Origin of the sequence: Agrobacterium sp. V1, assembly GCF_030518355.1 — a bacterium.
GTDB lineage: Bacteria > Pseudomonadota > Alphaproteobacteria > Rhizobiales > Rhizobiaceae > Agrobacterium > Agrobacterium cucumeris.
This window is the reverse complement of the sequence record NZ_JAULSF010000001.1, coordinates 518,116-627,924: the sequence shown is the minus strand read 5'-3', so window position 1 is coordinate 627,924 and position 109,809 is coordinate 518,116. Positions and strand designations below refer to the sequence as shown.

General features: G+C 61.1%; 123 protein-coding genes, 3 pseudogenes and 1 riboswitch (1 of these 127 only partly in view). Of the genes and pseudogenes, 36 read left to right on the top strand and 90 right to left on the bottom strand.

The features are described from left to right. The 19 genes and pseudogenes from QSV77_RS03095 to QSV77_RS03005 all read right to left on the bottom strand — a co-directional run. Positions 1-1,602 carry the 5' portion of an SDR family oxidoreductase gene (locus tag QSV77_RS03095; protein ID WP_302732487.1) on the bottom strand. The gene continues 123 nt to the left of window position 1, outside the view, so the window shows 1,602 of its 1,725 coding nt (coding positions 1-1,602); it begins with the start codon at positions 1,600-1,602; its stop codon lies off the left edge, out of view. A gap of 70 nt (positions 1,603-1,672) precedes the next feature. After that, the gene (locus QSV77_RS03090) at positions 1,673-2,098 is read right to left on the bottom strand and encodes a thiol-disulfide oxidoreductase DCC family protein (protein ID WP_302732486.1); all 426 of its coding nucleotides are present in this window, start codon (positions 2,096-2,098) and stop codon (positions 1,673-1,675) included. A gap of 227 nt (positions 2,099-2,325) precedes the next feature. Continuing rightward, entirely contained in the window at positions 2,326-3,735 is a 1,410-nt protein-coding gene (locus tag QSV77_RS03085; protein ID WP_142839928.1) for a HAMP domain-containing sensor histidine kinase, read from the bottom strand. A 9-nt stretch (positions 3,736-3,744) separates the two neighbouring features. Further along, on the bottom strand, positions 3,745-4,503 hold the full coding sequence (locus QSV77_RS03080; RefSeq protein WP_035218197.1) for a response regulator transcription factor: 759 nt from the start codon (positions 4,501-4,503) through the stop codon (positions 3,745-3,747). A 164-nt stretch (positions 4,504-4,667) separates the two neighbouring features. After that, positions 4,668-6,221: a Do family serine endopeptidase gene (locus QSV77_RS03075; protein WP_142839409.1), complete on the bottom strand. Its 1,554-nt coding sequence runs from the start codon at positions 6,219-6,221 to the stop codon at positions 4,668-4,670. A gap of 155 nt (positions 6,222-6,376) precedes the next feature. Next, positions 6,377-6,844 (bottom strand): cytochrome c-type biogenesis protein CcmH, encoded by a 468-nt coding sequence (locus QSV77_RS03070; protein WP_302732485.1) that lies wholly within the window; start codon positions 6,842-6,844, stop codon positions 6,377-6,379. Beyond that, a complete protein-coding gene (locus tag QSV77_RS03065) occupies positions 6,841-8,835 on the bottom strand; it encodes a heme lyase CcmF/NrfE family subunit (protein WP_302732484.1) in 1,995 nt (664 codons plus the stop codon). The genes QSV77_RS03070 and QSV77_RS03065 overlap by 4 nt, the downstream gene beginning before the upstream one ends. Further along, positions 8,832-9,344: a cytochrome c maturation protein CcmE gene (gene ccmE, locus QSV77_RS03060; protein ID WP_271360916.1), complete on the bottom strand. Its 513-nt coding sequence runs from the start codon at positions 9,342-9,344 to the stop codon at positions 8,832-8,834. Before ccmE ends, QSV77_RS03065 begins: the two co-directional genes overlap by 4 nt. After that, positions 9,341-10,504: a c-type cytochrome biogenesis protein CcmI gene (gene ccmI / locus QSV77_RS03055; protein ID WP_269698839.1), complete on the bottom strand. Its 1,164-nt coding sequence runs from the start codon at positions 10,502-10,504 to the stop codon at positions 9,341-9,343. Before ccmI ends, ccmE begins: the two co-directional genes overlap by 4 nt. Positions 10,505-10,664: 160 nt before the next feature. Beyond that, positions 10,665-11,093, bottom strand: coding sequence for a hypothetical protein (locus QSV77_RS03050; RefSeq protein WP_142839927.1), 429 nt, complete (start codon positions 11,091-11,093; stop codon positions 10,665-10,667). A gap of 105 nt (positions 11,094-11,198) precedes the next feature. After that, positions 11,199-12,599, bottom strand: coding sequence for a HAMP domain-containing sensor histidine kinase (locus tag QSV77_RS03045; protein ID WP_046798674.1), 1,401 nt, complete (start codon positions 12,597-12,599; stop codon positions 11,199-11,201). Continuing rightward, positions 12,589-13,260, bottom strand: coding sequence for a response regulator transcription factor (locus QSV77_RS03040; protein WP_003509815.1), 672 nt, complete (start codon positions 13,258-13,260; stop codon positions 12,589-12,591). Before QSV77_RS03040 ends, QSV77_RS03045 begins: the two co-directional genes overlap by 11 nt. A gap of 91 nt (positions 13,261-13,351) precedes the next feature. After that, on the bottom strand, positions 13,352-13,606 hold the full coding sequence (locus QSV77_RS03035) for a hypothetical protein (protein ID WP_035218215.1): 255 nt from the start codon (positions 13,604-13,606) through the stop codon (positions 13,352-13,354). A 136-nt stretch (positions 13,607-13,742) separates the two neighbouring features. Continuing rightward, complete coding sequence (locus QSV77_RS03030) at positions 13,743-13,949, bottom strand: hypothetical protein (protein WP_046798673.1); 207 nt, start codon at positions 13,947-13,949, stop codon at positions 13,743-13,745. 34 nt (positions 13,950-13,983) lie between these two features. Further along, positions 13,984-17,783 (bottom strand): annotated as a pseudogene (locus QSV77_RS03025) (glycoside hydrolase/phage tail family protein). A gap of 15 nt (positions 17,784-17,798) precedes the next feature. Further along, positions 17,799-18,233 (bottom strand): NlpC/P60 family protein, encoded by a 435-nt coding sequence (locus QSV77_RS03020; protein ID WP_271360913.1) that lies wholly within the window; start codon positions 18,231-18,233, stop codon positions 17,799-17,801. Then, positions 18,230-19,114 (bottom strand): DUF2163 domain-containing protein, encoded by an 885-nt coding sequence (locus QSV77_RS03015; RefSeq protein ID WP_302732483.1) that lies wholly within the window; start codon positions 19,112-19,114, stop codon positions 18,230-18,232. The genes QSV77_RS03020 and QSV77_RS03015 overlap by 4 nt, the downstream gene beginning before the upstream one ends. Next, positions 19,111-19,749, bottom strand: coding sequence for a TIGR02217 family protein (locus QSV77_RS03010; protein WP_302732482.1), 639 nt, complete (start codon positions 19,747-19,749; stop codon positions 19,111-19,113). The genes QSV77_RS03015 and QSV77_RS03010 overlap by 4 nt, the downstream gene beginning before the upstream one ends. Positions 19,750-19,794: 45 nt before the next feature. Next, on the bottom strand, positions 19,795-20,376 hold the full coding sequence (locus QSV77_RS03005; RefSeq protein ID WP_302732481.1) for a phage tail tape measure protein: 582 nt from the start codon (positions 20,374-20,376) through the stop codon (positions 19,795-19,797). Between the two features lie 112 nt (positions 20,377-20,488). Here QSV77_RS03005 and QSV77_RS03000 point away from each other — a divergent pair, with 112 nt between their 5' ends. Further along, complete coding sequence (locus QSV77_RS03000) at positions 20,489-20,716, top strand: DUF4160 domain-containing protein (protein ID WP_046798948.1); 228 nt, start codon at positions 20,489-20,491, stop codon at positions 20,714-20,716. Continuing rightward, entirely contained in the window at positions 20,709-21,113 is a 405-nt protein-coding gene (locus QSV77_RS02995) for a DUF2442 domain-containing protein (protein ID WP_065115206.1), read from the top strand. Before QSV77_RS03000 ends, QSV77_RS02995 begins: the two co-directional genes overlap by 8 nt. A 5-nt stretch (positions 21,114-21,118) precedes the next feature. Here the strand turns inward: QSV77_RS02995 and QSV77_RS02990 are convergent, their stop codons facing one another. From QSV77_RS02990 to QSV77_RS02980, 3 genes are read right to left on the bottom strand one after another with little or no spacing between them, the layout of a single operon-like run. Continuing rightward, the gene (locus QSV77_RS02990) at positions 21,119-21,331 is read right to left on the bottom strand and encodes a rcc01693 family protein (protein WP_046798666.1); all 213 of its coding nucleotides are present in this window, start codon (positions 21,329-21,331) and stop codon (positions 21,119-21,121) included. Further along, entirely contained in the window at positions 21,328-21,687 is a 360-nt protein-coding gene (locus tag QSV77_RS02985) for a gene transfer agent family protein (protein WP_302732480.1), read from the bottom strand. The genes QSV77_RS02990 and QSV77_RS02985 overlap by 4 nt, the downstream gene beginning before the upstream one ends. Further along, positions 21,687-22,094 (bottom strand): phage major tail protein, TP901-1 family, encoded by a 408-nt coding sequence (locus tag QSV77_RS02980; RefSeq protein ID WP_302732479.1) that lies wholly within the window; start codon positions 22,092-22,094, stop codon positions 21,687-21,689. The genes QSV77_RS02985 and QSV77_RS02980 overlap by 1 nt, the downstream gene beginning before the upstream one ends. Before the next feature lie 92 nt (positions 22,095-22,186). Here QSV77_RS02980 and QSV77_RS02975 point away from each other — a divergent pair, with 92 nt between their 5' ends. Beyond that, on the top strand, positions 22,187-23,386 hold the full coding sequence (locus tag QSV77_RS02975) for an MFS transporter (protein ID WP_302732478.1): 1,200 nt from the start codon (positions 22,187-22,189) through the stop codon (positions 23,384-23,386). 7 nt (positions 23,387-23,393) lie between these two features. Here the strand turns inward: QSV77_RS02975 and QSV77_RS02970 are convergent, their stop codons facing one another. The 12 genes and pseudogenes from QSV77_RS02970 to QSV77_RS25825 all read right to left on the bottom strand — a co-directional run. Beyond that, entirely contained in the window at positions 23,394-23,789 is a 396-nt protein-coding gene (locus QSV77_RS02970) for a DUF3168 domain-containing protein (RefSeq protein WP_302732477.1), read from the bottom strand. Next, positions 23,786-24,121, bottom strand: a complete 336-nt coding sequence (locus tag QSV77_RS02965; protein WP_302732476.1) for a phage head closure protein — start codon at positions 24,119-24,121, stop codon at positions 23,786-23,788. Before QSV77_RS02965 ends, QSV77_RS02970 begins: the two co-directional genes overlap by 4 nt. 3 nt (positions 24,122-24,124) lie before the next feature. Continuing rightward, positions 24,125-24,694: a head-tail connector protein gene (locus QSV77_RS02960; protein WP_302732475.1), complete on the bottom strand. Its 570-nt coding sequence runs from the start codon at positions 24,692-24,694 to the stop codon at positions 24,125-24,127. A 192-nt stretch (positions 24,695-24,886) separates the two neighbouring features. Continuing rightward, positions 24,887-26,155, bottom strand: coding sequence for a phage major capsid protein (locus QSV77_RS02955; RefSeq protein ID WP_302732474.1), 1,269 nt, complete (start codon positions 26,153-26,155; stop codon positions 24,887-24,889). A gap of 36 nt (positions 26,156-26,191) precedes the next feature. Beyond that, positions 26,192-26,764 carry an HK97 family phage prohead protease gene (locus QSV77_RS02950; protein WP_052817609.1) on the bottom strand — a complete coding sequence of 191 codons (573 nt, stop codon included), beginning with the start codon at positions 26,762-26,764 and terminating at the stop codon, positions 26,192-26,194. A gap of 46 nt (positions 26,765-26,810) precedes the next feature. Continuing rightward, complete coding sequence (locus QSV77_RS02945) at positions 26,811-27,131, bottom strand: DUF6107 family protein (protein WP_302732473.1); 321 nt, start codon at positions 27,129-27,131, stop codon at positions 26,811-26,813. Positions 27,132-27,326: 195 nt separating this feature from the next. Next, positions 27,327-28,493, bottom strand: a complete 1,167-nt coding sequence (locus tag QSV77_RS02940; protein ID WP_302732472.1) for a phage portal protein — start codon at positions 28,491-28,493, stop codon at positions 27,327-27,329. Positions 28,494-28,749: 256 nt separating this feature from the next. After that, entirely contained in the window at positions 28,750-29,058 is a 309-nt protein-coding gene (locus QSV77_RS02935) for a Dabb family protein (RefSeq protein ID WP_046798947.1), read from the bottom strand. 57 nt (positions 29,059-29,115) lie between these two features. Next, positions 29,116-29,754, bottom strand: a complete 639-nt coding sequence (locus QSV77_RS02930) for a hypothetical protein (RefSeq protein ID WP_302732471.1) — start codon at positions 29,752-29,754, stop codon at positions 29,116-29,118. 544 nt (positions 29,755-30,298) lie between these two features. Next, on the bottom strand, positions 30,299-31,558 hold the full coding sequence (locus QSV77_RS02925) for a DNA-packaging protein (protein ID WP_302732470.1): 1,260 nt from the start codon (positions 31,556-31,558) through the stop codon (positions 30,299-30,301). Next, positions 31,555-32,082, bottom strand: a complete 528-nt coding sequence (locus tag QSV77_RS02920; protein ID WP_302732469.1) for a hypothetical protein — start codon at positions 32,080-32,082, stop codon at positions 31,555-31,557. The genes QSV77_RS02925 and QSV77_RS02920 overlap by 4 nt, the downstream gene beginning before the upstream one ends. Positions 32,083-32,394: 312 nt before the next feature. Then, a pseudogene (locus tag QSV77_RS25825) lies at positions 32,395-32,460 on the bottom strand (hypothetical protein); the annotation flags it as partial. A 50-nt stretch (positions 32,461-32,510) separates the two neighbouring features. Between QSV77_RS25825 and QSV77_RS02915 the strand changes: the two are divergent. Next, a complete protein-coding gene (locus QSV77_RS02915; protein ID WP_302733877.1) occupies positions 32,511-34,151 on the top strand; it encodes an alpha/beta-hydrolase family protein in 1,641 nt (546 codons plus the stop codon). A gap of 27 nt (positions 34,152-34,178) precedes the next feature. Here the strand turns inward: QSV77_RS02915 and QSV77_RS02910 are convergent, their stop codons facing one another. Continuing rightward, positions 34,179-35,018 (bottom strand): SDR family oxidoreductase, encoded by an 840-nt coding sequence (locus tag QSV77_RS02910; protein WP_302732468.1) that lies wholly within the window; start codon positions 35,016-35,018, stop codon positions 34,179-34,181. A gap of 143 nt (positions 35,019-35,161) precedes the next feature. Here QSV77_RS02910 and QSV77_RS02905 point away from each other — a divergent pair, with 143 nt between their 5' ends. Then, entirely contained in the window at positions 35,162-35,530 is a 369-nt protein-coding gene (locus tag QSV77_RS02905) for a helix-turn-helix domain-containing protein (RefSeq protein ID WP_142839387.1), read from the top strand. 222 nt (positions 35,531-35,752) lie between these two features. On the opposite strand, the gene QSV77_RS02900 is transcribed toward QSV77_RS02905, so the two are convergent. Beyond that, a complete protein-coding gene (locus QSV77_RS02900) occupies positions 35,753-36,184 on the bottom strand; it encodes an Lrp/AsnC family transcriptional regulator (RefSeq protein ID WP_052817598.1) in 432 nt (143 codons plus the stop codon). Positions 36,185-36,331: 147 nt separating this feature from the next. Here QSV77_RS02900 and QSV77_RS02895 point away from each other — a divergent pair, with 147 nt between their 5' ends. After that, positions 36,332-37,432: a saccharopine dehydrogenase family protein gene (locus QSV77_RS02895; RefSeq protein WP_302732467.1), complete on the top strand. Its 1,101-nt coding sequence runs from the start codon at positions 36,332-36,334 to the stop codon at positions 37,430-37,432. Positions 37,433-37,637: 205 nt separating this feature from the next. Here the strand turns inward: QSV77_RS02895 and QSV77_RS02890 are convergent, their stop codons facing one another. Continuing rightward, entirely contained in the window at positions 37,638-39,098 is a 1,461-nt protein-coding gene (locus tag QSV77_RS02890) for a YdiU family protein (protein WP_302733876.1), read from the bottom strand. Between the two features lie 176 nt (positions 39,099-39,274). Between QSV77_RS02890 and QSV77_RS02885 the strand changes: the two genes are divergently transcribed. Together QSV77_RS02885 and QSV77_RS02880 are read left to right on the top strand one after the other, a co-directional pair. Next, positions 39,275-40,993: a glycoside hydrolase family 32 protein gene (locus tag QSV77_RS02885; RefSeq protein WP_302732466.1), complete on the top strand. Its 1,719-nt coding sequence runs from the start codon at positions 39,275-39,277 to the stop codon at positions 40,991-40,993. Between the two features lie 71 nt (positions 40,994-41,064). Continuing rightward, positions 41,065-41,238 carry a hypothetical protein gene (locus QSV77_RS02880; RefSeq protein WP_142839384.1) on the top strand — a complete coding sequence of 58 codons (174 nt, stop codon included), beginning with the start codon at positions 41,065-41,067 and terminating at the stop codon, positions 41,236-41,238. A 26-nt stretch (positions 41,239-41,264) separates the two neighbouring features. On the opposite strand, the gene QSV77_RS02875 is transcribed toward QSV77_RS02880, so the two are convergent. Continuing rightward, positions 41,265-42,653 (bottom strand): MFS transporter, encoded by a 1,389-nt coding sequence (locus QSV77_RS02875; protein ID WP_302733874.1) that lies wholly within the window; start codon positions 42,651-42,653, stop codon positions 41,265-41,267. Positions 42,654-42,829: 176 nt separating this feature from the next. Here QSV77_RS02875 and QSV77_RS02870 point away from each other — a divergent pair, with 176 nt between their 5' ends. Next, the gene (locus QSV77_RS02870; RefSeq protein ID WP_302732465.1) at positions 42,830-43,078 is read left to right on the top strand and encodes a hypothetical protein; all 249 of its coding nucleotides are present in this window, start codon (positions 42,830-42,832) and stop codon (positions 43,076-43,078) included. Between the two features lie 20 nt (positions 43,079-43,098). Here QSV77_RS02870 and QSV77_RS02865 read toward each other — a convergent pair whose 3' ends face one another. The 8 genes from QSV77_RS02865 to QSV77_RS02830 all read right to left on the bottom strand — a co-directional run bounded on the left by QSV77_RS02865 (position 43,099) and on the right by QSV77_RS02830 (position 49,353). Beyond that, on the bottom strand, positions 43,099-43,458 hold the full coding sequence (locus QSV77_RS02865) for a type II toxin-antitoxin system PemK/MazF family toxin (protein ID WP_302732464.1): 360 nt from the start codon (positions 43,456-43,458) through the stop codon (positions 43,099-43,101). Continuing rightward, the gene (locus tag QSV77_RS02860; RefSeq protein ID WP_302732463.1) at positions 43,458-43,724 is read right to left on the bottom strand and encodes an AbrB/MazE/SpoVT family DNA-binding domain-containing protein; all 267 of its coding nucleotides are present in this window, start codon (positions 43,722-43,724) and stop codon (positions 43,458-43,460) included. Before QSV77_RS02860 ends, QSV77_RS02865 begins: the two co-directional genes overlap by 1 nt. 69 nt (positions 43,725-43,793) lie before the next feature. Then, complete coding sequence (locus QSV77_RS02855; protein WP_302732462.1) at positions 43,794-43,994, bottom strand: heavy-metal-associated domain-containing protein; 201 nt, start codon at positions 43,992-43,994, stop codon at positions 43,794-43,796. Positions 43,995-44,049: 55 nt separating this feature from the next. Beyond that, positions 44,050-44,472, bottom strand: a complete 423-nt coding sequence (gene cueR, locus QSV77_RS02850) for a Cu(I)-responsive transcriptional regulator (RefSeq protein ID WP_065115185.1) — start codon at positions 44,470-44,472, stop codon at positions 44,050-44,052. Continuing rightward, entirely contained in the window at positions 44,469-47,066 is a 2,598-nt protein-coding gene (locus QSV77_RS02845) for a heavy metal translocating P-type ATPase (RefSeq protein ID WP_302732461.1), read from the bottom strand. Before QSV77_RS02845 ends, cueR begins: the two co-directional genes overlap by 4 nt. Before the next feature lie 162 nt (positions 47,067-47,228). Further along, positions 47,229-47,837, bottom strand: a complete 609-nt coding sequence (locus QSV77_RS02840; protein ID WP_302732460.1) for a class I SAM-dependent methyltransferase — start codon at positions 47,835-47,837, stop codon at positions 47,229-47,231. Positions 47,838-47,879: 42 nt separating this feature from the next. Beyond that, on the bottom strand, positions 47,880-48,704 hold the full coding sequence (blaOXA, locus tag QSV77_RS02835) for a class D beta-lactamase (protein ID WP_302732459.1): 825 nt from the start codon (positions 48,702-48,704) through the stop codon (positions 47,880-47,882). Positions 48,705-48,873: 169 nt separating this feature from the next. Beyond that, entirely contained in the window at positions 48,874-49,353 is a 480-nt protein-coding gene (locus QSV77_RS02830; protein WP_302732458.1) for a YcgN family cysteine cluster protein, read from the bottom strand. Between the two features lie 265 nt (positions 49,354-49,618). Between QSV77_RS02830 and QSV77_RS02825 the strand changes: the two genes are divergently transcribed. Continuing rightward, positions 49,619-51,811 (top strand): transglycosylase domain-containing protein, encoded by a 2,193-nt coding sequence (locus QSV77_RS02825; protein WP_302732457.1) that lies wholly within the window; start codon positions 49,619-49,621, stop codon positions 51,809-51,811. Between the two features lie 249 nt (positions 51,812-52,060). Here QSV77_RS02825 and QSV77_RS02820 read toward each other — a convergent pair whose 3' ends face one another. Then, complete coding sequence (locus QSV77_RS02820) at positions 52,061-52,960, bottom strand: LysR family transcriptional regulator ArgP (protein WP_302732456.1); 900 nt, start codon at positions 52,958-52,960, stop codon at positions 52,061-52,063. Between the two features lie 375 nt (positions 52,961-53,335). Between QSV77_RS02820 and QSV77_RS02815 the strand changes: the two genes are divergently transcribed. The 3 genes from QSV77_RS02815 to QSV77_RS02805 all read left to right on the top strand — a co-directional run bounded on the left by QSV77_RS02815 (position 53,336) and on the right by QSV77_RS02805 (position 55,184). Next, on the top strand, positions 53,336-53,944 hold the full coding sequence (locus QSV77_RS02815) for a LysE/ArgO family amino acid transporter (RefSeq protein WP_302732455.1): 609 nt from the start codon (positions 53,336-53,338) through the stop codon (positions 53,942-53,944). Between the two features lie 111 nt (positions 53,945-54,055). Then, complete coding sequence (locus tag QSV77_RS02810; RefSeq protein WP_302732454.1) at positions 54,056-54,643, top strand: DUF1214 domain-containing protein; 588 nt, start codon at positions 54,056-54,058, stop codon at positions 54,641-54,643. Continuing rightward, on the top strand, positions 54,636-55,184 hold the full coding sequence (locus tag QSV77_RS02805) for a DUF1254 domain-containing protein (RefSeq protein ID WP_302732453.1): 549 nt from the start codon (positions 54,636-54,638) through the stop codon (positions 55,182-55,184). The genes QSV77_RS02810 and QSV77_RS02805 overlap by 8 nt, the downstream gene beginning before the upstream one ends. 20 nt (positions 55,185-55,204) lie before the next feature. Here QSV77_RS02805 and QSV77_RS02800 read toward each other — a convergent pair whose 3' ends face one another. Continuing rightward, a complete protein-coding gene (locus tag QSV77_RS02800) occupies positions 55,205-55,393 on the bottom strand; it encodes a hypothetical protein (RefSeq protein ID WP_142839370.1) in 189 nt (62 codons plus the stop codon). A 554-nt stretch (positions 55,394-55,947) separates the two neighbouring features. Here QSV77_RS02800 and QSV77_RS02795 point away from each other — a divergent pair. Then, positions 55,948-56,892, top strand: a complete 945-nt coding sequence (locus tag QSV77_RS02795; RefSeq protein WP_302733873.1) for a DUF2336 domain-containing protein — start codon at positions 55,948-55,950, stop codon at positions 56,890-56,892. Between the two features lie 23 nt (positions 56,893-56,915). On the opposite strand, the gene QSV77_RS02790 is transcribed toward QSV77_RS02795, so the two are convergent. The 3 genes from QSV77_RS02790 to QSV77_RS02780 all read right to left on the bottom strand — a co-directional run bounded on the left by QSV77_RS02790 (position 56,916) and on the right by QSV77_RS02780 (position 59,881). Further along, positions 56,916-57,269, bottom strand: a complete 354-nt coding sequence (locus QSV77_RS02790) for a DUF1491 family protein (protein WP_269698459.1) — start codon at positions 57,267-57,269, stop codon at positions 56,916-56,918. A gap of 196 nt (positions 57,270-57,465) precedes the next feature. Continuing rightward, entirely contained in the window at positions 57,466-58,380 is a 915-nt protein-coding gene (locus QSV77_RS02785) for a peptidoglycan-binding protein (protein WP_302732452.1), read from the bottom strand. Further along, complete coding sequence (locus QSV77_RS02780) at positions 58,352-59,881, bottom strand: HAMP domain-containing sensor histidine kinase (RefSeq protein ID WP_302732451.1); 1,530 nt, start codon at positions 59,879-59,881, stop codon at positions 58,352-58,354. The genes QSV77_RS02785 and QSV77_RS02780 overlap by 29 nt, the downstream gene beginning before the upstream one ends. A 485-nt stretch (positions 59,882-60,366) precedes the next feature. Between QSV77_RS02780 and QSV77_RS02775 the strand changes: the two genes are divergently transcribed. Further along, a complete protein-coding gene (locus QSV77_RS02775) occupies positions 60,367-60,792 on the top strand; it encodes a DUF5330 domain-containing protein (protein WP_302732450.1) in 426 nt (141 codons plus the stop codon). A 194-nt stretch (positions 60,793-60,986) separates the two neighbouring features. Beyond that, entirely contained in the window at positions 60,987-61,403 is a 417-nt protein-coding gene (locus QSV77_RS02770) for a SufE family protein (protein WP_269698463.1), read from the top strand. A 34-nt stretch (positions 61,404-61,437) separates the two neighbouring features. On the opposite strand, the gene QSV77_RS02765 is transcribed toward QSV77_RS02770, so the two are convergent. From QSV77_RS02765 to QSV77_RS02720, 10 genes are all read right to left on the bottom strand, one after another. Next, positions 61,438-62,271 (bottom strand): DUF6456 domain-containing protein, encoded by an 834-nt coding sequence (locus tag QSV77_RS02765; RefSeq protein WP_302732449.1) that lies wholly within the window; start codon positions 62,269-62,271, stop codon positions 61,438-61,440. Continuing rightward, positions 62,264-62,686, bottom strand: coding sequence for a helix-turn-helix domain-containing protein (locus QSV77_RS02760; RefSeq protein ID WP_302732448.1), 423 nt, complete (start codon positions 62,684-62,686; stop codon positions 62,264-62,266). The genes QSV77_RS02765 and QSV77_RS02760 overlap by 8 nt, the downstream gene beginning before the upstream one ends. A 390-nt stretch (positions 62,687-63,076) precedes the next feature. After that, positions 63,077-63,505: a MucR family transcriptional regulator Ros gene (gene ros, locus QSV77_RS02755; RefSeq protein WP_003497181.1), complete on the bottom strand. Its 429-nt coding sequence runs from the start codon at positions 63,503-63,505 to the stop codon at positions 63,077-63,079. 433 nt (positions 63,506-63,938) lie between these two features. Beyond that, complete coding sequence (gene mnhG, locus QSV77_RS02750; protein ID WP_302732447.1) at positions 63,939-64,271, bottom strand: monovalent cation/H(+) antiporter subunit G; 333 nt, start codon at positions 64,269-64,271, stop codon at positions 63,939-63,941. Then, on the bottom strand, positions 64,268-64,651 hold the full coding sequence (locus QSV77_RS02745) for a cation:proton antiporter (RefSeq protein WP_302732446.1): 384 nt from the start codon (positions 64,649-64,651) through the stop codon (positions 64,268-64,270). The genes mnhG and QSV77_RS02745 overlap by 4 nt, the downstream gene beginning before the upstream one ends. Further along, on the bottom strand, positions 64,648-65,127 hold the full coding sequence (locus tag QSV77_RS02740; RefSeq protein ID WP_302732445.1) for a Na+/H+ antiporter subunit E: 480 nt from the start codon (positions 65,125-65,127) through the stop codon (positions 64,648-64,650). Before QSV77_RS02740 ends, QSV77_RS02745 begins: the two co-directional genes overlap by 4 nt. After that, positions 65,124-66,698: a Na+/H+ antiporter subunit D gene (locus QSV77_RS02735; protein WP_302732444.1), complete on the bottom strand. Its 1,575-nt coding sequence runs from the start codon at positions 66,696-66,698 to the stop codon at positions 65,124-65,126. The genes QSV77_RS02740 and QSV77_RS02735 overlap by 4 nt, the downstream gene beginning before the upstream one ends. A gap of 21 nt (positions 66,699-66,719) precedes the next feature. Next, positions 66,720-67,097: a Na+/H+ antiporter subunit C gene (locus QSV77_RS02730; RefSeq protein WP_302732443.1), complete on the bottom strand. Its 378-nt coding sequence runs from the start codon at positions 67,095-67,097 to the stop codon at positions 66,720-66,722. Next, on the bottom strand, positions 67,097-67,516 hold the full coding sequence (locus QSV77_RS02725) for a Na+/H+ antiporter subunit B (protein ID WP_065115158.1): 420 nt from the start codon (positions 67,514-67,516) through the stop codon (positions 67,097-67,099). Before QSV77_RS02725 ends, QSV77_RS02730 begins: the two co-directional genes overlap by 1 nt. After that, complete coding sequence (locus QSV77_RS02720) at positions 67,513-69,882, bottom strand: putative monovalent cation/H+ antiporter subunit A (protein ID WP_302732442.1); 2,370 nt, start codon at positions 69,880-69,882, stop codon at positions 67,513-67,515. The genes QSV77_RS02725 and QSV77_RS02720 overlap by 4 nt, the downstream gene beginning before the upstream one ends. 231 nt (positions 69,883-70,113) lie before the next feature. Between QSV77_RS02720 and msrB the strand changes: the two genes are divergently transcribed. Further along, the gene (gene msrB, locus QSV77_RS02715) at positions 70,114-70,521 is read left to right on the top strand and encodes a peptide-methionine (R)-S-oxide reductase MsrB (protein ID WP_142839355.1); all 408 of its coding nucleotides are present in this window, start codon (positions 70,114-70,116) and stop codon (positions 70,519-70,521) included. Positions 70,522-70,732: 211 nt separating this feature from the next. Here msrB and QSV77_RS02710 read toward each other — a convergent pair whose 3' ends face one another. The 5 genes from QSV77_RS02710 to QSV77_RS02690 form a co-directional block, all read right to left on the bottom strand. Next, entirely contained in the window at positions 70,733-71,227 is a 495-nt protein-coding gene (locus QSV77_RS02710) for a GNAT family N-acetyltransferase (protein ID WP_302732441.1), read from the bottom strand. Positions 71,228-71,361: 134 nt separating this feature from the next. Then, the gene (locus QSV77_RS02705) at positions 71,362-72,030 is read right to left on the bottom strand and encodes a hemolysin III family protein (RefSeq protein ID WP_302732440.1); all 669 of its coding nucleotides are present in this window, start codon (positions 72,028-72,030) and stop codon (positions 71,362-71,364) included. Positions 72,031-72,360: 330 nt separating this feature from the next. Then, a complete protein-coding gene (locus tag QSV77_RS02700) occupies positions 72,361-72,681 on the bottom strand; it encodes a TraR/DksA C4-type zinc finger protein (protein WP_302732439.1) in 321 nt (106 codons plus the stop codon). 61 nt (positions 72,682-72,742) lie between these two features. Next, complete coding sequence (locus QSV77_RS02695) at positions 72,743-73,153, bottom strand: universal stress protein (RefSeq protein WP_302732438.1); 411 nt, start codon at positions 73,151-73,153, stop codon at positions 72,743-72,745. 48 nt (positions 73,154-73,201) lie between these two features. Then, positions 73,202-73,450: a hypothetical protein gene (locus QSV77_RS02690; protein WP_237681344.1), complete on the bottom strand. Its 249-nt coding sequence runs from the start codon at positions 73,448-73,450 to the stop codon at positions 73,202-73,204. On the opposite strand from QSV77_RS02690, the gene QSV77_RS02685 reads away from it, so the two are divergent. Together QSV77_RS02685 and QSV77_RS02680 are read left to right on the top strand one after the other, a co-directional pair. Then, the gene (locus QSV77_RS02685; RefSeq protein ID WP_302732437.1) at positions 73,433-74,293 is read left to right on the top strand and encodes a VOC family protein; all 861 of its coding nucleotides are present in this window, start codon (positions 73,433-73,435) and stop codon (positions 74,291-74,293) included. The genes QSV77_RS02690 and QSV77_RS02685 overlap by 18 nt on opposite strands. Before the next feature lie 86 nt (positions 74,294-74,379). Then, positions 74,380-75,564, top strand: coding sequence for an AI-2E family transporter (locus QSV77_RS02680; protein WP_269698476.1), 1,185 nt, complete (start codon positions 74,380-74,382; stop codon positions 75,562-75,564). Between the two features lie 297 nt (positions 75,565-75,861). Here QSV77_RS02680 and QSV77_RS02675 read toward each other — a convergent pair whose 3' ends face one another. The 4 genes from QSV77_RS02675 to QSV77_RS02660 form a co-directional block, all read right to left on the bottom strand. Then, positions 75,862-76,953, bottom strand: coding sequence for a bifunctional transcriptional activator/DNA repair enzyme AdaA (locus tag QSV77_RS02675; RefSeq protein WP_302732436.1), 1,092 nt, complete (start codon positions 76,951-76,953; stop codon positions 75,862-75,864). Between the two features lie 261 nt (positions 76,954-77,214). Further along, positions 77,215-77,940, bottom strand: coding sequence for a polysaccharide deacetylase family protein (locus tag QSV77_RS02670; RefSeq protein ID WP_302732435.1), 726 nt, complete (start codon positions 77,938-77,940; stop codon positions 77,215-77,217). A 53-nt stretch (positions 77,941-77,993) separates the two neighbouring features. Continuing rightward, positions 77,994-78,902, bottom strand: coding sequence for a dihydrodipicolinate synthase family protein (locus QSV77_RS02665; protein WP_302732434.1), 909 nt, complete (start codon positions 78,900-78,902; stop codon positions 77,994-77,996). Positions 78,903-79,007: 105 nt separating this feature from the next. Continuing rightward, positions 79,008-79,409, bottom strand: coding sequence for a DUF930 domain-containing protein (locus tag QSV77_RS02660; protein WP_082183934.1), 402 nt, complete (start codon positions 79,407-79,409; stop codon positions 79,008-79,010). Between the two features lie 236 nt (positions 79,410-79,645). On the opposite strand from QSV77_RS02660, the gene QSV77_RS02655 reads away from it, so the two are divergent. Further along, positions 79,646-81,745, top strand: a complete 2,100-nt coding sequence (locus QSV77_RS02655; protein ID WP_302732433.1) for a S9 family peptidase — start codon at positions 79,646-79,648, stop codon at positions 81,743-81,745. Positions 81,746-82,024: 279 nt separating this feature from the next. Here the strand turns inward: QSV77_RS02655 and QSV77_RS02650 are convergent, their stop codons facing one another. After that, positions 82,025-82,243 (bottom strand): hypothetical protein, encoded by a 219-nt coding sequence (locus QSV77_RS02650; RefSeq protein ID WP_174022212.1) that lies wholly within the window; start codon positions 82,241-82,243, stop codon positions 82,025-82,027. Here QSV77_RS02650 and QSV77_RS02645 point away from each other — a divergent pair. The 4 genes from QSV77_RS02645 (at position 82,242) to QSV77_RS02630 (ending at position 86,192) form a co-directional block, all read left to right on the top strand. After that, positions 82,242-83,252, top strand: coding sequence for an ABC transporter substrate-binding protein (locus QSV77_RS02645; protein WP_174022218.1), 1,011 nt, complete (start codon positions 82,242-82,244; stop codon positions 83,250-83,252). The two genes, QSV77_RS02650 and QSV77_RS02645, sit on opposite strands and share 2 nt — an antisense overlap. Positions 83,253-83,493: 241 nt before the next feature. Further along, positions 83,494-84,402 (top strand): proline/glycine betaine ABC transporter permease, encoded by a 909-nt coding sequence (locus QSV77_RS02640; RefSeq protein ID WP_065115145.1) that lies wholly within the window; start codon positions 83,494-83,496, stop codon positions 84,400-84,402. Then, the gene (locus QSV77_RS02635) at positions 84,395-85,531 is read left to right on the top strand and encodes a glycine betaine/L-proline ABC transporter ATP-binding protein (RefSeq protein ID WP_302732432.1); all 1,137 of its coding nucleotides are present in this window, start codon (positions 84,395-84,397) and stop codon (positions 85,529-85,531) included. The genes QSV77_RS02640 and QSV77_RS02635 overlap by 8 nt, the downstream gene beginning before the upstream one ends. 373 nt (positions 85,532-85,904) lie before the next feature. Further along, positions 85,905-86,192, top strand: coding sequence for a hypothetical protein (locus QSV77_RS02630; RefSeq protein WP_046798605.1), 288 nt, complete (start codon positions 85,905-85,907; stop codon positions 86,190-86,192). Between the two features lie 10 nt (positions 86,193-86,202). On the opposite strand, the gene dmeF is transcribed toward QSV77_RS02630, so the two are convergent. Further along, entirely contained in the window at positions 86,203-87,186 is a 984-nt protein-coding gene (gene dmeF, locus QSV77_RS02625; protein WP_302732431.1) for a CDF family Co(II)/Ni(II) efflux transporter DmeF, read from the bottom strand. Between the two features lie 80 nt (positions 87,187-87,266). Beyond that, on the bottom strand, positions 87,267-87,539 hold the full coding sequence (dmeR, locus tag QSV77_RS02620) for a Ni(II)/Co(II)-sensing transcriptional repressor DmeR (RefSeq protein ID WP_003509296.1): 273 nt from the start codon (positions 87,537-87,539) through the stop codon (positions 87,267-87,269). Positions 87,540-87,666: 127 nt separating this feature from the next. Here dmeR and QSV77_RS02615 point away from each other — a divergent pair, with 127 nt between their 5' ends. The 5 genes and pseudogenes from QSV77_RS02615 (at position 87,667) to QSV77_RS02595 (ending at position 90,843) form a co-directional block, all read left to right on the top strand. Continuing rightward, positions 87,667-88,020, top strand: a complete 354-nt coding sequence (locus QSV77_RS02615) for a hypothetical protein (protein WP_142839341.1) — start codon at positions 87,667-87,669, stop codon at positions 88,018-88,020. A 109-nt stretch (positions 88,021-88,129) separates the two neighbouring features. Further along, entirely contained in the window at positions 88,130-88,543 is a 414-nt protein-coding gene (locus tag QSV77_RS02610; protein ID WP_046798602.1) for a helix-turn-helix domain-containing protein, read from the top strand. Positions 88,544-88,624: 81 nt separating this feature from the next. Then, positions 88,625-89,572: pseudogene (gene pip / locus QSV77_RS02605) on the top strand (prolyl aminopeptidase). A gap of 194 nt (positions 89,573-89,766) precedes the next feature. Continuing rightward, a complete protein-coding gene (locus QSV77_RS02600) occupies positions 89,767-90,255 on the top strand; it encodes a GNAT family N-acetyltransferase (protein ID WP_003509304.1) in 489 nt (162 codons plus the stop codon). A 21-nt stretch (positions 90,256-90,276) separates the two neighbouring features. Next, a complete protein-coding gene (locus tag QSV77_RS02595) occupies positions 90,277-90,843 on the top strand; it encodes a type 1 glutamine amidotransferase family protein (RefSeq protein ID WP_302732430.1) in 567 nt (188 codons plus the stop codon). 174 nt (positions 90,844-91,017) lie between these two features. On the opposite strand, the gene QSV77_RS02590 is transcribed toward QSV77_RS02595, so the two are convergent. The 6 genes from QSV77_RS02590 to QSV77_RS02565 form a co-directional block, all read right to left on the bottom strand. Next, entirely contained in the window at positions 91,018-91,332 is a 315-nt protein-coding gene (locus tag QSV77_RS02590) for a hypothetical protein (RefSeq protein WP_302732429.1), read from the bottom strand. Positions 91,333-91,336: 4 nt separating this feature from the next. Continuing rightward, on the bottom strand, positions 91,337-92,050 hold the full coding sequence (locus tag QSV77_RS02585; RefSeq protein WP_142839337.1) for a CbtA family protein: 714 nt from the start codon (positions 92,048-92,050) through the stop codon (positions 91,337-91,339). 11 nt (positions 92,051-92,061) lie between these two features. Next, positions 92,062-92,244: a CbtB domain-containing protein gene (locus QSV77_RS02580; protein WP_046798597.1), complete on the bottom strand. Its 183-nt coding sequence runs from the start codon at positions 92,242-92,244 to the stop codon at positions 92,062-92,064. Positions 92,245-92,405: 161 nt separating this feature from the next. Then, a riboswitch (cobalamin riboswitch) is annotated at positions 92,406-92,634 on the bottom strand. A 270-nt stretch (positions 92,635-92,904) separates the two neighbouring features. Further along, positions 92,905-93,825: a cytochrome c gene (locus tag QSV77_RS02575; RefSeq protein WP_302732428.1), complete on the bottom strand. Its 921-nt coding sequence runs from the start codon at positions 93,823-93,825 to the stop codon at positions 92,905-92,907. An 87-nt stretch (positions 93,826-93,912) separates the two neighbouring features. Next, positions 93,913-94,347, bottom strand: a complete 435-nt coding sequence (locus tag QSV77_RS02570; protein ID WP_302732427.1) for a cytochrome c — start codon at positions 94,345-94,347, stop codon at positions 93,913-93,915. 247 nt (positions 94,348-94,594) lie between these two features. After that, the gene (locus QSV77_RS02565; protein WP_142839335.1) at positions 94,595-95,239 is read right to left on the bottom strand and encodes a LysE family translocator; all 645 of its coding nucleotides are present in this window, start codon (positions 95,237-95,239) and stop codon (positions 94,595-94,597) included. 132 nt (positions 95,240-95,371) lie between these two features. Here QSV77_RS02565 and QSV77_RS02560 point away from each other — a divergent pair, with 132 nt between their 5' ends. Next, positions 95,372-96,082, top strand: coding sequence for a YafY family protein (locus QSV77_RS02560; protein WP_302732426.1), 711 nt, complete (start codon positions 95,372-95,374; stop codon positions 96,080-96,082). Here QSV77_RS02560 and QSV77_RS02555 read toward each other — a convergent pair. Together QSV77_RS02555 and QSV77_RS02550 are read right to left on the bottom strand one after the other, a co-directional pair. Beyond that, entirely contained in the window at positions 96,071-96,916 is an 846-nt protein-coding gene (locus tag QSV77_RS02555) for a metallophosphoesterase (RefSeq protein ID WP_302732425.1), read from the bottom strand. The two genes, QSV77_RS02560 and QSV77_RS02555, sit on opposite strands and share 12 nt — an antisense overlap. Positions 96,917-97,036: 120 nt before the next feature. Then, positions 97,037-97,639 (bottom strand): superoxide dismutase, encoded by a 603-nt coding sequence (locus QSV77_RS02550; protein ID WP_003494380.1) that lies wholly within the window; start codon positions 97,637-97,639, stop codon positions 97,037-97,039. A gap of 220 nt (positions 97,640-97,859) precedes the next feature. Here QSV77_RS02550 and QSV77_RS02545 point away from each other — a divergent pair, with 220 nt between their 5' ends. After that, a complete protein-coding gene (locus tag QSV77_RS02545; RefSeq protein WP_302732424.1) occupies positions 97,860-98,204 on the top strand; it encodes a hypothetical protein in 345 nt (114 codons plus the stop codon). Between the two features lie 4 nt (positions 98,205-98,208). On the opposite strand, the gene QSV77_RS02540 is transcribed toward QSV77_RS02545, so the two are convergent. Further along, entirely contained in the window at positions 98,209-98,751 is a 543-nt protein-coding gene (locus QSV77_RS02540) for a GNAT family N-acetyltransferase (protein ID WP_302732423.1), read from the bottom strand. A gap of 97 nt (positions 98,752-98,848) precedes the next feature. Between QSV77_RS02540 and QSV77_RS02535 the strand changes: the two genes are divergently transcribed. Then, on the top strand, positions 98,849-99,730 hold the full coding sequence (locus tag QSV77_RS02535) for a LysR family transcriptional regulator (RefSeq protein WP_302732422.1): 882 nt from the start codon (positions 98,849-98,851) through the stop codon (positions 99,728-99,730). 82 nt (positions 99,731-99,812) lie between these two features. Here QSV77_RS02535 and QSV77_RS02530 read toward each other — a convergent pair whose 3' ends face one another. Continuing rightward, entirely contained in the window at positions 99,813-100,694 is an 882-nt protein-coding gene (locus QSV77_RS02530; RefSeq protein ID WP_302732421.1) for a branched-chain amino acid aminotransferase, read from the bottom strand. Between the two features lie 335 nt (positions 100,695-101,029). Between QSV77_RS02530 and tam the strand changes: the two genes are divergently transcribed. Further along, a complete protein-coding gene (gene tam, locus QSV77_RS02525) occupies positions 101,030-101,800 on the top strand; it encodes a trans-aconitate 2-methyltransferase (RefSeq protein ID WP_142839327.1) in 771 nt (256 codons plus the stop codon). A gap of 2 nt (positions 101,801-101,802) precedes the next feature. On the opposite strand, the gene QSV77_RS02520 is transcribed toward tam, so the two are convergent. Further along, positions 101,803-102,171 (bottom strand): VOC family protein, encoded by a 369-nt coding sequence (locus tag QSV77_RS02520; RefSeq protein WP_269698497.1) that lies wholly within the window; start codon positions 102,169-102,171, stop codon positions 101,803-101,805. A 48-nt stretch (positions 102,172-102,219) separates the two neighbouring features. Further along, entirely contained in the window at positions 102,220-102,930 is a 711-nt protein-coding gene (locus tag QSV77_RS02515; RefSeq protein ID WP_302732420.1) for a YafY family protein, read from the bottom strand. Between the two features lie 192 nt (positions 102,931-103,122). Here QSV77_RS02515 and QSV77_RS02510 point away from each other — a divergent pair, with 192 nt between their 5' ends. After that, positions 103,123-104,049 (top strand): bestrophin family protein, encoded by a 927-nt coding sequence (locus tag QSV77_RS02510; protein ID WP_302732419.1) that lies wholly within the window; start codon positions 103,123-103,125, stop codon positions 104,047-104,049. Positions 104,050-104,159: 110 nt separating this feature from the next. Further along, positions 104,160-104,987: an aldo/keto reductase gene (locus tag QSV77_RS02505; protein WP_302732418.1), complete on the top strand. Its 828-nt coding sequence runs from the start codon at positions 104,160-104,162 to the stop codon at positions 104,985-104,987. Positions 104,988-105,012: 25 nt separating this feature from the next. On the opposite strand, the gene QSV77_RS02500 is transcribed toward QSV77_RS02505, so the two are convergent. From QSV77_RS02500 to QSV77_RS02485, 4 genes are all read right to left on the bottom strand, one after another. Then, complete coding sequence (locus tag QSV77_RS02500) at positions 105,013-105,624, bottom strand: LysE family translocator (protein ID WP_302732417.1); 612 nt, start codon at positions 105,622-105,624, stop codon at positions 105,013-105,015. Positions 105,625-105,873: 249 nt separating this feature from the next. Further along, complete coding sequence (locus QSV77_RS02495) at positions 105,874-106,803, bottom strand: IS110 family transposase (RefSeq protein WP_302732404.1); 930 nt, start codon at positions 106,801-106,803, stop codon at positions 105,874-105,876. 209 nt (positions 106,804-107,012) lie between these two features. Continuing rightward, entirely contained in the window at positions 107,013-107,819 is an 807-nt protein-coding gene (locus QSV77_RS02490) for an AraC family transcriptional regulator (RefSeq protein WP_302732416.1), read from the bottom strand. A gap of 70 nt (positions 107,820-107,889) precedes the next feature. Then, complete coding sequence (locus QSV77_RS02485) at positions 107,890-108,648, bottom strand: SDR family oxidoreductase (RefSeq protein WP_302732415.1); 759 nt, start codon at positions 108,646-108,648, stop codon at positions 107,890-107,892. Between the two features lie 103 nt (positions 108,649-108,751). On the opposite strand from QSV77_RS02485, the gene QSV77_RS02480 reads away from it, so the two are divergent. Next, complete coding sequence (locus QSV77_RS02480) at positions 108,752-109,183, top strand: helix-turn-helix domain-containing protein (RefSeq protein WP_142839320.1); 432 nt, start codon at positions 108,752-108,754, stop codon at positions 109,181-109,183. Between the two features lie 7 nt (positions 109,184-109,190). Here the strand turns inward: QSV77_RS02480 and QSV77_RS02475 are convergent, their stop codons facing one another. Next, complete coding sequence (locus QSV77_RS02475) at positions 109,191-109,589, bottom strand: DUF937 domain-containing protein (RefSeq protein ID WP_046798576.1); 399 nt, start codon at positions 109,587-109,589, stop codon at positions 109,191-109,193. Positions 109,590-109,809 lie beyond the last annotated feature (220 nt).

The window sequence follows — 109,809 nt, the reverse complement described above, 5'->3', positions numbered from 1 at the left end:
GGAAATTTCCACGTCGAAGCAGAAGCGATCCTCCGCCTCGGACTCGAAGCTCACGCCTTTCGGCAGAAGAATGCCGGGCAAGGGCATGCCCAAAACATGCCATCGCCGGGGGATGAGAGCCAACCGGCCGCCATCCAGCACCAGCGCCAGGGCGACCGTGACGATACCAAACCGCTCCGCCAGCAGATATTGATCCTTGCCCGTTCCGGCCGACAGGGTGGACGAGAAACGCCTGCCGCCGAAATTCCGCGTCCAGCGCTCCTTACCCTTTTCCAGTGTAAAGTTGACGTTGACGGGCACCTGCTTTCCTGCCTTCGGAAAGCCGAGGACAGCGGAAATCATGCGAGCCAGCACGCCCTCTCCGCGCCGTATCTCTGCAACGCCGCGCCATTCCCGTGTATGTCCGCTGCCGTGCAGCTGCCGCAGGCGGGGCGGTAATGCATCGAAGGCGGGGCCGAGGAGACTGCGAAACAATGGAGCGTCGGGCTCATCTCGACGGAAACCCGTAAAGATCGTTTTGCTGCGGAAAAGCCCATCATAGTCCGCCAGTTCCAGCGCAGCGGTGCCAGCGCGTGCACCGGGAAGCGGGCGCTCGCCGTTCAGCATCTTGCGGATAAGAGCCTCGATCGCCATGGAGGGAATATAGGGCCCGTCATCACCTTCGGTCAGCAGGTGCCAACTCATCTCCATGGGTTTGCCGGCTGCAAGACCCCCTGCCCGAACAAACATACCGCCGCGATGTTCGCCAAAACGCAACCGGTTCAATACCGCATGAAATAGTGGCGACAGCGGTGCGAATGAGGGAAGGGCAAACCGCGCACGCGCTTTCGCCAGTACATTCAGCATGCGGTGCAGAAATTCCGGCACCGGACCGGCGCCCATCCATATATCCGTCATGGATGGGTACTCTGGCGGGATCACTTGCAAATCCGGCACATCGACCAACGAAAAATGAATGTTCCGCAGCGGTAGCCTGCCGGGGACTGCAACGGTGAAGCGCCTGCTTTCCGCCAGACCGATGCCGTGGGAGGGTTCGCCATGCCGGAAGAGTTTGACCGGCGTACCGGCGTAGCCCACGACGGCACGCATGACGTTGAGACCGATCCCTGCATAGGGAGACGGTGCAATGCCGCCCTCGACTGTCACGATCTCCATGTCTTTCGCCATCTGGCGCAGGACAGCCGCCGTCAGCACCGGAAAACTGCTGACGCCCGACAGCACGAAAATACCGGCGGCTTTTGCCCGCTCATCGAACTGGCTGACGCCGAAAACGAAATCGGCGGCATCGGCGAAATCGAGATAGTCGATTCGAGCATCTATGCACGCTGTTATGACTGCGTAGCACTCATTGCCGTAGTTTTGGAACGGCCCGGAAGCATCAACGACGAGATCGGGTTTATGGACGCGCAGTGCTTCGACGATATCGCGACGATCAAGCATCAGGGGCCGCAGTTGCGCTTGTCCGCGCCAACCCTCACAGAAGGTCTGCGCCCGCGCGAGGCTGCGGCCACAGACAAGAATCTCAATACTGGAAATATCGGCAAGCAACTCCGCCAGCCGGCCGCCGAAAACGCCATAACCACCGAGGATGAGTATCTTCATCGAACCGCCGATCACATCTGCCTCAATGCCGGGATTACAGCATGCTGTGAGTGGAGAGGCTTCGCCATCTTCAAAGGATCCTGTCCCTGTATTCCGGCGGCGCTATCCAGCATTGCTCACGCTTTCCAAACCACCGGTAGCGATTGCGTGCAACGAAGCGATAAAGGGGATCGCGTAAGGAGGCGGGAATGACGCGCATTATGGCAACAAGCCGCCACGGCATGCCAAGCGCCTCATAGATGCTCAGCACCGCGTCGCTGTCCTGCCGCACCCTGTCGCCTTCGACGACCAGCATGCTTGCCGGATTGGTGGGGTCCATGCCGTGACGCCGATAGATTTCCGCACCGACCTCTCCCTGCATCGACGCCAGCCGGAAGTACCCTGCCTTATCGTGCCGCAGCACAAATTGCGCATTCACCGAACACAGCACACATTCGGCATCGAACAGAATGATCGGGCCATGCCGGTCGCTGGCTGTGGGAGTGGTGCCTGCCATCTGTCGCCAAGTCCTCTTGTCGATCGCCATCAGACCGACGCATAAAGTGCAGCAATCATCCCCATGAATATTCTTCCGATCACCTGTCAATTCAATCTCGGATGGGAGCTATTTTTCCGACCGGGAAAGAATGTCTGCGCAAATTTCGGTGATCCGCCTAACCGTTACCCGCGCTGACGCAAGGCAACGCCATCGCTTGCAGGGACGAGATCGCCGTATGGCTTGGCTTATGGTTTTGAGACGGGAAATACCATCGAAACTGTCAGCCCCGGGCAGGCGGCATTCGACGCATCGGTGTCGGACAGCAGCAGCGATCCGCCATGCAGTTCCATCACGGCCTCCACCAGGGAGAGGCCAAGGCCGGTGCCCGGTTTGGAACGGCTTTCATCCAGCCGCACGAAACGTTTCAGCACCTCGCCGCGCTTGTCGGCGGGAATGCCGGGGCCATTATCGGCGACGGAAAGCACGATTGCTTCTTCTTCTCTCGCCAGACGAATGACGAGCTTTTTGTCGCCTTCGCTTTCACAGGCATATTTCATGGCGTTGTCGATGAGGTTCGACAGCGCCTGGCCGATCAGTTCGCGGTTGCCCTGCACCGAAAGTCCGGGCTCTATCTGGGTTTCCAGCACAAGGCCGGCATCTTCGGCCACCGGCTCGTAAAGTTCGGCGCTGTCTGCGGCGATTGCCGAGACGTCCACATCGGTCATTTCAGCGGCGATCGAGCCGGCCTCGACGCGGGAGATCATCAGCAGCGCGTTGAAGGTGCGGATGAGCTGATCGGACTCAGCGATGATGCCCTCAAGCGCTGAGCGCCTTTTGGTCTCGTCATCGTCGTCAAGTGCTGCGGCGGCCTTGTTGCGCAGCCGGGTCAGCGGTGTCTTCAGGTCGTGGGCGATATTGTCGGAGACCTGCCGCAGGCCCTCGTTCAGTTTTTCGATGCGGCCGAGCATGGCATTGAGCGAGCCGGACAGCCGGTCGAACTCATCTCCCGAGCGGCCCTGCGGCAGGCGCTGCGACAGATCACCGGCCATGATCTTCTTGGTCGCCGCCGACATGCGATCGATGCGCTTCAGCGCATTGCGGCCGATGCCGAACCAGATGAGCAGCGCGCCGCCGCTCATGATCGCCAGCGCCACCATCAGCGCATTGCGCACCAGCGCCCGGAACTTGGTCGGCTCGCCAAGGTCGCGGCCGATCAGGATGCGCAGGCCATTATCCAGCAGGAAAATATTGGCGGTGGCGAGGTGCTGCACGCTGTCGCCGCTTTCGGAATAACGCTCGTAACGGAAGGGAAAGCCCGTCCAGCCTTCCTTGTCGAAGACACCGGGCTGCACGGAGGCAACGTTACCGGCAAGGATTTCGCCGTTCGGGCCGGCAATGACGTAAAGGCTCGCGCCCGGCTGGCGGGCGCGGCGCTCCATCATCCTGAGCAGCGGGTTGATGCCGCCGCGATTATAGATGCGCTGCACATCAGATACTTCCTGCAAGACGGCATCACGCGTCTGCTGGTTCAGCAGCTTTTCGGAAAGTGCGGTGACGTAGAAGACCAGAAAGGCGGCGCAGAGCGCGAATAAAAGGATATAGAGCGCCGAGAGGCGCACCGCGGTCGACCGGAACAATATTCTGAGGCGGGCCATTTTCGCCAATCAGCCCTCGTCCTTCATCATGTAACCGGCACCGCGAATGGTCTTCAGCAGCGGCTTCTCGAAGTCCTTCTCGATCTTCGAGCGCAGACGGGAGACATGCACGTCGATAACATTGGTCTGCGGGTCGAAATGATAATCCCAGACGTTTTCCAAGAGCATGGTGCGGGTTACCACCTGGCCGGCATTTTTCATCAAATATTCCAGCAGGCGGAATTCACGCGGCTGCAACAAAATCTCTTTGCCGCCGCGACGGACATCATGCGACAGGCGGTCAAGTTCGAGATCACCGACCCGGTAGACCATGTCTTGCTCGGGCTTGCCCTTGCGGCGACCCAGCACCTCGATGCGGGCAAGCAATTCGGAAAAGGCATAGGGCTTCGGCAGATAATCATCGCCGCCGGCACGCAGGCCGGTGACGCGGTCATCCACCTGCCCCAGCGCGGAGAGGATCAGAACCGGCGTCTCGATGCCGCGACGGCGCAGCTCGCTTATGACGGAAAGCCCGTCGCGGCGCGGCAACATGCGGTCGATCACCATGACGTCGTAGGCGTTCTCGCAGCCCATGAACAGACCGCTCTCACCGTCGCTCGCGTGATCGGCGACGATCCCGGCTTCGCGGAACGCCTTGGTCATATAGGCCGCAGCCTCTAGGTCGTCTTCAATGACAAGAATCTTCATGTGCGGGACAATAGCGCCCTCGCCCTTTTCCGCACAACCGGAAAGAGATGCGACAGACATTTCCTGAACCTTGTTTTCCATGAGGTTTCCTCCGCGATACTGCCTGGACCGGCGTTGCCGGTCCTTTCTTCTCCCCGCCGGAGAGAAGAAAACGGGCCGTAGCGCCCTGCCACACTCAATCGCCCCGTCTCGAGAGCGAGATGCGATGCCGGCTCCACAAAGAACCGGCATCGCCTGTCAACCTATCAACCCTGGTCGATATCCAGAGCGATGAAGCGGCTGCCGTCGTCCGTCTGGATCTGGAACAGCGCCTTGGAGCGTCCGTCCTTCTTGGCCTGCTCGAGGATCTTCTCGATATCGGCGGCAGAAGCGACCTGCTGGTTGTTGACCGAGGTGATCTTCTCACCGGTCTTCAGGCCGCGGGCGGCAGCATCGCTGTCGGGATCGACATCGGTGATGGCAAGGCCGTTGCCGTCATCGGCGGGCGAAACCGTCAGGCCGAGGCTGGAGAGCACCTTCTCGCTGGAGGACTGACCGCCCTTGTCGTCGTTCTGGCTGGGCGTCGCCTTGGAAGCGTCGTCGCTTGCGAGATCGCCGAGCGTCACGGTTACCGACTGCGATTTGCCACCGCGCCAGAGCGAGATTTCAACCTTGGCGTTGGGGGCCATGCCACCGATGCGGCGCGACAGGTCGCGGGCATCCTTGACCGGCTCGCCATTGACGGCCGTGATAATGTCACCCTGCTTGATGCCGGCCTTGTCGCCCGGCGAGCCGGACTGCGGCGAGACAACGAGTGCGCCGCTTGCTTCGGAAAGACCGAGCGATTCGGCGATATCCTTGCTGACGGGCTGGATCTGCACCCCGAGCCAGCCGCGCTCGACCTTGCCGTCCTTCTGCAGGTCGGCGATCACGTCCTTGGCCACCGATGCGGGGATGGCGAAGGCGATGCCGACATTGCCGCCGGAAGGCGAGAAGATGGCGGTGTTGATGCCGACCACTTCACCGTTGAGGTTGAAAGCGGGGCCACCGGAGTTGCCACGGTTCACGGCAGCGTCGATCTGCAGGTAGTCGTCATAGGGGCCGGAGCCGATATCGCGGCCACGGGCGGAGATGATGCCCGAGGTCACCGTACCGCCGAGACCGAAGGGGTTGCCGACGGCGACGACCCAGTCACCGACGCGGATCTTGGTGTCATCGGCGAATTTCACATAGGTGAACTTGCGGTTCACATCGACCTTCAGCAGCGCCAGATCGGTGCGCGGATCACGGCCGACGAGCTTGGCATCGAGTTCGGTGCCGTCATTCATCACGATCGTATAGGCGGAGCCGTCATCGACAACGTGATTGTTGGTGACGACATAACCGTCTTCGGAGATGAAGAAGCCCGAGCCCTGGGCGACCGGGCGCAGCGGGCCCTTGCCGTCACGGTGGCGGTTCGGGCCACGCTCGGAACGGTCCTGATTGGGGCCGCCGAATTCCTTGAAGAAACGCTTCAGCGGATGATCGTCCGGCAGCTGGTCGAGACCACGGCCGCCGAAGTTGAAGGAGAAGTTGCTGGAATCATCGGAAGCGGGCTGCACGTTCGACTGGACGCGAACGGAGACGACGGCGGGCGAAACCGCATCAACCACATTGGCAAAGCTCGGAACCTGCGGCGCGGTTACTTCGACGGGTGCTGCAAGCGAATGGGCGATCGGTGCGGCGATGCCGGTTGACAGCATCAGCGCGGCAAGGCCGCCGACGGTCGTGGCCTTCAGAGCCGTTTTCAGCGAGAAACGTCCGTTTTGAGAGTGAGACATTGGTACCTTCTTTCTTCATTCACACTGGAGCCCGTTTGACCGGGGGAGAAGCGGTGGATGATGAAGATATAGGAGGCAACACCTTACGGCGAAGTGTCTGACGAATGAAAAATCCGTAATGTTGAAAAAGAACCGGGGGCCGACATGGAAACCGGTTATTTTTCAATGAGATTACGGATTCTCTCTTCTTCGTCCGCGCTCAGTTTTTGTGGCCGCTCCTGCGTTGCGCGACGGCGCGAAAAGACGAAAACGGCGAAAATGCCCGCAAGGGTAAGGCCGACGGGTGCGCCCCACAAAAGCACGGTGCGAAGGCTGAGACGGGGTTTCAACAGCACGAATTCGCCATAACGCGACACGACGTAATCGATGACGGCCTTGTCGCTATCACCCTGAACCAGCCGCTCGCGCACCAGAACGCGCAGGTCACGCGCAAGCTCGGCGTTGCTGTCATCGATGGACTGGTTCTGGCAGACCATGCAGCGCAGCTGAGACGTCAGGCTGCGGGCACGCTGTTCCAGCACGGGGTCTTTAAGAACCTCGTCGGGGTTGAAGGCGAAGGCGGGCGAGGCTGCAGCGAAGATGAGGGTAAAAAGAAGCCCGAGCGTTACCACAAGCTCCCTCATTCCGCCGCCTCCGGCATTGCCGCCGGTCGGACTGGCTTCGCCTTGCGATTTGGTGCCCCCACCCTCAAACGCCTGTCGGAGAGCGAGATGAAGCCGCCCACCATCATGAACAGCGTGCCGCCCCAGATGCACAGGATGAAGGGTTTCCACCAGATGCGCACCACCATGCCGCCATCGGTCATCGGGTCACCCAGCGAGACATAAAGCTGGCTGAGGCCGAAGGTCAGAATACCGGCTTCCGTCGTCGGCATGCGCCGCGCGGTATAGAGCCGCTTCGAGGACCAGAAGTCACCCACCTCGACCCCCGCCTTGCGCACGGTGAAATGGCCGCGATCCTCGGTGAAGTTGGGGCCGACAGCGTGGCGGATGCCATCAAAGGTGAGGCTGTAACCGCCCGCTTCCGCCACCATGCCCTGTTTCATTTCCAGGACGGTTTCGGTCTCATAGGTGGTGACGATGACAATGCCGAGCACGGTGATGCCGACGCCCATATGCGCCAGCGCCGTACCGAAGGCAGAGCGCGGCAGGCCCTTCAAACGGCGGAATGCGATGCCGAAGGCCAGTTTGCCGAAATTGGCGCGATACCAGAGATCGGCAAACGCACCGAAAATCAGCCAGAAACCGGCGGCGATGCCGAGAGCCGCCAGCACCGGGCCGCCATTTTCCACGTACCAGAGCGTCAGCCCGGCAAGGGCTGCAATGGCGGCGGCCACATAAAGCCGCTGGAAGGCGCCGAGAAGATCGCCGCGCTTCCACGCCAGCATCGGCCCAAACGGCGTGACGATCAGGATCGGGATCATCAGCAGACCGAAGGTGAGGTTGAAGAAGGGTGCACCGACCGAGATTTTTTCGCCCGTCAGGGTTTCCAAAATGAGCGGATAAAGCGTGCCGATCAGCACCGTGGCAGTCGAGACCGTGAGAATGAGATTGTTGAGGACGAGTGCCCCTTCGCGCGAGATCGGCGCAAACAGGCCGCCGACCTTCAGCGATGGCGCGCGCCATGCAAAGAGCGCGAAGGCTCCACCGATGAAGATCGTCAGAATGCCGAGAATGAAGATACCGCGGCTCGGATCGGTGGCGAAGGCATGCACCGAGGTCAAGACGCCGGAGCGGACGAGGAAGGTGCCGAGCAGCGACAGCGAGAAGGTCATGATCGCCAGTAGCACGGTCCAGATTTTCAGTGCCTCGCGCTTTTCCATGACGAGCGCCGAATGCAGAAGGGCTGTTCCAGCCAGCCACGGCATGAAGGACGCGTTCTCCACCGGATCCCAGAACCACCAGCCGCCCCAGCCGAGTTCATAATAGGCCCAGTAGGAACCCATGGAGATGCCGGCGGTCAGGAAGGTCCATGCGGCGAGCGTCCACGGCCTCACCCAACGCGCCCAGGCGGCGTCGATGCGGCCTTCCAAAAGCGCCGCAACGGCAAAGGAAAAGCAGACGGAAAAGCCGACATAACCGAGGTAAAGCAGCGGCGGGTGGATGGCGAGGCCAAAATCCTGAAGGATGGGGTTCAGATCCTGCCCCTCGGCCGGCACCGGTGACAGACGCAGAAACGGATTGGAGGTGAGCAGGATGAACAGCAGGAAGGCAACGGAAATCCAGGCCTGTACGGCCAGAACATTGGCTTTGAGCGTTTCCGGCAGATTGCGGCCGAAGGCGGCGACGAGCGCGCTGAAAAACACCAGTATCAGCAGCCATAACAGCATGGAGCCTTCATGATTGCCCCACACACCGGTCAGCTTGTAGAGCATCGGCATCAGCGAATGGGAGTTTTCCCAGACGTTGCGCACGGAGAAATCCGAGACCGCATAGGCCCGCGTCAGCGCCGCGAAGGAAAACCCCACCAGCAGGAACATCATGACGGAGCCAAGCGAGGCGACATCCATCAGCGCCCGGTCGTTGCGGCGCGCACCGATGACCGGCAGCGTCGAGACGATGAGCCCCACGCCAAGCGCCAGAACCAGAACATAATGGCCGATCTCGTTGATCATTTTGTCGCTCCGGTCTTGTCAGTGGAGACGGCACCGGCCGATGGCGTTGCGGCGGACGGCTCTTCGCCTTCTCCGCCATGCTGCCACAGACCCTTGTCTTTCAGCCGGTCGGCCACTTCCTTCGGCATGTAGTTTTCGTCATGCTTGGCCAGCACGCTGTCGGCCACGAAGCCACGGGTCGCGACATCGAACACGCCCTCGGTCACCACGCCCTGCCCTTCGCGGAAAAGATCGGGAAGGATGCCGGTATAGCTGACGGGTACATTCGCCTCGCCATCCGTCACGGTGAAGCTCACCGTGCGGCCCTCGCCGCGCTTGATCGAACCTTCCGCCACCAGACCACCAAGGCGGATGCGGGTGCCGGGATTGACGGGCGTCTTTTCCAGATCGGCCGGCATGTAAAAATAGGCGATGGACTGGCCGAAAGCGAACATGACGAGCAGCACGGCTGCGACGATGAAGCTCATGCCGCCGCCGATGATTGCCAGACGTTTCTGTTTGCGGGTCATTGCGTCACTCCCTGCGGCGCGGCATCCTGTTGCCCGGTGGTGCGGATCGGTCCGGCGGAAACGCCCAGTTCCTTCGCCAGCGCCAGCAACTGCCGGCCCTGCTCACCCTCCGGCGGGAAAGCCTGCAGGCCGGCCCTCAAGGCTTCACCGGCCCTGGCTTCATTCTTCAGCACGGCATAGGCGCGCACAAGCCGCATCCATCCTTCAAAATCGGCCGGGTTTTCCTTCAGCTTGGCGTCGAGGCTTGCCACCATGCCCTCGATCATCGCCTGCCGGTCGGTGGCCGTCATGTCATTCGCAGCCGCCATATCCTGCGCGGTCGGGCCGGGCGCGGCTGGGGCCGTCTCGCCGCCGGTGCGGGTAATATGTTCGCGAACCAGCGGCAGCCAGGGTGCGCCAGCCGGTGCATCGGCCTCCAGCGCCGCAAAGGCTGCACGTGCCTCGTCCGCCTTGCCCGCCTGTTCCAGCGACAGCGCCAAGTAAAAGCGGGCGCGCGGATTGCCGGGTTTCAGCTTCTCGGCCTCAGCAAAGGCGTCACGCGCTGCCTCGATGACGATGCCGTCATTGCCAGCCACCAGCGTTTCGCCAAGGCCCGTCAGCCGTTCGGCGCTTGGCCCCAGAATACGAAGCGCATTGCGATAGGCAAGCTCGGCATCACCAAGCCGCAGCGTCTTGAAATAGATCGGGGCCAGAATATCCCAGCCGGCGCCGTCATCCGGGTTCTGCGCCAGATGCCTTTCGGCGCGGGCGACCAGCAGGTTCATGTCATTGCCGGGCTTTTCAAGACGCGCCTCGAGCGGCATGTCCGGCACTTCCGGACTGCCGTTCCAGACGTAAAGACAGAGCCCGAGTGCGGGCAAAAGAACGGTGATGAGGCTTGCGGCGAGATTGTGCCGGCGCGGCCGGTCCTGCTTGTCCTGCTCTTCTTCCGCCTCGGCGGCGGCAAGCAGGCGACGGCCGATTTCGGCGCGGGCGTAATCCGCCTCGGTTTCGCCGATCAGACCCGCCGCACGTTCACGGTCCAGTTCCGCCAGCTGGTCGCGGTAAACGGCAACCTCACCGTCGCGGCGCGTCTCAGGCGCCTCGGTCTTCCGCATCAGCGGGTACATCAGGACGACGGCGACAGCCGCCGTCAATATCGCAACGACAATCCAGAACATAAGGCTCAATTACTCGAATGCGCGGCACATGGAAACATGAAGCGCGGGGATGACGTGAATTTGAGACATCACGCCGCACCGCAAGCCCTGTTTCGGCCGTTCCGCCGTGCCTCTTCTTGTCATTGCCGGAGGTCGGTGGCCTTGATTTACGTCAAACCCGTCAGGTCAAAGGCGACCAGCTGCCATCGGCATTGCGGCAGGCCGCGCCACGCACCTTGGTTTCGCGTCCATCCACGGTGAGGCTGTGCGAATATTGCCGGCAGTTCTGATTGCCCACCTGATAGGGCGCATTGGCAACCACCTGGCCCTTGGCGTCATCGCCGTTCCAGGCAACGGGCGTGCCGACAGGCGCCGTTTCCAGCGCCTTGTATTCCGCCTCCAGCGCCTTGGTCTGATCGCCCCTGTCGAGCTGCACGCCGCTTCGCCCGACGATGCCGCCCTCAAGATTGGCAAGGAAAGGCGTCGAAGGCTGTGCCGAGCGACCGAACAGGCCGCCGCCCGCCGGGCGCGTGCCCGTGGTGGTGCAGGCGCTCAGCATCGAAACGCACAGGATCGAGAGAAGTGCCGGGCGTGACACCAGCGAACGCATCGTCACGGAGCGACAGCCATCATACACGTCAACCAAACCCTGTCCTCTTTTCTACCGCATTGCACCCAATATGGTGCCATTGAATTTCTTGCCTTTTTTCTTGCCTCACGCAAGCTCTTTTGAAAGGCCCGGCAAAATCAGATCGGCTTTCAGCCCGCCGATGGCGCTGCGCGACAGCGAAAAGCGGCCATGGTATTCTGACACCACCTCGGAAACGATCGACAGGCCGAGCCCGGTGCCCGGACGGCTCTCGTCCAGCCGCCGGCCGCGCTTCATCGCTTCGCTGATCTGTTCCGGCTCCAGCCCCGGCCCGTCATCCTCCACCGTCAGCTCCACCCAGGACCGGCGGCCGATTTCGGCATCGGAGGAAGGGTGCGTGCCGGTGGCAAGCGTGACGACCACTCTGGTCTGCGCAAAACGCGCGGCATTTTCCAGAAGGTTGCCGACGACTTCCTCCAGATCCTGCTGCTCCATGCCGAGCACCGCGCCCGGTTGCTCGAAGTTCAGCACGAACTGCTTTTCGGGGTTCAGGCGGCGCATCACACGCACCAGCCGTTCCAGCGCCGGTTCCGCTTCCACGCGGGCAAGGATGGAGCCGCGCTGGGCGGCGATGCGGGCGCGGGAGAGATAGGATTGCACCTGCGCCTGCATGGCATCGGCCTGCGCGCGCACCAGATCGCCATGCTGCGGCTCCAGCGTGCGGGCCTCGTTCAAAAGCACGGCAATCGGCGTTTTCAGCGAATGCGCGAGATTACCGACCTGCATGCGGGCGCGCTCCACCAGCCGGCGGTTGCTGTCTATCAGCGCATTGACCTCATTGGCGAGCGGCTGGATTTCACGCGGGAACTCACCTTCGAGGCTTTCCGCCTCCCCGCCCCTTATCTTGCCGAGCGCGACACGGGCCTGATCAAGAGGCCGCAGACTGTAGAGAATGGCAAGGCCGTTGACGACCAGACTGCCGACGCCAAAGACCGCCAGCGCCAGATAGAGGCTGTTGGAAAAATCGCGCACATCGTCTTCGACGACATTCAGATTGCCGGAAACGCGGAAACGGGCCGCCCGGCCCTCACCGTCCAGCACGACTTCCGTTTCCGCAACACGCACCTTGTTGCCGGCCTCGTCGGTAACGGCATAAAATCGCTCGTATCTGTTGTCGAAGGGGGCGTCGAGAATGCTCGGCACCGGCAGCGTCGACACGCCGAGCGAGGAAGACACCAGCGGCGCAGTCTGGAAATTGCCGAGCGGCTCCACCACCCAGTACCAACCGGTATCGGGCTGCGAAAACCGGAGATCGCCGAGCTGCGGGCTGCCGGCCAGCGTATTTTCGTTGGAAATCGTCACGGAATTGATGACGTTGTAAAGCTGCGCCCGCAGAAGATCGGTGAAGCTGCGCTCCACGCCCTGCCGGTAAAGCGTCGAAATGACGACGGCGATCACCACCAGCGCCAGCGCCGACCAGGCGGACGCTAGCAGCAGAACGCGGGCGGTGAGAGAATTACTTCGCATCTGCCGGCGCTTGCATCCGGTAACCGAGACCACGGATCGTCTCGATCAGATCAACCCCGAGCTTCTTGCGCAAACGTCCGACAAACACCTCGATCGTGTTGGAATCGCGGTCGAAATCCTGATCGTACATATGTTCGACCAGTTCCGTGCGCGAGACGACTTCGCCCATGTGATGCATGAGATAGGACAAAAGGCGGAACTCGTGCGAGGTGAGCTTCAGCGTCGTGCCGTTGACGGTCGCCTTGGAGGATTTGGTGTCGAGCCGGACCGGACCGCAGACCAGTTCGGAGGAAGCGTGGCCGGCGGCACGGCGGATGAGCGCGCGCACGCGGGCAAGCACTTCTTCCACATGGAAAGGCTTGGTCACGTAATCATCGGCGCCGGCATCGATGCCAGCCACCTTGTCGCTCCAGCGGTCACGGGCGGTGAGGATGAGGACCGGCATGGCTTTGCCGGCCGCACGCCATTTTTCAACGACGGTGATGCCATCCAGCTGCGGCAGGCCGATATCGAGGACGATGGCGTCATAGGGTTCGGTATCGCCGAGATAATGCCCTTCCTCGCCGTCAAATGCCTGATCGACAACATAACCGGCCTCTTTCAGCGCGTCGGTCAGCTGACGATTGAGATTGGCATCATCCTCAACAACGAGAATACGCATTGTCCGCCCTTTCCTGTGTCCCGGCCCGCCTGCGTTCCGGTCATGCTAAGTGTCTCGGATTGTTTTCCGATATTTCGGCGATGCGGGCAAGCTACATCGGCACGCGCATCGTTACCTTGCGCGGGCGCTCACCATTGCCCTGGACGAGAACGGTGACGACACAGGACTGGCCGTCGCCGGAAGGATAGACCGAAAGAAGCTGGCCACCGGTTTCGCGTACAACACGGGCGACGGCTGCGCCGCAATCGCTGGCAGCCAGAATGTAGTGGCCCTGCTGATCAGCCTCGGGCGCCGTGAAACCGGAAAGCCCGGCTGCAAGCGTCGCGATGATGAGAGGTGATGCCATTCTACAAACTTCCAAAAACCGGGTGCGTCTCGAACCTTATTGTGACCGAATATGTAGCGCAAAGCGTCTGAATGGCAAATGAATGCTGCCCCCGCCGCCAGGAGCCGCGGCGGGGGTTCTGCTGCTGCGATTATCGTCAGCGGATGGCGCGGGTTGCCGAAAGGCGGCCATAAAGTGCAATCAGGCCGCCAATTCCGCCCGCCACCGTTACCAGCCCTTCCGCCAGTTCACCGTGCAGGCCAGCCGGCAGGTCGAGGCCGGCAATGCTGAAAAGCGGCGCAAAAACCGCAATCAGCGCGCCCCAGATGGTGCGTGATTGATACCATGCCTTGGTACTGTCCATTCTCTCATCCTTTGCGTTGTTTTTCAGGCAGTTGTCAGAGCGGGAGAAAGGCTTGCGCCACCACTCCCAGAGGCACCGCGCGGCCGAGCTGGCGGACACGCACGGAAATGTGATCCCGCAGGATCGGGAAATCTGTGAGTTCGGCTGCGACAGGGTAAAACCAGAGGGGTTCGGAAACCTCCGACACGCGTTTGACGGCCTCTCCCTCCAGCACCTCGACACGGTATCGCTCGAAAGGCTCGTCCAGCGGGATGTCGCTCGCATCCCAGCCATCGGCCTCCATCCGGCTCCGGCGTTTCCATCGGATCAGCACGCCATCCTTTTTCCGCTTGCCGGAAAGATGCACCGGGCAAAGCGGCATCTGCGCCCGCAATCCACCCTCGAAGGCGAAAGGCCCGGCCGAAGCGCCGGCTTTTCCCGCCGCCTCGACGATCCAGCTCAGCCGCCGTCCCCGTTCGCCAGCGGCAAGGCCGAGCGACTGCACCGCCGCATCCAGCATCACCGCCGGTGCGCCCGCCGGCGCGCCGGCAGCCAACGCATCTTCCGTGCCCGCAAGTCCGCGCAGGAGGCTGGAGAGCCGCCAGCGCGAGGGCGCAATTTCTTCGGCCTTTGCGAAAGCGACGATCTCCCAGACGCCGTTTGCGGCCTTGATGGCGATGCGGTTTTCACCGTTCAGCACCGACAGCTCGTTTGCCGAGGCGAGCCCGCCGAAAGCAAGGTCGATCAGGACAGCATTCGTCCGGTCGAAACGGCCCGAAGGGCCGGGTAAAAGCGGCTTCGCCAGCGCGCCGATCATGGCCGGCTGGTCGAGCACGGCGCGTTGCCGGTAACCTTCCGTGCCAGAGGATGCGGAAACGAGGATTGGCCGCCATGGCCTTGCGAAGGCTGCGATCCTCGCCGAATGCTCCGGCGCGACGCCATCATGATGCGGCAGGTCGAGAAACAGCACCTCCGGCGCGAAACCCTCGGCACCGCTTGCATTGCCAACGCGCCGCTCATCCACCACGCCGGTAAAAGCGGAAAGGGCAGCGGAAAAGGCGCGTGCCTCCACCTGCCGCACCGCGCCATCCTCGATGCGGCTGACCAGAAACCGGCCTGCCGGCGCCTGTGGAAAAGCGCCGTCCGGCAGGCGGATACAATCGCCGGGTTCGAGGGCAATATCGGCGGGCGGCAGGGCAAAACGCACTGTGCGCCGCGCCTGACGGTTGTCGCGCAAGGCTGCCTCGACGGCGGCTTCCGCCGTTTCCGCCGGCAAGGCGGCGTTGAGGTCGAGCCGCATCACCCGGCTGCCGGCATTGTCGATGCGGCGGGAACGCGCGCCGGCCTGCTCGTAATCGAGCGCCGGGTTGAACGAGGTCAGCATGACTTCAGCCGCGAAATCGCTGTCATGGCCGCGATTTTCCGCCCAGAGCGGCTCGTCATCGAGATCGGCAAGCACGGAAATATCTTTGACGGGTAAAACCGCCATATTGCGGGAGCGGAAGCGCAGGGTGCCGCCGTCCTCCGCCACATCCAGCTGAAACGCCGCCATCAGCGGCTCCAGCAGGGCGCGGGCCGAGGTCACATCACCCTGCACATAACCGGTCATGTCGCCGCTGACGGCGGAGACGTCGAAAGCGGAAAAGCCATGATCGGTCAGGATCGCGGCGATGGTATCGGCAAGTGTCGCCGTACCCAGCCGGCCGTTCAGCCAATGGCCGGTGCGCCAGTTGCCGCCATCGCTCCACACCGCGCCATTCTGCGGAAAGGCGGGATAGGGCCGCGCATCCCAGGTCCAGAGATAGACCCGGTTTTTATCCACCATCGCCGTATCGCCCTGATCCCAATGGTCGAGATGCGCTTCCAGAAACCGCCGTTGCTGGCTGTCTGCCCGGTTCCGGCCGGAGAAATAGGGAAAGGCATTTTCCGCCGATTTTGGATCAGGAAAGACATTCGGGCGCGCGGCGCTCTTGTCCACCGCCGGGCAGCCGAGTTCGGTAAACCAGATGGGTTTCGAGCCCGGCACCCATGCGGTGGGTGTCGATTTCTCCACGCCCCGCACCCGGTCGTAATGGCGGTTTCCCCACCAATTCCTGATGTCCTTGTAGCGGAAAACCCATGGCTTGCCCTTCAGCCCGTCGGTGATGGGCGTGCGTCGCCGCGCGGCGCGATCGGCATCGCTGGCATAATACCAGTCGAAACCCTCACCTGCCGTGATCGCTCGTCGGAAAGCGTCAACATCATCCGGGCCAGTCATGCCATCCGGATTGCCGTTTGCGGCATCCTCGTCGCGCCAGTCGGACAGCGGCATGTAATTGTCGATACCGATGGCGTCGATATCGGGGCTCGCCCAGAGTGGATCGAGATGGAAAAAGACATCGCCCGAACCATCCGCCGGCTGATGGCCGAAATACTCGCTCCAGTCCGCCGCATAGGTAAGTTTCACCGCCGGCCCCATGATGGCGCGCGCATCACCCGCCAGCCGCACCAGCTCCTCCACAAAGGGGAAGGCATCGTTCTCATCGCGCAGGCCCGTCAGCCCGCGCAGCTCCGAGCCGATCAGGAAAGCATCCACCCCGCCCGCTCTCACCACAAGCGCCGCATAATGCAGCACCATACGGCGATAACCCTCATCGCGGTGGCAAAACCGCTCGACTTCCCGGCGCGCCGCAACGCTGCGGTCGGGAGAGCCGGGCCTTTCGGGTGCGGGAAAACAGGTGATGCGCCCGCGCCAGCCATAAGCATCCTGTTCACCCTTGCCATAGGGATCCGGCAGACCATTGCCGGCGGGCACGTCCATCATCACGAAGGGATAAAGGCAGACCTTCAATCCACGAGACTTGAGGTCGGCTATCGCCTGCAGCACGCTTTCATCATCAGGCGTGCCGCCATAGGCCGGGCCGCCGCCATGATGGCTGACCGGATGCGCCTCACCACGCGAAAGGCCGGCAACCGACCATGGCGCCGTTTCGCCATCGCGGGCCGCCACTTCCACGCCGGGCAGAATGCGGCATTCCCCCGCCCGCATATCCGTGCCGAACCAGCTCACCACCAGCGCCACGTTTGCAGGTTGGGGCACAGCGCCTGCAATTCGTCGATGGCCGCCTGCCAGTCGGTCGCTGCAGTCAGACCGTTGCGGTTCATCACCCGGCTTTGTCCCATGCCGGTGCGCTCGGAAACCGGCACCGTGGCGTAACCATGCTCCGTTGCCCCCGGAATGACGGTGATGGCGCGGATCGATTTTTCCAGCCGGCCAACGGGCCGCACGACTTCGAACTGCATCAGCGGAATACGATTACCATAGTCGTCGAGCGGCAGGCGTTCAAAGACCACATAGGCCAGCCCGCGAAAGGCAGGCGCATTGCCGCTGCCCTGTTTCGCCTCAATCAGCGGATCCGGCAATTGCGTTTCGCTGCCGGGATAAAACCGCATCTCGATGCCGGTGAGATCAACTTCGCGGCCGTCAGCCCAGATGCGCCGCACCATGGTCGCCTCGCCTTCGCAGAGGCCAATGGCGAGATTGGCGAAATAACGAAAAGTCTCCACCTTCGGGCCGCGATTGCCCTTGCCGCCCCGCCGCTCCACCTCAACGCTTTCCTCAAACCGCGTCGCCCAGATCAGCGTACCGCCGATCCTTGCCGTTCCGTAAAGCCGGTTAATGGCCGCTCCCTCATCCGCTCCCGGAATACGCGCCGTCGAAAGCCTTGCGCCCGATACGGTGCGGCCGCTGGAAAGCAGGGCACGGTCGACGGTATTGCCCGCCAGCGCACCGGCCGCCTGGCCAATGATGGCACCCACGGGGCCGAAAATGCCACCGAGCGCCGCACCCGCCGCCTGAAAAACTATGGTCGCCATGCTTGCCTCGAAAATTCAGGGATCGGGGAACCGGAAAACACCGGCGATGCGCCGCTTCCAGCCCGGCACCAGCGTGGAACACACCACTGCGGCCTGTTCATAGGCGTGGATGAAATGCTGAGGCCCGGCGAGAATGCCGAGATGTTTCGCCGCTGCATCGGCCCGCCAGCGAAACAGCAAGAGGTCGCCCGGCCTTGCCTCATCCATATCAGGCACCGCCAAAAAATGGCGCTTCGCCGCCGCCATCAGCCGGTCTTCACCGCCGCGTTCGGCCCAATCAGGCGCATAGGGCGGCAACAGCTCCGGCTCGGCGCCGTATAATTCACGCCAGATGCCCCTGACCAGGCCGAGGCAATCGCAGCCGACGCCCTTTAACGAGGCTTGATGCCGGTAAGGCGTGCCTAGCCAGCCCTGGGCCAGCGCCAGCACTTTTTCTACGGTATCACTCATGGAAACAGTGCCTTGCCATCATGGGTCTGGCCGCCGCTGGCGTAAGAATAGGCGAAATCCGCCCCCGGCAGGTGCGGGAAGCCCCTGAAATTCAGGTGATTGGCGAATTTCGTTCGGCACGTGGCGAAACTCTTGTCACAGCCGGCGGTGATGGAAAAACCGTCTCCGGGCAATGGCATGCGTTCCGGCGCGAGCCAGAAGGACAGAAGCGCGCCGCCGTCGCGTCGCACATGACCGTCGAGATCGAAACCCCTGCCGGCGAGCGCGCCGCTCAAAAACCGCAACTTCCCCCTGCTGAAGAAACCATCGGCGAAAGCATCAAGCCCCGAGACCAGCAGGTTGCCCGTCGCATCCACCGCCGCCACGCGGCCATTGCCGGTGAACCGCGAAAGATCGACGCCGCAGCGCCGGTCACCCAGTGCGGCATCGCAACGCCGCCCATAGACCCCGCCCTGCGGCTGGCCGAGGCGATGGGCAAGGCTGCGTAACTCGGCGCGAAACGCCCCGCCCGCCCGCGTCACCTCGCCGATCTCGCGCATGGAAAGCAGCACATGCTCATCCGGCGTCTGCCAGTTGACGAGAAAAAGCTCCACCCGTGCGCCATCGAAACGACCGGCCGCCAGATCATCCTCCGCGATCGCCTCGCTGGAAAAACCGCCGGCCACCTCGCCCGCACTCGCACCCAGCCCGGTTTCGCTGTCGCTGTCGCTCGCCCCGAAACCGCTGGCGGCCAGATAGGCCGTGCCGGCAAAGGATAACGTCTCATCGTGGTCGGTAAAGCCGATCACGGCGCCATCCTTCAGCGTCACCTTCCAGCAATGGCAGGTGGTGGTGGCATCGCCCTGCAGATGCGTGGCAAGGGTCGGAGGAACGGTCTTCATGGCAGGATTTCCATCAAGGGAATGGAGGGAATGCGGCCGGCCTCGAAGGCGGTGAGGTTGACGTCGATGCGATCGATCGCAAAGCGCACCGGCACGTCGAATTCGAAACCCGCCCGGATCGCCGCACCTGAAGGTGGCACCTTGCCGGCACGAAACATCACCGTGCCGGTTAGATGATCCACCGACACATCCGAAGGCGGCACCTTCACCCCCTCGACCGAAACGAGGACAGAGCCCTCGACCGGCTTTTCCACCCGCCTGATGAAGGCACCGCCGGCATCGGCATAGGTCTTCACCAGCTGAAACTGTGCGGTTGTGCCATCGCCGGTACCGATCCTCTGATCTGTGGCGGCAGGTGTCCCGCCCGGCGGACAGGATTTGCAATCGACGGGGTCACGAAAGCGGAAACCATAAAGCTCACCGCGCCGCGCCTCGAAAAAGGCGAGCACCTCGTAAAGATCAGCCACCGAGCGGATGCCGGAGCCGGCATCATAAGCGCGCCTCGCATTCTTCCAGCGCTGGTTGCGGCTCTCGCGGCCATTGGAGAGATTGACGATATCGGTCCGCCGCACCGGCCCGCCGCTCACACCAAGCGCCAGTCGCAGCGGAAACCGCACTTCATGAAATGCCGCCATGTCGTTGTTCCACGAATCTTTTTGCTGTGTTGAAAGGTCGATGCGTCACAAACCGCGCTGGCCGCGCCCGACACTGCGGGCCAGCATGGCGACGATCTGGCCTTCGCTTTTTCTAAAACTCGCCGCATCGGTGGCCGTCACGTTGAAGACGATCTGCGCACCACCACCGCCCGCCGGTGCGGCGACACCCAGAGCACCATCCGAACCGCGCTTCAGCGGCAGGATCGCTTCCGCTCCCGCCTCGCCCATCAGGCCCAGCCCGCCGCCCATCGGAAAAAAGGTGGGACTGGAAACCACGCCGCCATCGGCAAAAGGCGTGATGCCGCGCCCCGGCACCCCGCCATCGGCAAAGGCAAACAAGGAACCGCCACCGTTCAAGAGTCCGCCAACGGCATTGCCGATCATATTCTCCAGCGGCTTCAACCCGGCCGAAAGTGCCATGCCCGACAGGCGTTCGCCGAGCCCGCGCAGCACATCATCCAGCCCCTTGCCACCCGTCGTTGCGGCCTGCAGGGCGCTGGTCAGCGCCGCCCCGAACCGCTCGGAGCGCTTTTCGAGATCGCCCATAACATCCGCAAGCGCTTCCGCCTCCTCGCGGTTCTCCGCAATCGATCCTTCGCCTGCCATCGCGCTTGCCTTTCTGATTCAACTGGGGAATGCATGCTGCTGAAACAGCTTTCAAAAAGCAGCTATTCAGCCAACGCTCTTTAAAAACCCGGCTTGTTGGGTTATGGTTTTCATGGTCACGGTTCTGCGACAGCATGGCATGCGTTTTGTCATCTACACGGCCGATCACGAGCCGCCGCATGCGCATGTCTATGGAGAGGGTGAAGCCCGCATCGACCTCGTCAGCCTCACCGTTCTCACGCAGGGCGGCATGTCGGACCGGGATGTACGACGTGCCGTTACAGTGATCGAGGAGAACCGGATGCTGTTTATGCAAACCTGGAGACGATATCATGGTTGACGTCAGCGATGCCGAACTTGCCGCCGCCAGGGAGCGCTGGCAGCAGGAACGTGCGGAACGCCCTATTCCGGTCTCCGTGCGTTTCGAAGCGGCATCGGCCCGCGTCATCGTCGATTTCACCAATGGCGCCTGCTTCATGTTTCCGGCCCGGGCGCTGGAAGGTTTGCAAGACGCTACCGCGCAACAGCTGGCTGAAGTCGAGCTTCTCGGCGAGACCGGGCTGCATTGGGAAAGTCTCGATGTCGACTATACGATCAGCGGGCTGATGAACGGCATTTTCGGCAGCCGTATATTCATGGAAGCGCAGCGCAAGGGCGGCCAATCCCGCTCGCCGGCAAAGGCAGCGGCCAGCCGTGCCAATGGCGCGAAGGGTGGCCGTCCGCGAAAAATACCCTGATACCGTCACCCATCAGGAAACAGCCGCATCATCGCCTCCATCGCCTGACGATCGGGGCTGCGGGAGATGGCACGTGCGCCACCCGTCATCGCGAAAAACTCCCTTGGCGTCAGCCGCCAGAAGGTTTCGGAGGAAAGCCGCAGCAGGCAGAAGCCGGCATGGATGACCGCCTCCCAGGGGAAAGGGCGGGGTCTCGCCTCGCCTGCTGCGGCACTCAAGGGTCCGGCTGTGTTTCTCCTTTCGGGCCGCCGAAGGTGGCGGTCAGAAGATCGGCGACGATCGCGGCATGACCGGCGATGCCGCCTTCCACGGTTGCCGCAGCCACGTCTTCGTCGGAAAACACATTGCCCGCGCCGCGCAGGCCGGCGCCGATGACCCGGATCATATCGGCGGCCTTCATGCGGCCGGTCGCAAAACGTTCAGCGAGCGCGGTGAGATCATCGGCCTGAAAGGCGGTTTCGAGTTCGGCCAGCGCCCCGAGCGTCAGGCAGAGAATGCGCCTTTCACCGTCGATCAAAGCCTCGATCTCGCCGCGATGGCGGTTCGCCCGCCCGTAGCGTAACCCTTGCGGCATCACAGCGCTCCGAAATTAAGGAGACCGGCAGATTCCAGCGCGATCTCGAATTGCACCTCGCCATCGTGGCGGCCGGAATATTCGAGCGCGACGATCTGGAACGGCCCGGTCACGACACCGAAATCGGGGATGAGGAGTTGCCAGCCCGGAATGCTGCCGGCAAAAAACGCGCCGCGTACCGATGCGTCGCTCGCCTGATCCTTGAAGATGCCGGATGCCGTCAGCGAAGCCCGCTGTACGCCGGCGCCGGCCAGAAGCTCGCGCCAGCGCCCCGCACTTTCGCCATCGGTTATGTCCACGGCCTGCGCGTTGAAGGCCAGCCGCTTTGTTCGCAGCCCCGCCACGGTCACATAGGAACCGGCGCTGTTGATCTTCAGCAGCAGGTCCTTGCCCTTCTGCGCCACCATGTTGTTCTCCTTACCGTTTCGATTGATGTTGCCGGGCCGCAATGGGCCTGCTACCAATTGTTTCTCCGCATTCCGCACCCCTGATTTTCATCATGTCCGAAGCCGCTCCCTTCCCGTCCCGCGCGCGCCTTATCGGCGTGCTTGCGGTTGGGCAGATCATCAGCTGGGGCAGCGGGTTCGACATGCTGGCCGTGCTCGGCCCACGGATCGGGCAGGAACTGGCCATCGCCAACGAGGTGGTTTTCGCCGGCCTCACCGTCATGATGACGATCAGCGCGCTCTGCGGTCCGCTTCTGGGAAGAACGCTGGTGCGCCACGGCGCGGCACCCGTGCTTGTGGCGGGTTCATTGCTGTTTGCCGCCGGTTTTGCCGTGCTCGCCTTTGCGGGCGGCGTGGCAAGTTATCTGCTCGGCTGGGCCGTGATCGGTTTTGCTGCCACCTGTGGCCTGACGACGGCCGCCCATGCCGCCGTCGTGGAACGTGTCGGGGCGGAAAGCGGCCGGTTGCTGACGTTGCTGATGCTGTTTACCGGGCTTTCGGCGGCGGTTTTCCTGCCGGTCACCGCGCTTGCCGACCAGCATCTCGGCTGGCGCGGCACGCTTGTCGCCTATGCCGGTCTGCAGCTCTTCGTGCTTCTGCCCCTCTACGTCTTCGTGCTTCCCGGGCGGCCGGCCCGCAAGGCCACGGGGTCGCGGGAGGTGGCCGGGGCTTCGCGCCCGCCCGTCGATACACGCCGCGCCTTCATGCTTCTGGCCGCAATGACGACGATCAGCGCGTTTACGACCTTCGGCCTGTCGCCGCTGCTGCCCCTGCTGCTGGTGCAGGCGGGGGCGACACAATCGCTGGCCGTGCAGCTGGCATCCGCCCGCAGCGTGCTTGCGATCACCGCGCGCGGGCTGGATTTCCTGCTTGGCAAACACGGCAACCCGTTCGTCACCGCCATGATCGGCCTCTGTCTACTGCTCGTGTCGCTCCTGCTGCTGCTGGCCTTTGCGCCGGCCATGCCGGCTTTCATCGGTTTTATCGTATTCTTCGGTTTTGGCGCAGGCGTGCTCACCGTCAGTCGGGCGGTCCTGCCGCTGGCGGTGTTTTCGCCGGAAGAATATGGCCTTCAGGCCGCGCGCATTTCCCTGCCGCAGAACCTCGCCATCGCCTTTGCACCTGTTATCTTCACGCTGGCGCTGGATCGTGGCGGGGTCTCGGCCATGCTGACCATCGCTTCCGTGCTGATCGGCATTTCATTTGTGCTGCTGCTCGTACTTTGGAAGACCATGCGCAGGCAGGGTTCCTGAAAGAGGCTCATTCCGTTACCGCGCGGAAACGCATGTCCGCGATGAAATTCCGCGACTTTGCTTCGCGCCGCGAGCGGCAGGAGCGCAGTTGCAGGTTGACCAGCGAGACATTGGCAAGCGGCAGGGCGACATCATCGAGCAGGGTTTTCACCCGCTCTGCGATTTCGCCGGCCTGTTTGCGGCCGGCGGCATCGCTCCAGATTTCCAGCGACAAGACATGTTCCTCGGCCTTTTCCGTCGCGGTAGAATAATCCCGGCTGTCAATTTCGCCGATGACGATGCAGGGCATAAGCGCGCGCGGCAAAAGCCGGTCGACGATGCCGCCTGATGTCAGAGCCATCAGCACTGCATCGCCTGTCAACCGCGCAAAAACCGCCTTCAGAAGTGCGTTTGCAGCGCTCACAGGCTTTCCTCCTCGCAGCGGCAGACGATGAAGCGGCGGGTCTCGTCCGGGTCCATCACCGTGCGGATGCCCAAAATGCGCCGGCCCTTGCGAAAGCGCATGCCGGCCGCGATATCGCTGCGCCAGGTGAGCCAGACGCGATGGGTGATCGTCACGCCCTCGGCCGAGGCACGCTCATGGAACGCCTCCGAAACCGGTTCGATCGCCGCCCAGAGCGAGCGCAGGACAGCCCAGCTTTCCAGCGTACCGCCCTGCCCGTCCGGCATCTCCGTCCGCATTTCCAGCTCCAGCCGCGCCGTCAGCCTGCCGGGGTCGAGAAAAACGAGGTTCATGGCTTAAAGCCCCATGCGGCAGAAGGGCGCCACCAGCCGCTCGTAACCGGCCGGAACCACTGCGGGCTGATTTTCCGGGGCAACGGCGCCGCGAAAGGCAAACATCTGCGCCACATGCATCAGCATGGCGCGTTTCAGCGTATCCGGCACATCCGCCCCGGCCTCGCCATAACCGGCGATGAAGTCGATTTCGATACCGTTCATCACCCGTCCGGGGGCCGGCGGATCGCGCAGCCACAGCCGCGCCGGACGGGCCGCGCCGTCCAGTAACTTATCAGCGGCGGTGATATTGGTCTCGCGCCCGTCGATGCCAAAAACCAGAATCGTTTCGATGGTTTGCACCGGTGTCTTGGCAATCGGAATCACACCCGTCTGCGGCCATTGGTCGAGATAAAGCCGCCATGTCTGGCGCAGCAGGCAGAGGCCGGTCACGCGCTCCAGATGCTCGCGGGCGGTGCGGATCAGCGCTGCAAGAAGCGCATCCTCGTCGCTGCCGTCGAGACGCAGATGCGCCTTGACCTCGGCAAGGGTCAGCGGCTCCGCCTGCGGCGGATTTATGAGGGCATAGGTCATGGGGTCTCCGGAGAAGAAATCACAGAGGGAGCGAGCGGGTACGTCTTTCGCCTTCTCCCCGCCGGGGAGAAGGTCGCGGCAGCGGGTTGAGGGGGCAAGCGCAGAGGTATACGGAGAGCTTGCCCCCTCATCTGCCCCTTCGGGGCATCTTCTCCCCGGCGGGGAGAAGAAATGCGCCGCTAAATCTGCGGGTCAATTCACCCCGAATTTCACCAGCTTGATCGCCTCGAAATTCTGTACGCCGCCACCCACGCGCTTGGTGGTGTAGAACAGCACATAGGGTTTGGCCGAATAGGGATCGCGCAGGATGCGCACGCCGGTGCGGTCGACGACGAGATAACCGGAGCGGAAATCGCCAAAGGCGATGGCGAAGCTGTTGGCAGCGACATTCGGCATGTCTTCCGCCTCCGTTACCGGAAAGCCCATCAGCGAGGCGGGCTGGCCGGCGGCGGCGGGCGGGTGCCAGAGGTAAGCGCCGGTCGTATCCTTGAAGCGGCGCAGCGCCGCTTGCGTCTTGCGGTTCATCAGGAACGCGCCATTCTGGCGGTGGCCGGCCTTGAGGCCATAGATGGCATCGAGCAGCACATCCATCGGCCCGGCGGAAGCGAAGCCGGCCGAAACGCCGGTCGCGACATAACCGATATTGCCCCAGCTCCAGCTGTCATTGGCAACGGGCGTATAGGCGAGAAAGCCCTTCGGTTTGTTGACGCCATCACCGGCGATGAAAGCGGCAGCCTCCTGTTCGGCAAAGGCGATATCCACTTCCGAGGCGATCCATGCCTCGACATCAACAGCCGCGTCGTCCAGCAGGCCCTGGGTCGCGGCGGGCATGGCGTAGAGTTCCATGGTCGGGAAAGAAAGCTCAGACAGCTTCGGTGTCGCCGTCTCGGGACGGGCCGCGGTTTCGGAGACCCAACCCGTCGCCAGTCCGCCGGCGGCGAAGGGTTTCTTCAGCACGGCCGTGGACACCTGCCGCACGGTGGCGAGCGCCCGGATCGGCGAAATCGCCGTCATGCGCCGGCCGATCTCGCCATCCGTCTCGGTCGGCACCAAAAAGCCGCCATCGGCACCGCTCGATCCGGCAAAGGCCTTGGCCTCCAGATCGCGCAGCGCACCCTCCTCGCCCCGGCGGATATAGGCCTCGAAGGCCGCCTTATGCTCTTCGGCATCGTGCGAGGGCGCATCCTTGCGGCCAAGCGCAGGCCGCGCCTTCCTGAGCGCCAGATCGTCCATGATCTTTCTGTTATCGTCGAGCGCCCTGTCGATACGATCGAGCTTGTCGCGGGTCACGATATCCGCACCCATCTTGCGTTCGATGTCATTGAGCCGCTGGTCGTTGGTTTCGCGAAAAGCCTCGAAGGCCTCCATGAACTCGTCGAAGGCCGCCGTCATCGTGTCAGGCACGGCCTTTACCTGCGGCGCAACGGTCATTGCGGCCGGTTTTGTCATCTGGTCTGTCATGTCGCCATCCTTGTTTCGGAAATACGTGTCGGGAAGTCAGCGTTTGAAGGCGGTGTCGAACAGCGAACGGGCGGCGCGGCGCATGCTGCGCGCCAGTTCGGTCTCGCGGTCACGGAAAAAGCGGGCATGTTTGACGTCGGACACCCGCGCCGAAGGCAGCATCGGAAAGGTCACGACCGAGATTTCCCAGAGATCGGCCTCCAGAATGCGCCGCACGCCGGAACGTTCGGCCTTGCCCGAGCGAACCGTGCGGAAACCGATCGACAGTCCGTCCAGCGCGCCGGTCTTCATCAACGAATGCACCTCACACGAGCGGGCAACACCCGGTGCCAGAACGCCCTCGACATAAAGCCCGCGCTCGTCCTCGCGGATGGTGCGCCAGGCGCCGATCGGCTCGGCCGGATCGTGCTGGTAGAGCATGCGGATGCCGGCCGCTCCCCGCTCCTCGATGGAGCGGCGGAAAGCACCGCGCTCGATCACGTCACGGCCGAGGTCGACCTCGCCGAAGACGCTGGCATAACCGGAAAACGTGCCGTCGCCGGCGATGCCGCGCAGTTCCAGACTGGCGAATTTGCGCGTGGCGGGACGCGGCCCGCGATAGGCGTGCATGGGAAACTCCTGCGATGTGAAAATGAAGCCGCCTTGCGGCGCGGGTTCAGCTGCACGGGCGTGTGCCGTAGTGGCTGGCCACGCGCACCATCACGCCCAGCCCCCACCAGGCCATCATGCTTGCGGCGGCGGAGCCCGCCACCATGATTTCCCGGCCGGAAAGCGCGCCGGCAATGTCGAGCTGCTGCACGATCCACAGGCCGATAGGCCCGCCGAAGATCATGCCGCAGGACACCCCGGTGATGAAACGGCTCGCCGCTTCCCGTTTGCTTTTCGGCAGCAGATAGACAAGCGACACGCCGGCACCCGCGACGGCACCGGTGATGCGGGCGGCCCAGATGCCGGCCTCATTGGCGAATTCAGACATGGGTAATCATTCCGGTTTAGGATGTTGCAATCGGGCGAACGCACCGCGTCGCCCGCAGGTGCTGTTTGCGCGCCTGCGGTGGGTGATTTCACGAGTCTTCGGAAAAGCTTGGGCGGAAAGCCTCACAAAGAGAATCCGCCACTTCAGAAAATGGTTCAGCAGAAACAGACGGCTGTGAAAGCGCGGTTAGCCCCCTCAGTAACCGACGGCTTCGCGTTTTTCCTCGTCGCTCAGAAACGAGGCCGCGCCGATGCGGCTCCACAGCGCATCCCGCTCGCCGGCGAGCCCGGCGATCTTGTCGAGATCCGGCTCCAGACGCAGCCCCGCGCCGAAGACCGGTGCAAGCCAGCCGCACAACCTTGCCGCCGTGCGGTTGACGAGCGGCAGCACGGTGAGACGATAAAAGGCGCGGTTCGCCTCCTGGTAATTGGCATAGGTATTGTCGCCGGGAATGCCGATCAGCATCGGCGGCACGCCGAGCGCCAGCGCGATATCGCGGGCAGCTCCGTTGCAGGCTTCCAGAAAATCCATGTCGCGCGGCGAAAGGCCCATGGCCTTCCAGTCCAGCCCGCCTTCCAGAAGCAGCGGCCGGCCGGCATTCATCGCGCCCTGATACCCCTCCTCCAGCTCGCGTTTCAGCCGTTCATATTGCTCGGTGGAAAGATTGCCGCCTTCCTTCGGCTGATAGACCAGCGCGCCCGAAGGCCGGGCGGAATTGTCCAGCAGGCGCTTGTTCCACTGGCTCGCGGCGTTGTGCAGATCAAGTGCTGCACCAGCGGAAGCCAGCGGCGCAAAACCCGCCCGGTCATCCAGCGGGTGGAAAAGTTTCAGATGCAGCAGCCCCAGCCCGTCGCGCTCGGCGGCGATGCGGCGCGACGCACGCCCTTCGGCGCGGTAGTCATAAGCCACCGGCCAGCCATCCGCTCCCTCGACAATACTTACCCGATCCGGCCGCAGCAGATGCAATTCCCTTAAACGCCCGCCGATCATCAGAGGTTCGACATAGGCATTTCCGGCCAGCATCAGGTGACCATAAAGCGCCTCGAAAAAATCCGGCCCGCCCATATGGGCGCCCGGCTTCGTCAGGAGCGCCAGCAGCGGATGATCGCCGATTTCCTCGTCGCCGTCATAAAGCAGCCAGTTCACCGATGCGGCCGCTTCCGCCACCATGCGGGCGGCACGGTGGGCGACCGGGTTTTTCATGAAGCCTTCGCGGGCAAGTGCGGCATAGGACCGGCCGGACCAGAAGGCCTGCCCGCCCTGCCTCGCCACCGCCATGAAGGCACCCGACGCCATTTTGCTTTCGGGCACGGCTTTGCCATCCGCCGGGCGCAGCCACGGCAGGGAAAACGGAAATCGCATGGAGTTGTCCTTGTTTTAATGGCGGCTCAGGCCCCGATGCCCTCATCCCTGCGCTTGTCACAGGGATCCAGCCAGCCCAAGTCCTTGGGCTGAAAAGACTCTTCCCGCCGCGCCGACGCGCGTCGGCTGGATTCCTGTGACAAGCACAGGAATGAGGGTACCGGGGGCGTCAGCCCTACGACGGAGGAAAGGTTTTCTCGCGTTCTCAGCAGACTACGTGCGGATGCACGTCACTTTCGCAGCCGAAAGCGGACGTTTACCGGATCGGCGCTTTCACCGCCGTGTCGCTGTTGAAATCAGCGGCAACGCGGGTTTCGCGCAGCGGCTTCACGGTGCGGGTCGAAAGATCATAGGCGGGGTCGGCCTTATAGGCCGCCAGCGCCGCCTCGTTTTCGAACTCGCCGTAAACGATGAAATCGACCGAGTTGCCCCATTGGTCCTTCTTCACGTTCTCGCCGATTTCCAGGGTCAGCGCATGCGGGATCGCGGTGAGGCCGGAAAGCCCCTTGCGCACGGCGTCGCGGTTTTCCTCGGGAACGGTGAAAAAAACGATATGGCGGATCACGGTGTCACCTGTCATGCAAAATTCGAAGGCGGCCTTCTGGGCGCGCGTAACGGGTTATCATCTGGCCCGCCCCGGTTCAATCCGCGCCGCGACAAGGGCGCGATGAAATGCGCGTGCGTGGCCAGCCACAAGCCGCGCCCGGTCACTGCCATTGATGATGGCGCGTGCACCCTCCCAGTCCTCCCGCTGCGCGCCGAAGAAATCGGCAAGCCGGCGGCCGGTGAAGCTGCCGGCGATCATGCCGTGGATCAGGATGGCTGTTGCCACCTCCGTTTCCATGGCCCGCTCAGGCCGTTCCACAAGGTCGATGCCTGTCAGCACCGACATGGCCTCGTAGTTGCGGCGATGTGTCAGCTGCACGAAGCCTCGCCCCAGCCAGCTTTTTCCGTCCGTGTCCCGTTGCCAGTAAGGCTTGCGAACCATCGGCAGGCGGCCGGCCGCAAAGGCACGGTCCAGCCGCGCAATCGCCTCCGCATCGCTTGCCGCCAGGGTCTCGCGCACCGGCTGCATGGTGGCAGCCGTTTCGTGAAAGCTGGTCGCCAGCATATAGGCCAGCCAGCGCGCTTCGCTTTGCGGCATAGCCTTTGCACATCCGGCAAGTATCGTCTTCGTCCCCGCAAGTTGCGCGGCACGCAGGCGGCCACCAAACATCGAAACCCGCACCGACGCGAAGAATCGCGCCTCGTCATAGGCCATAGCCGGCTCCTGAAAATGAGAGGCGATATGACGCCCGGTTTTTCCACATGACGGCCGTCAGGACTAAATCGATTTGAAAAAACCTTAATCGATTTTAATCCGCAGGCCGTGGTTTTGGGGTAAAAAATTCCTTGAGTTCCGGAACCTTGGCGCGCTAACTCCATTCACCGCGCAATCCAGCTGCGTTAACAATTCAAGGAGGAATGCCACCATGACAGCGACAATCCCCCAGACCGTTTATGACCGTCTCGAAAACGAGTGGCGCCAGATGCGCGAAACCGGCTCCCAGCCGAAACCGGCGCAATCTCCGAAGAAGTAAGACCTGTCCGACGCCCGAATATGGGCGGATACGGAGCCAAAATTTCTTCTCCCCGCCGGGGAGAAGATGGCCCAAAGGGTCAGATGAGGGGGGGACCTCTCCGAATATCTTGACCGTAGCCCCCTCATCCCGCTGCCGCGGCCTTCTCCCCCTCGGGGAGAAGAACGCAAGACGCACCCGTTTGCCTATCATACCCGTGACGCCGGAACGTGGGCCAACATCGCCTCACATCCCGCGCACCCTCGGCTCATTCACCACCATTGTCGTCAGCGCCGTTATCGCCCAGACAAGTGCGTCCAGCCGGTCGGGCGAGCGACCGGATGACAGGCCGTCAGGCCCAAAATCCGTCATCTGGTCTTCGAGCTTCTCAAACCGCGCCGCGTGACGCACCCTGCCCTGCTCGTAAAGTGCGGCGACCGGCTCGGCGCGGGTAAACTTGCCACGGCTGGCCCGCACCAGAGTGAGCGGCAGGTCGGCGTCCACGCTTTGCAGCATCGCCCGCACCATCTCTCCGCCCTGATTGACCTCGGCCACCACCCGGTCAGCCTCGTGCCGGCGGAAGGCGGCGACCACGGCGCGGGCCCAGCCGGCCGGCGTTTCGCCTTCCACCGAACAATCCGCAAGCACGGCGAGTTTGCCCGACATGCCAAGTCCCGCAACCACGATGCCGCAGCAGGAATTTTCACCAGCGCCGGCAGGCGGATCGACCGCCACCACGATCCGCGAGAGCGGCTCATCCGTCACCTCGACAATTGTTTCCAGATCGGCGCGTTTCCACAATGCGCCCTCGCGCTCGTCGATCAGCTCGCCGCCGATTTCCTGACGCCCCAGCCGCGTGCCGCCATAACGGTCCTGCATGGCCTTCAGGAAACCGGGCGACAGGTTCTGCGCATTCATGGCGGTCGGCATTCGCGCAACCCGGGTCGAAGGATCGGCCAGCAACGCCTTCAACAACGGAATGGGCCGCGGCGTCGTCGTTACCAGTTGCCGCGGCGCTTCGCCCAAACGCAGGCCAAATTGCAGCATGTCCCAGGTTTCCTGCGGATATTTCCATTTTCCCAGCTCATCCGCCCAGGCCATGTGGAATTGCGGGCCGCGCAGGCTTTCGGGGTCTTCCGAAGAAAACACCTGCGCCATCGCACCATTCGGCCAGAGGAGCCTGCGACGCGTGACCTCGAAAGCGGGACGGCGACGGCGGGCGATGCGGCAGATACCGGAAATACCGTCGATCATCACCTCACGGGCGTCACCCAGCGTTTCTGCAATGAGCGCGATGCGCAAATCCGATTGTTTGCCGGCGGAAGCAATGCCGTGCACCCACTCGGCACCGGCCCGCGTCTTGCCGGAACCGCGCCCGCCGATCAAAAGCCATGTCCGCCAGTCGCCCCCAGGCGGCTGCTGCGGCAGGTTGCCAAGGAAACGCCAATCGCGCGAAAGGGCAAAGACCTGATCCTTGATATGAGGGTCGGACGAAAGCTCCGTCATGCATCAGGTTCCCGGGGTGCAACCGGTGTCAGCGTCGCCTCAAGCTTGGCGCGGCATTTCTGGTCGGCCAGTTCGTCGATGCGTTTGAGGAAATGCGCCACTGCGGCCTCGTAGTCTTCGGTATCGGTTTCGTCCTCAGCGGCAAGCGCTTCCCTCTCTTCCGCCAGCACCCGTTGCAGGGCGTCGATCCGCTCCAGCGTGCGTACGATCAGCGAAAGCTGATCCGTCGCGGCCTTCACATCGGCACGCGCCTGTTTGCCGGGAGCGTCATCCGCAGCCCCCAAAAGGGCCGCCTCGCTCTCCTGCCGCAGGGTGCGGTACAGGTGGAACTGATCCCGCATCTCTTTCGTCATCTCGTTCAGCATCTGCCTTAGCTCGCCGTTACGCGCCGCATCCTCGGCAGCCAGCTTGTCAGCCTGCGACTTTGTCTCAGGCGCGGTATCCGGCATGTCGTCACCGACATAGGCAGGCCGTTCCGGCCACGCGCTGTAGAGCACCGGGTCGCAAGTGTCAGAATTCGTCATGGGATCGGCCTGAGAGAAAATAATGTGAATGCGATAGGACGCACCGTCTGGTGGAAATGCCACACGGAACGGATTCAAATTGCAGGCAAGCCTCAAGCTCCGTCGTCGTCCTCGGGCTTGACCCGAGGATCCACGTCTTCGGCGGTTATGGATCCTCGCCTCAAGGGCGAGGATGACATCGAGAATTGCCGGACGTTTGCAATCAAACCCGAAGGCAACCTTCGAACCGGCCTCTGCCGTCAGCCGCAAATCTCCGACCGTAGCCAAATACTACCAAACCACCGTCACGGTGTAAAGGATTATTTTCCTATTTTAATGATTTTTATCCTGCCAACATGATTTGCACCCTCGCCCGCCGCATATTACACTCCGCGCTAGGCAATGAGCAGAAGGGGCAGGTCAAGTTGGTGAAACAATGGGTTGAGCGGTTGTTTGCGGGTCTTTCGGCAACCGGCATCGTCTTCGGCACGGTCCTGTTCTGCGCTTCGCTCACCCCCTCGCTTCTGCCGCGCACATGGCTGATGCAGGGGGTTCTGTGCGGGTTTTCCTTTGCCATCGGTTATCTGATCGGTGTCGCCCTGCACGCCGTCTGGGCCTATCTGGAACTGCCTGAACCCTCGCGACACAACACGCGCGGCATTCGTTTTCTCATCGCGCTTGCCGCCGCCATCACGGCCATTGCGTTTTTGTGGCAGGCGAAGGACTGGCAGAATTCCATCCGCGTGCTGATGGAACTCGATCCGCTGCCAAGCGCCCATCCGACCAAGACTGGCGGCATCGCGGTGCTGGTCGCCGCGGTGCTCATTGGCGCCGGCCGGCTTTTCCAGCTTATCCGCCGGTTCTTTGCCGCGCGCAGCCGGCATTTCCTGCCGCGCCGGCTCGCCAATGTTCTCGGCATAGCCGCTGCCATCGTGCTGTCGTGGATGCTGCTCAATGGCCTGATCTTCGATATCGGCCTGAAATTTGCCGATTCCTCGCTGAAACAGGTGGATGCGCTGATCGAGCCTGACGTGCCGCGCCCGTCCGATCCGCTGAAGACCGGCAGCAGCGCGTCGCTCATGACATGGGAATCGCTTGGCCGCCGCGGACGGGAATTCGTGGCAGGCGGGCCTGAAGCGCAGGAAATCACCGCCTTCACCCACCGTCCGGCCAGCGAACCGCTTCGGGTCTATGCCGGCCTGAATTCCGCTTCGACACCCGAAGCAAGAGCCAAACTGGCGCTGGAGGAACTGAAGCGGGTCGGCGGTTTCGAACGCAAGGTTCTGCTGGTCGTCATTCCCACCGGCACCGGCTGGATCGATCCCGAAGCGCTGGACACGGTGGAATATCTACATGATGGCGACATCGCCAGCGTCGCCGTGCAATATTCCTATCTCTCCAGCTGGATCGCGCTGCTGACCGAACCTGACTACGGTGTGGAAACGGCGCGGGCGCTGTTTCAGGCCGTCTACGCCTATTGGACCACCCTGCCGAAGGAAACCCGACCGAAGCTTTATCTGCATGGGTTGAGCCTCGGTTCGCTCAACTCGCAGAAATCCTCCGATCTTTACGATGTGCTGTCAGACCCGTTCCAGGGCGCGCTGTGGAGCGGCCCGCCCTTCTCCAGCCCCACATGGCGCATGGCCACCAATGGCCGGGTTGAGGGCACGCCGGAATGGCTGCCGCGTTTCCGCGATTCCTCCGTCATCCGTTTTGCCAACCAGTATACCACCGCCCATATGCCCGATGCGAAATGGGGGCCGATGCGGATCGTCTATCTGCAATATGCAAGCGACCCGATCACCTTCTTCGAAACCGCTTCGCTCTACCGGCGTCCAGAGTGGATGGCACATCACGGGCCTGATGTTTCCACGTCGTTCCGCTGGTTCCCGGTGGTGACGCTGCTGCAGCTCGGCCTCGATGTCGCTTCCGCCACCACCGCACCGATCGGTTACGGCCATGTCTATGCGCCGGAACATTACATCGATGCATGGACGGAGGTGACGCAGCCAGAGGGCTGGAGCGCCGAGGAGATCCAGCGGCTGAAGATGTTCTTCAAGGCCCGCCGCGGCTCCACCGATCCGGCGTGAGCGCGGCGGGCCTATCGCTTGCCGGCGTCAGCCTTTCAGCGCGTCCAGATGGTCGGCCACATAGGTTTCCAGCGAGCGCGGCGCGTGGCCGGTCAGGGTCTCGACATCACCGGTTACCACCGCCGTCCAGCCTTCACGCACGGGATAAAAGATCGAGGCGAGGAAAGAGGCGTAATCCTTCGGCACGCCCGCACCGGTGAGGATGCCGATGAAGACCTCGTCCGAAACGGCGGCATAAGACACCGGCTTGCCGATCGCCTTCGAAATCACCGCGGCTGCCTCGCCGTAACCGAAGGCCTTTGGCCCGGTCAGGTTGAAGGCCTTGCCATTAAAGGCGTCGGAGGTCAGCGCGGCGGCCGCACTGTCGGCGATATCGCGCACGTCGATGAAGCTCGACTTGCCCTCGCCGGCCGGCACGGCGATCTGACCGTGCTCAATACCGGCCTTCCAGTAGCTGTGAAAATTATCGGCAAACCAGTTGGGGCGCAGGATGACGTAAGGCGTACCCGACGCGATGATCTTCAGTTCGATCTGGCGATAGGGAATGGAATCGTCGGCATCGACACCGAGGACGCTGAGGAAAACGATCTTCACCTTGCGACGAGCCGCCTCCTCGACAACGGGCGTCAGCGCGTCGATGGCGTCCAGACGCCCGCCCGCCAGGATCAGGAACAGCCGGTCCACGCCGTCGAATGCATCGGAGTAAGTCGCCCGGTCGGTATAATCGAAGCGCACCCCTTCGGCGCCATCTGCCGCATTGCCGCTGCGCGAGGCAGCCTTGACGCTTTCGCCCTTTGCCAGAAGTGCCTTGACCAGCGGCGTGCCGATGGTCCCGGTGGAACCGATTACGAGTATCTTGCCTGTCATCTTAAATATCCTTAGTATCTAATGGAAACCATGTTTCGGAAATACAGGTACTGCGTTTGCGAAATCATGAAAAGAGAGCACTTTTCGGTTATCTGGTTTCCTTGCGGAAACCGGCATGGCCTTGAAACAATGGGGTGAAATCGATGGCGAATGTCTATGACGTTTATGAGGACCGCTGCCCGACACGTATGGTGCTGGACAGGATCGCCGACAAATGGGCGCTGTTGATCCTCGACAAGCTGCGGCGAGATCCCGTGCGCTTCAACCTGCTGCGGCGCGAGATCAAGGGCATTTCGCAGAAGGTCCTGTCGCAGACGCTGAAGAAGCTCGAGCGTGACGGGCTGATTTCCCGGCAGGCCTTTCCGACGGTTCCTGTCACGGTCGAATATTCGCTGACGCCGCTGGGGCGGACGCTGACCGACACGGTGGCGGCGCTCGCCCATTGGGCCGAGGGCAATATTGATGCGGTGATGGCGGCACAGAGGGCTTATGACGAGAGGGCGGTGGCTTAGATGGTCTTCGCCCTCGCGTGGCGACAGGAGAGACAAGCACCTTTGCCGCTTCGTTTCGTAGAACATTGCTTCCGTCATACCGGCCTTGAGCCGGTATCCAGCCAGCCCAAGTCCTTGGGCTGAAAAGACTCTATTCGCCGCGCAGACGCTGCGGCTGGATGCCGGATCAAGTCCGGCATGACGGAAGTGGGTTTTGCGTACCTTACACTTCCCAAAACATCCCTACCGCGAAATCCGCGTCGACAGAATGATCGACGACAGCGTGCGCTCCACACCGTCAAGCGCGCCTATGCGGTCGATCAGCCGGTCGAGATCGAGGATCGAAGGGGCGGCCAGAATCGCAATCAGGTCAAATGTGCCGCTCACCGAATGCAGCGTCGTGACCTCCTTGATGGCGGCAAGTGCGGCCGTCACGCCGGGCAGCGCCTTGGGTGCAATGGTAATCAGCACATGGGCGCGCACCAGCCCGGAAAGATAGCTTTCCGAAAGCCTGAGGCCATAACCGGCAATCACGCCGTCTGCCTCCAGCCGCTCGATGCGCGCCTGCACGGTGGTGCGGGAAAGGCCGAGTTTGCGCGCCAGTTCCGCCACCGGCATGCGGGCATTTTCGGAAAGCAGGGCCAATAGCGCCCGGTCCTTGTCGGCGATCGTCATAATGATCAATCCTGTCGTCTAACTGTCCAATAATAGACCGCTATCTGCACATAATGAAGCTGCGAATCGTCAATAAAAGCTGGCATTCTGTCTTTGAGGCGCATTCGTTGCGCAAAGACATGCGAATTTACTGCGGGGAACAAAAACATGAAAAACATTGTCATCATCGGCGCGGGCAATATCGGTTCAGCGATCGCCTGGATGCTGGCCGCAACAGGCGATTATCGCATCACGGTTGCCGACCGCTCGGCCGACCAGCTGGCCAACGTGCCGGCACATGAGCGCGTCGATACCGAGATCGTCGACATCGCCGATCGCCCGGCGCTGGAAGCACTGCTGAAGGGCAAATTCGCCGTGCTTTCCGCCGCCCCATTCCACCTGACGGCGGGCATTGCGGAGGCGGCGGTCACTGTGGGCACGCATTATCTCGACCTCACCGAAGACGTGGAATCCACCCGCAAGGTCAAGGCGCTCTCGGAAACGGCTGAGACCGCGCTCATTCCGCAATGCGGTCTGGCGCCCGGCTTCATCTCCATCGTCGCCGCCGATCTCGCCGCCCGCTTCGACAAGCTGGACAGCGTACGCATGCGTGTCGGCGCACTGCCGCAATATCCGTCCAACGCGCTCAACTACAATCTCACCTGGAGCACGGACGGGCTGATCAACGAATATATCGAGCCCTGCGAAGCCATCGTCGAAGGCCGCCTCACCGCCGTTCCGGCGCTGGAAGAGCGCGAGGAATTTTCGCTCGACGGCGTCACCTACGAGGCCTTCAACACCTCGGGCGGTCTCGGCACCCTGTGCGCCACGCTGGAAGGCAAGGTGCGGACGATGAATTACCGCACCATCCGTTATCCCGGCCATGTGGCAATCATGAAGGCGCTTCTGAACGACCTCAACCTGCGCAACCGCCGCGACGTGCTGAAGGACCTGTTCGAAAACGCCCTGCCCGGCACCATGCAGGATGTGGTCATCGTCTTCGTCACGGTCTGCGGCACCCGCAATGGCCGTTTCCTGCAGGAAACCTATGCCAACAAGGTTTATGCCGGCCCTGTTTCCGGCCGGATGATGAGCGCCATCCAGATCACCACCGCAGCAGGCATCTGCACGGTTCTCGACCTGCTTGCCGAGGGTTCCCTGCCGCAGAAGGGCTTCGTGCGGCAGGAAGAAGTAGCGCTGCCGAAATTCCTCGAAAACCGGTTCGGCCGGTATTATGGCTCGCATGAGCCGCTGGCCCGGGTGGGGTGAAGAGCCAGTATTTATAGGGCGCGGCGTTGCCGCTGGGTTTCTTCTCCCCGCCGGGGAGAAGGTGGCCCGAAGGGTCGGATGAGGGGGAAACGTAGCCGGATTTCGGAGAGCTTGCCCCCTCATCCCGCTGCCGCGGACTTCTCCCCGGCGGGGAGAAGAAACAGGCGGCATCCGCTCGTTCCAGCGTCCCGGATCAGCTTTGCCCCTACGTCCCGCAAAATGTCCTGAACACCCGCTCATGGCTCATCGGCGGCTGCATATAGACAAAATTGTCCGGCCGCTCCTCGAAGGGTGTCGCGATTGCCGTCAGCATGGCGTGGAACGGCTCGAAATCATCGTCCTCCACCGCCGCCTCGATCAGTTCCTCGATACGGTGGTTACGCGGGATGACCGCCGGATTGACTGATAACATCGCCCGTGACCTGTCGGCATCGGAAATATCCTCGCGGCCGGAGCGCTCCCGCCAGCGGGCGAGAAATTCGTCCGCACCGGCAATATCGATGAACATGCCGCGAAATGGTTCGGCATCGCCGTTCGCAGCGTGGGAAAGACGCCGGAAGGTCAGCGTGTAGTCCGCTTCCGATGCCTGCATCAGAGCCAGAAGTGCCTGCACGAGATCGAGATCACCTTCTTCTTCCAGCGTCAGGCCGAGTTTTTCGCGCATGCCGGCCAGCCAGCGTTTGGGAAAGGCAGCGGCGAAATCGGCCAGCACGGCGTTGGCAAGTTCGGCGGCCTTTTCCACTTGAGGATCGAGCAGCGGCAACAGGCATTCCGCCAACCTGGCGATGTTCCATTGGGCAATGCCCGGCTGGTTGTTATAGGCGTAACGGCCCTGCGCATCGATGGAGGAGAACACCTTGTTGGGGTGGTATTCATCAAGGAAGGCGCAGGGGCCGAAATCGATGGTCTCGCCGGATACCGCCATATTGTCGGTATTCATCACACCGTGAATGAAACCCACCATCATCCAGCGGGCGATGAGGTCGCATTGCCTTTCAGCGATGCCGCGCAGCAAAGCGAGGTAAGGATTATCGGCGGTTTTCGCCTCGGGATAGTGCCGGTCGATCACGTAATCCGCGAGGTTCCTGATCGCTTCGTCATCCTCGCGCGCGGCGAAGAACTGGAAGGTGCCGACGCGGATGTGGCTCGCCGCGACGCGGGTGAAAACGCCGCCTGGCAGGCCCACTTCGCGCTGCACCCTTTCGCCGCTGAGGACGGCCGCCAATGCCCGCGTGGCGGGAATGCCAAGCGCATGCATCGCTTCGGAGACGATATATTCCCGCAGAACCGGGCCGAGCGCCGCACGCCCGTCTCCGCGGCGCGAAAAGGGCGTAGGACCTGAGCCCTTCAGCTGGATATCCCGCCGTTTGCCGTTTTTGTCGATGACTTCGCCGAGAAGAATGGCGCGGCCATCGCCCAGCTGCGGCACGAAACCGCCGAACTGGTGACCGGCATAGGCCATGGCCAGCGGCTCTGCCCCCTGCGGCACGACATTGCCGGAAAAGATCGCCGCCAGCCTTTCATCGTCAAGGCCGGAAACATCCAGAAGGAGTTCGTCTGCAAGCTTGCGATTGAAGGCGATGAGGCGCGGCGCTTTCACCGGCGTCGGCAGCACGGCGGCGCTGAACCGTTCCGGCAGGCGGGCATAGGAATTGTCGAATCTGATCACGGTTAAACTCCCTGCTTTTGCCTTTATATGGGGCGGCAAGGCCGCAGTTGCGAGCGACAATGCCGTCACACCGTGCCTATAACGCCAATCATTGTATTTTGCGCAATGAACTTTCCAGCGCCATCATCGTTCCTATGCTTGACCCGCAGAATGCCGAAATGAAAGGAACAGCAATGAGCGTCGTTGAAACCGTGACGGAAGTATCGGAAAGCGCCATCCGCACGCTCCACACCGACCTGCCGGTCAACGCCACCTTCCATGTCTGGCTGAAGGCGAAAAAGACCGCTGAACCCGGCGCCGTCTCCTTCTCCAACCAGAATGGAAAATTCGCTGAAGTTTCAAGCGTCAATACCGAAGAGTTCGGTTTTCGAATCTATCAGGTGTTCGGCGGCGGCCATGTGGAACTGAGTTACGATACCGTGACGACAGCCGTTTCCGTCATCTACTGGTTTACCGCTTCCGATGTGCTCGAAACCGGCATCACTGTCGTTCATACCAAGCCCGACAATGCCGCTCCCGAGCTGCCCGATAGCTATCACTTCCGCCCGCCGTTTGGCTGGATGAACGATCCTAATGGCTTTGGCCGTTTCGAAGGCCGCCCGCATCTGTTCTACCAGCATTATTCGCATGGGCTGCGCTGGAACACGATGCATTGGGGCCATGCGGTCTCTTCGGATTATCTGCGGTGGCGGCATCTGCCGATCTTTTTGTTTCCCTCCGAAGACCTGACGACGCGGCCGGACAAGCGCGGCGGGGCCTATTCCGGCTCCACCATTCCGCTGGTTGAAGGCACCGGCATCCGCGTCTTCTTCACCGAACAGGTGCAGGACCGCATTCCCGAACAGCAGATCCAGCTGACCGCCACCTCCGCCGATCTCATCATGGCCGGGCAGGCAGAGGTCGTTCTCGCACAACGCCCGGACGGACAGGGGCTGACGCCGGATTTCCGCGATCCTTACGTCTTTCGTGGTCCCGATGGATTGTGGAAAATGCTGCTTGGCAGCCAGAGCGATGGCGGTGGCGTCATTCTGCTTTACGAGACGCTGGACCCCACCGCCGCATCCGGCTGGACCTATGTCGGCAAGCTGTGGGTGGAAACGCGCTACAAGACCACGGCGATCGAATGCCCCTGCCTTTTGCCGCTGGACGGTCCGGCCAATGCCCGCTCCACCCGCTGGGTGCTGATTTATGGGCTGATGCATTCGGAAGACCCGGAAACCGGCCGCAAGAACCTCACCATGGCCGATGTCGGCTGGTTTGACGGCAAGGCCTTCACCAAGGAATCCGGTCAGGAACTGGATTTCGGCACCGATAATTACGCCTTTCAGGCGTTTCTGGATGGCGACAGCATCATCGGTATCGGCTGGCTCGCCAATTGGGCGGATGCCAGCCCCGAGATCGATTTCCCCACTTCCATGACGCTGCCGCGCCGGATTCATTACGTCAACGGCGAGCTTCTGACCCCGCCCATCGGTGCTGCGGAAAGCCTGCGCAGCCATATTCTCGACCGCACGCGCCTTGCCGCCGGCGAACGTGTGACCTTCATCAACGGCGCGGTGGAAATTCTGATCGAGCTTGCCGAGGCTGGCGCGCCATTCGAACTGGCGCTTGAGCATCCGACGGTCACGCTCGGTCTCGTTTCCGATGAAACCGGCCTCTGGATTCGTCATGAAGACGGGCGCGATGGTCCCTCGCCGCATTACATCGCCAAGAGCGCACGGGCCTCACGTATCCGTATTTTCCTGGATTACGGCTCTATCGAAGTCTTCGCCAATCGCGGCCGATATGTGGGCACAAAACGCATCGAAGGTTTCGAACCCGTGCGTTCGGCGCTGCTGAAGGCGGCTGCCGGCGCGGTGGTGCACGCGACCAGCTGGGCGCTCAAACCCTGAGGAACCTTTTGGCGGATATGGCGGTTGATAGACCAGCAACAGCCGACCAGTTCGCCAAAAGGAGAAACGGCATGACCAAAATCCGCGATACCAGCGACCCCATTCTGTTTCCGACCGAAGCCAATGAAAACAAGGCGGAGAAAAAACGTGCCGGCAAAGGCATCGTCGTCATTATCGGCGCGATCGCCATCATGTCCTTCGTCGTTTATCTGGCGGCGATCACCATCGCCGCCACGCAGTCCTGACCCCTCGCCCTCTCCGGAACCGGTGCTCAGCCGCGTGCGCTTCGCAGCCCGCGGGCGGTAAGGAGCGCAATGAGTGAGACGGCAGCACCCAGCCCGTAAAGATAGGCCATCGGCATCGTCACATCCGCCCGCTCGATCTGCGCAACGAGATCGGTGGCGGCAGCGACGGTGCCGCTCGCACCCGCACCGGCCGCCGCCCCCAGCGTCGCGACCGTGGGAAGCAATGCACCCGTCATCTTGCGCTCTTCCTCTGGTGCTGCCTCCATGGCGGCCTGGCTGATACCGGCCCATGACATGCCAAAGGCAGACCCGATCAGGATTTGCCCGAGCAGCATTTCACCCCAGTTTCCGCTTGCAAGCCCCAGCCCCAGCAGGGCGCAGCCCGGTACCATCTGGTAAGGGCCATAATGCAGGCAAATTTCTCTCAGGCGGATCGAGCGCAGGCTGCCGATCAGCATCGCCACGAAGCTCCAGGCTAGCGGCATCGTCACCACGATGAAACCGGCGAAGGTTGGCTCATAGTGCCACAGATTGATGGCGACATAAGCGAGATAGACACTGCCCAGCGCATGGGCATAGGACATCAGGAACAATACCCAGAAACCGCTGCCCAGCACCGTTTTCAACCGGAAGGAATCCTTCGGGAACAGGCCGGTAGAAGGCCGGATGCCCACCCGCAGCGAGGCCCATAACAGCGCAGCACCTGCCAGCAGCGAGATTGCCCGCAGGCTCGCATCCTCGAAGGCGGAAGGCGCGGAAAAGGCAAGTGCGCCAACCAGGCACAGAACCAGCGGCACAAATGGTTTGCGCGTCGCCGCCACCGGACGCTCGGCGGAAACGGCGATGGTCGTGTAGGCCAGCAGCAGCACGATCAGCGGCGCCGACAGCAGGAAGGTGGCGCGCCAGGACAGGTGTTCGGTGGCGAAACCGCCGGTCAGCGGGCCGATGAAGGAAGCAACCGCCCAGATCGCCGCCTCGATGGCAAAGACCTTCGGCAACAGGCCGGAGCGGAAACCGGCGGGTATAAGGCTGTAACAAACCGCCACGATCAGCCCGTCGGCCAGCCCCTGCAACGCCCGGCCGACGACCACCCATAAGAAATCCCCGGCGATTGCGGAGAGAATCGAACCGAAAGAAAAGATCAGGCAGCACAGAAGCAAAACGGCGCGGGCGCCAAAACGCTCCCGAAACAGCACGGCGGTAACACCGCCCGCCACGGAACCAACGAAATAGAGACTATAGGCCCAGCTGTAATAGGCAGCACCGCCAATTTCGTTGACGGCGACGGGCAAGGCCGTCACCACCGCGAACTGGTTGAAGGCATGCAGGCCGATACCGGAGGAAATGACGGTCAGAAGCGAGAGGTTCGCTCCGCTCAGTAATTCACCCCAGCCGTTTTTCTCCGTCATTTCCATACTCGTCAAAGCCGTATCCTTTCCATTTTTGCGATACGGCGGGCAAACTAGAACCTCAAGCACCATTGAGGTCAAGACGGCTTTTTCACGCAATTTGCTTTGAAGGAATCGGCGGGCGGCAGGAACCCCGCGCCCGCCCGGCCGTTTGCTGAAGAACCGATAGAAAGGATATCGTCATGGACCGCAAGAAAATCATGCCGCTGAACGAAGACGCCATGGACGAGGATCTACTCGATCTCGATATCGACGCCCTTCCGGCCAAGGGAGAAATCCCGCAATCCATCGAACACGAAATCGAGGAGGAAGAGGCCGAGAGCGAGGATGATCCCTATCAGGAAAGCGACGAGGCTCTTCCCGACGACGCGGAAGAACGGGTGATCAACCGTAATCCCTCGCGGGAAGGCGGGGCTTTCGACGAGGTTTAGGAAACTCGCATTGGCGGGACTCAGGCAGGATCGATAATGCTGATGATACGCCCGGCGATTTCGTCGATCGTCGCATCATCAAGAGTTTCAAGATATTTCGCTTTCTTCTGGGCAACACGGGCGACGATGTCCATGCTTCTCACCTGATTGCAAAGTGCGACACCAGTCGTTCTGTGGCCGGATATGTTCACGGCAAGCCCTGCTTTGCGCGTGAACATCCCGCCGGTGGTTACGGGAACGACGAGACATAGGCCGACCGCATTGATTTCTCTCGGCGTGATGACGACGCAGTGGTGTTCGTCCTTGATTTCACTACCGATAACCGGGTTCAGATCGACCAGATAGACGTCGCCGCGCTTCGGGATCTGGCTGCGAACCATCAAAGCGCCTCTTTGCCAACCGGCAGCGCTTCATCCCACTGCCGCTCCCTGGCATTCAGCGCAGCGACTTCATCAGCCCCCTCCAGCAACTCAGCGAGCGTGAAGCGCTTCTTTTCCGGTCGAACCGGGCTGGCGACCAAAGTGCCATTGTCGACGGCGAGCGTCAGTTGCTCGCCGATCTCCAGCCCAAGCATCTTCAAAAGAGCGGGCGGGATGGTCATCACCGCAGCCCCGCCCTGCCGTCTTATTTTCGTGATTACCGTCATCTGTTCGCACTCCAATTTTGTGCAACATATGTAGCACATTTTCACCTTTGCGCAAACGGAAGCCGCCTTTCAGCCCACCTGCTCCGGCGAATAACCGGCATCGCGGATCGCCGCTTCCGCCGTTGCGGCGTCGCCCGTTACCGTGAGTTTGTGGGTAGCCAGATCGATGCTGACGGACGCGTCGGGCAGCACGTCAGCGAGAGCGCCACGCAGGGTCTTTTCACAATGGCCGCAGGTCATGTCTGACACGAGGAAGGTGGTTGCACTCATGGTTTTTTCTCCTTTTGACCGGTAGCGATATGGTCGCGCCGGCTGTCATTGCAGTTCAGTGGGTTCTTGCGGGCTCGCCGACGCTCTTTTCAGCGCCGGCGAGATCATCGAGAATGGGGCAATCGGGCCGGTTATCGCCGCCGCAGCAATGGGCGAGATGGGAGAGCGTCTTCACCATGCTCTTCATCTCGGCGATCTTCTGCTCAAGATCGGCGATATGGACGAGCGCGATCTCCTTCACCGCCGAACTCTCGCGGCTCTTGTCCTGCCAGAGTTTCAGCAGCGTCTCGGTTTCTTCCAGCGAGAAACCGAGCGTGCGCGCCCGCTTGATGAAGCGCAGATTGTGCACGTCCTGCTCGCCATAAACCCGGTAATTATTGCCGGTGCGGGCGGCGGGGGTGATGAGGCCGATCTGCTCGTAATAACGGATCATCTTGGCGGAAACGCCCGATGCTTCCGATGCCTGGCCGATATTCACGACGTCACCTCCCTGTGAGCGACCTTCGCCCGTTTCAACCGCAGCGCGTTGGCGAGAACAAAGACGCTGGACAGCGCCATCGCGCCCGCGCCGATCATCGGCGACAGCGTGATGCCAAAGGCGGGATAAAGCACGCCCGCTGCGACCGGTATAAGCGCCACGTTATAACCAAAGGCCCAGAACAGGTTTTCCTTGATGTTGCGCATGGTCGCCCGGCTCATCTCGATGGCATTGACCGCGCCGAGAAGATCACCGCCGACCAGCACCACATCGGCGCTTTCGATGGCGACATCCGTGCCGGTGCCGACGGCGATGCCGATATCGGCCTCGGCCAGCGCCGGCGCGTCATTGATGCCGTCACCGACGAAAGCCAGCACCTTGCCGCCGGCGCGCATTTCATGGATCGCCTTCACCTTGCCTTCGGGCAGCACTTCAGCCACCACGCGGGAGATGCCGACCTGCCGGGCGATTGCATTCGCCGTGCGTTCATTGTCGCCCGTCACCATCGCCACTTCGATGCCCATCGCCTGCAACGCCCTGATGGCAGTCACACTCGAGGGTTTCAGCGGATCGGCGACGGCAATCGCAGCCGCCAGCCTGCCGTCGATGGCGGCATAAAGCGGCGTCTTACCCTCGTCACCCAGCCTTGCGGCGGCTTCAGCGAAAATCTCCACGGAATGGCCGAGTTTGGCCATGTAACGATCCGCGCCGACTTCGACCCTGCGGCCATTGACGGTGGCCGCGATGCCATAACCCGTGACGCTTTCGAAGTTCTCGACGGTCGCAGGTTCTAGCCCTGCAGGGGTCGCCACCTTCTTTTCTTCCGCAGCCCGCACGATGGCTTCGGCAATCGGATGTTCCGAACGGCCTTCGACGGCGGCGACGAGCGCCAGCACTTCGTTATCGGCAAACCCTTCCGCAACCACCAGATCGGTCAGTTCCGGGCGGCCCTTGGTCACAGTGCCGGTCTTGTCGACCACGACAATCTGCGCAGAGCGCAGTTCCTGCAATGCCTGCCCCTTGCGGAACAGCACACCCAGCTCCGCTGCCCGGCCGGTGCCGACCATGATTGAGGTCGGCGTGGCGAGACCCATGGCGCAGGGGCAGGCGATGATGAGCACCGCGACCGCATTGACCAGCGCGAAAGTATAGGCGGGCTCAGGACCGAAGATCGCCCAGACGATGAAGGTCAGCACGGCAATCGCGATGACAACGGGCACGAACAGCGCGGTAACACGGTCGACCAGCAGCTGGATCGGCAGCTTGGAGCCTTGCGCCTCCTCCACCATGCGGATGATCTGCGACAGCATGGTATCCGCGCCGACCTTGGTTGCCCTAAACTTGAAGGCGCCGGTCTTGTTGATGGTACCGCCGACGATCGCTGCGCCGACCGTCTTTTCCACCGGCACGGGTTCGCCGGAAATCATGGACTCATCGACATAGGACGAGCCTTCGACGACTTCGCCATCCACCGCCAGCCTTTCGCCGGGACGGATGACGACGATATCGCCCGTCACCAGATCGTCAGGAGAAATATCGATGGTCGCACCGTCGCGCTCCACCCGGGCGGTCTTTGCCTGCAGGCTCATCAGCTTGCGGATGGCGTCTCCCGTACGGCCGCTGGCGCGGGCTTCGAGAAGCCGTCCGGTGAGGATCAGCGTCACGATAACGGTGGCCGCCTCGTAGTAGACGAATTGCGCCTCTGCCGGCAGCAGATCGGGCGCGAAGGTCGCCACCACGGAATAGAGATAGGCCGCCGTGACACCCAGCGCCACCAGCGAGTTCATTTCCGGCGCGCCGCGCAAAAGCGCCGGAAAACCGGTCTTGAGAAAGCGCAGGCCCGGCCCGAAGATCACCGCCGTCGCCAGCACGAAATAGATGTAACAGAGGTTCTGCGTATCGATGATGCCCATCAGCCAGTGATGCATCGGCTCATAGAGATGGCCGCCCATTTCCAGCACGAAAAGCGGTGCGGTCAGGATCGCGGCAATCGTCAGGTCGCGTTTCAGCGCGCCCTCTTCGCCTGCATGCTGCATATGGTCATGGCCGCCGCTTTCGCCGGCCGTCGCCATCTGGCTGTGGCCCTGATGATGTCCATGGTGTTGGCTTTGGTGCTGGTTGGGGTCTTGATGGGCGGAATGATCGTGCGGCTTGCGCGTCGTCAAGGCAAAGCCGGCGAGCTTTGCCGTTTCCACCAGCGCATCCCGCTCACGCCGGCCGCCGATGGTTTCCACCGCGACCTTGCCTGCCGCAGCGTCCACCTTCACGTCGACGGTAGTGGCGACGGCGTCCAGAATGATTTTCAACCGTCCGGCATCCGCGTCATTGCGCAGGCCTTCGACGGCAAATTCATGCCGGTCCGGTGCGATATTGTAACCGACCTTCTTGATGGCGGCACCGAGCGTCCTGGCAGAAAAGCCCTCGGCGGGCTCGACGGTGAGCTTCTTCGTGGCGAAGTTCACCGAGCTTGATGCAACGCCCGGCACCTTGGCCGCGGCCGTTTCCACCCGCCGCACGCATGACGCGCAGGTCATGCCTTCCACGGGAATGGAAACCGGTTGGTTCGAATGGGCGTGTCTGACTGTCTCGTTCATGGGAAATCCCCTTTCGAGACCCTATGTAGGGCTTCCCATGATGGGAAGGTCAAGGTGTGGGCAAGCTTTTTGTTGAACACACAATCGTGAGCACTGGCACCAGCCATAAAAGCAGGGATTTCCGTCGTTTACCTTTGTGTCCGGTAATCGCGCGTTCTCCTCTCAGGCCGCCACGCGTCTGGCGAGATAAACCGTTGCCCCACCGCATTGCGGGTCATTGACGGTGTGATCGAGAAGCCGGAACCCATTTGCGGCGAGCAGGCTTCCATAATCCTCGCGTGCAAGACTGGCGTGATAAAGCGGCTTGCCCTGAAACGTGCCTATCGCTTCGCCCTGCTCCGGCCCGGCCGTGAACATCAGGGCAGCACCGTCATTGGCGTGCTGGCGGAAAATGCCGAACATCAGGCGTTGATCTTCGGGCTTCAGGTGGAAAAAACTGTGCCAGGCGATCAAACCGTCGAAACGGCGACCGAGAGCCAGCTCGCGCATATCGGCAACCGCCCAGAGATTTTCAGGAAACCGGCTGCGGCAAAGTTCGATCAGCGGCAGGGACGCGTCGATGCCGGTGACGTCATAGCCATTGGCGATGAAATAGCCGGCAATCGGTTCGCCGGAACCGCAGCCGATATCGAGAATGGAACCGCCGTCGGGCAAAAGCGAGATGAACCTGTCCAGCCATGGTTTTTCGGCAAGGGACCGGCCGCGCTCCCTGTCGAAATCAGCGCCGTGTTCGGTATAAAGCCCGATGACATCGCGGGAGGCGTTCGACATTTCCTGATGTCCTTTTTTCAGGGCATTTCGGCCGCGCCGTTCTTACCGATGCACCGCCAGCCGCGGAATATCGCGCAGGAAGGCGTCGCGTACGGCGGGGCCGAGCGGTTCGTTGGATGGTTTGTCGGAAACGCGCAACCTTGCGAAAACGATGTGCTGGCCTTCCCGCTCCGCCCAGCCGACGAACCAGCCGAAAGGACGGTTGCGGTCGGGATTGCCCTTTTCATCGCGCATGTAGCCGGTCCCGGTCTTGCCATGCACTGCCCAGCTTTCCGGCGCATCGAACGTTGGCACGATCGCCCGGGTCTTTGCCTGCGCATCGCGGGAAAAAGGCAGGTTGCCGGCCAGCAAACGGCGGATGAAGCCGACCTGCTCCACCGGTGAGATGGTCAGAGACGAACCAAGCCAGGAATGGGTCAGCCCGTTATTCTTGCCCGGTTCGCCGGAGACATCGGCATTGCCATAACCGAGGCGCTTCACATAAGCGGCAAATTTTTCCGGGCCGAGACGGCGGGTGACTTCGCGTGAGTACCACAGCACCGAATCCTGCTCCCATATGGTGGGATCAACCGTCTTGCGGTCCGAAGCGCGGGCCTCCGTGCCGGGTTTCCAGTCCCAGGCGGGCGACTTCTCATCCTGAAAGATGCCGGCATCATAGCCGATCAGCGCCAACGGTACCTTGAAGGTGGAGGCCGGCGCCACGCGCTGGTCGCAGGCGCCCTGCTGGTTGATGACCGCCCCCGTCTCGATGGAGGTGACCAGCGTGCATTCAAACGCGTGCGGCTGTTGCTGGGCGGAGGCGGAAAGCGGCAGGAAGCCCGGAAGGGCAAGGCACGAAAGAACGATGGCGGGCAGCCGGTAGCGCATGCGTTTTGATGTCCCTCGTCCGCATTTTGCGGATCATTTGCCTGAATGGTGAGAGCGGTCATTGTTTGAGGCGTATCGTTTTCCCGAAACCGCAAAACACTTTCGGGCGATATGCCTTAGGTGACTGATGGGGCAGGAATAGGACCAAAACGAAAAATCACACTTTCCGTCAAGTCCGTTGCTTTTCGCCTGCCCTCTCACCCACTGTCAGGGGCCAATCGACCACATAATCCTCGAAGTCGTCAACATCCACATCGGCCTCGCTGACGGTTCTGCCGCGTGCCGAAATGCCGGCCTGATGCACCGTGTCCGTATCGCCGGAGACGAGATAGTGCCACCAGTACAGATCCTTGCCGTCACGCACCAGCGCATAGGCGCAGGTGGGCGGCAACCAGCCGATCTCATGCACCTTCTTCAGGTCAAGCTGGATACAGTCCGGCACGGTGGCACGGCGGTTTTCATAGTCGGAGCATCGACAGCTTTCACCGTCAAGCAGCACACAGCGTACCGAGGTGAACACCACTTCGCCGGTGTCCCAGTCTTCCAGCTTGTTGAGACAGCACAGGCCGCAGCCGTCGCACAGGCTTTCCCATTCCTCGCCGGTCATCTCGGTGAGCGATTTGGTTTTCCAGAACGGCGCGTCATTCATCGTTAACATTTCCGTTTCATTTTGATCTCTTGGACGGGAGTGTTTAACCGGTCCCTAATCCTTTATATCGTATCGCCAAGGGCTGGTTTGTACGATATTTTAGCATATTGGCGGCGGCTGAGGGTCATTGGCCCGCAAGAAGTCGCCACGTCAAGCAATTCCGACATAACCATGCCACGCTTTTGCGTCGGGAATGGGTTGGAGCGGGAATATCGGGCAGGCATATCGACGGGCCGCGTTGCGTTGAACAGGAAAACATCGCCAGGTGCAGGAAGAAAAAGACGATAAAAACGGCCGCAAAAAGCGGCATATCCTGCTCCGGATCGATAGCTTTATCGATAGCGGCCTGTGGACGGCTGCGGCACGGCTGGTGGATTTCTGGGAAGACGTCACCATCGCCTCGCGCAAATTGCATGTGCGCGGCTGGAAGAAACTTGTCGTCAACCTGACCTGTGATGCGCTGACCTTCGGAACGGCAGGTGCAGTCGTGCTTCTGGCGCTGGCCATGCCCGCTTTCGAAGAGACCAAGAAGGACTGGCGTTATCGCGGCGATTTCGCCGTCACCTTCCTTGACCGTTACGGCAACACCATCGGCCACCGCGGCATCATCCATGAAGACAGCGTGCCGATCGACCAGATGCCTGATCATTTCATCAAGGCGGTTCTGGCGACCGAAGACCGGCGTTTCTTCGATCATTTCGGCATCGACTTCATCGGCCTTGCCCGCGCCATGAGCGAAAATGCCCGCGCCGGCGGTGTGGTGCAGGGCGGCTCGACGCTGACGCAGCAGCTTGCCAAGAACCTGTTTCTCACCAATGAGCGCTCGCTGGAGCGCAAGATCAAGGAAGCCTTCCTCGCGCTCTGGCTTGAGAGCAACATGTCGAAGAAGGAAATCCTCAGCCTTTATCTCGACCGCGCCTATATGGGCGGCGGCACCTTTGGTGCTGCTGCGGCGGCGCAGTTTTATTTCGGCAAGAACCTGACCGACGTGACGCTTTCGGAATCCGCCATTCTCGCCGGTCTGTTCAAGGCGCCGGCCAAATATGCGCCGCATGTCAACCTGCCGGCGGCGCGCGCCCGCGCCAATACCGTGCTTTCCAACCTGGTGCAGAGCGGGCTGATGACCGAGGGCCAGGTGATCGGCGCGCGGCGCAACCCGGCCACCGTCATCGACCGCGCCGATGTGAAGGCTCCGGATTATTTCCTCGACTGGGCCTTCGACGAGGTGCAGCGGCTTGCCGCCGAAGGCAAGTTCAAGGACCACACCGTCGTCGTGCGCACCACCATCGATACCGGCCTGCAGCAGGCGGCTGAACAGGCGATGGAAATGGAGCTGCGTGAATATGGCGAGGGTTACCGCGTCAAGCAGGGCGCAATGGTGATGATTGAAAACGGCGGCGGCGTGCGTGCCATGGTCGGCGGCCGTGACTATGGCGAAAGCCAGTTCAACCGCGCCACCGCAGCCCTTCGCCAGCCGGGCTCCTCCTTCAAGGTCTATACCTACTCGGCCGCCATGGAAAAAGGCATGAAACCGGAAACGCTGATTTCCGACGCACCGGTGACCTGGCGCGGCTGGTCGCCGCAGAATTACGGCCGTTCCTATGCCGGCAAGGTGACGCTGCAGATGGCGCTCGCCAAATCCTACAATACCGTACCTGTGCGGCTCGCCAAGGATGTGCTCGGCACACAGGTGATCGTCGATACGGCCAAGGCCATGGGCGTGGCCACGCCGCTGCGCAGCGACAAGACCATTCCGCTCGGCACTTCGGAGGTCACCGTTCTCGATCAGGCGACCGCCTATGCCGTGTTCCCGGCCGATGGCATGCAGTCGCGCCGCCACGGCATCGAGCAGGTGATGGATTACGAGGGCAACGTTCTCTACGATTTCAGCCATGACGAGCCGCCCGCCAGGCGGGTGCTTTCCGAAGACGCCAATTCGAAGATGAACCAGATGCTGGTGACCATCCCGGTGATGGGCACGGCCCGGCGCGGCGCGCTGGATAATGGCATCGTCTCCGGCGGCAAGACCGGTACGTCGCAGGCCTATCGCGACGCCTGGTATGTGGGCTTTACCGGCAACTATACGACCGCCGTCTGGTTCGGCAATGACGAGTTCACGCCGATGAACAACATGACCGGCGGCGCGCTTCCCGCCATGACCTACAAGCGGCTGATGGACTACGCCCATCAGGGCATGGAACTGCGCCCGATCCCCGGCATCCAGAACCCGCTGCCGACGGGCGCGCGCCCGCAACCCTCGGCAGAAGTCGCATCCGCATCCGCCAGCACACCGGCCATGCCGGCACTCACTCGCCCACGTTCGCTTTCAGCAGAGGCGACACGCGTCATTCGCTCCATCGCCAAAAAGATGAAGGATGCTTCAGCGTTGAGCGTGACGACGCAGAAGGTGGCGGATGCGTCGCTACGGGAAGGCGCGGAGGATGCGACGCGGCGGTGAGGTCTGGCGCATTGCCTGAAAAGTTCTGTTGGAGTGTGTGGCTTACCCCCCTCTGTCCTGCCGGACATCTCCCCCACAAGGAGGGAGATCGACCCGAGGCTATGTCTCGCCCATCTCAACCGTTGAGATTGAAGTAGTGGTAGAGCGTCTTGCCGATCTCCCTCCTTGTGGGGGAGATGTCCGGCAGGACAGAGGGGGGTGAGCCACACAATCCATAGCCCCCTTCTCTGCAAATCGAGCACCCAGCGCTCACCGCAACAACACCGCCCTCGCCGTCTCCACCATATGCGACGTCAGCGCGTCCAAACGGTCGGCGGCCAGACGATTGACCTGCCAGTAAAGCGGAATATCGAGCGGCGTGCCGGGAACGAGTTCCACCAGCCGGCCTTCCCTCAAATGCTCCGCCACCAGTTGCACCGGATTAAGCCCCCAGCCCATGCCCGCAAGGCTTGCCTTCACGAAACCATCGGTCGAGGGCAGCCAGTGGGTGGGATAGGAGACGTCTTCTCCCAGCGCCTGCCTGATCCAGCTCGCCTGCAACCTGTCCTTCTGGTTGAAGGTCAGTCCCGGGGCGTGGGCAAGGGCTGCGGGCGTGACGCCATCGGCGAAATGACGGGTCATGAAATCCGGGCTGGCGGTCGCGTGATATCTGAGCACACCGAGCGGTGTGACGCGGCAGCCCTGCACAGGCTTGGCATGGGCGGTGACGGCGGCAAGCACCCTGCCCCCGCGCAGCCATTCCACCGTGTGATCCTGATCATCCACTGCGATATTGACGAGATAATCGTTGCTGCCGGTGAATTTCGAAACCGCATCCAGAAACCAGGTGCCGAGGCTATCGGCATTGGTGGCGATGTTGAGCGTTACGCGCTCCTGCCCCGATCCCGCTTCCGCCAATGCCGGCAGCTGGCGGAACAATTCACTTTCCAGCATGCCGACATGGTCCATATGACGGCAGAGCCACTCGCCCTTTTCCGTCGCCACGCAAGGGTTGCCACGCACGATCAGCACCACGCCCAGCCGCTCCTCCAGCTGTTTGATGCGCTGCGAGACGGCCGAAGGCGTCACACACAGCACCTGCGCCGCCTTTTCGAAACTGCCGGTCTGGGCAACGAGCGCCACGGCGCGCATGGAAGGGTAATCGAGCATTACGATACTCGATGTAAAGGCTGATTTTGACACAGCGCATATGAGGACTTCAACCATCGGCGCTGGTCATCCCCGCCCTCATTCCTGTGTTTGTCACGGGAATCCAGCCACCCCAAGCCGTTGGGCTGGAAGGACTCCCTCGCCGTGCAGACGCACGTCGGCTGGATTCCTGTGACGAGCACAGGAATGAGGATGGAGGTGAGAAGACCGCTCATGAGATCTGTCCGTTGAATAACGTGTAGCGCATTAGCCAGACTTATCTGGATTGAGTTTATTTAACTGGATTAAACCATTCCACCCAAATATCCAAGCAGTCGGTCCGAAAGCAGCGCCTTCGGCCATTACACATGGAAAGAGGCAGGGGCCGCGACACGCATGGACATCCAAATCTTCTTCACCGGCCTGACAATGGGCCTCAGCCTCATCGTTGCCATCGGCGCGCAGAATGCTTTCGTGCTGAAGCAGGGGTTGGCCCGCTCGCATGTATTTGCGGTCTGCGCCACCTGCGCCATTGCCGATGCGCTGCTGATCACCGTAGGCGTTTTCGGGTTTCAGCGGATCAGCGCCGTCATGCCGGTGCTCGATCCCATCATGCGTTATGCCGGGGCTGCCTTCCTCATCTGGTATGGCGCCAAAAGCCTGCATTCGGCGCTGCGATCTTCCGAAGCACTGTCGGTGGCCGAGCGGCAGGAGGCGAGCCTGTGGCAGACGCTGGCGATCTGTCTGGCGCTCACCTTCCTCAATCCGCATGTCTATCTCGATACCGTCGTGCTGCTCGGCACCATCTCGACGCAATTTCCCGGCTTCGAAAAGACCTTTGCGGCAGGTGCGGCCACCGGCTCGGTGCTGTTCTTCTTTTCGCTGGGTTATGGCGCGCGCTGGCTGCGGCCGATCTTCGAAAAACCCTCCGCCTGGCGCATTCTCGAAGGCGTCATCGCGGTCACCATGTGGGCCATCGCCTTCAAGCTGGTCATGGGCGCGTGAGAACCGGAATTCGCAATTCCACTCATTTTCACAAAGACTAAACAAAGGGCACCATTTTCCAAACGGGGAATCAGTGATAGTCCTCGACCTGTTCAAATACGGGAAAACAGCGTGTTCCGAGTTCCATTCCTTGTCGGCATTGCCCTTCTGATCGCCTTTGGCGGCGGTATTGCCGTGACACTGGCGGCGCTTGAGGCGACATCCGGTTTCGGATCGATCCGCATTGGTTCCTGGGATGCGTTTCCCGAAGCGCAGACGATCGAGGCCGACCCCTACGCCAAATCGCACCGTGCCGATGCCGGCAGGCTGCTTTATGGCACGACCGAGGGGCTGGCCTTTACCGCCTCCGTCGACAGCGATGGCCAGCGGCTCAGCGGCGAATGCCGTTACCGGCTGGCCGGCGCCGTGCCGCCTTCGCGATTCTGGACGCTTTATACCGCCGATCAGCAGGGCAATGTGCTGGCGGAAAATGCCGGGCGGCCGTTTGCACTGAATTCCCGCACGCTTCTGCGCAGCGCCGATGGCGGCATCGACATCACCATCGCCCCCGACGCCCAGACCTATAACTGGCTGGCGGTGCCGCAGGGCCAGACATTCAAGCTGGTCATGACGCTGCTCGACACGCCGGTTGCCGGCAGTTCCGGCCTGATCGACATCGCCATGCCGCAGATCCGCAAGCTGGGGTGTGGCAATGCTTAGGGTCCTGCTCGCCATCCTCACCGGCCTTGTCGCCGCCGCCGTGCTCCACGTCATCATTCTTCTGGCGATACCGCATTTCAGCAATCGCGATGCCTATACCCGCGCCGTCGCGGAAGGAAAGCCGCATCTGTTTCATCTGCTCGAAGAGACGACGGAGAAAAACACGCTGGCCAGCGGCGATCCCTTCATGCGGGTCGCGGTCTGCACGTTCAATATTGAGGAAAAGCCCGTCCGGCTCACTGCAGTGGGCGTTGTGCCCTTCTGGTCGGTCGCGGTTTACGACAAGGCCTCGAACGAGGTGTTCAGCATGAACGACCGCACGTCTGCCGGCGGGGTGATGGATATTCTGGTTGCCGATGCGGTGCAGATCGCCGCTATCCGCAAGGCGCAGCCGCCATCGCTCTCACAGGCCATTCTGGCGGAATCGGATCAGACGGAAGGATATGTGGTGTTGCGGACCCTGGTGCCGCAGCCAAGCTTCGGGGAAGAGGCAGAACGTTTTCTGAACGAAGCGAAATGCCAGCCGACGCCGTGGAAATAACGCCGGTCTTTTACATATAATCAGGATTTCAGAGCAGTTTCCGGTGCGGATTTGCCCTTGCGCACGACCTTGCCCGCGGGCTCGGTTTCGCGCTTTTCATAACGCACGCCGGTAAACAGCACCACCTTTGCGGGGCCGATCACCCTGGCTGCAATGCCGGCGGGACGCAGGCTTCGTCGTGCGTCGCCAATTGGAATAATGTCTGCCATGCTTCTCTCCTCTTCGGGAGTCAATGTTGCCTATGGGAACCGCGCAAGCCTCGTCTTGCGTCGGGAATTTCATCACCATCACATTGCGCATAATCCAGCCCACAGGCTGGTTTTCGCATGTCCCTAAAACCGCAGAAGGTTTTAGCGCGGGACTATGCGGACATTCAGGCATTTCGCCGCCATTTTGGCTTTTATTCCGAACGTCAGAATAACATGGAATCCTAATACTGCCCATGAAATTACAAACAGACAGAGGTTAATGATCCGTTAACCCTAATCGCTGGACGGCAATTTATCGCCGACAGGGCTACACCCGTTGAAAACAAAGGCGATGCGGCAAAGTTCCATGACATTTTTTCCGTCATGAAGGTTTTAAAATTTCCTTGTTGATAGAGGCAGAATATCTCTTGCCACCCCCCATAGTTAACAGGACGTCAACGGATTTGCTCTAATTTGAGCCGATATTGTGTTTGCGTTTGTTGGGTAGTGCGTTGACCGACCGGTTTCGAGAACTTGAGAGGCCAAGAGCCGTGAGGAAGAAAGATGTGGTGCTTATGGCCACGGTGACGAATTTCGAGAATGTTTCCCATCCGTCAAAAACGGACCTTCGGCAGTTTGCCGAACTTTTCATGCCGCTTTTCAACGCCTCCACCGAAGAAGCCAAGCGGGAAGCGATTGCCGCCCTGTCGCAGCATCCGAGCGTGCCTTCGGCCGTCGCGTTCTTCATCGCCTGCCAGCCGATTTCGCTTGCGGCGCCCTTCCTTATCGCGTCGAAGTGCCTCACTGACGAAACGCTGATCACCATTGCGCGCACGCAGGGTGCCGCGCATGCCCGCGCCATCGTGCGCCGCGAAGACCTCTCCCCCACCGTCATCGACGCGCTGGTTGGCCTGCGGCATGCCGAAGATCTGAAGCGGCCGGATGAGCCGACGACTGCCGCCGAACCGCAGTTGGTGGCAACCCCCGTCGAACCGAAAGTGGCGGACGTGGCCACCCCAGAGACCACCACGAAAATTGATGCAGTATCCGCGCTCGAAGAAGAAATGCGCCAGCGGATCAAGCAGATGGCCCGCCACCTCAACCGCCCCGAAGGGGACGTGCTTGGTCTGCGCCGCCTGAGCGAAGTGCAGGAAGCGCTGCTCGTGCGTTTCGCGCGTGAGCGTAACGCCCGGCAGTTCGCGGTGGCGCTGGCGGATTCGCTGTCATCCAGTTACTGGCTGTCGGAACGTATCATGCTTGATATTTCCGGCGCGCAGCTTGCGACCACGCTCACCGGGCTTGGCATGGAGTTTTCCGAAGCCGCTTTCGTCTTGCAGTGCTTTTATCCGCACCTTGCCGCCGCAGAAGGTGACATGAGCCGCGCCGAGGCCCTGCTCGACCGTCTCGACATCGTCGAGTCCGAAGAGCGGGTGGAAAGCTGGCGCAGGGCCGATAGCTATACCCATGGCCGCGAGCGGCCGAGCCGTATTACCGTCGTTCCCCGCAAAACCGGGACGTGAGGGAGTAAACGGCCTTTGGCCGTCTAAGCCGGCGGCTGATCCACCAGCGTCAGCAGAGTGCCGATCTCATCCGTCTCGATCTCCACGATCCACAGATCGCTGTCGAAGCGCCGTTCCTTTTCCAAAAGAGCGGCGCTTTCCTCACCCTCCGCACCGGCAAGGCGCGTTTCGAAACGGCGCTCGGCGCGGATTTCCTCGTCCTCGGCAAAACTTTGCGGCGCTGGTCCATAGAGATTTTCACGGCCATCGCGCAGACGCTGGCGGATGAAGATCGCACCCGCCTCCTCCGCACCCTTCTTTTCGACGGCCGCAAATCCGCCGGCGGCGAAAACGCGACGGATAAGGGCGGAGACGAAGATTTCGGATTTGAGGCGCATGGGCAGCCTTCCAGACTGGTGACTAGAGCAAGGAGGTTGCCGCTTGCTTCTTCTCCCCGCCGGGGAGAAGGTCGCGGCAGCGGGATGAGGGGGCAAGGGTGCGGTCTATCGCTGGCGTTGCCCCCTCATCCGACCCTTCGGGCCACCTTCTCCCCGGCGGGGAGAAGAAACAAGCGGCAACCTCCTGCCCTACCCTTCAAATCGCCCCGATCGACTTCAGTTTCTTCAGCACCGCTTCGCTCGGTTCGCCGGTTTCCGGCAGGCGATAGTGTTTTTCAAAAGCGCGGATGGCGTTGCGGGTCTGCTGGCCGGCCACGCCGTCCACCTTCACGTCGGCATAGGCGATGTTGATCAGCCCCTGCTGGATCTTGGCGATCAGCGCGCTGCTTGCCGGTTTTGCGCCAGCGGTCGCGCTGTTGAGAGAGGCGGGTTCGGCCTTGACCTGCGGCTTCTCCGCCTTGCGGATGGCGGCGGCGACAGGATCGATTTCCACTCCGCCGCCGGTGTTTGCGTCGGACGGCCGGTCCTTTGGAATTGCCGCAACGGTGGCGCCGTCGATCCTGAGGGCGGCCAGCACCCGGGTCGTCGGCTCGCCGGTCTGTTCCATGCCGAGCGTTTCTTCGAAGAACATGATGGCGGCGGCGGTCTTCGGCCCCATGCGGCCATCCGCGTCGCCTTCGTAGAGCCCGCGTTTTTTGAGTTCGCCCTGAATATCGGCAACGATCTGCTGCGGCTTCTGGCTTTCCGCTGGCGGCAGCGCCGCGGTCTCGGCGGCGGGTGGCTGCGTCGCTTCCGTCTCGTCCGGCCGCTCTATGCGAAAGGTGGTGACGTTGCCGTGGGTGCCGAGCGGCTCTGCCGGGCGATAACCGGCGATCCCGTTCGGGTTTTCCGCATCACGCGTGCGCAGGAAGGGAGACGGGTGAATGCCCGGCTGGTACCAGAGCGCATTAGCCGCGACAAAGCCGAAGACGACCGCGAAAGCACCGCAGCCGCCAACCAGTTTTGGATGGCGCAGGACTTCGCGCCCGATGGCCGCAACCACCAAGGAAACAAACCCGGCGCCAATCTGGGCCGTTGTTTTCTTAGGCGATTTTCGCTTTCGCGGGGCCATCGTCACCATCCTTCTTCATAATCGCAGCCATTTCGCCGAGTTGCCGGATGCGCGGCGGAAATTCCACCATGCGTTCAGTTTCAGCGTCTTCGCCACCCGCCATGCCGGAGCCGTCGGCAGGCAGCATGATCGTTACGACCGTCCCCTCGCCGGGCTGGCTGGCGATGACGAAGGTGCCGCCATGCAGTGCCACCAGCCCCTTGACCAGGGACAGTCCAAGACCCGTGCCCTCATAGCGACGGGTATATTCATTCTGAACCTGCATGAAGGGCTGGCCCAGCAGGTCAATCTTGTCGGACGCGATGCCGATGCCGGTATCGCTGACCGTCAGTTTCAGCATCTTGCCTTCGCGCGCGGCGTCGATCGACACAACACCACCCGCATCGGTGAATTTTATGGCATTGCCGGCCAGATTGATGAGAACCTGGCGGATGGCGCGCTGGTCGGCCGAGATTTCGCCGATGCCGCGCTGGATGCGGCTCGTCAAAGTCAGGCCTTTTTCCTTTGCCTGCAGGCCAAGCATCGCCTCGCAGGAGGAGATGGTTTCGGCAATCGGGAAACTTTCCATCAGCAGCTCGTAGCGGCCGGCTTCCAGCTTGCTCATATCAAGCATGGTGTTGACGACCGACAGGAGATGCGCGCCGGACTGGCGGATCAAGCCGACATATTCGCGCTGACGATCATTTTCCAGCCGGCCGAAATATTCACCGGCCAGAATATCGGAAAAACCAAGGACGGCGTTGAGCGGCGTGCGCAGCTCGTGGCTGACGGCGGCAAGGAAACGCGACTTGGCGTCATTGGCCGATTCCGCCTCTGCCGCCTTGCGGGCGACATCGCGGCGCAGCAGTTCCATCTCGGTGACATCGGAAAGCTGGGCGACGACACGGCGCAGCCGGCCGGACGTGCTGCGGATCGCCGTCATCTCGATACGGGCATGCATGAACTGGGCCGGGCGCGATTTCGCGCCGGTCTCGAACCGAAGCTCCGCGCTGGCCTTGTCCTCGCCCTGCCGCAGAAGATCAAAGGCCTGCATCAGCTCGATACGATCGGAGACATAAACATATTCGGCAAAGACATGGTCCTTGCAGGCCTGAAGCTCGACCGGAAATTTCTCACGGTCACGACCGGAGACGCGTTCGACGAGGCCGATTTCATTGATGGTGAGTACGAGGCCCGGCACCTGCGACGCTGCAACAAGGTCGTCATCAGCCGCAGGAGTGGAGAAGGATGCTGCACCACGCAGCGGCCGGGAAAAAGCAATCGACAGGGCGGCGGCGGACAGAAACAGCGCCAGCACCAGGGCTGCGCCGATGGGCAGCGCGATGGCGGGGCTGAAAACGAGGCTGAAGAGGGCGGGTACAACCAGAAGGCCAACGGCACCGAAGGCAATCAGCCGGCGCAGGCGCGCAACGGTTCCGGCGCGCCTTTCGGCGTCCTCTTCCATGCGCGCAAGCCATCTGCCCGCGGCATGGTCGACCAGTGCGACCGCTTTTTCTCTCATATTACGCAATACCAATACCGAATCCCTGAGGCGGATCTTATGGTCCCGACAATAGAAGGCGGCGGCTTAAGGAATGGATAAAAAGAATGGCCGCAAACGGCCTTCAAATGCGCCGCAGTCCCATTACGGGGCATTTATTCGAAGCTTTGCCAATCATGGTTAATGACGGGTAAGCGACGGATTTCGCTTCATTTTTGCCATCGCGTTAACCTTTGTGGCAATGCATGCCGCTTCTTTGCCCCGGAACGCACGGCCTCTGTCGCAATTATGCTTAACATGGACTGTTAAAATGCGAATGAATTGATGGCAGGCGTCCCGATGCGAGGAGAATAGATACAATTTGAATTAAATTGCGCCGCTTTTTGCAATTGGCTGTTCGCCGGTCGCCTGTAGCTTCTCCCCAAGCCCGAAAAACGGGACAAAGGCCAATGACCCGAAACCGGGCGGGGCTTCAAAACAAAGATCATCTGGCAGGGTGTCTGACAATGTGGTTTCTGATCAAAGGAACATTCTGGTTTTCGCTGGTGCTGGTGGCGCTGTCCTATTTCGGTAGCTACAACGACCCCACCAAGGAACCTTCGGCATTCGATCTTCCCAGCGCCGTTTCGGCCGCCGGCGAGGCCTATCGTTATGTCAGCGCCATCTGCATTGAAAAGCCCGACGTCTGCGTCAAGGGCGCCGAAACCTTCCACGCGCTCGGTGAGCGGGCAAAGGAAGGCGCCAAGGTTGCCTATGAACTGCTCGACGCGCAGCTTGCCGCCGGTGACAAGACCGCGCCCGCCGCTGAAGTGGCTGCCGAGACTGAAAAACTGGCCGAAGCGCCTGCCATCAGCGTCGAATTTCCTGGGAATAGCGACATGCTGAAGACCGGCACCGTCATCCCCCTGCCGCAGAAGCGCCCTGCCCCCTGATTATTTGCCGGACGCGCATCGCCGCGCCGCCCCTTCTCTGCAGCCGGATATGTCCGTCTGCGTGACTGCCTGCCAAACTTGCCCACGGAAACCTGTTTTCCGTGGGCTTTTTCATGGCCTGCCCGGTTCAAAACCGGTCACACTTGCCCTATATCGTAGCAAAGACATGCAATAATGGACGATACGGCGCGCAAATGGCCTCTCTCGAAACGATCCTTGATGACTTCGCCTTCCTTGACGACTGGGAGGATCGCTATCGTTACGTCATCGAACTCGGCAAGGCGCTGCCCGATCTGCCGGAGGACAAGCGCAGCGCTGAAAACAAGGTGCAGGGTTGCGCCAGCCAGGTCTGGCTCGTCAGCCATAGCGATGGTGCGGAAGACCCTCTCATGACCTTCGAAGGCGATTCCGATGCGCATATCGTGCGCGGTCTCGTTGCCATCGTCCTTGCCGTCTATTCCGGTAAAAAGGCTTCCGAAATCGCCGGTCTCGATGCCATCGAAGTGTTCGACAAGATCGGGCTGGTGGAGCATCTTTCCTCGCAGCGCGCCAATGGCCTGCGCTCCATGGTCAAGCGCATTCGTGAAGAAGCAAGGCTGCTCGCCGCCTGACCACTACCCGGCTGACCACTACCCGCCTGACCCATTACCGTGTCACCGTCATTGCCGCCATCGGCGGGCGATAATCCGCTTCGCCCCAATGGTGGCTTGTGCGTCTGGCGCGACCGGGCGGCGGTGCGTAGTGTCTCGCAAGTGACAGAAGTGCAGCCCTCAGCAGGAGTTTTGCGGAGCGCGCCGGCCATTGCCGCTCCCGCTCCACCGCCTCCAGCCCCTTTTCAAAACAGCAGACATCGATGGCGACGCCGCAAAGCTCCGGCCCCATGGCATCGGCTGCGCGGGCAAACCGGACCCGTGCGGCCATCGCTGCCTCGGTGAGATCAAGCGCGCCGCCCGCCTCCCCTTTGGTTCGGTTCGCTATTCGCGGTTCCCATGTTGCCGTCACCTTTGGGCTCAGATGGCCGCGATGGAAATCAGCCGAAAGGCGTTCGCCCGCCTGCAAGGCTTCCGCCGGGAAAAAAGCCGTGCCATCCCGTTCCTTCAGACGGGAAAAGGCCATGAGTGGTGATGTGTTGAGGTTTTGCCGGGCCGGTTGTTTATCGCCATCGACATCAACGACAACGTTCTGCAAATCCCGATGCTGCGCCTGAAAAACCTCGTCCCGGTCCTTCGCCATCGCGCGCTTGAGATAAGAGCCGAGTGGCGGTGCGGCAGACAGCGTGTCTTCCCGCCTCTCGACCAGCCCGGAAGAGAGCGCAAGCTGCATCAAGGCCGCCGGCAATCGCAGTGCCGAACGCTCCTGCCGCATTGGGTGCAGGAGGATATCGCCGCCTTCGTCGCGGATTTCAGCCGGGCCGGCTGCGATGCAACGCAGAAGCCGCAGCAGGGCCGGATCAACCGGAGTGGCTTTTGCCTCACTCATCCCGCACCCCTTTCATCAGGTTGAAAATACTGCCGGCCAATCGTTCCAGTGCAGCGATGAATTCATCAAAGGCCGGCTCGTCACGGCGGTCCTCGACAACCTGGCAGGCATGGCCGACCGTCGTTCTGTCCCTGCCGAAACAGGGGCCGATATCCGACATGGGAATGCCGAGCTGCACATGGCACACATACATGGCGATCTGGCGCACATGGCATTCGCTGCGCCGCCTGTCACGGCGTGCGCCCAGCCGCTCACCGGTCAACTGCACCATTTCAGTGGTCAGTTGCCGGATCAGCCGGCAGATGCGGGCAATCTCATCCCGCCCGGCGGCAGGCGGAAAACGGCGAAAATGACGATCGGCGACCGGCACACATGGCCGCGCGGCAACAGGCAGGGGCAATATATCCGACGGCATATGCAACTCCTCTACGAATAGGAATTAATTCATACACCTGAGAGCTCGCCCGGGGAAGCGTGAATTTGGCCGCGAAGAATATGCGCTTGATATGGTTTTATTTTTGCAGAAATGCCGTGCACGATAAAGGATTTTTTTCCTCACACGAGATTCGACGCGACAATAAAAAAGCCGGTCGACGGACCGGCTGGACATTCATGTGACGGTAAAGACAGCTTCAAAGGAAACATGTGAGGCGGGTGGGCTCCGCTTGCCGCCTTCTCCCCGCCGGGGAGAAGGTCGCGGCAGCGGATTGAGGGGGCTTAGTCGGCGATATGCGGAGAGTTTGCCCCCTCATCTGACCCTTCCTGCCATCGTCTCCCCGGCGGGGAGAAGAACAGGCAGATCCGATTAGCGGCTGGCCTTGCGGCGCTGGCCGAGACCCATTTCCTTGGCGAGCCGCGAGCGGGCTTCGGCATAGGCGGGCGCAACCATCGGATAGTCGACCGGCAGGTCCCATTTTTCGCGATATTCTTCCGGCGTCATGCTGTGATGCGTCGTGAGATGGCGCTTCAGCGACTTGAACGAGCCGCCGCATTCCAAACAGACGATATGATCGTCCTGAACCGACTTGCGAACCGAGACGGCAGGCTTCTGCTTTTCAACATTGACCGCCACCGATGCCGGTGCCGAGGTGCCGCTGAGTGCCGTGTGAACATCCGAAATAAGGCCGGGAAGGTCTGTTACCGGAACGACGTGGTTGCTAACATAGGCAGCCACAATATCCGCCGTCAGTTCGACCAGCAGATCCTGGGCGTTACCGTATGCAGTTTCCGTCATTTAAGTATCTCCTGTTTATTTATCTCCGGAAGCGAGCGAACGCCGCTTCGAGCGATGTGAAGTTACCCGGTGCCCCACCTTCGCTTTGTTGAAACCAACATGAAATCTACCCCTAGATTTCAAGCGAAAACCGGAAACGTATTGATCCGAGATTCAACTTATGGCCCGCGACATGGGCAGCAATGACCCGAGAGGTCATAGATTAGACATTAATAAAATGCCTATGCCGACTATGAAGAGGCTAGATGCAAATCGCGATTAGCAACTTTACACTTAATTTGGATAACAGCAAAACAGCAAAAGTCAAATTCCTATTGTGAATTTTTCAGTTCAAAACAGTCTAATCGCAATACAAAAAATTACGGGTAATAAAATACTATGCCAAGTGGTAATTGAAAATGAATACCCCCTATTATTGGGGGTAATTTCAACTTCAAATTTTCTTGAGGTCATCAACTACCGATTTGTCGTGAAGCGGATAACCTGCCTTATGCGCGGCCATAGCCAGAAGATGCGCGGAGACAGGTGCTGTCAGAATGAAGAAGAAGAAACCGGCAAGTGCCCGTGCCAGCGTCGACATATCCATGGAATGAATGCCGACCGCCAAAAGCAACAGCCCGGACCCCACCGTTCCCGCCTTGGAGGCCGCATGCATGCGGGTGTAGACATCAGGCAGGCGACTGAGCCCGATTGCGGCGATCAGTGAAAAGGCGGCTCCCGAGACCGTCAGCGCCGCAACGAGGATAGCCACCAGCCAGCCGGTCATTTTCCGCCCTTTCTTTTTCCGCCAACCATTTGATTCTGCGATTTTTTTTCAGATTCTCGCGCTCTTTCGCCATCCAGCACCGCTTTCGACTTTCGCCCGCCATCTGCGCCGCGCGCCAGAACGAAACGGGCAAAGGCCACCGTTGCGAGAAAACCGACGAGCCCCAGCGCAATCGCGATATCGACATAAAGGGTGAAGCCGGTGCGGATGGCGATGACCGCGATGAAGCCGATGGCGATGCCGACCAGCATGTCGAGCGCGACGATCCGGTCCGGCAGGGTCGGCCCGATAACGACACGATATACTGTCAGCAAAAAGGCTGCCGAGAGTACAACCGAGGCAAGTATAGTTGCAAATGAAACTATTTGTTCCGGCGTCATTGCTGAAACGCCTCCATGATCTTTTTTTCAAAGCCGTTGCGGATGTCGTTTCTGGCGGCTTCGATATCGCTACAGTCGATTGCGTGGACGTAGAGCGTTTTCCTGTCCCCGGATACATCGACCGACAGCGTGCCGGGTGTGAGCGTGATGAGATTGGCGAGCAGCGTGATCTGGAAGTCCGTCGTCACCGTCAGCGGATAAGCGAAGATGCCGGGCTGCACGTGGAGATTCGGCCGCGTCACCAGCACCGCCACCTTCCAGGCAGACAGCGCCAGTTCCTTGAAGAACAGCAGCACGAGCGACAGTATCCGCGTCAGCCGCAGCCAGTGATTATTGCCCCTGGGTATCTGATGACGGATAAGCCCGAGCGCCAGTGCCGAGACGATGACGCCGAAGACAATGTTCGCCGGCGTGACGCTGCCGGTTATGGCAAGCCAGATGGCAAGGAACATCGACAGAACGATATAGAGGCTCATGGTTTGCCTCCCCGCGAAAAGACCGACTGGATATAGGCCTGGGGATCACCGAGCCCCACGGCTGCCTGCTGGCTGAGACTGAGCAGGCTTTCCGGGAACAGGCCGAAAAATACCACGAGCAAGGTCAGCCCGACCAGCGGCACGACGGAGGGCAGCGCCGGAGAGGACGGTGCCGGTGATGACGGCTGGCCTGCCGACGCCGCCGGGCGCCAGAAACACAGAAGGAATATCCGCCCGAAAGCGATGGTGGCGATGAAGCCGGAGGCGAGAATGGCGGCGGCGAGCCACCACGCGCCGATATCGATCGCCGATTTGACCAGCACCGCCTTCGGCCAGAAGCCGGAAAACGGCGGCAGGCCGGAGCCGGCAAAAAACAACGCCAGCGCCAGCGCCGAAAACCACGGGGCCTGCCGATAGAGACCGCTCAGCGCCGTCAGGCTGAAGCTGCCGCCGAGGCGGGCGGCATGGCCGGCGGCAAGATAAAGCGCCGTCATCAGCACCATGGAATGCAGCGCGTAAAAGATCGCGCCTGACACGCCCGACGGTGTACCGATGGCGATGCCCGCCATCATGTAACCGATGCCCGATATGACGATATAACCCAGCATGCGGCGGATGTCGTTCTGGGCGAGTGCGCCCATCGCGCCCAGCACCATGGTCAGCGCTGCGGAAACGGCGATGACGATGCTGAGCTCCTCCCGCTCGACAGGAAACAGCATGACCATGACGCGCAGCAGCGAATAGATGCCGACCTTGGTGAGCAACCCGCCGAACAGGGCGGATACGACGATGCGCGGCGTGTGATAGGAAGCGGGCAGCCAGAAGTTCACCGGAAAGGCGGCGGCCTTCATGGCGAAAGCCAGCGCAAACAGGCTGGCAAGCGTCATCAGCGGCGCGGTTCCGCGCAGCCCGTTCGCCTTCAGGGCGATATCGGCCATGTTGAGCGTACCGAAGATAGCGTAGAGATAACCGACCGTGATCAGGAACAGCGTGGTGCCGATGAGGTTCAATATGGCGTATTTCAGCGCCCCGTCGATCTGTTCGCGTGTCGACCCGAGCACGATGAGACCGAAGGACGAGATCAGCAGCACCTCGAACCAGACATAGAGGTTGAACAGATCACCCGTCAGGAAAGCGCCGCTAACACCCGCCATCAGCAGCATCAGGAACGGATAAAAGCCGTAACGCCTGGCGCTGGCGTCGATATCGCCGGCGGCATGGATGGCGCCAGCAAGCGCAACGATGGCAGCGGCAAGCGACAGCAGCGCGCCGGTCAGATCGGCGGTAAAGGCAATACCGAAAGGCGGCAGCCAGCGGCCCATCACCATGGTGAACGGGCCCTGCGTCGCGACCTTCCATAGAAGCACTGCATCAAGCAGCACCAGCAGGAAAAGCGACGCAATGGCAACGGCCGCATGGTGGCGGATGGCGTGTCGCATCATCATCAGCACGGCACCCGCACCAATGCAGAGCGCGACCGGCAGGATGATCAGCCAGTCGGACAGCGCCACGGGCGCCATGACGAACGCTGCGGAAAGATCGGTAACTGCGGAAGGGGTGGATGAGGCCATGTCTGTCTATGCTCCGCCCGCTCAATAACCGAGCGGCGGCATTGGCTCGCCTGCTGGTTCTGCGGTGCGCATTTCGTCCGTGTCGTCGGTCTGCAACTCCTGGAAGGCACGCCAGGTCAGCACCAGAAGAAAACAGAAGAAGGAAAAGGAAATGACGATTGCCGTCAGGATCAGCGCCTGCGGCAGCGGATTGGCAGCACCCGCCGGCAACGTATTCATGCCCGCGGGAATGATCGGCGGCACTTCGCGCGTCAGCCTGCCCGCCGTGAACAGCAGGAGATTGACCGCATTGCCGAGAATGGCGATGCCGAGCAGCATGCGGATGCTGTGGCGCGACAGCATGAGATAGATCGCCACCGAAAAGAAGATGCCGACGAGAATGGAGAAGACCGCTTCCATCAGTCGCTTTCCCTTTCTTCCAGTGCCAACGCAATGGAGGTGATGGCGCCGACCACGACGAGGTAAACCCCTATATCAAAGGACATGACGGTGGAGAGCGGCACCTCGATGCCGAACAGGCTTGGATAGACCCAGAGCCCGGTCATGAAGGGCACGCCGGCAGCAATCGAAACGAGGCCGGAGAGCATCGCCATCAGCAGCCCCGCGCCTGCGATCGACAGCGGATGAAACACGATGGCACGCCTGACCGCCGCCACGCCATAAGCGATACCATAGATCGCCAGCGCCGAAACCGCGATCAGCCCGCCGATGAAACCACCGCCCGGTTCGTTGTGGCCGCGCAGCAAAACGAAGATCGAGAAGAGCACCATGAGACTGGTGATGACAGGGGCGACGGTGCGCAGAATGAGCGTATTCATGCCCGCACTCCCTTCTTCTTCGGCGTCTTTGCCGGGCCCTTGACGGCGGCGGCCGGGCGGATGCGGATGAGCGCGAGGATGGCGAGACCTGTTATCATCACCACGGCGATTTCGCCCAGCGTATCCGTACCGCGGAAATCGACGATGATGACGTTGACCACATTGGCGCCATGGGCGACGACCTTGGAATAGGTGTTGTAGAAGTCCGTCAGGCGGTTATCGAAACTCGCTTGCGTCGCCCGCATCAGGAACAGGGCAAAGCCGGTGCCACAGGCAATGGCGATGGTGCCGTCCAGCAGCTTCTGGCCAAGCCCGCGATGGTCCGACGGCGACAGGCGAAGCCGCGTCATGACCAGCGTCAGAATGACCACCGACAGGGTCTCGACCATGAATTGCGTGAAGGAAAGGTCGGGCGCGCCGAACAGCAGGAAAATGACCGCCACCGCAAAGCCCTGAATGCCAAGCGCGATGATGGCGGTGAGCCGGCTCGATGCCGTCAGCACCGCAAGAAGCCCCACCACCGCAATGGCAATGAAGGTCAGTTCATGGATCTGAATATCGTGCGGCCACGCTGGCATCGCCGGAAGTTCACCATAAAGAAACAACGGCGCAAGCAGCACGGCGGCGATGACGGCGAAGGTGGCGGTAACGTAAAATTCCAGCCGGCCGGGCTGAATGAGCCGTGTGACGTGGAAGGAGATTTTCACCAGCGCGTCTATGAAGACATCGAAACCCCTGTCCGGCCCGGCACCCAGCGCCTTGAACGTGCGGTCCATCAGGCCGCGGAGCGGGACAAGCTGCATATAAAGGACGATGCCGATCGCGACCGTGAGCAGCGACAGGCCAAGCGGCACGCCGATATGGGGAATGAGCGAGATTTCCACCGGACGCGGCTCACCGGTAATGGCGCTCGCCATGGGGATGGAAATGTAGAAATGCGCGACGCCGGAAAAGAGAGCGATGGTGAGCCCCTTCAGTGCCAGCAGCGCCGGGCCGAGCCAGAGCAGCAGCGGGCCTTCATGCGCATGTTTCGGGGTTTTCACCGGTTTGCCGAGAAAGGGTTTCAGCCCCACCGCGAAGGCGACGGCGAACATCAGCGCATTGCCGAGAATGGCGATGCCGGTAAACAGCACGGCCCGCGGATTGCCATGCGCCAGCGCGTAATAAATCTCTTCCTTGGCGAGAAAGCCGAAAAACGGCGGCAGACCGGCCATGGAAATCGCTGCGGCGAGCGCCGCTGCAAAGGTGATGGGCATCGCCTTGCGCAAGCCGGCAAGCTTCGTGACATCGCGCGTGCCGGTCTCGTGGTCGATGATGCCGGCGACCATAAACAGCGCGCCCTTGAACAGCGAATGCGCCACCAGATAAAGCACCGCAGCTTCAATGGCGTGGTCCGAACCAAAGCCGGTGAGCATCACCAGAAGGCCGAGCGACGATACGGTGGTATAAGCGAGCATCAGCTTCAGGTCGGTCTGGCGCACGGCCAGCAACGCGCCGGTGAGCATGGTCAGGCCGCCGAAGAAAGGCAGCAGGATCTGCCATGCGGCCGTGTCTCCGAGAACCGGATTGAGGCGCATCAAAAGATAGACGCCGGCCTTAACCATGGTTGCCGAATGCAGATAGGCCGATACCGGCGTCGGTGCTTCCATGGCGTTTGGCAGCCAGAAATGGAAGGGAAACTGCGCTGATTTGGTGAAAGCGCCACCGAGGACCAGAAGCAGTGCCGCCAGGTAAAACGGGCTGTCGCGCAATATGTCGCCGCCGCGCACCAGCATCGACAGTTGCGTCATGCCGCTCATGTCCCAGATGAAGATCAGCCCGGCAAGCAGCAGCAGGCCGCCACCACCCGTCACCACCAGCGCCTGCAGCGCAGCGCGGCGCGAGGCGGCACGCTGGTGATCGAAGCCGATCAGCAGGAAGGAGGTGATGGAGGTCAATTCCCAGAAAACGAACAGCATCAGCAGGCTGTCGGAGACCACGACGCCCAGCATCGCGCCCATAAAAAGCAAAAGGAAGGACAGAAAGCGGCCCTGCTGCGGATGTCCCTTCATGTAACCGCCGGCATAAAGCACGATCAGCAGGCCGATGCCGGTGATTAGCAGCGCGAAGGTGAGCGACAGGCCGTCGATGAACCAGGAGAAGCTGAGATTGAAGCTTGGCACCCAGGCGTAACCGCCCGTCACCACACCGCCCGCCGCAATGTCAGGCAGCATCAGCGCGAAATGGATAAAGGCCAGTCCCGGCGCAAGCGCCAGCAGCCAGGCGGCATTGTGCCCGAACCTTTTCACCAGCACCGGTGCGGCAAGCGCTGCCAGAAACGGCAGAAACAGCGACAGGAATGTCAGCGGCGTGACATCTGGTGTCATTAACATCTCCCGGGGTGTCCCCCACACATCTGCCTGGGGTGTCCCCAACCCCGTGCGCCAATGGCTGGCGTTCTCTTTTTCAAATCGAATTTTCAGTTAAGGCATAGGCAACGCCATCTCAACCCAAATCGGCACCCTGTTCGCAGCATAACGGACTCGTTATTGAGATGTGTCCTCTTTCAATCCGTGACGACGATGACTATTTCTGGCAGGAACAGAAAGGATCATTCCATGAGCGATCTGACACCCCCCAAAGTCAACAAGAGCGATGCCGACTGGCGTGAACAGCTGACGCCGGAGCAATATTACATTCTGCGCGAGCACGGCACGGAGCGCCCTTTCACCGGTCCCTACTGGAACTCGACCGAAAAAGGCCTCTATCGCTGCGCCGCCTGTGACGAGCCGCTGTTTCTCTCCGACACCAAGTTCGATGCCGGCTGTGGCTGGCCGAGCTATTTCGAGCCGATCAAACCGGATGCGGTGACGGAACTCCGCGACGTCAGCCACGGCATGGTGCGCACCGAAATCCGCTGCGCCAATTGCGGCGGTCACCTCGGCCACGTCTTCCCCGACGGCCCGAAGCCGACCGGACTGCGTTACTGTATCAACGGCCACTCGATGGTGTTCGAGCCGGTTTGAAGGGGTTTAGAACCTCTTAATCGACTTTGTGTCGCAAACGGTGCCGCGAGTTTCTTCTCCCCGCCGGGGAGAAGGTGGCCAGAAGGGTCGGATGAGGGGGCAACCTTGCCGGATTTCGGAGAGCTTGCCCCCTCATCCCGCTGCCGCGGACTTCTCCCCGACGGGGAGAAGAACAAGGCGGCACTCGCCCGATCTACAGGTGGCTTTCAGCTCAGAGCTTCAGCTCCATACAGGTCAAATCCAGCCAGCGGCCGAACTTGGTGCCGACTTCCGAAAATCGTCCGACGACCCTGAAACCGAGGCTTTCATGCAGGCGGATGGAGGCGGTGTTTTCCGCTTCGATGGCGGCGATCAGCACATGCACGTCATTGCCGGAAGCGTGGTCGATCAGCGCCTGCATCAGCCGCTTGCCGATGCCGTGGCCGCGCGCGTCCTTGTGCACATAGACCGAATGTTCGCGGGTGTGGCGGTAACCGTCGAAAGCGCGCCAGTCGCCATAGGAGGCGTAGCCGGCAACCTTGCCGTCAAGGATGGCGACGATGACCGGAAAGCCCCGCGCCTTGCGCGCAGCGAACCACTCTTTGCGGTTTTCCAGATCGACCAGCACGTCGTTCCAGATCGCCGTCGTATTGACGACCGCATCATTGTAAATCTCCATGATGCCGGAGAGATCATCCACGGTCGCGTCACGCAGTTCCACGGTCATTATGCTTCGCCCTCGCTCATTGTGGAATACGCGCCGGCCCTGTTGCGGTCGCGATCCTCACGAGCCTTAAGCGATGACGCGGCGGCCTGTCCAGTGTCTGCTCCAGTGTCTGCGGCGTGATATGGGGAGGCTATTCAGGATGCCATCGGAACGAGGCTGAAAGCGGTGACCACGGCGAAATAATGAATGGCGGCGGCGGTGACGACGAAACCATGCCAGATGGCATTCTGGAAGCGCAGCTTTTCCCAGACATGGAAGATCACGCCAAGCGAATAGATGACGCCGCCGGCGACGATCAGCCAGAGTGTGACGGGAGCGAGATGCGACGACAGGGGCTCGACCACCATGATTCCGCTCCAGCCCATCGCGAGATAAAGACCGATGGCCACCCGGTCGTATCGGCCGGGAAACACACATTTGAGGAAGATGCCGCAGAGCGCGGTGAGCCAGATCAGCCCCAGCATGGTGGCGATCAGCGAATCGTTGATGCCGCGCATCAGGAAGGGCGTGTAGGTGGCCGCGATCAGGATGAAGATCGCCGAATGATCCAGCCGGCGCAGGAACCATTTTACCCGGGAATGCGGCCAGATATTATAGGTGAAGGAGACGGAGAGACAGGCGACCAGACCGAGACCATAAATCCACGCGGCCGCAATCGCGCTCAGCGTACCCCAGACGGTAGCGTAAAAAATCAGCGCCGTGGCGCCGACCAGCGCAAAAACAATGCCGACGCCATGGACGATGCCATCGGCGACAATCTCGTGAAAATCATATTTGCGCCCGAACCGCCACAAATCACTCATAGTTCATTCCCGTCTGCGTGCTTCCACCAAAGCATGGAGACAATATTAGACAGGAACAAGACAGCAGCCGGTTAACGTCGATCAAATTGCGTTCGAGGCTGTTGCGAAAGGAGAGGTGCGGGTCGTTCTGCGGCCACAGCAATCGCCGATGGAGCGAACGGTTGCCGCCTGTTTCTTCTCCCCGCCGGGGAGAAGTCCGCGGCAGCGGGATGAGGGGGAAAGGGTGCGGTCCATCGCTGGCGTTGCCCCCTCATCCGATCCTTCGGGGCACCTTCTCCCCCTCGGGGAGAAGAAACTCGCGGTGACCTCGCAGCCCTTTTCAGTTGCGTATCACAAAGCCGCAGCACATTCCTGACAGAACGGCGTATAGGGTACCGCCTTCAGCCGCTCCTCCGAGATCGTCTTGCCGCATTTCACGCAGGTGCCGAAGGTGCCCCTGGCGATGCGGTCGAGGGCTGCGTCGATGGCGCGCAGCTCGTCCTGCCCCACCTGCCCCATCTCGTCCAGCACTTCGTCATTGTTGCGCTCCGTGGCGCGTTCCTCGTCATCGGGATTGCGCGGCTGTTCGAAATCGAACTCGATCCGGTGCAGGCGGCGGTAAAGCTCACGCTGTCGGTCGCGCAGGATTTTCTCGTAACTCTCGACATTCATGGTGTTTTCCTCCAGCCGATGCGGGCGGCCATTCGCCCGCAACCCTTTTGATGGCCGCTTTTTACCGGTCGATCAGCACCGAGCATTTGGCGTGGCGCACCACGCGGTCGGCGGTGGCGCCGATGAAATAATTGCTGAAATCCGGCGTATGCGACGCGATGATGATGAGGTCGGCCTTGTGGTCCTCGGCGGCGGCGATGATCTCACGCGCCGGTGCGCCGCTTCTGATTTCCTGGCTGCCGTTAAATCCGCTCTTTACCTTCAGCTCCGCAAGTTTCGCCTTGGCGTCCTTGATGGCGTTTTCAATAAGGTCGACCGGCAGGTCGATCGCCATGTAACCAGGCAGTTCCTCAACCACGTTGATGAGGACGATCTCGCCATCGGGGTCCAGCAGCGCCTTGGCTTTTGCGAGGATCTTTTCCCCCTTGTCGGTGGCGCTGAGGTCTACCGGTACGATGATCTTCTTGTACATGGCTGTCTCCTTTGGCTTATTCCGCCGTTTCGCGTGTCGTGTTCAAGCTCATATTTGCCTGCTATCGCCTGATCCGCCTTGATCGAAGTCAAGGCTGTGCGGGTCTCGCGACAGGGCATTGTCAACGAATAGTGGACGGTCAATCGCCAGACGGCGATCTTTGCTGAACGACGAAATCCGCCCATATTCACCACAGACAAACGCCGCAAAGCGGCGTCGGCCAATGCCGGTGACCGCCGATCCGCTTTCCGGCGCGTCATATTCAATATGGAGATTATGATGAGTGAAATCAAACAATTCGCCCTGACGCGACCGGCCTATGTCGGTCAGGCTCATCTCGTCGTCCACGATCTGCCGCGGGTTTCGGATTTCTACCAGAAGATCATCGGCCTTTCGGTCCTTGAAAAGAACCAGAGCGGCGAGGTTCTGGGCGTGAATGGCCAGCCGCTCCTGACGCTTTCCACCTCCAATGCGGCGGAACGCGCGCCGCGCAATGCCGCCGGCCTGTTCCACACCGCCTTCCTGATGCCGAGCCGCGATGATCTGGCGCTATGGCTGGCCCATGCCGCCCATAACAACGTGCAGCTTCAGGGCGCGTCCGACCATCTGGTCAGCGAGGCGATCTACCTTGCCGACCCGGAAGGCAACGGCATCGAGGTCTATCGCGACCGGCAGCCATCGGAATGGACCTACCAGCCTGATGGTACGGTGGAAATGGCAACCCTCGCCCTCAATCTTCAGGCGCTTTACGACAGCGCGCCGAAAACCGCTTTCGCAGGTGCTGCGGAGGGAACGGCCATCGGCCATATTCATCTGCAGGTCGGCAATATTCCGCAGGCGGATGAATTTTATCGTGATGTGCTGGGGCTGAACATCATGGCGCGTTATCCGGGCGCGAGCTTCTTCGGCTCCGGGGCCTATCACCACCATGTGGCCGCCAATATCTGGAACAGCCGGGGTGCTGCGGCACGCAAGGACAATATGACGGGGCTTTCCGGTTACTCGCTGAAATTCAACGAGCCTGAAGCACTCGACAGGGCTGTTGCCGCGCTCGACAGGCTGGAAATCGCGACCGAGCGGCAAAGTGATGGCATCGTTCTGAAAGACCCATGGGGCATCGGACTAAAGCTTTCCGCATAAACGTAAAAAGGGGCGGCCCAAAATTTGCGCCGCCCCGGAACCGCCATATTTTTCGAACGTTTGTGCCCTTATTGGGGGACAGTTCGATGAATGAAAATGCCAGACCGGACAAGACCGGCACTTTGGGCCATCACGTGGCCGGCGGCGGCGCCGCGCCGGTGACAAGGGCGGATCCGCTGGAAACCCCTGCCTTCGCTTCACGTCGCGACGATGCGCGCAGCCAGCAGCCGCTTGGCCGCGAAGCGCTTGATGTCGTTGTCGCCTGGTCGGTGATCGGCATTTTCCTCATCATGCTGATGGCGGTCATTCACGAATTGTCGCTCATCCTCATCCCGGTGGTGATGGCCATCGTGGTCGGCATGATCCTCGGCATCGCCGCCGAAAAACTCGGCTCTTACGGCATTCCCGGCTTCGGCGTCGCGCTCATCCTCTCCACGCTGGTGGCGGCGGTGATGTTTTTCGTGGTCAATTCACTGAGCGAGCCGCTTTCCCTGCTCGCTTCGGAAGGGCCGGCGCTGGTGGAGCGCAGCATCGACCGTTTCCTGCCCTATCTGCAAAGTCTCAGATGGCTGAATATCTCGGCAGCCAGTTTCAGCATGGGATCCATGTCGATGGAGTCGCTGATTTCGCGCAGCGGCGAGATCATCTCCGTGCTCGGCGCTAACATCACCCCCGCCGTCATTCAGGGGCTGATCTTCCTCGCCGCGCTGCTGATGTTTCTCTATAGCCGGCTGCGGCTGCGCAAGGCGATCATCATGGCCTTTCCGGCCCGCCACCAGCGGCTCAGAACCATCCGCATCATCGGCTCGGTGGAAGAAGTGCTTGGCACCTATTTCGCCACGGCAGCGCTGATCTATGCCGGGCTTGGCGTGACGATGGTGATTATCGCCTATTTCGGCGGGCTCGCCATGCCGCTTCTGTGGGGGCTGTTCGCCTTCCTCTCCAGCTTCGTGCCGTTTCTCGGCATCACCGCCATGACGATATCGCTGACGGTGGCCGGCATCATCACCCATGATAACATGATTTTCGCACTCATGCCGGCGGCTATCTTCTTCACCATTCACCTGTTGATGGAAAACCTCGCCTTTCCGGCTGTCGTGGGCCGCAACATGGAAATCAATCCGTTCCTCGTCTTCGTGATGATCATCTTCTGGACATGGATGTGGGGCGCGGCCGGCGCCATGCTGGCCCTGCCGCTGTCGCTGATTGCCATGACGGTGACGCGCGAGCTGTTTCCCTCGCGCCGGGTTGTGCCGAAACTGCCGGATTGACCGGCGGTTTGCTGGCGGAAGTGCGAAGCGCCCCCGGGTTTGAGCTGTCAGGAGATTGTCCTTTGACGGGGGGCGTGTGGCGTTTACCCCCCTCTGCCCTGCCGGGCATCTCCCCCTCAAGGGGGGAGATCGACTCGTGGTTAGGTCTCGCCCATCTCAATGTTTGCGAATGAAGCGATGATTGCGCCTCTTGCCGATCTCCCCCCTTGAGGGGGAGATGCCCGGCAGGGCAGAGGGGGGTAAGCCACACGCGCCCCCGTCAACGGACACCCTCTCAAAACCCAACAGCCACGCCGCTCAGGAAGCGAGCGGCATTCCCTGCGCCTGCGCCAGCACGCTCGCCATGCGACGCTCGTGCTCTATCAGCCATTTCTTCCGCCACAGGCCTCCACCATAACCGGTCAGGCTGCCATCCGCCCCCAGCACCCGGTGGCAGGGCACGACGATGGCGATCTGGTTGGCGCCATTGGCGCGGGCCACGGCGCGCACGGCGGATGACCTGTCCATGCTGGTTGCGAGTGAGGAATAGCTGACGATCTCACCCACCGGGATTTCCCGCAGGTTGCGCCAGACATCGCGCTCGAAGGGCGTGCCGTGGCCGGCAAGGCGGGTTTCGAAGGCAGCCGAACTGCCGGCGAAATAGGCCTTGAGTTCCGCTTCGATCTGGCCGGTCACCGCGGTGCGGCCCAGCACCATATCCGCGCCGGTGCGGGTCTTCAGCCGCTTCAGTTCGGCGGCAAGCGCCGGCCGGTCGGCGAATTCGAGCAGATGCAGGGCATGATCGTCGGCAACGACCAGCATCGGGCCGATCGGCGTATCGATCCAGTCACCCTTCAAAAACCCCTTGCCCTTCATGGCGACGGGCGAGGTGCCGAAGAACTGGTTGATCGCCGAGCGAAAGCCACTGCCGGATTCGTAACCCGCATCGATCTGAGCGCCGATCACCGCCTCGCCGGAGGCAAGGCTCGTCGCCGCGTCTCCCAGCCGGCGCAGCCGGGCGATTTCCAGAAAACTCATGCCGAAACGACGCTTGAAGGTGCGGCGCACGGTGGAAGGATCGTGTCCCAGCGCCACCACATCCTCCTCGCACCAGCGCCGCGCCGGTTCGCTTTCCAGCGCCGTCAGAAGCGCAGTGACGGTCTCGTCGGCGGTACCATAGGACAACATCGGCTTGCAGCGCTTGCAGGGGCGGAAGCCCGCCTCCAGGCATTCGGCGATGGTCTCGCGGAACCGGCAATTTTCGATCTTCGGCTTTCGCGCCGTGCAGGTGAAACGGCAGAAGATCTTGGTCGAGGTCACGCAGACATAGGCCACGCCTTCATAGGCGGGGTCCTTGTTCACAAGGGCGGAATACAGGGTTTCGGTGTCGGGGCGTTTGAACAGCATCATGGGAGGATGCTAGCGCAATTTTCCGGTCTGCACCGCCGAAAAACGGGCGTGGATGTAGATGATGTTTCCTGTTTCTTCGGGAGAGACATTGCCAGCGGAGTGAGCGAGCACCGCCCATTTCTTCTCCCCGCCGGGGAGAAGGTGGCGCGCAGCGCCGGATGAGGGGGCAAGGGCAGAGATATGCGGAGAGCTGGCCCCCTCGTCTGCCCTTCGGGCATCTTCTCCCCGGCGGGGAGAAGAAATGGGCGGCAACGTTGCGGGTCAGTTCCCCGGCGGTGCAAAGGACGGGTCGTCCAGCCGGGCGAAGATGACGCCACGGGCTTTCAGCGCCAGAAGGCCTTTCACCACGCCTTCGCCCGCCTCATGGGTGGGCTGGTTGATGTGGGAGATGATGACGTCGCCATCTTTTGCCGAGGCGATGTGTTTTGCCGTCATCGCCGCACCCAGCAGCGAGCCGCCATCGCCATTGACGGAATAACCGGCCACCCGCATGCCGAGCCGGGTGATGGTGGACATCGACGAATTGGTATATTTGGCCGTCGCACCACGGAACCATTGCGGCTGCAGGCCGGTGGCGGCGACGATGGCCTGGCGACCGCCCTCCACTTCCCGCTCGACCGCCGCTTCCGAACCGGCGGCGGCGATGCCGTAGATGGAAACCGGCTTGTCCACTGCCGGCACATGGTTTTCGCCGTGGTTTTCGATCTCGAACAGATCCGGATGCGCCATGAGCACGGCGAGCGCTTCGCCATTGTGTTTCAGCCAGCGGGCAGTAACGAAGATCGTTGCCGGAATGCGCTCCTTCACCAGCGTATCGAGAATGCGGTGATCGGTCTTGCCCATGCAGGCATCCAGCGTCATCGCCACCCGCACCTTGCCGTCATGCTGCGGCGTCATCTTCAGCGTCGGCTCGACAAGGCCGGTGCCCGCGAATGCGGCGGATGAAGCAGAGACTAACAGGGCGGCAATGAAGAGGCGACGCAGCATTTTTGGTTTTCCGAAGTGTAAGGACGTGGCAATCCGCCCGCAAAGCGCCCGAATTATGGCGCGGTTTCCAGCGCGGACAGGGCGTCCAGCGCCTCTTCCACCCGCTGGCGTTCCGCGCTGGTGAGCGGCAGGATTGGCCGGGGCGGTTCGCACGCCGTCAGTTGCAGGATGTTGGCAGCGGCGTAAACCACGCGGATGCTGCCGAATTCCTTGAACAGCGCCCAGAGCGGCTGGAAGGCCGCATCGATCCTCTTTGCCTCTTCCGCATTCTTGGCCTGAGCCGCGCGCATCAATTGCAGGGCCGGAACTGGCAGCAGGCCGGCAACCACGCTGTACCAAGTGTCGCCGCCGGCAAGCGTGGCGTCGGCGCAGCCCCAGTCACCGCTGTAACCAATGGCGAAATCATCCGACAGCTTCGGTCTCAGCCGCGCGAGCTCACCGGCATAATCGGAATCGGCAGGCAGCGGCATCTTGATGGCGCGGATATTGGGGATATAGGCAAGCCGCACCAGAAGCTTGTCGCTGAAGGTAAAGCGCGTCGTCGTCGGGTTGTTGTAGATGGCAAGCGGCAGGGCCGTCGCACCCGCCACCGCGGCGAAATGGTGATAGGCCTCTTCCTGCGTCAGCGGCGTGTAGGAGACGGGTGCGAGCAGCAGCGCATCGGCGCCGGCCGCTTCCGCATCCTTCGCCAGCGCCACCGCCTCATCGGTGCGCAATGCGCCGACGCCGGCCATCAAGATGCGCTTGCCCTTGAGGATGGCGGCTGCCGCCTCGATGGCGCGGCGTCTCTCTTCCCGCGTGAGATACATATAGATGCCGGTGCTGCCGAGAATGCCGACGGAATCGACCGCCGCCACATCCAGCCGCTCGATCAGCGCGGAGAAGGCCTGCGTGTCCACCCGCCCGGCCTCATCGGCCGGCGTGATCGGAAAAGCCGAAAGTCCCTTGAATCGTGTCGCCATGCCCGTCTCCCTCGCTTTGATCGGCAAGCAGGGTTACAGAGCCGGTGGCGGAGCGGCAAGAAAAGCGGCGGCTAAACCCCTGCCCGCAACCGAAAAAATCCTTGCTTAGTCATAAAGATACAACTTCTTCCACTGCTCCTCGGGAATCCGGTCGCCAACGCGGTAATCGAAGGACTGGATGCTGAGGCTGTCGCTCTTCAGCTGGCATTTGTATTTCAGCTTGTACCATTCACCCGCGCTCCTGAAGACAGCGCCCGGCGCCTTGATGGAGTTCTTGCCCACTTCCGGATCACCGAAGGTATAAGCGATGACCTTGTCCGGCCGCATGCCCTTCTGCTCCGTCGCTATCCTCTCCATCGCCTCGATATCGCAACGCTGTTCCAGGCGCTCTTCCGGGGCAAGCGCATTCAGCTGCCGCATGACGCTGGCGTCGATCGCGAAAGCGGGAGTAAAGGCCTGCAAGCCAAGGAAAAAGGCAGAAAGGGCAGCGGGAAGAAGCTTTCGCATGGGATCCTGTCAGTTTTTTCGTTTGTTCTTGTGGTGGGCGGCAGGCCGGGTGGCCTGCATCCATCATCGCTGATTTGCCGGATATTGCCAAAATGTGATCGAAAGCTGACCAAATTGTGCCCAAGCCGCATTACGCCTGTGGAGATTTGAAACTTGATCGGCCGGTAGGGTCACTCTACATCTTGGTGCCACACCCTGGTATTGCCCATGGATTTTTACAGGAAAGCGAGTTTCCCTTGCCGATTTTCAAGAACCTGCCCGCCGCCCCGACCGCCGAAAAACGGCCCGTTCAGGATACACATCACGGCATTACCCGCACCGACGATTACGCATGGTTCCGGGCCGATAACTGGCAGGCCATGTTCAAGGACCCCACCCTGCTCGACCCGGCCATCCGCGCCCATCTGGAGGCGGAAAACGCCTATATGGAAGCCGCGATGGGTGACACCAAGGCGCTTCAGGAAAAGCTGTTTACGGAAATGAAGGGCCGCATCAAGCAGGACGATTCCTCCGTGCCCGTCAATGACGGGCCTTATGCTTACGGGACATTGTTCGTGACCGGCGGCGAGCAGCCGCATTATTTCCGCACCCCGCGCGGCGGCGGCGAAAAACACGTGCTGCTTGATGGTGACAAGGAGGCCGAGGGCAAGGATTATTTCCGGCTTGCCGGCCTCGACCAGTCCTCCGACCACAGCCACGGCATCTGGGGTTACGACGACAAGGGCTCGGAATATTTCACGCTGCGCATCCGCAACCTCGAAACCGGCGAAGATCTTGCCGACGTCGTGGAAAACACCGGCGGCGGCGGGGCCTGGGCGCCTGATGGCAAGAGCTTCTTTTATACGCTGCAGGACGAGAACCACCGTCCCTCCAAGGTCTTCCACCATATTATCGGCGAGCCGCAATCGTCCGACCGTCTGGTCTATGAGGAAAAGGATCCCGGCTTCTTCATGGGCGTCGGCGCGTCGGTTCTCGACGATTTCATCTTCATCGACATTCACGACCATGAAACCAGCGAATATCGCCTTCTCTCCACCAGCGACCTGACGGCCGAGCCTGCTATCGTGGCAGAGCGCGAAGAGGGCATAGAATATTCGATGTGCGAAGGCGGCGATGTCTTCTTCATCCTCACCAATGACGGCGACGCCAAGGATTTCCGCATCGTGGAAGCGCCGGTCACAGCACCGGGCAAAGAGAACTGGAAAGAGATCGTCCCGCATGAGCCGGGCCGTCTCATTCTTTCCGTCGATGCTTATGCCCGCCACCTGATCTGGCTTGAGCGCCGCGACGGCCTGCCGCGCATCGTCATCCGCGATCGTCGCACGGGCGAGGAACATTCCATCGCCTTTGCCGAAGAGGCCTATTCGCTCGGCCTGCATGGCGCGGCGGAATATGACACCGACGTCATCCGCTTTTCCTATTCCTCGATGACGACGCCGAGCCAGCTGTTCGATTACGACATGGTGACGCGCGAGCGTACGCTTCTGAAGACGCAGGAAGTACCCTCGGGCCACAATCCTGATGATTACATCACGCGCCGCATCATGGCGCCCGCCCATGATGGCGAACTGGTGCCGGTCTCGCTGCTTTACCGCAAGGATGTGGCGCTTAACGGTTCCGCCCCCTGCCTGCTCTATGGATACGGCGCTTACGGCATCACCATTCCCGCCTCCTTCTCCACCACCACACTGTCGCTCGCCGACCGTGGTTTCATCTATGCCATCGCCCATATTCGCGGCGGCAAGGACAAGGGTTTCGAATGGTACGAAACCGGCAAGATGGAAGACAAGCAGAACACCTTCAAGGACTTCATCGCCGCTGCCGATCATCTGGTTCAGGAGAGTTTCACCTCGTATGAGGGCATCATCGCCGAAGGCGGCTCGGCCGGCGGCATGCTGATGGGGGCTGTGGCCAATATGGCGCCGGAAAAATTCGCCGGCATCATCGCCGCTGTTCCCTTCGTGGACGTGCTGACCACCATGCTTGACGACACCCTGCCGCTGACCCCGCCGGAATGGCCCGAATGGGGCAATCCGCTGGAATCGGCAGAGGAATATGGCTGGATCGCTGCCTACAGCCCCTATGACAATGTCGGCGCGAAGCCTTACCCGCCGATCCTCGCGCTATCCGGCCTCACCGACCCGCGTGTGACCTATTGGGAACCAACCAAATGGGTGGCGAAGCTGCGCGAAAAGACGACGGGGGAAGCGCCGATCCTGCTCAAGACCAACATGGCCGCCGGCCATGGCGGCAAGTCCGGCCGTTTCCAGCGGCTGGAAGAAATCGCCTTCGAATATGCCTTCGCGCTGAAAGTGGCCGGCAAGGACGCAGTATGAGACCTTGATTGCGAAACGGGCGGCGACGGAGCCGCCGCCCGAGCCAAAACAGTATGAAAATACCTTCAAAAAACCTCTTTCTGAATATTTTTTCCACAAAAACGCATCACTTGCTTTTCCTTTAACTTCACTTTACGAATGCGTGGATTTTTATTTCGTATTACTAAAAATCATAATAGACTTGAGTAAATCTCAAATACATTTCATGTATTACGCCACCGGAAAAAATGTTCCGAAAATCGAACGCATGGCTGCGATGCGCCATTTTGCGTTGCAATATCACTTTTTGGCCGTATTATGCCGGTCGTTGACATATTCATGCGCCTTTCCGCCGCGTTTCTCGCGGCAATCCTGCAGCACGTCTTGCGGATATTCTTGACGCCGGTTTTTTTCGGCTTTTCCATGCGCCATGTCAGTTCGCCCTTGGCAATCCGGGCTTTGCAGTGCTCCCGCTTTGCCAATTGAAAACACTGCATCAGACTTGGGGGTCTTACACATGAAGAAACTCCTCGCCTCGACCATTCTCGTAACGGGCTTTATCATCGCTGCCGGTGCAGCAAATTCCGCCAATGCCGCCGAAGAGTGCGGCAGCATCTCCATCGCCGAAATGAACTGGGCATCAGCCGGTGTCGCAGCTTACGTCGACAAGTTCATCATGGAAAACGGCTATGACTGCACGGTCAATGTCGTCAGCGGCGATACCATGCCGACCTTCGCCTCCATGAACGAAAAGGGCCAGCCGGACATGGCACCCGAATTGTGGGTGAATGCCGTACGCGAGCCCCTCGACGCCGCCGTCAAGGACGGCCGCATGATCGAGGCATCGAAAATTCTTTCCGAAGGCGGTATCGAAGGCTGGTGGATCCCGAAATTCATCGCCGATGAACATCCCGATATCAAGACCGTCGAGGATGCGCTGAAACATCCCGAGCTCTTCCCTGCCCCGGAGGACGCCAGCAAGGGCGCCGTGCACAATTGCCCCTCCGGCTGGAACTGCCAGGTGACCACCACCAATCTCTACAAGGCACGCGAAGGCGACAAAAAGGGCTTCACGCTAGTCGATACCGGCTCCGCCGCCGGCCTCGATGGCTCGATCGCCAATGCATTCGAAAAGAAGCAGGGTTGGCTCGGCTATTACTGGTCGCCCACCGCCATTCTCGGCAAATACGAGATGGTGAAGCTGGATGACGGCGTCGAGCTTGACCGCGCCCATTTCGACGAATGCACCGCCAAGGTCGATTGCGCCGATCCCAAGGTCAACGCCTATCCGGTGGCCGATGTCTTTACCGTCATCACCAAGGATTTCGAAGGCAAGGCCGGGGTGACGATGGACTACATCAAGGCCCGCAACTGGGACAACAAGATGGTCGCCGAAATCCTTGCCTGGATGGATGAGAACCAGGGCACCAACGAGGATGGCGCGGAATATTTCCTCGAGAACCATGAGGAAATCTGGACGAAGTGGGTTCCGGCCGAGGTGGCGGAGAAGATCAAGGCTTCGATGTGATTGGGTGATGGGGGAGTCCGCGCAAGCCGCTTACCCCCTCTGCCCTGCCGGGCATCTCCCCCTCAAGGAGGGAGATCGGCTGGGCGCACCCTTCTCACAAATCCGCAACGTGTTTGATGGGCGAGACCTTGCCGCAGGTCGATCTCCCCCCTTGAGGGGGAGATGTCCGGCAGGACAGAGGGGGGTGCCCGCGCACTCCAACCTCCCCCCATCCCCAAAACCCAAAGGGAAAACAACAATAATGGCCCTCTGCAATTATCTGCCGGACCTGCTCTGCAAGTTCCCGGCAATCGACAACTCCACGATGCGTGTGGCACGCAAGACCATCGACGATGGTTTTCGCGACATCGTGCGCAATTACGGCGATGCGATCGACGTCGTCGTGCATCCGCTGCAGCTCTTCCTCAATTCCTCGGAGCGGCTGTTCATCCAGACGCCGTGGATCATCACGATGCTGGTCATTCTCGCCATCGTGCATCTGGCCGGGCGTAGCTTCAAGATCACCGGCGGCACCGCCATTTCCCTGCTGATGATCGGCGCGGTCGGCCTCTGGCGAGACGCCATGACGACACTGTCCATCGTCGCCATCGCCACCCTGATCGCCATCGTCATCGGCCTGCCGCTCGGCATCCTGATGGGTCGTTCCGAACGCCTGCAACGCCTCATCAATCCCGTGCTCGACGTGATGCAGACCCTGCCCAGCTTCGTTTATCTCATCCCCGTGGTGGTGATTTTCGGCATCGGCAAGGTTCCGGGCCTGATCGCAGTGGTGATCTATGCCATTCCGCCCGTCATTCGCCTGACCAGCCTCGGCATTCGCCTGGTGGACCGGGAAGTGCTTGAGGCGGCCGACGCCTTCGGCTCCTCCAATGGCCAGAAGCTGTTCAACGTGCAGCTGCCGCTGGCGCTGCCCACCATCATGACCGGCATCAACCAGACCATCATGATGGCGCTCGCCATGGTCGTCGTCGCCTCCATGGTCGGTGTCGGCGGGCTCGGCAAGAACGTGCTGCAGGCCATCAACAACCAGTTCTTCACGGTGGGCTTCCTGAACGGTTTCGCTCTGGTCGCCATCGCCATCATGTTCGACCGGGCGAGCCAGGCTTTTGGCAAGCGCCTGCAGAAATACCGCGAGGTCTCCCATGGCTAAAAGCATCGAAATCCGCAACCTCTACAAGATCTTCGGCAAGCATCCCGAGAAATATCTCGAAGCGGTGCGATCCGGCATGGACAAGGTGGAGCTGAACGACAAACACAACCACGTGCTTGGCCTCAACAACATCAACATCACCATGCCGGGCGGCAAGATCACCGTCGTCATGGGCCTTTCCGGCTCCGGCAAGTCGACGCTCATCCGCCACATCAACCGGCTGATCGACCCGACCGCCGGCGAGGTTCTTTATGACGGCGAGGATATCTGCGGCATGAGCACCTCGGCGCTCAGGAAATTCCGCCGTCTCAAGACGGCAATGGTGTTCCAGAAATTCGGGCTGCTGCCGCATCGCACGGTGCTGGAAAACAGCGTCTACGGTCTCGACATCCAGGGCGTGCCGCGCAAGGAAAGCGAAGAAAAGGGGCGTTACTGGCTGGAGCGTGTCGGCCTTGCCGGTTACGAGGATTATTACCCGAACCAGCTTTCCGGCGGCATGCAGCAGCGTGTGGGCCTTGCCCGGGCGCTTGCCAATGACGCCGATATTCTGCTGATGGATGAAGCCTATTCGGCGCTTGATCCGCTGATCCGCGTCGATATGCAGACCATGCTGCTCGATCTGCAGCAGGAGCTGAAGAAGACCGTGGTGTTCATCACCCATGATCTGGACGAGGCTTTGCGGCTCGGCGACCACATCGCCATTCTGAAGGACGGCGAAGTGGTGCAGCAGGGCGACGGCCAGAGCATCATTCTCTCCCCTGCCGATGGCTACGTCACCGACTTCGTGCGCGACGTCAATCGCGGCCGCGTGCTTCAGGCCACCACGGTCATGGAGCCGCTGGACAGCAAGCCGGAAGGCATGCCGGTGCCAGTGAACGCGACGCTGGAGACCATTGCCCGCGATATGTCGGAAGCCAACGAGACACAGGCGCATGTGGTGGATGAGGACGGCAAAGCTGTCGGCTCGATCGGCCTCGATACGCTGGTGGCGGCCATGGTGACACCCGCCCCGCAGGAGGCGGAGGCGGCGGTTGAGGTGGTGACACCCGCGCCGCAGAAGGCCGAGATGGTGGAGGAGCCTGCGAAGGTGCGGGAGGCGGTTTTGCCGGTGGAGAAGGAAACGGCATAGTCTGATAAGTTCTCGTGTTCACCCCTTACCCCGCACTCCGCGTCATCCTCGCCCTTGAGGCGAGGATCCACGGCTGGACGCTATGGGGCTTGAAAATAGATCCTCGCCTCAAGGGCGAGGATGACGCGGAGGCTGGGGCGAGGCCTGTAACAATGTCGGCATGATGTGACCTTATTCGTCTTCGTTGCGCGATCATGAAGGACCACTTCCCCTTACCCGCCTCTTCCCGCCTCTTCCCGCCTCTTCCCGCCAAAACGAAGCACCACTTCACCGCCTGTCAAGCCGGGACAGTCGCTGCAACGCAACAAGCGCAAGTTTCAGACAAGTCGCCGCCGTTAACCCTTCGTTAACTTTTGAACGCGGAATCACCGACATGCAGATCGAAAGCAATATCGGCGGATACAATTATCAGGGACGTATCCGCGAGATCGAAAAAACCGGCAGCGCGCAGAGCACGCCGGAGGAGCAGGCCGTTAAACGCGGCCCCGGCAACCCCACCGTTTCCAGCACCATTCTTTCGCATTCGCTGGCCAACGTGTTGTGGGCCGTGGGCAATGGCAGCGCGCCGGCCTATCAGGATACGCCCGCAGTGGCTTCCGCCGAGGACAAGGCGGAAGCACAGGCCGAGTGGGTGCGCAGCGCCTATTCCGAATACGAATAGGCGATTCTTCTCAGGCCCTTGCCGGGCTGACCTCCACCGTCACATGCGACAGTTCATGTATGGCTGCAAGTTTCCGCTTGTAGAAATCAGGCGCCTTCGGTGCCTGCGACTGGATCGCCACAATAGCGGCGTGATGCCCCGGCCCCACCTGCCAGACATGCAGGTCGGTGATGCGATCTTCTTCCGTCTCGACGCTTTCACGAATTTCCTGCGGCAGATCTTCCGTCTGCGGCACGGCATCGAGCAGGGTTGTTGCCGTCGAGCGCACGAGACCCCATGACCAGCGGGCGATGACCAGACCGCCGACAATGCCCATCAGCGGGTCTAGAAAGGACCAGCCGTTCCATTTGCCGAGCAGCAGCGCGACAATGGCGAGAACCGAGGTCAACGCATCCGCCAGCACATGCAGATAGGCGGCGCGCAGATTATTGTCCCTGCCACCCTTTGCCGCGCCATGGTCTCCATGATGCGCGTGGCTGCCATGGCCGTGATGGGCATGCGAGCCGTGCCCATGCCCGTGATCATGATGATGGTCATCCTTCAACAGCACAGCGCTGACGAGATTGACGGCAAGACCGATGACGGCGACGAGGATCGCCTGGTTGAAGTCGATTTCAACCGGATTGACGAGGCGCATGGCACTTTCAACGGCAATCAGCAGCGCCACCACCGCCAGCACGATGGCGCTGGCAAAACCCGCGAGATCGCCGAACTTGCCGGTACCGAAAGTGAAGCGCGGGTTGCGCGCTTCACGCCGGGCATAAAGATAGGCCAGCGCGGAAATCAGCATCGCGCCCGCATGGGTGGACATGTGCCATCCGTCAGCCGTCAATGCCATGGAGCCGAACCAGTGGCCGGCGACAATCTCGGCCACCATCATCACCGTGGTCAGCGCAATCACCATCCACACGCGCTTTTCATTGCGCTCATGGTTCTGGCCGAGAAAAACATGGTCGTGGCCGGTCGTGGCAGGGAATTCGGATGTCGTCGTCATGTCGCTAATCCTGTTCGATCTTCAAGCTAGTCGTTCCACGCATGGCCTTTCCCAAAGTCGCGGACAGTTTGGAGGGCCTGCTAGCGGATGTAGGTCTTCAGCACCTGGGCCAGCTCTTCCGCTGCCCGCGCCCGCTCGTCTTCATTTTCGGCATGCACCACATGTTCGTGCAGATGCTCCTGCATCACCTCCCCCGTCAGGCCGGAAAGCGCGCCGCGCACCGAAGCCAGCAATTGCAGCACCTCGCCGCAGGGCTTGGCATCATCAAGCGCCCGCTCGACCGCTTCCATCTGCCCTTTCAGGCGGCGGATGCGGGCGAGCAGCTTCTCCTTGTTGCGGATCGTATGGGACATAAGCACCTCATATAGGATAGGGGGGTATACTATATTACGTCGATTTTTCGTTCAAGTCCTGCGCGACGCAATCCTCGCGAATGTTTCGGCCCCTAAAAATACCCCATCAGAACTTGGGGACTCAGTCATGACGACTATCGCAGCAACCACCACCAGCTATTATGCATCTCCGGTCCGGACCCTTGAGCCGACGAAAAACAAGGAAACCCACTCCACCACCGAAGCCCTGCTGGAATTGACCCGCGCCGCACACCGCGCCATCTCGAGCGCCGAGAGCGTCGCCACCGCGGTCGCGCCGGCTGCCGCCAGCGTATCGGCCGGCCTTGCCGCCGCATTGTGGAATCTCGACAGCGGCGTCTCCGACGCAGCCAAGCCGGCCTTTGAAATGGCAACCGCCGCCCAGCCTGAAGCCGCAGCCAATATTGAGAACGAAGTTCTGAAGGCATTGGCTGAGGCGCTGGGTGTGAACGAAGCGGCCTGACCCCATTGAACAGCGGGCAAAAAAGCCATATCTCTAGAGACTAGAGCATCGGATGATGAGCGGCGGAACTATTCCGCCACTCTGCAGCGTCCGCGATATGGAGAAAGCCATGCTGTCCATCGGTGAACTGTCGAAACGCACCGGCGTCAAGGTGCCGACGATCCGTTATTACGAGCAGATGGGCCTCATCCGCGAGGCGGATCGTTCCGATGGCAACCAGCGCCGTTATGAAAAATCCGACCTCGAAAGGCTGGCCTTCATCCGCCACGCCCGCGATCTCGGGCTGAATATCGATGCCATCCGCGAGCTGATCGCGCTTAGCCAGCACCGGCAGATGCCGTGCGAGGGAGCGGATCGCATTGCCGCCGAACATCTGGCCGATGTGCGCGAAAAAATCGCCAAGCTCAGGAAACTGGAGCACGAGCTGGAACGCATCGTCGCCCATTGCGATGGCCATTCGATCGAGGATTGCTACGTTATCCGTGCGCTCTCCGACCACGGCATGTGCGGCGGCGAACACTAGGGCCGACCCGGAACAGGGCTGACATTCCACTGTCATCCGCGCCCTGTATGCGCTCTCTCCTGCTTGAAGAAGGGATGCCGGATGGCCGAAATATTTCCCGAAATCACTCCGTTCTAGACTGTTTTTCTTGAGGTTTCAGAAGGCCACCGGCTGCATGTGACGATTGCCGGCAATCCGGCGGGGCGGCTGGCGATCCTGCTGCATGGCGGCCCCGGTTCGGGGCTTTCGGCGACGGCCAGACGCTATTTCGATCCCGCCCATTACCGCATCATCCAGTTCGACCAGCGCGGCTGTGGCAAAAGCACGCCGAATGCTAGCGAGAGCCTCGCGCATAACACCACACATCACCTGATCGATGACATGGAGGCTATCCGCTGCGCGCTTTCGGTGGATGACTGGCTGGTTTACGGCAGCTCCTGGGGCGCCACACTCGCGCTGGCCTATGCCCAGCGCCACCCGGAGCGGGTGCGCGCGATGGTGCTGGCCGGCGTCACCACCACGCGGCAAAAGGAAATCGACTGGCTTTACAAGGGGCTGGCGATGTTTCTGCCGCAACAATGGCAGCGTTTCATCGCGGCTATCCCGGATCATCTGCCGAAGGAAGATCCCGTCGGCGCGTATCTGCAGCTTTTAAACGATCCTGACCCGGCCATCCGCCAGATGGCGGCGCTTGAATGGCATTTGTGGGAGGCGGGCTCGATCAGTGCGGAGGCCAGCTCGGCCTTTCCGGAAAAATGGCGCGACAGCGATTATATCCTGACCCGCGCCCGTCTCTGCGCCCATTATTTCCACCATGCGGCCTGGCTGGAGGACGGCGTGCTTCTGCGCAATGCCGGCCTGCTTGCCGGCATTCCCGGCATGCTCATCCAGGGCATGCGCGACCTGCAGGGACCGCCCGTCACCGCTTACGAACTTGCCGCCACATGGCCGGGAAGCGAACTGATTGCCATAGGTGGAGCCGGGCATTCCGCCGGTGATGCCGGGATGGAAGATGCGATTGTTTCAGCAATCGCACGATTTGCAAATTGAAGCCGCTTGACAGATTACGGATTCGGGCGCATTGCAATGACATGATCAACGAACGCGCACCCATCTCCTGCTCGTACTTTTGGGCCTACCTTTAAGGGCGGCTCGACAGATCATATTGTCAACAAGCCGCCGTCAGGCGGCTTTGTTGTTTTCAAACGTCCTGACGGCACAGATAAGACCAAAGGACCGAAAAAATGACCGAAGATAGCTCCCTTACACTGGAAAGACCGCCCGTCGTCATCATTCGCGGCGCCCGCAAGACGGATTTGCCCGAGCTTAACGAGATGATCACGCTGCTTGCCTCCTACCACGGCGATGCGGCGGCAATCACGCCCGCCAAGCTTGAGCGCGACCTGTTCGGCCCCCTGCCCTGGGTGCATGGTCTTGTCGCCGAAGCCGATGGCGCGCTGATCGGCTACGCGCTGCTTCTGCCGCTCTACAGGGCGCAGGAAGGCCGGCGCGGGCTTGAACTGCACCATCTCTTCGTGCGTGACGGCCATCGCGGCCACGGCACCGGCCAGCATCTGGTTTCCCGCGCCCGCGATATCGCCAAGCGGCTGGGCTGCGATTATCTTTCCGTCAGCGCCACGACCGGCAATGTGGCGGCACATCGTTTCTACGAAAACATGGATTTCGCGCCGCGTCCGGTCACCGGCATGCGCTACATGCAGTCCATCGCCTGATCACAACCGACGGAGACGGCCATGACACGGATCGCCATTGCGCTGGCGCAGGATTTTGCGGACTGGGAACCGGCGCTGCTTGCGGCGGCGGCACGCAGCTATCTCGGCGTCGAAATCGTTCATGCCACCCCGGACGGGCGGCCGGTAACGTCGATGGGCGGGCTGAATGTGACGCCCGAAACCTCCTATGACGCGCTTGATCCTGATAACATCGATGCGCTCGTCATTCCCGGCGGTCTCAGCTGGGAAAAGGGCACGGCCGCCGATCTTGGCGGGCTGGTGCAGCGCTTTCGCGAAAAGGACCGGCTGGTTGCCGGTATCTGTGCGGCGGCAAGCGCGCTGGCAAGCACGGGTATCCTGAACCATGTCGCCCATACCGGCAATTCGCTCGCGTCACACAAGGCCTATCCGGCCTATCGTGGCGATGGTCTTTATCGCGACCAGCCGAAGGCGGTCAGCGATGGCGGCGTCATCACGGCCGCCGGCAGCGCACCGGTGAGCTTCGCGGTGGAAATTCTGAAAAACCTCGGCCTCTTTGGTCCGGAAGCCGAGGCGGAACTTGGAATTTTCGCGGCGGAGCATCGGTAAGGCGTCGCCATCTTGATGCCGTACAATCTCTCCACTTCCCCGTCATTCCGGCCTTGAGCCGGAATCCAGCCGACGCGCGTCTGCGCGGCGAGAAGAGTCTTTTCAGCCCAGGGACCTGGGCTGGCTGGATACCGGCTCAAGGCCGGCATGACGGAAGGGGGAGCATCAGGCCAGTCAGTGCCGATCAAGCACCCGGCACACACGCGCCGCAAACTCCGGCCCCTCGCCGGCAATCGCGCGGCGGATATCGCGGCTGTTCAAATGCAGGCTGCGGCCGGCGGGCAAATTTGAGCGTTTGATCTTGGCGAGTGCCGCAGCGGCAAAGGCAGTTTCGTGGTCTTGAAAATAGGCAAGCGCCGCATCACGATCGGGACTTTTGCCCAGAGCGGCCTTGAAGGCAAGGCGGTGCACGGCGCAGAAAGCGCCGTGACCGGGAACGGCAAAACGCAGCGCATCGAGTTCGTCACTCCACTCCGCTGCGTCCTGCATGGTTTCAAGCCGACTGGAAGCGTTTCAGGAAAAACGCGCTCAACGTACCAAGCAGCGCCCAGAAAACGAAACTGGTGATGGTGGCGGCAACGATGAACTGCCGTTCCAGCGGCAGCGGCGCCAGCGCATGTTCGCCTTCCGGCGGCAGCGGTGCGCCCACCACATGCGGTGCGACGATCAACACCAGAGCCAGAACGATGGCCCAGGGCTCGCGGCGAAACGCGATCAGCGCAATGCCGCCCGCGGTTGCGACAACCGTCGAGAGCCACCAGATCTGCCGTGCCTCAAGTGCTGCGGCCGGGCTTCCCGGCAATTCCGGCGGCAGGCCGATCATCGGTGCGAGCATGACGGCGGCAAAACCGGCAACGCCCCACAGAAGACCTTCGCGCCAGCCGGCATCGGTGCCACGCAGCGAGATGAGACCGGTCAGAACAAGCGCGTAACCGATGGCCGTCAGCACATTGGCGGCAACGGTATAGGCCGTGCGCTCGAAGCCATCGGCCGGAGCCCATGCCTCGTCATTGTGCTCATGGGCGGGAACCGCAGCGCCGGGTGCTGCCGCATCATGGCTGTGGGCCGCTTCGCCGCCGGCGCTTTCAAAGGTTTCCGCCTGAAGGATGAGCGGCGTGGTGCCGAAAGCCTGCATGGCCGAGACGGCTAAACCGCCAACGATACCGACCAGAACGGCGGTAAAAACGATATTGCGAAAAAATGACATGCCGTTTCCCCTCAATGGCAGGGGAAGGCATTGGCATGACGCGTGTCATGCGCGGCGTTGTGAACGGCTTCCACATGCGAAAAGCCGACAAAACCGACTACGAACAGACCCAGCACGATCGCCGTCAGCGATTGCGCGAAGCTGCCCGTTTTTGCTGAAACGGCAGCATTGGCCGTATTCTGCTGGATGGACATGGTGACCCCTCTCCCGGCGCGACCCCGCGCCATAAGATACAGCCGAACGGCAAAAAAGCCGCGCAGCTGCATATGATAAACTTCACCACGGGGATACGAGACTGAAACAGGGGTACCGAACCGACGACCCTGACATTCCGCTCTTCCGGACACCCCGCCGGCATGGACATTTCCGCGATGGCAGGTCTCCTGGCTTGCGGGTCAAAACCTGAAACACCTTCCCGGCATCGCCCTCGCCTTGAATGGGGGCGAGATGGCTTGCCAGTGGCATTTCGTTTCAGGCTCTCCGCTCACAGTTGCGGGGGCAGCCACGAATGAGGATTGCTCCCTATCGTGTTCCCTTTTCACCTTCCGGAACGCCCGGAAGGAACCATCACGCAGATGTTATCTGCCGGGTGGGTGCGGGAGTCAATGGCGGCGAGATCTTGGCACTGCCGGCAGCGCACCTCAGTCAACGTCATCGTGGAGTTTAGCCCATGGCTGTGGGTTTTAGACTGGGAAGAGAAACCGGAACGAAAAAACAATCTCCCGTCATTCCGGCCCTGAGCCGGAATCCAGCCGACGTGCGTCTGAACGGCTAAAAAGCTCCCTCAGCCCAATGGCTTGGGCTGGCTGCATACCCGCTCAAGGCCGGTATGACGGAGGGGAGCTTCAAGCTCCCTACCGAGACGGGATCGCCTTCAGATAGGCGGCAATCGCATTGCGGTCTTCGGCGGTCAGATGCGCCATGTTCTGCTGCACCTTGACCATGGAGCCGCCGACGCTGTCGAATTCCGGGGTGAAGCCGGTTTCCAGGTAGCCGGCAATATCGGCCGCCGTCCAGGCGCCGATGCTCGCAGAACCGGGCGTGATATCGGGGATACGGCCCTCCCCTTCCGGGTTGGGGCCGCCGGCCAGCCATTTGTCTTTCAGGAAACCGCCGAGAGCATCGCGCGGGGTGTGGCATTCGCCGCAATGGCCCGGCCCTTCGACCAGATATTGGCCGCGCAGCAATTCGGCATTGGCATTGGCAAGCTCGACGCGCGGCGGGGCGGAGGTGTCGAAATACAGGAACTTCCAGCCGCCGAGCGCCATGCGCAGGTTGAAGGGAAACGGCAGGTCGTGATCCGGCGCATCATTCTGGCTGGCCGGCAGGGTTTTCAGATAACCGAAGAGGTCGTTCACATCCTTCTGCGTCATGCGCGCATAGGAAGCGTAGGGGAAGGACGGGTACAGATGTTCGCCGTTCTTTCCCACCCCGCGCGTCATGGCATCGCCGAATTCCGCCAGCGTCCAGCCGCCGATACCGTGCTGCGGATCAGAGGAAATATTGGGAACGTGGAAGGTGCCGAAGGGGCTTTTCAGCGGCTGCCCGCCGGCAAGCGTCCGCAGCGCGTCACCCGTGGCATCCGGTGCGGCATGACAGCTTGCACAGCCACCCGCCCAGAACAGCGTTTCGCCATTGGCCAGATCCGGCTCGCCGAGGCTGACCCAGTGGCTGGGCGCCTGACGCTGCGGCGCGGTGACCCAGGCGAAAATGCCGTAGCCGGCAACGGCTGCGATCACGGCCCCGCCCACAAGCTTCGTCCAAATGGAAGACATACCCCTCTCCCCATTCTCACCCGAGCTGATCAGGTGTCTTTCAAAGTGAAAAAACGCCGCCGGGAAGCGGCGTTTTGAAATTCGGGATTATTTCTTCAGACGATAGGTCTGGTGGCAGGTGCCGCAATCTGCGCCGAGCGTCTGCATGGCGGTGGTGACGCCCGCCTGATCGGTGGGGAGATTGGCAAGAATCGTGTCGGCATCAGCACCGAGCTTGGCAGCCTTGGCCTTGAAGTCTTCGAAATTTTCCCAGATGGCGGGAGCAGCCGCGCTGCCGGTCTCGGTGCCAGCGGGGAACTGTTCGGGGAAAGCCTTGGCATTGGTGCTGATGGTCGTCACGGCAGCCTTGACGGCCTCGGCGTCGAAGGGCTTCTGGCCCTTGGAGATGGCAGCCAACGCCCCCATGGAGCCGCCGATCTGCTTCATCATGCCTTCGCGTTTTTCGACTTCGCCGGCAGCGAAGACCGCTCCGGCGCAAAGACAGCCGAAAAGCATGGCCGCCGCGATGGTTTTCAGTTTCATACACTCTCTCCTTGATTCCGGCCGGGTGCCGGACGCTTGATGGAACGGCGCGAGGATGCCCTTTCCGCATGGCGAAAAGAAGTCACATTGCGGTGAATTCCGCCGTGAAAACAGAAGTCTAGAGTATCAGGCCGAAAAGTATCCGGAGGTTTTCCCGCAGGAACCCGTGACAAAACAACGGGGCTGAGGAGAGCATTCGGCGGCTTGCCGAGGAATGGTCTCCCTCAAGCGGCGGGGCCTGTTCCTCTTATTCACCGAGGCTCCAGGACAGAGCTTCCCAAAATGTCAGCAGGGCTGCGGCAACCAGCATGAAACCGGCAGCGCGACCGATGAAGATCGTGGCACCGGGTGAAGAAACCAGCCATTGCCGGCTTTTATCCGCCGTCAGCGCCAGCGCGCCATAAACGGTAAACTGCGTTACCGCCACCATCACCCCCATCACCAGCCCCTGCATCCAGATCGGACCATAGGCTGGTTTTAGAAATTGCGGATAGACCGCCATCATGAACAGATAGGCTTTCGGGTTGGAAAGGCAGGTCAGCACCGCCCGCCAGAACGCTTTTTTCGACGAGGCGCTCGCCTGCGCCTCATCGCCATTCACGACAATTGCGCTGCGCATCAGGCCGATGCCGATCCAGACCATATAGGCAGCGCCGACAATGAGAAGCGGCAGGAAGAGCGACGGCATCCAGGTGGCGAGCAGGCCAACGCCGGCCGCACCATAAAGCGAATGCACGATGCCGCCGGCGCTCATGCCGCTTGCGGCCGAAAGGCCGGTTTTCCTGCCGCCCGTCAGCGCGCTTGCCAGCACGAACAGCATGTCCATGCCCGGCAGGATGATGATGCCGAACAGGACCAGAAAGAAAAGCCAGAGATTTTCGGCATAACTCATGTCAGTATCTCCCCAGACGGTTCATGGCACATTTAGGAATATGCATGTTTCTCAATGTGTTTTGCCGTTTATAGAAAAAGCCAACTGACAGCATTATGTCAGTTGTCTTGAAAAAACGCCGGGGAAATGTCAATGCGCAAGGCCTCGAGACTGTTCGAGATCATTCAGATCCTGCGGCTGGCCCGCCGGCCCGTTACCGCCCAGATGATTGCCGAAAAGCTGGAAGTGACGGCGCGTTCGGTCTATCGCGATATAGCCGCCCTCCAGACCATGCGGGTGCCCATCGAAGGCGAGCGCGGCGTCGGTTATATTCTGCGCCCCGGCTTCAGCCTGCCACCGCTGATGTTTTCCATCGAAGAGACCGAGGCGATCGTGCTGGCGCTCGCCATGGTTGGCCGTTCCAGTGATATCGAATTGCGTCAGGCGGCGAAAAAGGCGAGCGACAAGATTGCCGCTTCCCTGCCCGAACCCCTGTCCAAAACCCTGTCGGCCAATGCCTTGCATGCCTGGGGCAGCATCGCGCCCGCACCTGTCGGCATCGATCTTGCCACCGTGCGGCGGGCGGTGCGCGATGAAGAGCGGCTGGAGATCAGCTATCGCGATGAAACCGGGGCAGAGACCCGGCGGCAGATCCGGCCCATTGCCGTGATCTATTATTCGGAGACGGTGAATATCGTCGGCTGGTGCGAATTACGGCAGGCGATCCGCAACTTCCGCTCTGACCGGGTTTTGACCTGCGAAAGCACCGGCAGCTTTTTCAAGCTGGAAGGTGAAAAGCTGCGGCAATTGTGGATGAGCGGCTGGCAGAGCAACCAGCCGGGCAATCCATCCTCACAGCCGTAAGAGGCGATTCTCCTCGCGGCCGAAACCGCGAATGACGATCCGGTCTTCGAAAACATCTGCGATGGCAAAGGTGTTCTGGTCGGGCGTGTCCACCATGCCCTTGAAATTGACGAAGTGGGTGTTGCCCAGCACACCGTAATTGCCTTCGTGATTATGGCCATTGAACCATGCGACGGCCGAAACATGGGCGCCGAGAAGATCAAGAATGCGCGGCGCATCCCACATGTTGTGAGCGTTTTCCGGATAAAGCGGATAGTGGCACAGCACGACCACTTTTTCTCCGGCTGCATCCGATTTTTGCAGGACGCTTTGCAGCCATTCGAACTGCTCATCGCTCAGCGATGCATTCCAGTCCTGGGCATTGATCGCGCCCGCTTCCTGCAGGTGCTTCAGCCGCTCCTGCGCAAGTGCACGGCGCGGATCGCCGGGCGGCGGGGCGAAGAGACTGACCTCATTGCCATCAAGCACGGCGAAGCGGACATTGCCGATGGCGAAGTCATGCCAGGGGGCCGGCATGCCAAGGCGGGCATGGATGGCGGTCAGATGTTCAGGCGCAACTGAAAAATCATGATTTCCCGGTAACAGGACCGAGGGATGGCGAAGCCCGTCATAAACGCTGAGGATCGCATCGAAATTCTCGAAACCACGGTCGATGATGTCGCCGAGCGTCACCACAAAGGCGAGGTCCTCTTCATTGAAGGCGGCCACCGCTTCGGAAAGCTTTTTCGGGCTTTCGGCGTAATAGCGACCCATGTCCGGACGGGGATCGGCATTGGCATATTGGGGGTCGGCGACGATGCCGAAGGAAAAGAGAGGCTTGCTTTTTTCAGTCATGATGCGCCGCGATAAACCCGGCTGATGACAGGCTTGTGACAAAGAACCGGAACGGCATGCCCCGAAAGCAGAACACCCGGCACAAAGGCCGGGTGTTCAAAAAATTCCGTTCGCCAAGCCTTACTTGGCAGCGGCTTCGTAACGCTCCAGGACGTAGTCCCAGTTGATGAGGTTATCAACGAAGGCTTCGAGGTACTTCGGACGCAGGTTGCGGTAGTCGATGTAGTAGGAATGTTCCCAGACGTCGACGCCGAGGATCGGCTCTGCACCGTGAACCAGCGGGTTTTCGCCGTTCGGGGTCTTGGAGATTTCGAGCTTGCCGTTCTTGACGGAGAGCCATGCCCAGCCGGAGCCGAACTGCGTGGTGCCGGCAGCGATGAAATCAGCCTTGAACTTGTCGTAGCCGCCGAGATCGGAAGCAATCGCCTGCTCCAGCTTGCCCGGCAGCTTGTTGCCGCCGCCGTCCTTCTTCATCCACTTCCAGAAATGAACGTGGTTGTAGTGCTGGGCAGCGTTGTTGAAGAGGCCGGCATTGGTGCCAAAGGACTTCTTCACGACTTCCTCGAGCGACAGGTCGGAAAGACCGGCTTCGGCAGCCAGCTTGTTGCCGTTGTCGACATATGCCTTGTGGTGCTTGTCGTGATGGAACTCGAGCGTCTCGCGCGACATGTAAGGTGCAAGCGCGTCGTAGTCGTAGGGGAGTTCGGGAAGTTCGAAGGCCATGGTTTTTACTCCTTTTTGCAGCGGGTTACCGCTCCTAGAAACCGTGTGAGCGGACCATAGGAGCGAACCTCTGTTTGGGCAACCTGCGAAATATCAAAATGTTCCGACAAAAGAGAAAATTCGTCTCTGGCCAGCCGCCACCACATTTGTTTCACAACCCTGGCGTACCGTTTTCCACCCTATCGGTTCGCTTTTGCCGAAAATGCAGGAAGGAAATTCCATGACGCGCTTCACCACCCGAAACATTCTCTTCGTCGCCGCCTTCGCATCGCTGACACTGCCTGCCGCTGCATCTTCTGATGATGCGTGGAAGGAATTCGTGGCGGATGTGCAGACCGCCTGCCTTGCGGGCGCCAAGGACATGATCGAGGATGCCAAGGCGGTGGTCGATCCCGTCGGCAGCGAGAATTACGGCCTTGCCATCCTCACCGGCAAGGCGAAGGGCGCGGATGCGACGGTCAGCCATATCTGCGTCTATGACAAGAAGACCAAGGCCGTGGAGCTGGGCAGCGAACTTGCCGGCGATACGCTGAAGGTGGAAATTCCCGGCTCCACCAAACCCTGATCGGTCAGAAACGGGGCGTGGTGTCACCCTCGCCCAGTGATCGTTGCATCAGCACCGTATCGAGCCATTGGCCATGTTTCCAGCCGATGGATTTGAAAGTGCCGACATGCTCGAAACCGGCGGCGCGGTGCACGCCGATCGAGGCGGCATTGGCGCTGTCACCGATGACGGCGATCATCTGGCGGAAGCCGCGCGCGGTCGCTTCCTCAATCAGCGCATCGAGAAGCTTGCGGCCGATACCCATGCCTTTCATGGCCGGATCAATATAGACGGAATTCTCAACCGCCGCGCCGTAGGCCGGGCGCGCACGATATGCGCCGGCATAGGCATATCCGGCTACCTTTCCGCCGACTTCGGCGACGAAATAGGGATAATTGCCTTCCACCAGAAGGCGGCGGCGCTCGGCCATCGTCTCGGCGGTCGGCGGATCGATCTCGAAGCTCGCGCGGCCATAAAGCACGGCATCCCGGTAAATTTCGGTAATGGCTGGAATATCCGCCTCTTCACAGGGGCGGATCGAAAGGCTGGAAACGGTGGAAGGGGTCATTCTTGCTGTCCTGCGGATCATTCACGCCATCATTGTGCATTGCGGCGCAATCAAAATAAAGATTATCTATCTTATACAAACGATAAGGTTTTCTTTGATGATGGACCTCGATCTGCGGCAGGTGCGCAGCTTCATGGATGTGGCCGATCTCGGCAGCTTTTCCGCCGCCGCCGACAAGGCGGGGCTGACGCAGCCGGCCATCAGCCTGCATATAAGGTTGCTGGAAAAGCAGCTCGGCGTACGACTGATCGAAAGGGTCGGCAGGCGGGCGCAGCCGACGGCTGCGGGCCGGGATTTTCTCATCCATGCAAGACGGATCGCTGAAGAGGTGGCGCATGCCATCGAGACGGTTGCGCCGCATCGCAGCGGGGTGACGGGGCGGCTGCGCATCGGCACGGGCGCCACCGCCTGCATCTACCTGCTGCCGCCGGTGTTGGGTAAAATCCGCCAGGCCATGCCGGGTATCGACATCGTCGTACAGACCGGCAATACCCACGATATTTTGCGGCTGCTGGAGGCCAACACCATCGATGCCGCCGTGGTGGCCCTGCCCGCCAGCGGCCGCAGCCTTGATATCAGCGACATCCATCTCGACGAACTGGTCGCCGTTTTTCCACGCGGCACCGGCGAAAAGACACTGAATGCCGAAACATTATCGAGGCAGCCACTGCTGCTTTATGAGGGCGGCAATACGCGCAGGCTGGTGGATCAATGGTTTGCAGCGAGCGGCCGCACCGTGCAGCCGGCCATGGAACTCGGCAGTGTCGAGGCCATCAAGAAACTGGCGGGTGCAGGACTTGGCCTTGCCATCGTGCCACGCATGGCCATGGAGCATGACGATGCGGCATCCGGGCTTGAGTGGCGCTCGCTCGACCCGCCGCTGGAGCGGCGGATCGCGCTGGCGCTCAGGCGCGACAAACATATGACCGCGCCGTTGCGGGCGCTTGCCGCTGCCCTGCCGGATGTGCGGAAACGGTGAGACCGCTCAGGCAAGCAGTTCAAAATAAAAGCCGCGACAAGGACGCCCCGTCACGGCTTCTGAAAACAGGGTTATTGAAGGCTCAGACGTCCGCGCCGAGACGCGCCCAATCCATGTAGAGATCCAGCGCCTTGCGCGCCACGGGTCCGGCCTGCAGCTCGTGATCATCGAGCTTCACGACCGGCGATACTTTCGAATAATTGCCCGAGCAGAAGATTTCATCGGCCTCACGGAAATCCTCGACCGACAAGGTCGCCTCGCGAACCTCGAAGCCGGCCTGGCGCAGCAGGCCAATCACCCGCGAGCGGGTGATGCCGGCAAGGAAGGTGCGGTTCGGTACCGGAGTGAGGACGACGCCGTCCTTGACCATGAAGATGTTGGCGGAGGCCGATTCGGCGACATTGCCGTTCATGTCGCGCATCAGGGCGTTGTCGAAACCGCGCGAACGGGCTTCAAGAATAGCGCGGCCGCTATTGGGGTAAAGGCTGCCGGCCTTGGCGTCGGTCATCGCGGTTTCCGGCGAAGGACGGCGCAGCGGCGAAACGGTAAGTGTTAGCGGCTTGCCGGCATCCATCGGCGCTTCGAACAGGCAGAGCGCAAAACGGGTGGAGCTGGCATCCGGTGCCACGACGCTGCCGGGCATGCCGTGTTCGGCCCAGTACATCGGCTTGATATAGATCGCCATCTTGCCGTCGAATTTCTTGACGCCTTCCAGCGCTAGGGCCTCGATCTCTTCCGCCGTCATGGTTGCTTTCATGCCCATATTAACGGCCGAGCGGTTGACGCGCTGGCAATGCAGATCGAGATCGGGCGCCACGCCATCGAACCAGCGCGCGCCGTCAAACACCGTCGAGGCCAGCCACATGGCATGCGAGGTCGGGCCGATGAGCGGCGGGTTGCCGGGCAGCCATTGACCGTCAACATAGGTCCAGGTGGTTGATCGGGGTGCGGTATCGACGCTCATGGCGGGCTCCTGTTTTCAAGCGTTTCCGTACGGCGAAAACGCTCCGTCTTTTTGTCTTGGCGCAATTCCCGGCGCAAAACGCTTTGCACTTTATTGGAAATGCTCTGGAAATCGGCCGGAGTGAATGCCTGTCGCCCGAGGAGGTCAAGTTTTAATTGCCGCGATTTCAGATTTTGATGGAAAATAACAAAGCGACGCCCCGATAAAGATGTTTTATGAGGCGAAACAAAAGGTTGTTGAATAGGTTCATCACATAATTCATGCATCGGATGATGGCGGCGTCATTTCGCCCATGCGATGCTCACGGTCTTACAGCTCTCTGGCAGGAGGAAATCATGGCATGGTCCGCCCAGCAATATCTGAAATTCGAAGATGAGCGGACACGTCCCGCCCGGGACCTTCTGGCGCAGGTGCCGCTGGAGCGGGTGCTGAACGGCTATGATCTCGGCTGCGGGCCGGGCAATTCCACCGAGCTTTTAACCGACCGCTACGGCGTCAATGTCATCACCGGCATCGACAGCGATGACGACATGCTGGAAAAGGCCGCCGACCGGCTGCCGAATACCCGTTTTGGCAAGGCCGATCTTTCGCAGTGGCGGCCGGCCCAGAAGGCCGACCTGCTTTACGCCAATGCGGTTTTCCAGTGGGTGCCCGATCATCTTGCCGTTCTTTCGCAATTGATGGATCAGCTGGAAAGCGGCGGGGTTCTGGCGGTGCAGATGCCGGACAATCTGCAGGAACCGACACATCGCGCCATGGAGGACACCGGCGCCAACGGCTCCTGGAAGGATACCTTTGTCGATGGCAGGCTGCGGCGCAAACCCCTGCCCGCGCCATCCGACTATTTCAATGCACTGGCGCCGAAATCCGCCCGTGTGGATGTGTGGCACACCATCTACAATCACCCGATGAAGGATGCGGAAAGCATCGTCGAATGGGTGAAAGGCACGGGGCTGCGCCCCTATCTCGCCGCCGCCGGTGAGGAAAACCGCGAAGCCTTCCTCAGCGATTATACGCAGCGCATCAAGGCGGCCTACCCGCCGATGACGGACGGCCGCCTGCTGCTGCGCTTTCCACGGCTGTTTGTGGTGGCGGTGAAGAAGTAGCGTCAGCCCGCGAAGGCATAGACCCTGAGACGGTGGTTGTCGGGGTCTGTAGCCGTGAAAGTGTAGCCGAATTCCATTTTCGCGGGCTGCTGCAGCATGGGGACACCTTTTGCCCGCCATCCGGCGAAAGTCTCATCCACCTGTGCATCGTTTTCGACACGGAAGGCAAGCTCGCCGCCACCGCCCGTCACCGATGCCTTCGGTTCCACCGTGTGGCGCGACCAGAGGCCGAGCTTCATGCCGTTCTGAAGAACGAAGAGCGAGAATGTCGGCGAGGATTCGACCGGCTCCGTACCCAGCAGGGCCTTGTAAAACTGCGTACTGGCGGGCGGGTTATCGACATAGAGGATGGTGAAATCGGGGTGGGTCATGGTCGTTCTCCTGTGTTGCGGATGAACGAGGTCTAGACCCGTCTGCTGTCAGTTTTTGTCAGCATGATCCGGCCGCCGCCGCTGTTTTTCGCGCTCGCGCCATTCTTTCAGCAAAGCCTGCCGGCGGCGGGGATAACGGCTGCCCATCAGCCGGAAAGTTTCGATGCGATCGGCCCGGAAACTGCGAAAATCCTGCCGCGTTTCGCACCATGCCAGCACCACCCGCACCAGATCGAAAAAAGCGAGCGCGAATGGCCAGATCACCCGCTCCGTCAACTCTCCCTTTTCATCGCGATAGGTCATCACGACCTTGCTCTCCTTACGGATCGTATCGCGAATTTCGCCAAGATCGATGCGGATGGTTGCCACGGCTTGCCCGGGGCCGATGAGAAGCGTGGAATTGTCGAGTTCTTCGCGCAGGGCATCGGGAAGCACGGCGGCGATCTTGACGAGCGCGGCGCGGGCGGCCTCGGCCAGCCCCGCATCGGCACGGCCTGCTACCCAGCGCGAACCCAGCACCAGCGCCTCGATTTCCTGCCCGGAAAACATCAGCGGCGGCAGAAGGAAGCCGGGGCGCAGCACATAACCCACGCCCGCCTCACCCTCGATATCCGCGCCCTGCGCCTGAAGCGTCGCTATATCGCGGTAGAGCGTGCGCAGGCTGACGCCGGTCTGGGCGGCAAGGGCCGCACCGCTGACCGGCATGCGGTGGGAGCGCAGGATTTGCAACAGATCAAGCAACCGTTGTGAGCGTGACATGCGACATTTCCTTCCATCCGCCCATTTTGATCGTGTCGCCGACATTTCGCCGACATCACTCGAGGGGTAACGCCGCCCGCTGCCGGGCGCAACCGCGCAAAAAGGAGTGGACAAGTCCGACCTGCCATCATGTAAATATGCGCGGGGATTTTCGCGTCCCCGCCACCATCACAGGCATTTTGAGTCTCCACCATGATCGTTCGTCCAAAACCGAACCTGCTGCAACTTTTTACCATCCTGCGCGGCTCCATCATCGTCCGCATCTTTCCGCAGGTGCTTGCCGTTTTCCTGCTGTCGACGGTGGTGGTCTGGGCGCACAAAGACCGGCCGGATCTGGTGCCGGCGCTGAATGGCGCGCCATTTTCGCTGCTTGGTATCGCGCTTTCGGTGTTCCTCGGCTTTCGCGCCAATGCCTGTTACGACCGCTGGTGGGAAGCCCGCAAGCAATGGGGCGTGCTGATGACCGTGGCGCGCACGCTGACACGCCAGAGCACCATGCTGGAGAGCCGGCAGGATATTGCCGATCCCGTTGCCCGCCGGCGGATCATCGATCTTGCAATCGCCTTCTGCCACGCGCTGGTCTCGCATCTGCGCCCCGGTGAAGCGACCGCCACCGCCACCCGCCTCATTCCCGAGGACATTTCGGAAGCCTATGCCCGCAGCCGCAACAAACCGGACATGCTGCTGCGCGAAATATCCGGCGCTTTGGTTTCCGCCAATGCGAAGGGGCAGATCAGCGATATCCAGCTGCAGATGCTGGATGCCACCGTGCAGCAGATGACGGCCGCGCAGGCATCGTGCGAGCGCATTCGCCATACGCCGGTTCCCTTCGGTTATTCGCTGCTGCTTCACCGCACTGCGCATCTCTTCTGCCTGCTGCTGCCGTTTGGTTTCACGGATCTGCTCGGCTGGGCCACGCCTTTCACCAGCACGCTCATCGCCTATACGTTTTTCGGTCTCGACGCGCTGTCCGACGAGCTGGAAGACCCCTTCGGCACCGGCTTCAACGCGCTGCCGATCAATGCGCTTGCCACCACCATCGAGATCAATCTGCGCGAGGCGATGGGCGAGACCGATCTGCCGGCCGATCCCCGCCCGGTGGATTATGTGCTGATGTGATATCGTCCCGCCGGGTTGAAACCGATCGCGCGGATACCAGTTAATGAAAGACCGCTTCCCGCCCGGCGTCCGCCGCCGGCCATGTTTTCAGCAAACAGGAGAGACATCCCATGTATGACGTCAGCGCGAATGGCGCGAATATTCCCGCCCTCGGTTTCGGCACCTTCCGCATTCCGGAAGACGATATCAGGCGCATTCTGCCGGAGGCGCTGAAGCTCGGCTTCCGCCATGTCGATACCGCCCAGATCTACAAGAACGAAGGCGCCGTCGGTGAGGTCATCGCTCAGTCAGGCATTTCCCGGCACGATATTTTCCTGACCACCAAGGTCTGGGTGGATCGCTACCGTCACGACGATTTTCTTGCCTCGGTTGATGAAAGCCTTGCGAAACTGAAGACCGACTATGTCGATCTGCTGCTGCTGCACTGGCCGAAGAGCGACGTGCCGCTTGCCGAGCGCATGGGCGCGCTGAACGCGGTGCGCAAGGCCGGCAAGGCGCGCAATATCGGCATTTCCAACTTCAACGTGGCGCTGACTGACGAGGCGGTGAAACTGTCCGATACGCCGCTTGCCACCAACCAGATCGAATATCACCCCTATCTCGACCAGACGAAGGTGATTTCGGCCGCACGCAAGCACGGAATGTCGGTGACGGCCTATTATCTGATGGCCGACGGCAAGGTGCCGAACGATCCCGTTCTGAAGGATATCGGCGCAAAACACGGCAAGACCGCCGCGCAGGTGACCCTGCGCTGGGCGGTGCAGCAGCCGGATATCGTGGCGCTTTCCAAGACGGCGACGGAAAGCCGCCTGAAAGAGAATTTCGATATTTTCGATTTCGCGCTCTCGGAAGAGGAAATGCGGGCGATCCACGCGCTTGCCAAGCCGAATGGCCGCATCGTCAGCCCCGGCCACCTCGCGCCCGACTGGGACGACTGAGGCGACGGGGCCATTCGGTCCCGTCTTATCGTTCGGTCAGGGCCAGCTTCGCACCCAGCGCCACGAAAGCGGCGGCGAAGCTGCGCCTCAGCCAGGCGAGGACCGCCGGGCGTGATATCACCTGACGCCTTACAGAGGCGGCAAAGCAGCCATAAAGCGCAAAGACCAGAAACGTCATGGCCATGAAGATCAGCCCGAGATCGACCATGCGCCATGTCGGCAAAGCCTCATCCGGCGCGATGAACTGCGGCAGGAAGGCGAAAAAGAAGATCGACAGTTTCGGATTCAGCAGATTGATGAGGATCGCCTCGCCGATGACACGGGTGGCCTTCTGGGGCTTCCTCGTATCGTCGATCTTCAGCGCACCGTCTTCCCGCAGCGTGTTCCACGCCATGTAGAGGAGATAGGCAACCCCCAGATATTTGACGATGCCGAAGGCCAGCGCGCTGGTGTGCAGAATGGCGGCAAGCCCGGTGATGGCGGCAAGCAGATGCGGCACGATGCCGAGCGTGCAGCCGAAAGCCGCAATGACGCTCGCCCTCGCCCCCTGCGAAAGACCGGCGGCCAGCGTGTAGACCACCCCGGTTCCGGGAGACGCGGCGACAATGAAGGATGTGATGAGGAATTCGGGTGTCATGATGTGGGTGTGTCCTGTGGGTGGAGGACGGAAGCATGATGGTCCGTGGGGTGGGTGTCTTGGATGAAATTGCAGCACAGACGCTCGTCGGCGCGCGCCGAAGTGGCGGGTCAGAGCACCGGCCAGCCCACTCCGCCCTCATTCTTGTGCTTCTCACAGGTATCCAGTCGACGCGCATCGGCGCGGCGGGAGGACTCTTTTCAGCCCAAGGACTTGGGCTGGCTGGCAACTGTATTAATGCATGTTGTTTTAAGCTGCTTCGAATGTGGTTTTATCCCTGAGAATGGCATTTGCAATGACGAGCAGTTTGCGGGCGATGGCGATGATCATGACCTTGAACGGTTTGCCTTTGGCCTGCATGGCTTGAACCATGCGGGCGAAGGGCGACTTTAGCCGGTAGGCCACCAGCGCCGCCATATAGAGGGCATCGCGCACGCGCTTTCGTCCGGCGCGGATATGGCGCTGGCCGCGATGAATGCCGCTATCGGCATTGAAGGGGGCAAGGCCTGCAAGCGCCGCCATGCTGCCTGGCGAACTATCGCCCAGTTCCGGCATGTGGGCCATCAGGGTGAACGCCGTGATCTGGCCGATGCCGGGGATCGAGCGAAGTCTGGTGCTTTGCTCGTTCAGCGTCACATTTGTCCGTACAAGCAACTGGCACTGTTGTTCGATCGCGGCGATTTCCGTATCGAGCCAGCCGAGGTGGCGCGCGATGCTGTCGCGCTCCGACGGATCGGCCGTATGAAGGCGCGCACGTTCCTGCTGGCGCATGGCAACAAGCTGATCACGCCTTGTATGCAGGCTTTCCAGCTGCTGACGGACCGGGTCGGGTGGTGTCGTAACGGGTGGTGAAAGTGTTTCGCCCATGCGCGCCAAAAGTCGCGCATCGATGGTATCGGTTTTGGCAAGCTGGCCGGTGGCTCTTGCAAAGTCGCGGGCCCTGGCCGGATTGACCCGACAATAGGGCCGCCGCCACCTTTCGAGCGCCGAGCACAACAGCCGGTCATAACGTCCGGTCGCCTCCAGAACGACCTGCGCCTCGCGTCCATCAAGGGTGGCAAGCCATTCATCGATGGCGGTGCCGGTATTGGCGATGCGGACGGCTTTTTGTGTTGCGGCATCGAAAAGATCCAGATGTGCCTTTGAGACGTCGCATCCGATGTAAACAGGGTGTACCATGGCAAGCCTCATCCTGTGCTACGAGGTCCGCGCTCACGGCCTCCATCAACTGTTCAGGTTGGGATTATCAGAGCGGGCGGAGGTCCAAAAGCCAGCAGGCGGTCTCTAACGACCAGGATTCCGACGGCCTTCCGCCCGCACTCTACATAGCACAAATCCAATACACAGGATTCCTGTGACAAGCACAGGAATGAGGGCGGAGAAAGCATCTACGAAAGCGCCGCCCGGTAAACCGCAGGCGTCACCCCGAATTGCCGCACGAAGAACCGGTTCAGATGGCTCTGGTCGGCAAAACCGGCGATGAAGGCCGCTTCGGCGGGCGGTGTGCCTCTGGCCAGCTCATGGCGTGCCACATGCACGCGCCGCTGGAGAAGATAATTGTGCGGTGTCAGGCCGGTCACCTTGGCGAAAGCGCGCAGGAAACGGAACTGGCTCATGCCGGCCTCCCCTGCCAGATCGGCAAGGCGGAACGGGCGGGCAGGGTCGTCATCGATGCTGCTTTTTGCGCGCTTTATATTCTCGGGTGCGGCGATTTCGCCCGGCTTCGCGGACGTTTCCATCGCGGCGGCCAGAAGCATCAGCAAGGTCTCATCGCCATGCAGGGTTTCGCCCGGTCGTTCCGTCGCAGTGACGGCGGAAAAGACAGCGTTGAACCGATCAGCCAAAGGCCTTGCATCCACGGGATAGGCAAATTCGAACGCGCCGTGATCCTTCTCGCAGACATCGGCAATTGCATCGCGAACGATATCGATGTCGAGATAGAGCATCCGCCAGGCGCGGCCACCCTCCCCGAGCGGAATGCCGTCATGCACCTCGCCCGGATTGACGGTGATGACATGGCCGGCGCCCGCCTCCACCATGCCACGGCCGGAGAGCGATTTCTGCGCGCCGCGCTCGATGAGGCCGATGCCGAACTGATCATGCATATGGCGCGGAAAGCAACGATCGCTATCCGCCACCACGGCGGCGACACCGGGCATGCTGGTTTTCGGCATCAGAAACTGGCCTTGGGCCATGAAAGCGCGCGCTCCGCGGGAAAGAGCGCGACGCTATCACAGGATGTCCTTGTGCGACAGACGCCGACGCTTAAGGATGCATATGGTTGATCATGGCGAAGACCTGATCGAAATTGCCGTTCTGCGCGGCAAAACGCAAAGGCTTGCAGCGTTCCACCACGACTTCCTTCTCATCCGGGCGGTTCTTGAGGATATCCATCACCTCGGAAATGAAGGCGTCGAGCGGCATGGCCCTTTCGTCATTGGCCTGCCCCTCGCCCATCAGCGTCGTCTGCACATAGGGCGGCACGATTTCGATGACCTCCACCGGCGTCTCCTTCAGCTGCTCGCGCAGCGCGACCGAATAGGCGTGGATGGCCGATTTGGTGGCGCTGTAGGTGGGGGTCAGCACCATGGGCACGAAGGCCAAGCCGGAGGAGACCGTCAACACGGTGGCGGCGGGCTGCTTGAGGAAATGCGGCAAAAGCGCCGCCGTCAGGCGGATGGGCGCGAGAAGATTGGTGGCAATGGTTTCTTCGGCCGTATCCAGATAATCCGGCGCGGCGACGATCTCTTCCGGCTGCATGATGCCGGCATTGTTGATGACGGCGTTGAGGCTTGGATGGGCCTTCACCAAAGCTTCGGCAAACGCGCGAATGCCTGCGGCGTCCGTCGCGTCCATGACCATCGAGGCCATGCCGGGATTGGCGGCTGTCACCTCGTCGAGCACGGCCTTACGGCGGCCGGAAATGATGACCCTGTTGCCGGCCTGATGAAACGCCTCTGCCAGCGCCCGGCCGATGCCGGAACCGCCGCCGGTGATGAGAATGGTGTTGTCGGTGATTTTCATTGCAGCATCCTTTGCTTGTTGGCTGAAAGGAAGTTAGTTATGATACTCTCCAATCGAAAGTAGGCACCCGAAAGATTTATACTTACCCAAAGGAGAGTGTAAGATGAAACGGCACGCCGCCGACCCGGCCATCGAGAGCCAGCGCAAGGTTCCGCCGCCCACGGAAACCGATCCGGTCATCGAGGCGCTAGTTCAGGACATCATCGCCAAGGTGGCGGACAAATGGACGATGCTCATTCTGGAGGTGCTGGAAGAGCACGGCACGCTGCGTTTCACGCAGATCGGCAAACATGTCGGCAGCATCAGCCAGAAGATGCTGACAAAAACGCTGAGACAGATGGAAAGCGATGGGCTGGTGCGCCGCACCGTGCATCCCGTCATCCCGCCGCATGTGGATTACGATCTTACCCATCTCGGCCGCACCCTCGGCAGCGCCTTTTGCGGCGTGTGGATCTGGGCGGAAACGCACCATGCGGACATAGAAGAGGCGCGGCGGCGGTTCAAAGAACAGCCACCGCGCCCCGCAATGGATTAATGTCGTCTCACGCGAACTGGCTGAGGCCCGGAACCGAGGCGATCACCTGGTCAACGGTCTCGTCACCGGCGTGCTGACGGGCAACGGCGATGGTTTCCTTGGCGAGCGTGGAAATCTCGCTCATGCCGATGCCCTGGCTCATCAACTGCTGGCCAAGACCCATGATGCCGCCGCCGCCGATCGCGCTCATCAGTCCGCCCAGCAGACCGCCGCCGCCATTCCCGGTGCCCTCACCGTTATACTGCGCCACGAGATCGCTGGCGCCCGGAATGGCTTCGATCATCTTGGCGATCGGGCCGTCGGCCGCCTCGCGCTGGAGAAAACCGAGAATCATGCCAACGGCCTTTTCGGCCAGCTGAGGGTCGATACCCGCCTTCGCAGCGATCTGATCAACGATTTCGTTCATTCTTGCCTCCTGTTGAAAAACGACGCCAACATCGAATAACTGACGTTAACGTCAACGTAAAACAATCTCATGCCGCATTCAAGCGGCCAAGGATAGGTGCGGCAACTTTCATCAAGCGCTTTTTATTCATCGCCATCAAGCAGTTGTTGCGCCTTGAAACTGTCCTTATAAGATCATCACAACCAAACTATGAAAAGGCCGCGTTTACCATCAGCGGTCA

Bases quoted from the DNA above. Each gene is read 5' to 3' on its own strand.
- QSV77_RS03090 (WP_302732486.1), bottom strand. From the start codon at position 2,098: ATGGCAGGCACCACTCCCACAGCCAGCGACCGGCATGGCCCGATCATT.
- QSV77_RS03085 (WP_142839928.1), bottom strand. From the start codon at position 3,735: ATGGCCCGCCTCAGAATATTGTTCCGGTCGACCGCGGTGCGCCTCTCG.
- QSV77_RS03080 (WP_035218197.1), bottom strand. From the start codon at position 4,503: ATGGAAAACAAGGTTCAGGAAATGTCTGTCGCATCTCTTTCCGGTTGT.
- QSV77_RS03075 (WP_142839409.1), bottom strand. From the start codon at position 6,221: ATGTCTCACTCTCAAAACGGACGTTTCTCGCTGAAAACGGCTCTGAAG.
- QSV77_RS03070 (WP_302732485.1), bottom strand. From the start codon at position 6,844: ATGAGGGAGCTTGTGGTAACGCTCGGGCTTCTTTTTACCCTCATCTTC.
- QSV77_RS03065 (WP_302732484.1), bottom strand. From the start codon at position 8,835: ATGATCAACGAGATCGGCCATTATGTTCTGGTTCTGGCGCTTGGCGTG.
- ccmE (WP_271360916.1), bottom strand. From the start codon at position 9,344: ATGACCCGCAAACAGAAACGTCTGGCAATCATCGGCGGCGGCATGAGC.
- ccmI (WP_269698839.1), bottom strand. From the start codon at position 10,504: ATGTTCTGGATTGTCGTTGCGATATTGACGGCGGCTGTCGCCGTCGTC.
- QSV77_RS03050 (WP_142839927.1), bottom strand. From the start codon at position 11,093: ATGCGTTCGCTGGTGTCACGCCCGGCACTTCTCTCGATCCTGTGCGTT.
- QSV77_RS03045 (WP_046798674.1), bottom strand. From the start codon at position 12,599: ATGCGAAGTAATTCTCTCACCGCCCGCGTTCTGCTGCTAGCGTCCGCC.
- QSV77_RS03040 (WP_003509815.1), bottom strand. From the start codon at position 13,260: ATGCGTATTCTCGTTGTTGAGGATGATGCCAATCTCAATCGTCAGCTG.
- QSV77_RS03035 (WP_035218215.1), bottom strand. From the start codon at position 13,606: ATGGCATCACCTCTCATCATCGCGACGCTTGCAGCCGGGCTTTCCGGT.
- QSV77_RS03030 (WP_046798673.1), bottom strand. From the start codon at position 13,949: ATGGACAGTACCAAGGCATGGTATCAATCACGCACCATCTGGGGCGCG.
- QSV77_RS03020 (WP_271360913.1), bottom strand. From the start codon at position 18,233: ATGAGTGATACCGTAGAAAAAGTGCTGGCGCTGGCCCAGGGCTGGCTA.
- QSV77_RS03015 (WP_302732483.1), bottom strand. From the start codon at position 19,114: ATGAAGACCGTTCCTCCGACCCTTGCCACGCATCTGCAGGGCGATGCC.
- QSV77_RS03010 (WP_302732482.1), bottom strand. From the start codon at position 19,749: ATGGCGGCATTTCATGAAGTGCGGTTTCCGCTGCGACTGGCGCTTGGT.
- QSV77_RS03005 (WP_302732481.1), bottom strand. From the start codon at position 20,376: ATGGCAGGCGAAGGATCGATTGCGGAGAACCGCGAGGAGGCGGAAGCG.
- QSV77_RS03000 (WP_046798948.1), top strand. From the start codon at position 20,489: ATGGTCACGGTTCTGCGACAGCATGGCATGCGTTTTGTCATCTACACG.
- QSV77_RS02995 (WP_065115206.1), top strand. From the start codon at position 20,709: ATGGTTGACGTCAGCGATGCCGAACTTGCCGCCGCCAGGGAGCGCTGG.
- QSV77_RS02985 (WP_302732480.1), bottom strand. From the start codon at position 21,687: ATGCCGCAAGGGTTACGCTACGGGCGGGCGAACCGCCATCGCGGCGAG.
- QSV77_RS02980 (WP_302732479.1), bottom strand. From the start codon at position 22,094: ATGGTGGCGCAGAAGGGCAAGGACCTGCTGCTGAAGATCAACAGCGCC.
- QSV77_RS02975 (WP_302732478.1), top strand. From the start codon at position 22,187: ATGTCCGAAGCCGCTCCCTTCCCGTCCCGCGCGCGCCTTATCGGCGTG.
- QSV77_RS02965 (WP_302732476.1), bottom strand. From the start codon at position 24,121: ATGAACCTCGTTTTTCTCGACCCCGGCAGGCTGACGGCGCGGCTGGAG.
- QSV77_RS02960 (WP_302732475.1), bottom strand. From the start codon at position 24,694: ATGACCTATGCCCTCATAAATCCGCCGCAGGCGGAGCCGCTGACCCTT.
- QSV77_RS02955 (WP_302732474.1), bottom strand. From the start codon at position 26,155: ATGACAGACCAGATGACAAAACCGGCCGCAATGACCGTTGCGCCGCAG.
- QSV77_RS02950 (WP_052817609.1), bottom strand. From the start codon at position 26,764: ATGCACGCCTATCGCGGGCCGCGTCCCGCCACGCGCAAATTCGCCAGT.
- QSV77_RS02945 (WP_302732473.1), bottom strand. From the start codon at position 27,131: ATGTCTGAATTCGCCAATGAGGCCGGCATCTGGGCCGCCCGCATCACC.
- QSV77_RS02940 (WP_302732472.1), bottom strand. From the start codon at position 28,493: ATGCGATTTCCGTTTTCCCTGCCGTGGCTGCGCCCGGCGGATGGCAAA.
- QSV77_RS02930 (WP_302732471.1), bottom strand. From the start codon at position 29,754: ATGGCCTATGACGAGGCGCGATTCTTCGCGTCGGTGCGGGTTTCGATG.
- QSV77_RS02925 (WP_302732470.1), bottom strand. From the start codon at position 31,558: ATGACGGAGCTTTCGTCCGACCCTCATATCAAGGATCAGGTCTTTGCC.
- QSV77_RS02920 (WP_302732469.1), bottom strand. From the start codon at position 32,082: ATGACGAATTCTGACACTTGCGACCCGGTGCTCTACAGCGCGTGGCCG.
- QSV77_RS02910 (WP_302732468.1), bottom strand. From the start codon at position 35,018: ATGACAGGCAAGATACTCGTAATCGGTTCCACCGGGACCATCGGCACG.
- QSV77_RS02905 (WP_142839387.1), top strand. From the start codon at position 35,162: ATGGCGAATGTCTATGACGTTTATGAGGACCGCTGCCCGACACGTATG.
- QSV77_RS02900 (WP_052817598.1), bottom strand. From the start codon at position 36,184: ATGACGATCGCCGACAAGGACCGGGCGCTATTGGCCCTGCTTTCCGAA.
- QSV77_RS02895 (WP_302732467.1), top strand. From the start codon at position 36,332: ATGAAAAACATTGTCATCATCGGCGCGGGCAATATCGGTTCAGCGATC.
- QSV77_RS02885 (WP_302732466.1), top strand. From the start codon at position 39,275: ATGAGCGTCGTTGAAACCGTGACGGAAGTATCGGAAAGCGCCATCCGC.
- QSV77_RS02880 (WP_142839384.1), top strand. From the start codon at position 41,065: ATGACCAAAATCCGCGATACCAGCGACCCCATTCTGTTTCCGACCGAA.
- QSV77_RS02875 (WP_302733874.1), bottom strand. From the start codon at position 42,653: ATGGAAATGACGGAGAAAAACGGCTGGGGTGAATTACTGAGCGGAGCG.
- QSV77_RS02870 (WP_302732465.1), top strand. From the start codon at position 42,830: ATGGACCGCAAGAAAATCATGCCGCTGAACGAAGACGCCATGGACGAG.
- QSV77_RS02865 (WP_302732464.1), bottom strand. From the start codon at position 43,458: ATGGTTCGCAGCCAGATCCCGAAGCGCGGCGACGTCTATCTGGTCGAT.
- QSV77_RS02860 (WP_302732463.1), bottom strand. From the start codon at position 43,724: ATGACGGTAATCACGAAAATAAGACGGCAGGGCGGGGCTGCGGTGATG.
- QSV77_RS02855 (WP_302732462.1), bottom strand. From the start codon at position 43,994: ATGAGTGCAACCACCTTCCTCGTGTCAGACATGACCTGCGGCCATTGT.
- QSV77_RS02845 (WP_302732461.1), bottom strand. From the start codon at position 47,066: ATGAACGAGACAGTCAGACACGCCCATTCGAACCAACCGGTTTCCATT.
- QSV77_RS02840 (WP_302732460.1), bottom strand. From the start codon at position 47,837: ATGTCGAACGCCTCCCGCGATGTCATCGGGCTTTATACCGAACACGGC.
- blaOXA (WP_302732459.1), bottom strand. From the start codon at position 48,704: ATGCGCTACCGGCTGCCCGCCATCGTTCTTTCGTGCCTTGCCCTTCCG.
- QSV77_RS02830 (WP_302732458.1), bottom strand. From the start codon at position 49,353: ATGAATGACGCGCCGTTCTGGAAAACCAAATCGCTCACCGAGATGACC.
- QSV77_RS02820 (WP_302732456.1), bottom strand. From the start codon at position 52,960: ATGCTCGATTACCCTTCCATGCGCGCCGTGGCGCTCGTTGCCCAGACC.
- QSV77_RS02815 (WP_302732455.1), top strand. From the start codon at position 53,336: ATGGACATCCAAATCTTCTTCACCGGCCTGACAATGGGCCTCAGCCTC.
- QSV77_RS02805 (WP_302732453.1), top strand. From the start codon at position 54,636: ATGCTTAGGGTCCTGCTCGCCATCCTCACCGGCCTTGTCGCCGCCGCC.
- QSV77_RS02800 (WP_142839370.1), bottom strand. From the start codon at position 55,393: ATGGCAGACATTATTCCAATTGGCGACGCACGACGAAGCCTGCGTCCC.
- QSV77_RS02795 (WP_302733873.1), top strand. From the start codon at position 55,948: ATGGCCACGGTGACGAATTTCGAGAATGTTTCCCATCCGTCAAAAACG.
- QSV77_RS02790 (WP_269698459.1), bottom strand. From the start codon at position 57,269: ATGCGCCTCAAATCCGAAATCTTCGTCTCCGCCCTTATCCGTCGCGTT.
- QSV77_RS02785 (WP_302732452.1), bottom strand. From the start codon at position 58,380: ATGGCCCCGCGAAAGCGAAAATCGCCTAAGAAAACAACGGCCCAGATT.
- QSV77_RS02780 (WP_302732451.1), bottom strand. From the start codon at position 59,881: ATGAGAGAAAAAGCGGTCGCACTGGTCGACCATGCCGCGGGCAGATGG.
- QSV77_RS02775 (WP_302732450.1), top strand. From the start codon at position 60,367: ATGTGGTTTCTGATCAAAGGAACATTCTGGTTTTCGCTGGTGCTGGTG.
- QSV77_RS02770 (WP_269698463.1), top strand. From the start codon at position 60,987: ATGGCCTCTCTCGAAACGATCCTTGATGACTTCGCCTTCCTTGACGAC.
- QSV77_RS02765 (WP_302732449.1), bottom strand. From the start codon at position 62,271: ATGAGTGAGGCAAAAGCCACTCCGGTTGATCCGGCCCTGCTGCGGCTT.
- QSV77_RS02760 (WP_302732448.1), bottom strand. From the start codon at position 62,686: ATGCCGTCGGATATATTGCCCCTGCCTGTTGCCGCGCGGCCATGTGTG.
- ros (WP_003497181.1), bottom strand. From the start codon at position 63,505: ATGACGGAAACTGCATACGGTAACGCCCAGGATCTGCTGGTCGAACTG.
- mnhG (WP_302732447.1), bottom strand. From the start codon at position 64,271: ATGACCGGCTGGCTGGTGGCTATCCTCGTTGCGGCGCTGACGGTCTCG.
- QSV77_RS02745 (WP_302732446.1), bottom strand. From the start codon at position 64,651: ATGACGCCGGAACAAATAGTTTCATTTGCAACTATACTTGCCTCGGTT.
- QSV77_RS02740 (WP_302732445.1), bottom strand. From the start codon at position 65,127: ATGAGCCTCTATATCGTTCTGTCGATGTTCCTTGCCATCTGGCTTGCC.
- QSV77_RS02735 (WP_302732444.1), bottom strand. From the start codon at position 66,698: ATGGCCTCATCCACCCCTTCCGCAGTTACCGATCTTTCCGCAGCGTTC.
- QSV77_RS02730 (WP_302732443.1), bottom strand. From the start codon at position 67,097: ATGGAAGCGGTCTTCTCCATTCTCGTCGGCATCTTCTTTTCGGTGGCG.
- QSV77_RS02725 (WP_065115158.1), bottom strand. From the start codon at position 67,516: ATGAATACGCTCATTCTGCGCACCGTCGCCCCTGTCATCACCAGTCTC.
- QSV77_RS02720 (WP_302732442.1), bottom strand. From the start codon at position 69,882: ATGACACCAGATGTCACGCCGCTGACATTCCTGTCGCTGTTTCTGCCG.
- msrB (WP_142839355.1), top strand. From the start codon at position 70,114: ATGAGCGATCTGACACCCCCCAAAGTCAACAAGAGCGATGCCGACTGG.
- QSV77_RS02710 (WP_302732441.1), bottom strand. From the start codon at position 71,227: ATGACCGTGGAACTGCGTGACGCGACCGTGGATGATCTCTCCGGCATC.
- QSV77_RS02705 (WP_302732440.1), bottom strand. From the start codon at position 72,030: ATGAGTGATTTGTGGCGGTTCGGGCGCAAATATGATTTTCACGAGATT.
- QSV77_RS02700 (WP_302732439.1), bottom strand. From the start codon at position 72,681: ATGAATGTCGAGAGTTACGAGAAAATCCTGCGCGACCGACAGCGTGAG.
- QSV77_RS02695 (WP_302732438.1), bottom strand. From the start codon at position 73,153: ATGTACAAGAAGATCATCGTACCGGTAGACCTCAGCGCCACCGACAAG.
- QSV77_RS02685 (WP_302732437.1), top strand. From the start codon at position 73,433: ATGAGTGAAATCAAACAATTCGCCCTGACGCGACCGGCCTATGTCGGT.
- QSV77_RS02680 (WP_269698476.1), top strand. From the start codon at position 74,380: ATGAATGAAAATGCCAGACCGGACAAGACCGGCACTTTGGGCCATCAC.
- QSV77_RS02675 (WP_302732436.1), bottom strand. From the start codon at position 76,953: ATGATGCTGTTCAAACGCCCCGACACCGAAACCCTGTATTCCGCCCTT.
- QSV77_RS02670 (WP_302732435.1), bottom strand. From the start codon at position 77,940: ATGCTGCGTCGCCTCTTCATTGCCGCCCTGTTAGTCTCTGCTTCATCC.
- QSV77_RS02665 (WP_302732434.1), bottom strand. From the start codon at position 78,902: ATGGCGACACGATTCAAGGGACTTTCGGCTTTTCCGATCACGCCGGCC.
- QSV77_RS02660 (WP_082183934.1), bottom strand. From the start codon at position 79,409: ATGCGAAAGCTTCTTCCCGCTGCCCTTTCTGCCTTTTTCCTTGGCTTG.
- QSV77_RS02645 (WP_174022218.1), top strand. From the start codon at position 82,242: ATGAAGAAACTCCTCGCCTCGACCATTCTCGTAACGGGCTTTATCATC.
- QSV77_RS02650 (WP_174022212.1), bottom strand. From the start codon at position 82,243: ATGTGTAAGACCCCCAAGTCTGATGCAGTGTTTTCAATTGGCAAAGCG.
- QSV77_RS02640 (WP_065115145.1), top strand. From the start codon at position 83,494: ATGGCCCTCTGCAATTATCTGCCGGACCTGCTCTGCAAGTTCCCGGCA.
- QSV77_RS02635 (WP_302732432.1), top strand. From the start codon at position 84,395: ATGGCTAAAAGCATCGAAATCCGCAACCTCTACAAGATCTTCGGCAAG.
- QSV77_RS02630 (WP_046798605.1), top strand. From the start codon at position 85,905: ATGCAGATCGAAAGCAATATCGGCGGATACAATTATCAGGGACGTATC.
- dmeF (WP_302732431.1), bottom strand. From the start codon at position 87,186: ATGACGACGACATCCGAATTCCCTGCCACGACCGGCCACGACCATGTT.
- dmeR (WP_003509296.1), bottom strand. From the start codon at position 87,539: ATGTCCCATACGATCCGCAACAAGGAGAAGCTGCTCGCCCGCATCCGC.
- QSV77_RS02615 (WP_142839341.1), top strand. From the start codon at position 87,667: ATGACGACTATCGCAGCAACCACCACCAGCTATTATGCATCTCCGGTC.
- QSV77_RS02610 (WP_046798602.1), top strand. From the start codon at position 88,130: ATGCTGTCCATCGGTGAACTGTCGAAACGCACCGGCGTCAAGGTGCCG.
- QSV77_RS02600 (WP_003509304.1), top strand. From the start codon at position 89,767: ATGACCGAAGATAGCTCCCTTACACTGGAAAGACCGCCCGTCGTCATC.
- QSV77_RS02595 (WP_302732430.1), top strand. From the start codon at position 90,277: ATGACACGGATCGCCATTGCGCTGGCGCAGGATTTTGCGGACTGGGAA.
- QSV77_RS02590 (WP_302732429.1), bottom strand. From the start codon at position 91,332: ATGCAGGACGCAGCGGAGTGGAGTGACGAACTCGATGCGCTGCGTTTT.
- QSV77_RS02585 (WP_142839337.1), bottom strand. From the start codon at position 92,050: ATGTCATTTTTTCGCAATATCGTTTTTACCGCCGTTCTGGTCGGTATC.
- QSV77_RS02580 (WP_046798597.1), bottom strand. From the start codon at position 92,244: ATGTCCATCCAGCAGAATACGGCCAATGCTGCCGTTTCAGCAAAAACG.
- QSV77_RS02575 (WP_302732428.1), bottom strand. From the start codon at position 93,825: ATGTCTTCCATTTGGACGAAGCTTGTGGGCGGGGCCGTGATCGCAGCC.
- QSV77_RS02570 (WP_302732427.1), bottom strand. From the start codon at position 94,347: ATGAAACTGAAAACCATCGCGGCGGCCATGCTTTTCGGCTGTCTTTGC.
- QSV77_RS02565 (WP_142839335.1), bottom strand. From the start codon at position 95,239: ATGAGTTATGCCGAAAATCTCTGGCTTTTCTTTCTGGTCCTGTTCGGC.
- QSV77_RS02560 (WP_302732426.1), top strand. From the start codon at position 95,372: ATGCGCAAGGCCTCGAGACTGTTCGAGATCATTCAGATCCTGCGGCTG.
- QSV77_RS02555 (WP_302732425.1), bottom strand. From the start codon at position 96,916: ATGACTGAAAAAAGCAAGCCTCTCTTTTCCTTCGGCATCGTCGCCGAC.
- QSV77_RS02550 (WP_003494380.1), bottom strand. From the start codon at position 97,639: ATGGCCTTCGAACTTCCCGAACTCCCCTACGACTACGACGCGCTTGCA.
- QSV77_RS02545 (WP_302732424.1), top strand. From the start codon at position 97,860: ATGACGCGCTTCACCACCCGAAACATTCTCTTCGTCGCCGCCTTCGCA.
- QSV77_RS02540 (WP_302732423.1), bottom strand. From the start codon at position 98,751: ATGACCCCTTCCACCGTTTCCAGCCTTTCGATCCGCCCCTGTGAAGAG.
- QSV77_RS02535 (WP_302732422.1), top strand. From the start codon at position 98,849: ATGATGGACCTCGATCTGCGGCAGGTGCGCAGCTTCATGGATGTGGCC.
- QSV77_RS02530 (WP_302732421.1), bottom strand. From the start codon at position 100,694: ATGAGCGTCGATACCGCACCCCGATCAACCACCTGGACCTATGTTGAC.
- tam (WP_142839327.1), top strand. From the start codon at position 101,030: ATGGCATGGTCCGCCCAGCAATATCTGAAATTCGAAGATGAGCGGACA.
- QSV77_RS02520 (WP_269698497.1), bottom strand. From the start codon at position 102,171: ATGACCCACCCCGATTTCACCATCCTCTATGTCGATAACCCGCCCGCC.
- QSV77_RS02515 (WP_302732420.1), bottom strand. From the start codon at position 102,930: ATGTCACGCTCACAACGGTTGCTTGATCTGTTGCAAATCCTGCGCTCC.
- QSV77_RS02510 (WP_302732419.1), top strand. From the start codon at position 103,123: ATGATCGTTCGTCCAAAACCGAACCTGCTGCAACTTTTTACCATCCTG.
- QSV77_RS02505 (WP_302732418.1), top strand. From the start codon at position 104,160: ATGTATGACGTCAGCGCGAATGGCGCGAATATTCCCGCCCTCGGTTTC.
- QSV77_RS02500 (WP_302732417.1), bottom strand. From the start codon at position 105,624: ATGACACCCGAATTCCTCATCACATCCTTCATTGTCGCCGCGTCTCCC.
- QSV77_RS02495 (WP_302732404.1), bottom strand. From the start codon at position 106,803: ATGGTACACCCTGTTTACATCGGATGCGACGTCTCAAAGGCACATCTG.
- QSV77_RS02490 (WP_302732416.1), bottom strand. From the start codon at position 107,819: ATGGCCCAAGGCCAGTTTCTGATGCCGAAAACCAGCATGCCCGGTGTC.
- QSV77_RS02485 (WP_302732415.1), bottom strand. From the start codon at position 108,648: ATGAAAATCACCGACAACACCATTCTCATCACCGGCGGCGGTTCCGGC.
- QSV77_RS02480 (WP_142839320.1), top strand. From the start codon at position 108,752: ATGAAACGGCACGCCGCCGACCCGGCCATCGAGAGCCAGCGCAAGGTT.
- QSV77_RS02475 (WP_046798576.1), bottom strand. From the start codon at position 109,589: ATGAACGAAATCGTTGATCAGATCGCTGCGAAGGCGGGTATCGACCCT.